Origin of the sequence: Burkholderia gladioli (genome assembly GCF_000959725.1) — a bacterium.
Lineage (GTDB): Bacteria > Pseudomonadota > Gammaproteobacteria > Burkholderiales > Burkholderiaceae > Burkholderia > Burkholderia gladioli.
Genome location: NZ_CP009322.1, coordinates 2244043 through 2355383 on the forward strand (window position 1 = coordinate 2244043; position 111341 = coordinate 2355383).

General features: G+C 69.6%; 105 protein-coding genes, 3 tRNA genes and 1 pseudogene (2 of these 109 only partly in view). 56 read left to right on the forward strand and 53 right to left on the reverse strand.

The genetic code is table 11. From position 1 onward, the window contains the following. The 6 genes from BM43_RS09985 to BM43_RS10010 all read right to left on the reverse strand — a co-directional run. Positions 1-254 carry the 5' portion of an aldehyde dehydrogenase family protein gene (locus BM43_RS09985; protein ID WP_036055689.1) on the reverse strand. The gene continues 1183 nt to the left of window position 1, outside the view, so 254 of the gene's 1437 nt are visible here — the first part of the coding sequence; it begins with the start codon at positions 252-254; the stop codon falls past the left edge of the window. Between the two features lie 74 nt (positions 255-328). Then, positions 329-1969, reverse strand: coding sequence for an acetolactate synthase large subunit (locus tag BM43_RS09990; RefSeq protein ID WP_036055688.1), 1641 nt, complete (start codon positions 1967-1969; stop codon positions 329-331). A gap of 267 nt (positions 1970-2236) precedes the next feature. Continuing rightward, complete coding sequence (locus BM43_RS09995) at positions 2237-2656, reverse strand: hypothetical protein (protein WP_052409284.1); 420 nt, start codon at positions 2654-2656, stop codon at positions 2237-2239. A gap of 106 nt (positions 2657-2762) precedes the next feature. Continuing rightward, positions 2763-4346: a Na+/H+ antiporter gene (locus tag BM43_RS10000; protein WP_036055687.1), complete on the reverse strand. Its 1584-nt coding sequence runs from the start codon at positions 4344-4346 to the stop codon at positions 2763-2765. A 292-nt stretch (positions 4347-4638) separates the two neighbouring features. Beyond that, the gene (locus tag BM43_RS10005; protein WP_036055686.1) at positions 4639-5928 is read right to left on the reverse strand and encodes a DUF445 domain-containing protein; all 1290 of its coding nucleotides are present in this window, start codon (positions 5926-5928) and stop codon (positions 4639-4641) included. Then, the gene (locus BM43_RS10010) at positions 5904-6485 is read right to left on the reverse strand and encodes a GNAT family N-acetyltransferase (RefSeq protein ID WP_063769167.1); all 582 of its coding nucleotides are present in this window, start codon (positions 6483-6485) and stop codon (positions 5904-5906) included. Before BM43_RS10010 ends, BM43_RS10005 begins: the two co-directional genes overlap by 25 nt. Before the next feature lie 237 nt (positions 6486-6722). On the opposite strand from BM43_RS10010, the gene BM43_RS10015 reads away from it, so the two are divergent. Next, positions 6723-8369 carry a phospholipase D family protein gene (locus BM43_RS10015; protein ID WP_042286421.1) on the forward strand — a complete coding sequence of 549 codons (1647 nt, stop codon included), beginning with the start codon at positions 6723-6725 and terminating at the stop codon, positions 8367-8369. 86 nt (positions 8370-8455) lie between these two features. Here the strand turns inward: BM43_RS10015 and BM43_RS10020 are convergent, their stop codons facing one another. The 5 genes from BM43_RS10020 to andAc all read right to left on the reverse strand — a co-directional run bounded on the left by BM43_RS10020 (position 8456) and on the right by andAc (position 12309). After that, the gene (locus tag BM43_RS10020) at positions 8456-8875 is read right to left on the reverse strand and encodes an HIT family protein (protein ID WP_013690989.1); all 420 of its coding nucleotides are present in this window, start codon (positions 8873-8875) and stop codon (positions 8456-8458) included. A gap of 97 nt (positions 8876-8972) precedes the next feature. Beyond that, positions 8973-10202 carry an anthranilate 1,2-dioxygenase system ferredoxin--NAD(+) reductase gene (andAa, locus tag BM43_RS10025; protein ID WP_036055685.1) on the reverse strand — a complete coding sequence of 410 codons (1230 nt, stop codon included), beginning with the start codon at positions 10200-10202 and terminating at the stop codon, positions 8973-8975. Continuing rightward, a complete protein-coding gene (andAb, locus tag BM43_RS10030) occupies positions 10192-10518 on the reverse strand; it encodes an anthranilate 1,2-dioxygenase ferredoxin subunit AndAb (RefSeq protein WP_025100420.1) in 327 nt (108 codons plus the stop codon). The genes andAa and andAb overlap by 11 nt, the downstream gene beginning before the upstream one ends. Before the next feature lie 23 nt (positions 10519-10541). Beyond that, positions 10542-11018 (reverse strand): anthranilate 1,2-dioxygenase small subunit AndAd, encoded by a 477-nt coding sequence (andAd, locus tag BM43_RS10035; protein WP_025100419.1) that lies wholly within the window; start codon positions 11016-11018, stop codon positions 10542-10544. Between the two features lie 19 nt (positions 11019-11037). Then, positions 11038-12309, reverse strand: a complete 1272-nt coding sequence (andAc, locus tag BM43_RS10040; protein WP_013690993.1) for an anthranilate 1,2-dioxygenase large subunit AndAc — start codon at positions 12307-12309, stop codon at positions 11038-11040. 210 nt (positions 12310-12519) lie between these two features. Here andAc and andR point away from each other — a divergent pair, with 210 nt between their 5' ends. Continuing rightward, entirely contained in the window at positions 12520-13551 is a 1032-nt protein-coding gene (andR, locus tag BM43_RS10045; protein ID WP_036055684.1) for an anthranilate 1,2-dioxygenase regulatory protein AndR, read from the forward strand. A gap of 195 nt (positions 13552-13746) precedes the next feature. Here the strand turns inward: andR and BM43_RS10050 are convergent, their stop codons facing one another. Then, entirely contained in the window at positions 13747-14652 is a 906-nt protein-coding gene (locus BM43_RS10050) for a LysR family transcriptional regulator (protein WP_017920582.1), read from the reverse strand. 90 nt (positions 14653-14742) lie between these two features. On the opposite strand from BM43_RS10050, the gene BM43_RS10055 reads away from it, so the two are divergent. The 3 genes from BM43_RS10055 to catC are packed head-to-tail and all read left to right on the forward strand — an operon-like array spanning position 14743 to position 17134. Next, complete coding sequence (locus tag BM43_RS10055) at positions 14743-15870, forward strand: muconate/chloromuconate family cycloisomerase (RefSeq protein ID WP_036055683.1); 1128 nt, start codon at positions 14743-14745, stop codon at positions 15868-15870. A 49-nt stretch (positions 15871-15919) separates the two neighbouring features. Next, positions 15920-16828 (forward strand): catechol 1,2-dioxygenase, encoded by a 909-nt coding sequence (gene catA / locus BM43_RS10060; protein WP_036055682.1) that lies wholly within the window; start codon positions 15920-15922, stop codon positions 16826-16828. Between the two features lie 15 nt (positions 16829-16843). Next, positions 16844-17134, forward strand: a complete 291-nt coding sequence (gene catC / locus BM43_RS10065) for a muconolactone Delta-isomerase (protein WP_036055681.1) — start codon at positions 16844-16846, stop codon at positions 17132-17134. A gap of 89 nt (positions 17135-17223) precedes the next feature. On the opposite strand, the gene BM43_RS10070 is transcribed toward catC, so the two are convergent. The 8 genes from BM43_RS10070 to BM43_RS10105 all read right to left on the reverse strand — a co-directional run bounded on the left by BM43_RS10070 (position 17224) and on the right by BM43_RS10105 (position 27706). Then, positions 17224-18471: an ATP-binding protein gene (locus tag BM43_RS10070; protein ID WP_036055680.1), complete on the reverse strand. Its 1248-nt coding sequence runs from the start codon at positions 18469-18471 to the stop codon at positions 17224-17226. After that, complete coding sequence (locus BM43_RS10075; RefSeq protein WP_013691000.1) at positions 18455-19198, reverse strand: response regulator; 744 nt, start codon at positions 19196-19198, stop codon at positions 18455-18457. The genes BM43_RS10070 and BM43_RS10075 overlap by 17 nt, the downstream gene beginning before the upstream one ends. 295 nt (positions 19199-19493) lie before the next feature. Next, complete coding sequence (gene cyoD, locus BM43_RS10080) at positions 19494-19835, reverse strand: cytochrome o ubiquinol oxidase subunit IV (RefSeq protein WP_013691001.1); 342 nt, start codon at positions 19833-19835, stop codon at positions 19494-19496. Then, entirely contained in the window at positions 19836-20447 is a 612-nt protein-coding gene (cyoC, locus tag BM43_RS10085; RefSeq protein ID WP_013691002.1) for a cytochrome o ubiquinol oxidase subunit III, read from the reverse strand. Further along, positions 20447-22459, reverse strand: coding sequence for a cytochrome o ubiquinol oxidase subunit I (gene cyoB / locus BM43_RS10090; protein WP_036055679.1), 2013 nt, complete (start codon positions 22457-22459; stop codon positions 20447-20449). Before cyoB ends, cyoC begins: the two co-directional genes overlap by 1 nt. 2 nt (positions 22460-22461) lie before the next feature. Continuing rightward, the gene (cyoA, locus tag BM43_RS10095; RefSeq protein ID WP_013691004.1) at positions 22462-23352 is read right to left on the reverse strand and encodes a ubiquinol oxidase subunit II; all 891 of its coding nucleotides are present in this window, start codon (positions 23350-23352) and stop codon (positions 22462-22464) included. A gap of 246 nt (positions 23353-23598) precedes the next feature. Beyond that, on the reverse strand, positions 23599-25152 hold the full coding sequence (locus BM43_RS10100; protein ID WP_036055678.1) for a complex I subunit 4 family protein: 1554 nt from the start codon (positions 25150-25152) through the stop codon (positions 23599-23601). Between the two features lie 520 nt (positions 25153-25672). Then, on the reverse strand, positions 25673-27706 hold the full coding sequence (locus tag BM43_RS10105) for an NADPH-dependent 2,4-dienoyl-CoA reductase (protein WP_036055677.1): 2034 nt from the start codon (positions 27704-27706) through the stop codon (positions 25673-25675). A 105-nt stretch (positions 27707-27811) separates the two neighbouring features. Between BM43_RS10105 and BM43_RS10110 the strand changes: the two genes are divergently transcribed. Continuing rightward, entirely contained in the window at positions 27812-28849 is a 1038-nt protein-coding gene (locus tag BM43_RS10110; RefSeq protein ID WP_036055676.1) for an AraC family transcriptional regulator, read from the forward strand. Positions 28850-29201: 352 nt separating this feature from the next. Next, on the forward strand, positions 29202-29387 hold the full coding sequence (locus tag BM43_RS10115; RefSeq protein ID WP_036055675.1) for a hypothetical protein: 186 nt from the start codon (positions 29202-29204) through the stop codon (positions 29385-29387). Positions 29388-29438: 51 nt separating this feature from the next. Here BM43_RS10115 and BM43_RS10120 read toward each other — a convergent pair whose 3' ends face one another. From BM43_RS10120 to BM43_RS10140, 5 genes are all read right to left on the reverse strand, one after another. After that, the gene (locus tag BM43_RS10120) at positions 29439-30605 is read right to left on the reverse strand and encodes an osmoprotectant ABC transporter ATP-binding protein OsmV (RefSeq protein ID WP_036055674.1); all 1167 of its coding nucleotides are present in this window, start codon (positions 30603-30605) and stop codon (positions 29439-29441) included. Beyond that, complete coding sequence (locus tag BM43_RS10125; RefSeq protein WP_013691010.1) at positions 30602-31255, reverse strand: ABC transporter permease; 654 nt, start codon at positions 31253-31255, stop codon at positions 30602-30604. Before BM43_RS10125 ends, BM43_RS10120 begins: the two co-directional genes overlap by 4 nt. Positions 31256-31268: 13 nt before the next feature. Next, entirely contained in the window at positions 31269-32195 is a 927-nt protein-coding gene (locus BM43_RS10130) for a glycine betaine ABC transporter substrate-binding protein (RefSeq protein ID WP_025101494.1), read from the reverse strand. Further along, a complete protein-coding gene (locus BM43_RS10135; RefSeq protein WP_036055673.1) occupies positions 32192-32908 on the reverse strand; it encodes an ABC transporter permease in 717 nt (238 codons plus the stop codon). Before BM43_RS10135 ends, BM43_RS10130 begins: the two co-directional genes overlap by 4 nt. Before the next feature lie 715 nt (positions 32909-33623). Next, positions 33624-35156, reverse strand: a complete 1533-nt coding sequence (locus tag BM43_RS10140) for an amino acid permease (RefSeq protein WP_036055672.1) — start codon at positions 35154-35156, stop codon at positions 33624-33626. A 269-nt stretch (positions 35157-35425) separates the two neighbouring features. Between BM43_RS10140 and BM43_RS10145 the strand changes: the two genes are divergently transcribed. The 3 genes from BM43_RS10145 (at position 35426) to BM43_RS10155 (ending at position 37434) form a co-directional block, all read left to right on the forward strand. Continuing rightward, a complete protein-coding gene (locus tag BM43_RS10145) occupies positions 35426-36058 on the forward strand; it encodes a helix-turn-helix transcriptional regulator (RefSeq protein ID WP_017919138.1) in 633 nt (210 codons plus the stop codon). 199 nt (positions 36059-36257) lie between these two features. After that, positions 36258-36707 (forward strand): response regulator, encoded by a 450-nt coding sequence (locus BM43_RS10150; protein WP_036036793.1) that lies wholly within the window; start codon positions 36258-36260, stop codon positions 36705-36707. Continuing rightward, a complete protein-coding gene (locus BM43_RS10155; RefSeq protein ID WP_017919139.1) occupies positions 36670-37434 on the forward strand; it encodes a helix-turn-helix domain-containing protein in 765 nt (254 codons plus the stop codon). Before BM43_RS10150 ends, BM43_RS10155 begins: the two co-directional genes overlap by 38 nt. A 129-nt stretch (positions 37435-37563) precedes the next feature. Here BM43_RS10155 and BM43_RS10160 read toward each other — a convergent pair whose 3' ends face one another. Then, positions 37564-38265, reverse strand: a complete 702-nt coding sequence (locus tag BM43_RS10160) for a TetR/AcrR family transcriptional regulator (protein ID WP_025101499.1) — start codon at positions 38263-38265, stop codon at positions 37564-37566. A gap of 87 nt (positions 38266-38352) precedes the next feature. Between BM43_RS10160 and BM43_RS10165 the strand changes: the two genes are divergently transcribed. From BM43_RS10165 to BM43_RS10180, 4 genes are all read left to right on the forward strand, one after another. After that, positions 38353-39261, forward strand: coding sequence for an SDR family NAD(P)-dependent oxidoreductase (locus BM43_RS10165; protein WP_036055671.1), 909 nt, complete (start codon positions 38353-38355; stop codon positions 39259-39261). Beyond that, positions 39258-40868: a flavin-containing monooxygenase gene (locus BM43_RS10170; protein WP_036055670.1), complete on the forward strand. Its 1611-nt coding sequence runs from the start codon at positions 39258-39260 to the stop codon at positions 40866-40868. Before BM43_RS10165 ends, BM43_RS10170 begins: the two co-directional genes overlap by 4 nt. Before the next feature lie 18 nt (positions 40869-40886). Continuing rightward, positions 40887-41861 (forward strand): alpha/beta fold hydrolase, encoded by a 975-nt coding sequence (locus BM43_RS10175; protein WP_013691020.1) that lies wholly within the window; start codon positions 40887-40889, stop codon positions 41859-41861. Positions 41862-42107: 246 nt separating this feature from the next. Further along, on the forward strand, positions 42108-42530 hold the full coding sequence (locus tag BM43_RS10180) for a hypothetical protein (protein WP_036055669.1): 423 nt from the start codon (positions 42108-42110) through the stop codon (positions 42528-42530). 37 nt (positions 42531-42567) lie between these two features. Here BM43_RS10180 and BM43_RS10185 read toward each other — a convergent pair whose 3' ends face one another. Further along, complete coding sequence (locus BM43_RS10185) at positions 42568-43776, reverse strand: aspartate aminotransferase type Ic (RefSeq protein ID WP_036057170.1); 1209 nt, start codon at positions 43774-43776, stop codon at positions 42568-42570. A gap of 179 nt (positions 43777-43955) precedes the next feature. On the opposite strand from BM43_RS10185, the gene BM43_RS10190 reads away from it, so the two are divergent. The 7 genes from BM43_RS10190 to BM43_RS10225 all read left to right on the forward strand — a co-directional run bounded on the left by BM43_RS10190 (position 43956) and on the right by BM43_RS10225 (position 53260). Further along, positions 43956-44807: a LysR substrate-binding domain-containing protein gene (locus tag BM43_RS10190; RefSeq protein WP_036055668.1), complete on the forward strand. Its 852-nt coding sequence runs from the start codon at positions 43956-43958 to the stop codon at positions 44805-44807. 311 nt (positions 44808-45118) lie between these two features. Then, the gene (locus BM43_RS10195) at positions 45119-46648 is read left to right on the forward strand and encodes a sensor domain-containing diguanylate cyclase (protein WP_036055667.1); all 1530 of its coding nucleotides are present in this window, start codon (positions 45119-45121) and stop codon (positions 46646-46648) included. Positions 46649-46751: 103 nt separating this feature from the next. Beyond that, positions 46752-47216: a zinc-finger-containing protein gene (locus BM43_RS10200; protein ID WP_036055666.1), complete on the forward strand. Its 465-nt coding sequence runs from the start codon at positions 46752-46754 to the stop codon at positions 47214-47216. A 239-nt stretch (positions 47217-47455) separates the two neighbouring features. Further along, positions 47456-47833 (forward strand): hypothetical protein, encoded by a 378-nt coding sequence (locus BM43_RS10205; protein ID WP_036055665.1) that lies wholly within the window; start codon positions 47456-47458, stop codon positions 47831-47833. Positions 47834-48142: 309 nt separating this feature from the next. Continuing rightward, positions 48143-49555 (forward strand): alpha,alpha-trehalose-phosphate synthase (UDP-forming), encoded by a 1413-nt coding sequence (otsA, locus tag BM43_RS10210; RefSeq protein WP_013691027.1) that lies wholly within the window; start codon positions 48143-48145, stop codon positions 49553-49555. 258 nt (positions 49556-49813) lie between these two features. Beyond that, complete coding sequence (locus tag BM43_RS38565) at positions 49814-51805, forward strand: collagen-like triple helix repeat-containing protein (RefSeq protein WP_080941767.1); 1992 nt, start codon at positions 49814-49816, stop codon at positions 51803-51805. A 180-nt stretch (positions 51806-51985) separates the two neighbouring features. After that, the gene (locus tag BM43_RS10225) at positions 51986-53260 is read left to right on the forward strand and encodes an isoprenylcysteine carboxylmethyltransferase family protein (protein WP_036055663.1); all 1275 of its coding nucleotides are present in this window, start codon (positions 51986-51988) and stop codon (positions 53258-53260) included. A 51-nt stretch (positions 53261-53311) separates the two neighbouring features. Here the strand turns inward: BM43_RS10225 and BM43_RS10230 are convergent, their stop codons facing one another. Further along, a complete protein-coding gene (locus tag BM43_RS10230) occupies positions 53312-54097 on the reverse strand; it encodes a sulfite exporter TauE/SafE family protein (protein WP_088555594.1) in 786 nt (261 codons plus the stop codon). Between the two features lie 227 nt (positions 54098-54324). Between BM43_RS10230 and BM43_RS10235 the strand changes: the two genes are divergently transcribed. Continuing rightward, entirely contained in the window at positions 54325-55668 is a 1344-nt protein-coding gene (locus tag BM43_RS10235) for an aminotransferase-like domain-containing protein (protein ID WP_036055662.1), read from the forward strand. 62 nt (positions 55669-55730) lie between these two features. After that, positions 55731-56013: pseudogene (locus tag BM43_RS38570) on the forward strand (hypothetical protein); the annotation flags it as partial. Between the two features lie 88 nt (positions 56014-56101). Here the strand turns inward: BM43_RS38570 and BM43_RS10245 are convergent. Both BM43_RS10245 and BM43_RS10250 read right to left on the reverse strand, forming a co-directional pair. Further along, entirely contained in the window at positions 56102-56620 is a 519-nt protein-coding gene (locus BM43_RS10245) for a DoxX family protein (RefSeq protein WP_080742262.1), read from the reverse strand. Between the two features lie 105 nt (positions 56621-56725). After that, positions 56726-57451, reverse strand: a complete 726-nt coding sequence (locus BM43_RS10250; RefSeq protein ID WP_036055660.1) for a pirin family protein — start codon at positions 57449-57451, stop codon at positions 56726-56728. Between the two features lie 149 nt (positions 57452-57600). Here BM43_RS10250 and BM43_RS10255 point away from each other — a divergent pair, with 149 nt between their 5' ends. The 8 genes from BM43_RS10255 (at position 57601) to BM43_RS10290 (ending at position 63406) form a co-directional block, all read left to right on the forward strand. After that, positions 57601-58560 carry a LysR family transcriptional regulator gene (locus BM43_RS10255; protein ID WP_013691038.1) on the forward strand — a complete coding sequence of 320 codons (960 nt, stop codon included), beginning with the start codon at positions 57601-57603 and terminating at the stop codon, positions 58558-58560. A 120-nt stretch (positions 58561-58680) separates the two neighbouring features. After that, positions 58681-58757, forward strand: a tRNA-Val gene (locus BM43_RS10260). Between the two features lie 151 nt (positions 58758-58908). Then, positions 58909-58985, forward strand: a tRNA-Val gene (locus BM43_RS10265). 102 nt (positions 58986-59087) lie between these two features. Further along, a tRNA-Val gene (locus tag BM43_RS10270) sits at positions 59088-59164 on the forward strand. Positions 59165-59365: 201 nt separating this feature from the next. Beyond that, positions 59366-60607 carry an MFS transporter gene (locus BM43_RS10275; RefSeq protein ID WP_036057167.1) on the forward strand — a complete coding sequence of 414 codons (1242 nt, stop codon included), beginning with the start codon at positions 59366-59368 and terminating at the stop codon, positions 60605-60607. Positions 60608-60768: 161 nt separating this feature from the next. Further along, complete coding sequence (locus BM43_RS10280) at positions 60769-61653, forward strand: LysR family transcriptional regulator (RefSeq protein WP_025102002.1); 885 nt, start codon at positions 60769-60771, stop codon at positions 61651-61653. Positions 61654-61790: 137 nt separating this feature from the next. After that, positions 61791-62723, forward strand: coding sequence for an AEC family transporter (locus BM43_RS10285; protein ID WP_042286494.1), 933 nt, complete (start codon positions 61791-61793; stop codon positions 62721-62723). 149 nt (positions 62724-62872) lie between these two features. After that, on the forward strand, positions 62873-63406 hold the full coding sequence (locus BM43_RS10290) for a flavin reductase (RefSeq protein ID WP_025102000.1): 534 nt from the start codon (positions 62873-62875) through the stop codon (positions 63404-63406). Positions 63407-63431: 25 nt separating this feature from the next. On the opposite strand, the gene BM43_RS41865 is transcribed toward BM43_RS10290, so the two are convergent. Continuing rightward, positions 63432-63704, reverse strand: a complete 273-nt coding sequence (locus BM43_RS41865; protein ID WP_174490201.1) for a transcriptional regulator/antitoxin MazE — start codon at positions 63702-63704, stop codon at positions 63432-63434. Between the two features lie 143 nt (positions 63705-63847). After that, complete coding sequence (locus tag BM43_RS10295) at positions 63848-64732, reverse strand: LysR family transcriptional regulator (RefSeq protein WP_036055658.1); 885 nt, start codon at positions 64730-64732, stop codon at positions 63848-63850. A gap of 139 nt (positions 64733-64871) precedes the next feature. On the opposite strand from BM43_RS10295, the gene BM43_RS10300 reads away from it, so the two are divergent. Continuing rightward, complete coding sequence (locus BM43_RS10300) at positions 64872-65630, forward strand: TerC family protein (protein WP_025101998.1); 759 nt, start codon at positions 64872-64874, stop codon at positions 65628-65630. A gap of 147 nt (positions 65631-65777) precedes the next feature. On the opposite strand, the gene BM43_RS41315 is transcribed toward BM43_RS10300, so the two are convergent. Together BM43_RS41315 and BM43_RS40280 are read right to left on the reverse strand one after the other, a co-directional pair. Beyond that, positions 65778-66437 (reverse strand): hypothetical protein, encoded by a 660-nt coding sequence (locus BM43_RS41315; protein WP_036055657.1) that lies wholly within the window; start codon positions 66435-66437, stop codon positions 65778-65780. 81 nt (positions 66438-66518) lie between these two features. Then, on the reverse strand, positions 66519-66788 hold the full coding sequence (locus BM43_RS40280; RefSeq protein ID WP_124083540.1) for a hypothetical protein: 270 nt from the start codon (positions 66786-66788) through the stop codon (positions 66519-66521). 196 nt (positions 66789-66984) lie between these two features. Here BM43_RS40280 and BM43_RS10310 point away from each other — a divergent pair, with 196 nt between their 5' ends. Then, positions 66985-67242 carry a hypothetical protein gene (locus BM43_RS10310; RefSeq protein WP_025101996.1) on the forward strand — a complete coding sequence of 86 codons (258 nt, stop codon included), beginning with the start codon at positions 66985-66987 and terminating at the stop codon, positions 67240-67242. 119 nt (positions 67243-67361) lie between these two features. Then, positions 67362-68513, forward strand: a complete 1152-nt coding sequence (locus BM43_RS10315; protein ID WP_042286498.1) for a L,D-transpeptidase — start codon at positions 67362-67364, stop codon at positions 68511-68513. A gap of 164 nt (positions 68514-68677) precedes the next feature. On the opposite strand, the gene BM43_RS10320 is transcribed toward BM43_RS10315, so the two are convergent. Further along, positions 68678-69343 (reverse strand): pyridoxamine 5'-phosphate oxidase family protein, encoded by a 666-nt coding sequence (locus BM43_RS10320; protein WP_036055655.1) that lies wholly within the window; start codon positions 69341-69343, stop codon positions 68678-68680. Between the two features lie 97 nt (positions 69344-69440). On the opposite strand from BM43_RS10320, the gene pdxR reads away from it, so the two are divergent. Then, a complete protein-coding gene (gene pdxR / locus BM43_RS10325; RefSeq protein ID WP_036055653.1) occupies positions 69441-70928 on the forward strand; it encodes a MocR-like pyridoxine biosynthesis transcription factor PdxR in 1488 nt (495 codons plus the stop codon). Positions 70929-70951: 23 nt separating this feature from the next. Here pdxR and BM43_RS10330 read toward each other — a convergent pair whose 3' ends face one another. Then, the gene (locus BM43_RS10330) at positions 70952-71794 is read right to left on the reverse strand and encodes an SDR family oxidoreductase (RefSeq protein WP_036055652.1); all 843 of its coding nucleotides are present in this window, start codon (positions 71792-71794) and stop codon (positions 70952-70954) included. A 100-nt stretch (positions 71795-71894) separates the two neighbouring features. Between BM43_RS10330 and BM43_RS10335 the strand changes: the two genes are divergently transcribed. Together BM43_RS10335 and BM43_RS10340 are read left to right on the forward strand one after the other, a co-directional pair. Then, a complete protein-coding gene (locus BM43_RS10335) occupies positions 71895-72800 on the forward strand; it encodes a LysR family transcriptional regulator (RefSeq protein WP_036055650.1) in 906 nt (301 codons plus the stop codon). A 264-nt stretch (positions 72801-73064) separates the two neighbouring features. Further along, positions 73065-73928, forward strand: coding sequence for an alpha/beta hydrolase (locus tag BM43_RS10340; RefSeq protein ID WP_080742260.1), 864 nt, complete (start codon positions 73065-73067; stop codon positions 73926-73928). Positions 73929-73980: 52 nt separating this feature from the next. On the opposite strand, the gene BM43_RS10345 is transcribed toward BM43_RS10340, so the two are convergent. Continuing rightward, complete coding sequence (locus BM43_RS10345; protein WP_013691052.1) at positions 73981-74766, reverse strand: alpha/beta hydrolase; 786 nt, start codon at positions 74764-74766, stop codon at positions 73981-73983. Positions 74767-75061: 295 nt separating this feature from the next. On the opposite strand from BM43_RS10345, the gene BM43_RS10350 reads away from it, so the two are divergent. After that, the gene (locus tag BM43_RS10350) at positions 75062-75841 is read left to right on the forward strand and encodes a carbon-nitrogen hydrolase family protein (protein ID WP_036055649.1); all 780 of its coding nucleotides are present in this window, start codon (positions 75062-75064) and stop codon (positions 75839-75841) included. Between the two features lie 159 nt (positions 75842-76000). Further along, a complete protein-coding gene (locus BM43_RS10355; protein WP_036055648.1) occupies positions 76001-76795 on the forward strand; it encodes an SDR family NAD(P)-dependent oxidoreductase in 795 nt (264 codons plus the stop codon). Between the two features lie 99 nt (positions 76796-76894). Here BM43_RS10355 and BM43_RS10360 read toward each other — a convergent pair whose 3' ends face one another. The 3 genes from BM43_RS10360 to BM43_RS38580 all read right to left on the reverse strand — a co-directional run bounded on the left by BM43_RS10360 (position 76895) and on the right by BM43_RS38580 (position 79309). After that, positions 76895-77305 carry an outer membrane protein assembly factor BamE gene (locus BM43_RS10360; protein WP_226284720.1) on the reverse strand — a complete coding sequence of 137 codons (411 nt, stop codon included), beginning with the start codon at positions 77303-77305 and terminating at the stop codon, positions 76895-76897. Positions 77306-77454: 149 nt separating this feature from the next. After that, positions 77455-78525 (reverse strand): AI-2E family transporter, encoded by a 1071-nt coding sequence (locus tag BM43_RS10365; RefSeq protein ID WP_013691056.1) that lies wholly within the window; start codon positions 78523-78525, stop codon positions 77455-77457. A 340-nt stretch (positions 78526-78865) separates the two neighbouring features. After that, positions 78866-79309, reverse strand: coding sequence for a rubredoxin (locus tag BM43_RS38580; RefSeq protein ID WP_080742261.1), 444 nt, complete (start codon positions 79307-79309; stop codon positions 78866-78868). Positions 79310-79395: 86 nt separating this feature from the next. Here BM43_RS38580 and BM43_RS10375 point away from each other — a divergent pair, with 86 nt between their 5' ends. From BM43_RS10375 to BM43_RS10385, 3 genes are all read left to right on the forward strand, one after another. Further along, positions 79396-79974, forward strand: coding sequence for a TetR/AcrR family transcriptional regulator (locus tag BM43_RS10375; protein ID WP_036055647.1), 579 nt, complete (start codon positions 79396-79398; stop codon positions 79972-79974). Between the two features lie 354 nt (positions 79975-80328). Continuing rightward, a complete protein-coding gene (locus BM43_RS10380; protein ID WP_036055646.1) occupies positions 80329-81333 on the forward strand; it encodes a YVTN family beta-propeller repeat protein in 1005 nt (334 codons plus the stop codon). A 12-nt stretch (positions 81334-81345) separates the two neighbouring features. Then, positions 81346-82356: a sterol desaturase family protein gene (locus BM43_RS10385; RefSeq protein ID WP_036055645.1), complete on the forward strand. Its 1011-nt coding sequence runs from the start codon at positions 81346-81348 to the stop codon at positions 82354-82356. Between the two features lie 31 nt (positions 82357-82387). On the opposite strand, the gene BM43_RS10390 is transcribed toward BM43_RS10385, so the two are convergent. The 6 genes from BM43_RS10390 to BM43_RS40285 all read right to left on the reverse strand — a co-directional run bounded on the left by BM43_RS10390 (position 82388) and on the right by BM43_RS40285 (position 88478). Next, positions 82388-83875 (reverse strand): nicotinate phosphoribosyltransferase, encoded by a 1488-nt coding sequence (locus BM43_RS10390; protein WP_036055644.1) that lies wholly within the window; start codon positions 83873-83875, stop codon positions 82388-82390. A 110-nt stretch (positions 83876-83985) separates the two neighbouring features. Next, positions 83986-85026 (reverse strand): bifunctional nicotinamide-nucleotide adenylyltransferase/Nudix hydroxylase, encoded by a 1041-nt coding sequence (locus BM43_RS10395; protein ID WP_036036717.1) that lies wholly within the window; start codon positions 85024-85026, stop codon positions 83986-83988. A 188-nt stretch (positions 85027-85214) separates the two neighbouring features. Continuing rightward, positions 85215-86210, reverse strand: a complete 996-nt coding sequence (gene egtD, locus BM43_RS10400; protein ID WP_036055643.1) for an L-histidine N(alpha)-methyltransferase — start codon at positions 86208-86210, stop codon at positions 85215-85217. Continuing rightward, entirely contained in the window at positions 86194-87465 is a 1272-nt protein-coding gene (gene egtB, locus BM43_RS10405) for an ergothioneine biosynthesis protein EgtB (protein ID WP_036055642.1), read from the reverse strand. Before egtB ends, egtD begins: the two co-directional genes overlap by 17 nt. A 218-nt stretch (positions 87466-87683) precedes the next feature. Further along, on the reverse strand, positions 87684-88070 hold the full coding sequence (locus BM43_RS10410) for a DUF427 domain-containing protein (RefSeq protein WP_013691065.1): 387 nt from the start codon (positions 88068-88070) through the stop codon (positions 87684-87686). A gap of 12 nt (positions 88071-88082) precedes the next feature. Next, complete coding sequence (locus tag BM43_RS40285) at positions 88083-88478, reverse strand: hypothetical protein (RefSeq protein ID WP_124083548.1); 396 nt, start codon at positions 88476-88478, stop codon at positions 88083-88085. A 29-nt stretch (positions 88479-88507) separates the two neighbouring features. Between BM43_RS40285 and alr the strand changes: the two genes are divergently transcribed. After that, a complete protein-coding gene (alr, locus tag BM43_RS10415) occupies positions 88508-89635 on the forward strand; it encodes an alanine racemase (RefSeq protein ID WP_036055641.1) in 1128 nt (375 codons plus the stop codon). A gap of 113 nt (positions 89636-89748) precedes the next feature. Here the strand turns inward: alr and BM43_RS10420 are convergent, their stop codons facing one another. Next, positions 89749-90567: an enoyl-CoA hydratase gene (locus BM43_RS10420; protein ID WP_036055640.1), complete on the reverse strand. Its 819-nt coding sequence runs from the start codon at positions 90565-90567 to the stop codon at positions 89749-89751. A 411-nt stretch (positions 90568-90978) separates the two neighbouring features. On the opposite strand from BM43_RS10420, the gene BM43_RS10425 reads away from it, so the two are divergent. Beyond that, positions 90979-91317 (forward strand): hypothetical protein, encoded by a 339-nt coding sequence (locus BM43_RS10425; protein ID WP_036036705.1) that lies wholly within the window; start codon positions 90979-90981, stop codon positions 91315-91317. A 15-nt stretch (positions 91318-91332) separates the two neighbouring features. Further along, the gene (locus BM43_RS10430; RefSeq protein ID WP_013691068.1) at positions 91333-91551 is read left to right on the forward strand and encodes a hypothetical protein; all 219 of its coding nucleotides are present in this window, start codon (positions 91333-91335) and stop codon (positions 91549-91551) included. A gap of 226 nt (positions 91552-91777) precedes the next feature. Here BM43_RS10430 and BM43_RS10435 read toward each other — a convergent pair whose 3' ends face one another. The 3 genes from BM43_RS10435 to BM43_RS10445 form a co-directional block, all read right to left on the reverse strand. Further along, positions 91778-92974, reverse strand: a complete 1197-nt coding sequence (locus BM43_RS10435) for a porin (RefSeq protein ID WP_013691069.1) — start codon at positions 92972-92974, stop codon at positions 91778-91780. Positions 92975-93510: 536 nt separating this feature from the next. Beyond that, complete coding sequence (locus tag BM43_RS10440) at positions 93511-95169, reverse strand: rhodanese-related sulfurtransferase (RefSeq protein WP_036055639.1); 1659 nt, start codon at positions 95167-95169, stop codon at positions 93511-93513. 54 nt (positions 95170-95223) lie between these two features. Beyond that, complete coding sequence (locus BM43_RS10445) at positions 95224-95838, reverse strand: cysteine dioxygenase family protein (RefSeq protein WP_017922009.1); 615 nt, start codon at positions 95836-95838, stop codon at positions 95224-95226. 62 nt (positions 95839-95900) lie between these two features. Here BM43_RS10445 and BM43_RS10450 point away from each other — a divergent pair, with 62 nt between their 5' ends. Next, the gene (locus tag BM43_RS10450; protein ID WP_036055638.1) at positions 95901-96815 is read left to right on the forward strand and encodes a LysR family transcriptional regulator; all 915 of its coding nucleotides are present in this window, start codon (positions 95901-95903) and stop codon (positions 96813-96815) included. Between the two features lie 125 nt (positions 96816-96940). On the opposite strand, the gene BM43_RS10455 is transcribed toward BM43_RS10450, so the two are convergent. Next, on the reverse strand, positions 96941-98203 hold the full coding sequence (locus BM43_RS10455) for an acyl-CoA dehydrogenase family protein (RefSeq protein WP_036055637.1): 1263 nt from the start codon (positions 98201-98203) through the stop codon (positions 96941-96943). A gap of 260 nt (positions 98204-98463) precedes the next feature. On the opposite strand from BM43_RS10455, the gene BM43_RS10460 reads away from it, so the two are divergent. From BM43_RS10460 to BM43_RS10495, 8 genes are all read left to right on the forward strand, one after another. Continuing rightward, positions 98464-99549: an LLM class flavin-dependent oxidoreductase gene (locus BM43_RS10460; protein ID WP_036036697.1), complete on the forward strand. Its 1086-nt coding sequence runs from the start codon at positions 98464-98466 to the stop codon at positions 99547-99549. A 186-nt stretch (positions 99550-99735) separates the two neighbouring features. Next, a complete protein-coding gene (locus tag BM43_RS10465) occupies positions 99736-100575 on the forward strand; it encodes a class II aldolase/adducin family protein (protein ID WP_036055636.1) in 840 nt (279 codons plus the stop codon). 82 nt (positions 100576-100657) lie between these two features. Further along, entirely contained in the window at positions 100658-101692 is a 1035-nt protein-coding gene (locus BM43_RS10470; RefSeq protein WP_036055635.1) for an ABC transporter substrate-binding protein, read from the forward strand. Positions 101693-101697: 5 nt separating this feature from the next. Next, positions 101698-102822, forward strand: a complete 1125-nt coding sequence (locus tag BM43_RS10475; RefSeq protein ID WP_036055634.1) for an ABC transporter permease — start codon at positions 101698-101700, stop codon at positions 102820-102822. Next, a complete protein-coding gene (locus BM43_RS10480; protein ID WP_036055633.1) occupies positions 102816-103718 on the forward strand; it encodes an ABC transporter ATP-binding protein in 903 nt (300 codons plus the stop codon). Before BM43_RS10475 ends, BM43_RS10480 begins: the two co-directional genes overlap by 7 nt. A gap of 36 nt (positions 103719-103754) precedes the next feature. After that, entirely contained in the window at positions 103755-104945 is a 1191-nt protein-coding gene (locus BM43_RS10485) for a c-type cytochrome (protein ID WP_036055632.1), read from the forward strand. Between the two features lie 83 nt (positions 104946-105028). Beyond that, positions 105029-106009: an ABC transporter substrate-binding protein gene (locus tag BM43_RS10490; RefSeq protein ID WP_036055631.1), complete on the forward strand. Its 981-nt coding sequence runs from the start codon at positions 105029-105031 to the stop codon at positions 106007-106009. 239 nt (positions 106010-106248) lie between these two features. Next, on the forward strand, positions 106249-107130 hold the full coding sequence (locus BM43_RS10495; protein ID WP_036055630.1) for an MOSC domain-containing protein: 882 nt from the start codon (positions 106249-106251) through the stop codon (positions 107128-107130). Between the two features lie 68 nt (positions 107131-107198). Here the strand turns inward: BM43_RS10495 and BM43_RS10500 are convergent, their stop codons facing one another. Next, a complete protein-coding gene (locus BM43_RS10500; protein ID WP_045577448.1) occupies positions 107199-108626 on the reverse strand; it encodes a sensor histidine kinase in 1428 nt (475 codons plus the stop codon). Next, complete coding sequence (locus BM43_RS10505; RefSeq protein ID WP_025097544.1) at positions 108614-109294, reverse strand: response regulator; 681 nt, start codon at positions 109292-109294, stop codon at positions 108614-108616. Before BM43_RS10505 ends, BM43_RS10500 begins: the two co-directional genes overlap by 13 nt. A gap of 136 nt (positions 109295-109430) precedes the next feature. On the opposite strand from BM43_RS10505, the gene BM43_RS10510 reads away from it, so the two are divergent. Next, positions 109431-110531 (forward strand): ABC transporter substrate-binding protein, encoded by a 1101-nt coding sequence (locus BM43_RS10510; RefSeq protein WP_036055628.1) that lies wholly within the window; start codon positions 109431-109433, stop codon positions 110529-110531. Between the two features lie 128 nt (positions 110532-110659). Next, on the forward strand, positions 110660-111341 hold the beginning of the coding sequence (locus BM43_RS10515; RefSeq protein ID WP_036055627.1) for an ABC transporter permease. 1088 nt of this gene lie beyond the right edge of the window; the window shows 682 of its 1770 coding nt (coding positions 1-682); the start codon lies at positions 110660-110662; its stop codon lies off the right edge, out of view.

The window sequence follows — 111341 nt, forward strand, 5'->3', positions numbered from 1 at the left end:
TCGGCCAGCTCGTCGAAGCGCTCGCGAAAGCGCGTCACGCAGTGATCGAGCACGGCCTGGCGGCGGAACGACGGCCAGGCGGCGAACGGCTTCTCGGCCTCGACGGCGGCCGCGATGGCCGCGTCGATCGCCTTCGCGTCGGCCAGCGCGACGCGCGTGGCGACCTTGCCGCTGTACTTGTCGGTGACTTCGAGATCGGTGTTGGCCTGCACGGCCTGGTTGGCGAGGTAGTACGGGTAGCTTTCCTTCAGCATGGCTTGCCTCCGGTCGGGGGATGCGGGAATCGGCGGCGCCGCGCGCGAGGCACGGCGCCGCGAGGGGGAAACACTCAGAGCTGCGCGGACAGGCGCGGGATCTCGCGGTTCAGGATCCGTTCGTTGTCCGAGTAATCGATCGGCACGTCGACCAGGTGCACGCCCGGCGTGGCGAAGCAGTGTTCGAGCAGCGGCCCGAGCGCGTCGGCCGATTCGGCGCGATGGCCCTGCGCGCCATAGCTCTTCGCATAGGCGACGAAGTCGGGGTTGTCGAGCGTCATCGCGTAGTCGGGGAAGTTCATGTTCTCCTGCTTCCAGCGGATCATGCCGAAGGCATCGTCGCGCAGCACCACCACCACCAGGTCGAGCTTCAGGCGCACGGCGGTTTCGAGTTCCTGCGAATTCATCATGAAGCCGCCGTCGCCGCAGATCGCCACCACCTTCTTCTGCGGATGCACGATCTTGGTGGCGATCGCCGAGGGCAGGCCCGCGCCCATCGAGGCCAGCGCGTTGTCGAGCAGCAGCGAGTTCGGCTCGTGGGCGCGCCAGTAGCGCGCGAACCAGATCTTGTACATGCCGTTGTCGAGACAGGCGATGCCGTCCTCCGGCAGCGCGCGCGACAGGTCGTGCACCACGCGCACCGGGTGCAGCGGGAAGCGCGGATCGTCCTCGCCCTTCTTCAGATGCTCGTCGAAGCGCTCCTTGATCAGCATGAAGCGCGAGAAGTCCCAGCTCTGCTTGGGCGCCAGCGCCTCCTTCATCTGCCAGACCGCGTTGGCGATGTCGCCCACCACCTCGATCTGCGGGAAGTAGACCGGATCGACCTGGGCGCCCAGGAAGTTCACGTGGATCACGGTCTTGTCGTTGCTGCGCATGAAGAACGGCGGCTTCTCGATCACGTCGTGGCCGACGTTGATGATGCAGTCGGCATGGTCGATCGCGCGGTGCACGAAGTCGCCGTCCGAGAGCGTGGCGTTGCCGAGCCACAGCGGATGCGTCTCGTCGATCACGCCCTTGCCCATCTGGGTGGTGAAGAACGGGATGCCGGTGGCGTCGACGAACTCGCGCAGCATGCGCGCGCTGGTCTTGCGGTTGCCGCCCGCGCCGATCATCAGCAGCGGATGGCGCGCCTGGTGAATCGCCTCCACCGCGCGCGCCACGGCCTTCTCCTCGGCCACCGGGCGGCGGCTGTAGCTGGCCGGGATCGGCTTGCCGTCGCCCTCCTCGTGCGCGATGTCCTCGGGCAGCTCGAGGTGGGCGGCACCGGGGCGCTCGTCCTCGGCGCGCCGGAACGCCTCGCGCACCGCCGAGGGGATATGCCCGATCGAGACGATCTGGCGCGTCAGCTTGGTGAGCGGCTGCATCATGTCGACCACGTCGACGATCTGGAAGTGGCCCTGCTTGCTGGTCTTGATCGGCTTCTGGCCGGTGATCATCAGCATCGGCATGCCGCCGAGCTGCGCGTAGGCGGCGGCCGTGACGAAGTTGGTGGCGCCGGGGCCGAGCGTGGACAGGCACACGCCCGCCTTGCCGGTCAGCCGCCCGTAGGTGGCGGCCATGAAACCGGCGGCCTGCTCGTGGCGCGTGAGCACCAGCTTGATCCGCGAGTGGCGGATCGATTCGAGCAGGTCTAGGTTTTCCTCGCCGGGGATGCCGAACACGTATTCGACGCCTTCGGCTTCCAGCGCCTTGACGAACAGATCGGATGCTTTCATGGGGACTCTCGGTGGATACCGCCCGACCGGCCTACGGCGCGGGCGGTGTGGCAAACGCCCGGGTCGGCCTACGACCCGGGCGGCTCGTTACCTGCAGATGGACCAGATTGAAAGGCATGCCGCGCGCGGCCGGTGCCGGACTTCGGCGCCAGCGTCCACGGCGGACGACGGGTTTGATTGTAGGAGATCGCGCCGGACGCTGCAGCGACGGCGGGCGCCGTGCAGTGCCAGCGGAAACGAAAGGAATTCGTCAGGAGAAAGCGGGCATCACCACTGGCAGGCGGTGCTGTCCGAGGTGAAGCTCCCGGGATCGTCGACGAAGCCCAAGCTGCGCCGCGGCGAGGGTTTCGTGTAGCTCATCGACTCGACGATCGCGCCCTGGCTGAGCATCCGGTACTCGCCGCCGAGCCGGCCGTCGATCACCTCCACCCAGGTGCGATCGAATTCGTCGGGGCGGCCCGGAGCAAGCTCGGTGCCGTGCTCGGACTTCAGCACGATCGGGATCACCGTCTTCGATCCCTTGTAGCGCACGTAGCCGCCCGACCAATTCGTGTCGCTGTCGTAGAACATGCGGAACTCGAAGCGGATCGGCGCGGCGCCCTCGCTGCTCCGGAAGCAGCGCACGTCCTGCTCGATCCTCGCCTGCGCCGCGCCGGCGGCCAGGCCGAGCAAGAGCACGGCGGGCAACAGGGACCTCGGGCCGAGGCGAGGCCTCGCCATGCTTCGCTTCATGATCGCGCTCCGTATCGATGCGCCGGTGTCGATGGCTTCATGGGCAGGCGTGACAAGCGTCTCATTCCATCGCCAGGCGCGCCGTCACTTCCTGCTGGTCCAGCTCGCGCTCGAGCTGGTGCAGCACCTCGTCGTGGATCTCGCCGGCGCGATGCATGCGCAGCATCTCGGCGCGCCCGGCCGCCACCGCGGCCAGCACCACGTCGTAATGGGCGTGGACGTCCTCGGTCGGGAAGGCCGGCTCGTGCTCGAAGCGCTCGGCGATCGACATCCGGTAGCTGTACTGCTCGAGCAGGCGCGGATGGATCACCTTGCCCTCGGCGTCGCGCACCAGCGGCTGGATCGCGGCCAGCTGGGCGCGGCTCATGCGTGCCCAGGCACGCGGCTCGGTGAGATGCCGCGAGTTCGGCACATGGCCGTCGTGCGGCGACACCAGCCGGATCAGCGGGCCGATGGTGGTGCCCTGCAGCAGCACCGTGACCAGGATCACCGCGAAGGCGGCCACCAGGATCATGTCGCGGCCGGGCATCGCCTCGGGCAGGGACAGCGCGATCGCCAGCGTGACCACGCCGCGCATGCCGGCCCAGCTCATCACGGTGGCGGCGCGCCAGTCCGCATGCAGGCCGGCGCGGCCGAACCAGCGGCGCGGCAGCTTCAGGAACTCGACCGCGAAGATCCACAGGAAACGCGAGCCGATCACGGCCGCCAGCACCGCCAGCAGCATCGGCGTCATGCTCGCGAACACCTCGCCGAAGCCGCCCAGGCGCACCAGCACGCCGCGCAGCGACAACCCGATCAGCACGAACACCAGGGCCTCGAGCAGGAACACCATGATCTTCCAGAAGGCGGTGGAGCGCACCCGCACCATCGCGCTGAAGATCTCGTGCTGGTGCCAGCCCAGCATCATGCCCATGGTCACCGTCGAGATCACGCCCGACACTTCCAGGGTCTCGCCGGCGATATAGCTGACCCAGCCGCCCAGCACCGCCGAGATCGTGATCAGGTAGTCGTCGGTGAGCAGCTTGATGAAGCGGATCAGCGCCCAGCCGACGATGAAGCCGACCGCCACGCCGCCCAGCCCCAGCTCGGCGAAGCGCAGCACCGCGCCCTGGAAGCTGAACACGCCGGTCAGCGCGGCGGCCGCCGCGAAGCGGTACAGCACCAGGCCGGCCGCGTCGTTGAGCAGGCTCTCGCCTTCGAGCAGCACCATCAGCCGGCGCGGCAGCGCGACCCGTTCGAGCACCGCCTTGGCGGCCACCGCGTCGGGCGGCGAGACGATCGCGCCGAGCGTGAAGCAGGCCGCCCAGGGCAGCGAGGGCACCGCCCAGTGCACGGCCAGGCCGACCGCCAGGGTGGTGAACACCACCGCGCCGATCGCCAGCATCATGATGCCGCCGAGGTTGCGCTTGAACTCCTCCCAGACCGAGAAATAGGCGCCGTCCACCAGCAGCGGCGGCAGGAACACGATCAGCACCAGGTCGGGATCGAGGTTGATGGGCGGCAGGCCCGGCACGAAGGCGATGCCGGCGCCGCCGACCAGCAGCGCCGCGGCGGGCGGCAGCCTCAGGCGCTTGGCGAGCAGTTCGAGCACGACGATCGCGGCGATCGACAAGAGGATCAGCTTGAAGGCCGACACGGGAGACATGGAAGCTCCTTCTCCTTGGAGGGGAAACGGGTTGCGGATGGGCTTGCGAAAGGCTTGTGAGGGGCTTGCAAACGGTCGCGCGATTACACCATGAGGGCTCGCGCCGCGTCGAGCGGAGAAATGTCAAACGGGAGTGAACAACGCTGCCCGCGCGACATGGGGCGGCCAAGCCTGGCGGGCGATGCGGGCGCGATACAGGGATGTCATGCGGGCCGGCTGGGGCCGACCCGTGACCCCGGGGAGCTGCTAGGCAGGGCCAAGTACCGGGCGAGCCGGCATGCTCGCCGGCGCTTCAGTGCAACGGCAGCCCGGCGCCGGCCCAGCGCGCCGCATAACTCACCAGGTACAGCACCAGCCCGATCAGGCCGCCCACCACCGTGCCGTTGATGCGGATGCTCTGCAGGTCCTTGCCGATATTGAGCTCGACCTGCCGCGACATCTCCTCGCTGTCCCAGTTGCGCACCGTGTCGCTGATGTGCCGCGTGAGGAAGGCCGCGAACTCGGGCGCCATCTCGGCGGCCGCCTTCTCGACATGCTCGTTCATCGATTCGCGCAGCGCCGGGCTGGCCGCCAGCCGCTCGCCGAGCCAGCCGCCCAGCGCGGCGGCCTGCCGGTGCAGCAGCGAATCCTCGCGCGCCAGATCGGCCCTGAGCCAGTCGCGCAACTGGCTCCAGAGCTCGGCCACGTAGCCGTTGAAGGCCTCGCCGTCGCGCAGGTAGCGCTTGAGCTCCTCGCCCTTCTCGATGAACGCGGGATCGGCCTTGAGCCGCTCGACCAGGCGCGCGGCCGTGGCGTCGAAGCTGCGCCGCAACCGGTGCTCCGGATCCTCGCCGATCTGGATTAGCACGCGCGTCACCGCGTTGGCGATCAGCTCGGCGCCGTGCTCGCCGAGCCAGGCGGTCGGCATCACGCGCTCCATCTTCGGATATTCGCCCTTGAGCCAGTCGACGATGTAGGAGGCGATCGCGCCGCGCTGCTCGGGCTCGCGCAGCAGCGCGACCAACTGGGCGATGCCGTCGTCGAGCAGTTGCTGGTGGCGGCCGTCGCGCGTGAGCGTGTCGAGGATCGCGCCGGCCGAACGCGACAGGTCCACCTTGTCGAAGGCGGCGTGCAGCGCGTCCTTGACGAAGCGCTGGATCCGCGCGTCGTCGGTCATCTCCAGCGCGAAGCCGATCAGCCGCGTCGCGTAGCCGCCGAGCACCCGGGTATTGGCGGGCTCCACCAGCCATTGGGCGAGACGCGCGGCCGGGTCGTGGCGCTGGATCAGCGCGACGATCGAGGCCGGATCGAGGAAGCGCTCGCGCACGAACTGCGCGAGATTGTCGGCGATGCGTTCCTTGTTGCGCGGCACGATCTCGGTATGGCGCGACACGATCGGGATCGGCACGCGCCGGAACAGCGCGGCGACCGCGAACCAGTCGGCCAGCGCGCCCACCATGGCGGCCTCGGCCACCGCCTTCACGCCGTCGATCCACGGCCCGCCGGGCACCGCCAGGGTGAGCGCGAACACCGCCGTGACGGCGAGCAGCAGCGCCAGCGCGCGGCGCTTGCTGGCCTTCAGTTCGGCTGACTTGTCGCGCATCGTCGCGTATCGGTATCGCCGGGAGAATCGGCGGAGGTGAGGAAGCGGACCATTAGCACGGTGTCGACGAAACCGCCCGGCACGCTCAGCGCGCGCGGCTCGACGCCGTAGACCTCGAAGCCCGCGCGGACGTACCAGTCGCGCACGCGCTGGTCGGCGCCGGCAACCGCCAGGGTGAGTTGCGCGAGTTCCTCGGCCGCCTCGGCGAGCACCGCGTCGAGCAGCGCGCGGCCGACGCCGAGGCCGCGCACGCGCGCCTCGACGAACACGCCCCACAGCACGCCCTTGTGGCGCTCGCGCGGGCCGGGCTCGCGCCGCAGGCCGGCCATGCCGACGATCTCGCCGTCGCGATAGGCGCCGAACACGGCGGTGCCCGCCAGGCGCTCCACGAAGTGGTCGAGGCCACGCGCGGCCTCGAGCTCGTAGGTCGAGCCGAACGCGTCGGGATCGGCTTGCAGGGCGGCGAGCCGGATGGTCCGGTAATCCTCCGCCCGCGACGGGCCGAGACGGACGATTTCGAAGGCGGCGGGAAGCTCGGGAGCAGACGGCAAGGACATGCGTCGATCAGGGCGGATGAGGAATCGTCCGATGGTACACCGGCGATTGGCGGGCGGTTCTGGTGGTTTCGGCGGCTCCAGCAAGATCAGCGGCATCGGCAGCATCGGCCGCCGGCGCCGCCTCCCGCGCCGGCCGGTTGCCGCATCGCAAGCGCCCCCGTAGAATCGATCCGCACATTCCAGGCCCGGCGCCCCGCCCGCCGGCGCCCCTCGTCCCGTTTCGAAGGAGTCCGCAGCGTGCCGGCCATTTCCGCTCGACGCGAATCCCGTGCCCGCCATCCGGCGCGCGCGGCTCGACGCCTCGCCGTCGCCGGGCTGGCCGCGCTTGCCCTGGTCCTGAGCGGCTGCGCGACCCACCCGCCCGCCACCTCGCTGCCGCGCCCGGTCACGCACGCGCTGCCGCAGGACACGCCCACCCCGCTGCGCGACGCGCTGGCCGCGCCCGAGCGCGCGCATCCGGGCGAATCGGGCTTCCGCGTGCTGTCGGTCGGCACCGACGCGCTGCAGATGCGCATCGCGCTGGCCCGCGCGGCCACCCGGACGCTGGACATGCAGTACTACATCGCCACCGAGGACACCACCGGCAAGCTGCTGCTGGCCGCCGCGCTCTACGCGGCCGATCGTGGGGTGCGCGTGCGGATGCTGGTGGACGACCTGAACTTCAAGGACATCGGCCAGATCATGGCCTCGCTGAACGCGCACCCGAACATCGAGATCCGCGTGTTCAACCCGTTCGGCGCGACCCAGCGCGGCATGTTCGCGCGCACCGCCGACCTCGTCACCAAGATCGACCGCTTCACGCGGCGCATGCACAACAAGGCGATGATCGCCGACAACCAGCTCGCGATCGTGGGCGGCCGCAATCTCGGCGACGAGTATTTCAGCGCCAGCCCGACCCTGCAGTTCCGCGATCTCGACGTGCTGGCGGCCGGACCGGTGACGGCCGACATCTCGTCGAGCTTCGACGCCTACTGGGCCAGCGCGAGCGCCTATCCGCTGCGCGCGCTCAACCACCAGCGCTTCTCGCCGCAGGACCTGGACCAGGCGCGCGACGCGCTGCGCGAGCACTGGCGCGAGAACGCCACGCCCTACGACGCCAAGCCGCTCAACGCCACCCCGCTGGCCGCGCAGATCGCCGGCGAGCAGCTCGGCCTGGTGTGGGCCCCAGCCGAGTTCAAGGCGGACTCGCCCGAGAAGATCACGATGGCGAGCGGCACCTACCAGAGCCCGCCGATGCAGACGCTCGCCAAGCTCGCCAAGGAGGCGCGCAGCGAGTTCCTGGTGTTCTCGCCGTATTTCGTGCCGCACGATGCCGGCGTGGAGGCGCTTGGCGCGCTGAGCGCGCGCGGCGTGCGCGTCGCGATCCTGACCAATTCGCTGGCGGCCACCGACGCGGTGGCGGTGCAGGCCGGTTATGCGCCCTATCGCGTGCCGCTGCTGCGGCGCGGCGTCGAGCTCTACGAGTTCCGCGCCGAGCAGCCGCCCACCGCCAGCTTGCGGCTGTTCGGCTCGCGCTCGCGCGCGAGCCTGCATGCCAAGGCCTATGTGATCGACCGCTCGACCCTGGTGATCGGCTCGCTCAACCTCGATCCGCGCTCGGCCTACCTCAATACCGAGCTGGCCCTGGTGATCCGCAGCCCGCAACTGGCGGGCGAAGTGGCCGGGCTGTTCGACCATGTCACGCAGCCGACCGAAAGCTATCGCGTGACGCTGGCCGAGCCGGCCTCGTCCGCGGCGGGCGGGCCGGCCGCGCAATCGCCGCTGCTCTGGACCGATGTCGAGCATGGCCAGGTGCGCACCTACAGCGTCGATCCCGGCGCGGGTTTCGTGCGCAATGCGCTGACGGGCCTGTTCCGCATGCTGCCGGTCGACGGCCAGCTCTGAGGCAGATCGTGACGGCGACGTGACAGGCCGGGCACGTGCCCGGCGGACACGCGCTCATCGGCTGCGCTTACCCAAGGGGAACGTGCTTACTTCAGCGCCGCGCGGATCCGCTCGGCCATCGCCTCGAGTTCCTTCGGATCGGCCACGTCGCGCGAGTGCGCGCCGAGCGGCTGGGTGGCCCAGCGCGGAATCAGGTGGAAGTGCACGTGCGGCACGGTCTGGCCGGCCGCCGCGCCGTTGAACTGGCCGATGAACAGGCCGTCCGGGCGCAGCGCCTCGCGGATCGCCAGCGCGATGCGCTTGGTGACGCGGATGCATTCGGCGGCGGCCTCGTCGGACAGCTCGTAGAGCATCTCGGCCGCTTCCTTCGGCACCACCAGGGTGTGGCCCGGCGACTGGGGCATGATGTCCATGAACGCGATGGTGCTGTCGCTCTCGTACACGCGCGTGCAGGGCAGCTCGCCGCGCAGGATTTTCGCGAAGATGTTCTTGTCGTCGTAGGCCATGATCTCGGTCGTCGTCGGGGTTGGGGTGAACGGGAACGACGATTCTCGACGCTCGCGCGCGAACGCGCAAGCGCGGCCCCAACTGTGCTTCGCGCCCTTACAGCAGGCTGCGCAGCGCCACCGCCGGATCGGCCAGCCGCGCCGCGTCGAGCGGCGCGCGCGCAGCCGCCAGCCGGCGGCACACCGCCATCTCGCGCCCCGCGTCGATCACCGCCGCCGCCGCGAGCCGCCCTTCCCCGTCCAGCCCGAACACCGCGAACGGCCCGCGGCCCGGCTCGCCGCGCAGCACGCGCCGCTGCCCCGGCTCAAACCAGCCGAGCGTCTGCAGGTTGCTGTCGTACTGATCCGACCAGAGCCAGGGCAGCTCCGCGTAAGCGTCCTCGCCGCCGAGCAGGTTGGCCGCCGCCACGGCCGGCTGGCGCTCGGCGATCTGCCAGGATTCGGTGCGCACGTGGCGCCCCGCCAGCGGATGGAAATGCGAAGTCACTTCGCCGGCCGCGAAGATCGCCGGATCGAGCGTGCGGCAGCCGGCGTCGACGCGGATCCCGTCCGCCACCTCCAAGCCCGCCGCCTGCGCGAGTTCGACGTTGGGCACCACGCCGATCCCGACCACCACCACGTCGGCCGGCACCTCGCCTTCGCTGGTTTCCACCAGCAGCGCGCCGCCGGAATCGCGGGGATCGCGCCGCACGCGCTCGGGCAGCACGCCGAGCCGCACCTCGACGCCATGCCGCCGATGCAGGGCCAGCGCGTGCTCGCCCACCTCGGGCGGCATCGCGCGGCCGAGCAGGCGCGCGGCCGGGTCGATCACGCTGACCCGGCAGCCGAGCCGCACTGCGCTGGCCGCCACCTCCAGGCCGATGAAGCCGCCGCCGAGCACGGCCACGCGCAGGCCCGGCCGCAAGGCCTCGCGCAGCGCGCGCGTATCGGCCAGCATGCGCACGTAGTGCAGCGGCACGCCGGGCTCCAGCGCGCCGCCGAACGGCCGCACGCGCGAGCCGGTGGCCAGCAGCAGCCGCGCATAGGGCAGGCTGGCGCCGTCGGCCAGGCGCACGCGCTGCGCGGCGCGGTCGATCGCCTCGACGCGCGTGGCGAGCCGCAGCTCGATGCGCTGTTGCGCGTACCAGCCCGGCTCGCGCACGAACAGGCGCGGCTCCTCGGCCTCCGCGAGCAGCGCGTCCTTCGACAGCAGCGGCCGGTCGTAAGGCGCCTCGGGCTCCTCGCCCAGCATCACGATCGGCAGCGCGGCATCACGCTCGCGCAAGGCCTCGGCCGCGCGCCGGGCCGCGTGGCCGGCGCCGACGATCACCACCGGATCAGCCGACATGGACCTGCGCCTGCCCGTCGACCATGCGGATCGGATAGCTGCGCACCGCCTCGGTGATCGGCGCGCAGCGCGGCGCGCCGCTGCGGATGTCGACCAGCCCCTGGTGCAGCGGGCACTCCACGCAGCCGTCCTCGACGAACCCCTCCGACAGCCGCGCGTGGCCATGCGTGCAGAGATCGTGCAGCGCGAACAGCTCGTCGCCGAGCCGAAAGATCGCGATCGGCTTGCCGCCGACCACGCGCGCGGCCGGTTCGTCCTCGCTGAATTCGTCGAGCGCGCCGAGCGCGTGCCAGGTATCGAGCGTGTCCTCGGTCATGATGATGTCCTTCCTCCAGCGGTTCAGATCGGCGTCGCGAGCAGGGTCTGCACGCGCGAGGTGTCGTAGATCACGCGCTTGGCGCGATAGCGCAGCCCCTCGGGCGTGCGCACCACGGTGTCGAAGTAGCGGCCCGCCTGGTAGACATGCGATTCGCCGTCGCTCTTGGTTTGCACCACCACGTAGTTGCTCTCGGTGTCGATCTCCTCGCCGCGCACTTCGAGGATGGTCAGGCCCGAGGTCATGTGGCGATAGGTATGCGCGTCGTAGATGTTGGCGTGGCGCAACGACACCACGCGATCGCGCAGCATGCGCCGGTTGCTGCAGTGGATGATGCCGATCGGCAGGCCGAGATCGGCATTCTCCTTCGGCACGATTTCATACAGGCAGTCCTCGGTGAACATCTCCGGCCAGCTTTCCAGCCGGTTGTTGTCGAGGTGGCCGAGATAGCGGTTCTGCAGCATCGTCAGTTCGAGCCACAGCGAAATGTCGTCGGTCATGGGTGTGCTCCGCGGGTTCTCAATAGCCCATCAGCTTCTGGTAGCCGACCCAGAAACGCCGGATCAGGCTTTCGGTGATCACCGTGTCCTGCTGGTCGGGATTGCTGCGCGACATCTCGATCACCGAGCTCGCGTCGGGATCGCGGAAGGTGCCGCGCTGCACCAGCTCGGTGGCCTCGGTGTCCTCCATCGAGATGTAGCCGGCCGGCCCCACCAGGTTGGCCTGCTTGATGCGCAGCGCGCGCAGCTCGGGCGTGTCGTCGGCATAACCGAAGAAGTGGAACACCAGCTCGAAGTTGCCCGGCCCCTTGGGCAGCAACTGGCGCGCCACCAGCGTGTTGTGGATCTGCTGGATCACCAGTTGCGGGAAGATCGGCTGGATGTGGTTGGTGGTGTCCTCGTCGTATTCGGACACCAGCCCCAGGATCGAATCGTCCTCCAGCGCGAAGCCCTCGTCGAAGGAGCGGATGTTCTGCTGCTTGTAGGCCGCCGAGGTGTCCTCGCCGGTCTTGGTGACGGTGATGATGCTGTGCAGGCCGTGCGTCGCGTCGGGGATCGAGCGCGCCTTCATGCCGACCCGGAAGATATTGAAGGTGGTATGGAACAGGTGCAACATGCTCGCGTGATACGGGTCCTTCACGTTCTCGAAGTAGAGTTTCCAGTTCGACTTCGAGTATTGCCGCGTGCAGCCGAGGTACTCGATCGGCTTGTGGAAGATGCGGTCGATCCAGGGCCGCATTTCCGCGCCCAGGTACTCGGGCAGCGGCGCGACTTCCTCGCTGAAGCTCGCGAACACCAGGCCGCGATAGCTCTCGACGCGCAGCTGGCGCAACCCGTGCTGCTTCGGATCGAAATCGGGCGGCATGCCGGTCATGCCCTTCTGCCCGCGCCGGAACGGCACGCCGAGCAGGTTGCCGGCATTGTCGAAGCTCCATTGGTGGTAGACGCAGGTATGCGAGCTGGCGTTGCCGCGTGCCTGGCGGCACACCTGCGCGCCGCGATGCGCGCAGCGGTTGACCCAGGCCGAGAGCGTGCCGTCCTCGCCGCGCGTGACCACCACCGGCGTGTCGCCGACGAAACTGCTCTTGAAATCGCCCGGCTTGGGCAGCTCGGCCTCGAGCGCCACGAAGTTCCAGGTAGGACCCCGAAAGATCCGCTCCTGCTCGCGCTCGTAGACGGCCTGCGAGCTGAACACCTTGTAGGGTACGCGCGAGCCGTCCTCGCGCGGAAAACGCAGTTCGGCCGTGTCGTGACGGTCGGCGAGCCGCACCGGCGTTTCGGTCAGTTCCATAGTGGTCTCCTGGGGACGAGGGTGGATATCACCCGACAGGACTCGATTCTTGAAACGCTAATATTCGGCGTCTATCCGGAAACGGCGGGCGGCCCCCGCTTGCGGCGCTGCACTATCCAGTTCCGGCGGCTTTCTGCCGATCGCCGATTATTTTTGCGATAGGATCGCGAAAACGACGGCGGCGCCGACGCGCCGTTCACCGACACGATCATGTCCCCGACCCTGTTCAATCCGCTCGCGCTGCGCGCGCACCGGCTATTCGAATCGCGCGATCTCGACGAGACGCGCGAGCGCATCTCGCGCGTGATGCAGCCGCACGCGCTGGTGCCGGGCGGCCGCCGGCACGGCGGCGCGGCCCATATGGATTTCGTGCGGCTCGGGCGGCTCGGGCTGGGGGCGATCGCCTTCGGCGAGGCGATGCAGGTGCGCGTGGATGCCGTCGACGGCTACCACCTGCTGATGTTCTGCGTGGCCGGCCATGCGCGGGTGCGCGCCGGCGGGCGGCTGCTCGCGGTGGACGGGCGCACCGGCGTGATCTGCGCGCCCGGCGAGACCTTCGACGCCGAGTTGTCGGCCGACTGCGAGCAGTTCGTGATGCGCATCGACGCGGCCGCGCTGGCGGCGCTGACGGACGGCGCGCCGGGCCTCGACCCGGTGGTGGGCGTGGGTGGTGCCTCGCTGGCGCCGTGGCTCCAGCAACTGATGCTGGTGGCGCGCTCGCCGGACCTGCTGGAGGCGGCCTGCGCCAACCCGCGCGTGGCCGATCGCATCGAGCAGTTGCTGCTCGACCTGCTGGTGGACGGCCATCCGGCGCGCGCGGCGGGCCGGCTCGGGCTTTCCGCCCGCGTCCATGCCGCGCTTCCCGTTCCGGCCGGCAATCCCGCCGGGCTCGCCATCGCGCCCCGCCGCCACGATCCCGCACCCGCCTTCGTGCGCCGCGCCCAGGAATTCGTCGAGACTGCCTACGCGCAGCCGCTGCAACTGGCCGATATCGTGGCCGCTGCCGGCGTGCCGGAACGCACGCTGCGCGAGGGTTTCCTGCAGTTTCGCGGGCTCAGCCCAACGCAGTTCCTGCGCGCCACGCGGCTCGAGCACGCGCGCGAGATGCTGGGCGCGGCGGCGCCGGGCCGGCGTATCGCCGATATCGCGCTCGATTGCGGGTTCGCGCATCTGGGTCGTTTCGCGATCGCCTATCGCGAGCGCTTCGGCGAATCGCCCTCGGACACGCTGGAGCGGCGCTAGGGAGCGTCTCGGCCGCCCCGCCACCTGAGGCCGTAGCGGCTGCATCAGGCCGCCTCGGCCGCATCCGCCGCCTCGGCCAGCTCCGGCACTTCGATACTTCAGCCGTCTCGGCTAGCCGGCTATCCGGGCCACCTCCGCCACGCAGCCTGCCTTGCCAGGCGCCCGGCCACTTCAGCGCCGCTGCCCCGGCGTAACTCAGGCGCCCGCCGGCCCCTGCGCCAGCGCGAACAGCTCGCGCGCCAGCCGGCAGAACAATGCGGTGGCCGAACCCTCGTCGTGCAGGCGCCGGCTCATGATGATCGGCGAGGTGGCGACCGGCTCGGGCAGCCGCCGGTAGACGATGCCGCGCACGCGCACGCCCTCCACGCCCTCCGGCACCAGCGACACGCCCACCTGGGCCGCCACCAGCCCGAGCGCGGTCTGCAGCTCGCGCACCTCGTGCACGGCGGCCGGCGTGAGACCGCCGTCGCGCAGCGCCGAGAGCTGCTGGTCGGCGAAGCTCGGCCGCGGCGTGCTGGGATAGACGATCAGCGTGTCGGCGGCCAGCTCGGCCAGCGTGATCGGCACCGCGGGGTCGGCGCAGCGATGCCCGGCCGGCAAGGCCGCGATCAGTTTCTCCTCGATCAGGGCCTCGCGCACCAGTTGGTCGTCGTCGAAGCGCAGCCGGCCGAAACCGACGTCGATGCGCCCCCCTTTCAGCGCGCCCAACTGCTCCAGCGTGAACATTTCGATCAGCGACAGCTCGACGTTCGGCGCGCGCTCGCGGAAGGCGCGGATCACGTCGGGCAGCGCGCCGTACATCGACGAGGGCACGAAACCGATCACGATCCGCTCCGACAACTGCGCGAGCCGCCGCGTGAGCGGCGCCAGCTCGTCGGCCTGCTCGACCAGGCGCCGCGCCTGCGCGTAGAACACGCGCCCGGCCTCGGTCAGCCGCAGCGGCCGGGCGCCGCGCTCGAACAGCGGCAGGCCGATTTCCTCCTCGATCATCTGCAACTGGCGCGACAGCGGCGGCTGGGTCATGTGCAGCCGCTCGGCCGCCCGCGTGATGTTCATCTCTTCGGCGACGGCGATGAAGTAGCGGAGCTGCCGCAATTCCATGCATACCTCGAAAGTATGGAAGTAGTCGGAAACGGTGTTGGACGGCCGCCGGGCTTTTGACCGACCATGAGCGCCAACCGGAGGAATCGCATGATAGCAACTGGCGTGAGCATCGAGCGGGTCGAGACCCTGCTGGTCGACGTCCCCACCATTCGCCCGCACCGCCTGTCGGTGGCGACCATGAACTGCCAGACCCTGGTGCTGGTGCGCGTGCGTTGCAGCGACGGGGTCGAGGGGGTGGGCGAAGGCACCACCATCGGCGGCCTGGCCTATGGCGAGGAAAGCCCGGAAAGCATCCGCGCCAATATCGACACCTACTTCGCTCCATTGCTGCAGGGTATGGACGCCACGCGCCCGGCCGCCGCCATGGCGCGCCTGCGCAAGCTGTTCCAGGGCAACCGCTTCGCCAAGTGCGCGGTGGAAACCGCCCTTTACGACGCCCAGGCGCGCCGTCTCGGCGTGCCCTTGTCGGAGCTGTTCGGCGGGCGCACTGCCGATTCGGTCGAGGTGGCCTGGACCCTGGCCAGCGGCGACACCGCGCGCGACATCGCCGAAGCCGAGCAGATGCTGGAGGCGCGCCGCCATCGCGTGTTCAAGCTCAAGATCGGGCTGCGCCCGGTGGAGCAGGATCTCGCCCACGTGGCCGCGATCGCCGCCGCGATCGGCCCGCGCGGCGAGGTGCGCGTCGACGTCAACCAGGCCTGGAGCGAGACCGAGGCCCTGCGCGCCTTGCCGCGCCTGGCCGAGGCCGGCGTCGGCCTGGTCGAGCAGCCGATCTCGGCGGCCAACCGCGCCGGCCTGGCCCGCCTCACGGCGCTGGCCGCCGTGCCGGTGATGGCCGACGAGGCGCTGCACGGCGCCTTCGACGCCTACGAGATCGCGCGCTCGCGCGCCGCCGACGTGTTCGCCATCAAGATCGCCCAGTCGGGCGGCCTGGCCGGCGCGGCGCAAGTGGCCGCGATCGCGAAGGCCGCGCAGCTCGGGCTGTACGGCGGCACCATGCTGGAAGGCGCGATCGGCACCCTCGCCTCGGCGCAGTTGTTCAGCACCTTCGGGCCGCTGGACTGGGGCACCGAGCTGTTCGGCCCGCTGCTGCTGACCGAGGAGATCCTGGTCGAGCCGCTGCGCTATCACGACTTCGCGCTGCACCTGCCCAACGGCCCGGGGCTAGGCATCGAGCCCGACTGGCCACGCATCGAACGGATGCGGCGGACCTGAACCGCCGCGCCACCCACCTCGCCCCCACATTCACATATCGGAGACATACATGGACAAGCCCGCCATCGACGCCCTGCTGAAATCCTTCGACGACACCGCCATCAAGCCCGGCAATCCGCGCGTGCGCGCGCTCGTCAACCGGATCACGCGCGACCTGTTCTACACCATCGAGGAACTCGACGTCAGCCCGAGCGAGTTCTGGACCGCGCTGAACTACCTCGGCGAGGCGGGCAAGAGCGGCGAACTGGGGCTGCTGGCGGCCGGCTTCGGCTTCGAGCACTTCCTCGACGTGCGGCTCGACGAGGCCGAGGCCCGCGCGGGCATCGAGGGCGGCACGCCGCGCACCATCGAGGGCCCGCTCTATGTGGCCGGTGCGCCGGAATCGGCCGGCTTCGCGCGGCTGGACGAGGACGGCGAGCCGGGCGAGACGCTGGTGATGCGCGGCCGGGTGCTCGACGACGCGGGCAAGCCGCTGGCCAATGCGCTGGTCGAGGTCTGGCACGCCAACCATCTCGGGAACTATTCCTACTTCGATCCGTCGCAGCAGCCCTTCAACCTGCGCCGCTCGATCCGCACCGATGCCGAGGGCCGGTATGCCTTCCGCAGCGTGGTGCCGGTCGGCTACAGCGTGCCGCCGGGCGGCAAGACCGAGCAACTGCTCGACCTGGTCGGCCGCCATGGCCATCGCCCCGCCCATATCCACTTCTTCGTGACCGCCGACGGCATGCGCCGCCTGACCACGCAGATCAATATCGACGGCGATCCGTATCTGTGGGACGACTTCGCCTTCGCCACCCGCGACGGCCTGGTGCCGGAGCTGAAGAAGGCCGAGGGCGCCGAGGGCAAACCCTATGGCCTGAGCGGCCAGTTCACGCTGATCGACTTCGACTTCCGCATGACGCGCGAGCGTGCCGCCCTGCCGAGCGCCGAGGTCGATCGCGCGCGCGCCTCGGCCTGAGCCCGGAGGACGACCATGCTGTTCCATGTGGAAATGACCGTGAACCTGCCGGCCGAGATGGACCCGGTCAAGGCGGCGAGCCTCAAGGCCGAGGAAAAAGCGATGTCGCAGAGGCTGCAGCAGGAAGGCATCTGGCGGCATCTGTGGCGCATCGCCGGACGTTACGCGAACATCAGCGTGTTCGACGTGGAGAGCCCGGCGCATCTGCACGACCTGCTGAGCCAGTTGCCGCTGTTCCCGTACATGCAGGTGGAAGTGCGCGCGCTGTGCCGCCATCCCTCGTCGATCCGCGAGGACGACAGCTGATCGACGACGGCATCGGCGCGATGTCGGCAATGTCGGCGATGTCGGAAAGCACGAGGCCCGATCGTTTCGATCGGGCCTCGTCGTTTGGCTCAGGCGAACGGGAAGGTCATGGTCACCACGAAACCGCCGTCGTCGGCATTCGAGGCGACGAAGCTGCCGCGATGCTGGCGCACCAGCCGCTTGACGATCGCCAGGCCCAGCCCGCAATGCGCGTCGCCGCCGCGCGCCGCGTCGAGCCGCACGAAGGGCCGCAGCGCGCGTTCGAGCTCGGCCTCGGGAATCCCCGGCCCGTGGTCGCGCACGATCAGGCGATAACCCTGCGCGGCCGCCTCGGTGGAAATCTCCACCGGCGGCTCGCCGTAGGTCATGGCGTTCTCGATCAGGTTGGTGAGGATCCGGTCGAGATCGACCAGCGGCAGTTGGAAACCCTCGCCGGCGCGCAGGTCGATGCTGACTAGCCCATCGTCGAGTTCGCCGCCGTAATGCTGGCGGCAATGCAGGTCGACGCTCGCGGCCGGTGAAGGCTCGCTGCCCTCGCGCGCGAAATCGAGAAACTGCGTGACGATGCGCGACAGCGCTTCCGAATCGCGCAGGAAACCGGCGCGCGTGGCCGCGTCGGGCAGCAGGTCGGCGCGCACCTGCATGCGCGTGATCGGCGCGCGCAGGTCGTGCGCCAGCCCGGCCAGCATCACGGCACGCTCCTGCTCGCCCTGCGAGAGCTCGCTGACCATCTCGTTGAAATTGGCGATCACCTCCTTGACCTCGCGCGGCCCGCCGATCGGCACGGCCGGCTGGCGGTTGCCGGGCCGGAAGTCACGCGCGGCCTGCGCGAGCCGCCGCAGCGGGCGCTGGATGCGCCAGGCGCCGAAGATCGCCAGCCCGATGCCGATCAGCATGGTCAGCGAGGACGCGCCGATGAAGCGCGTCACCGAGGGCATGGTCGAGGGCAGCGTGATCCAGTATTTCGCGCCGGGGTAGCGCGCCCACAACGTGCGCGTGTGGCCGTCGGCCACCACGTGGGTGCCGGGCGGCATCGCCTCGCGCAGGTGGCGCTCGAAGGGGCCGTAGGTGTCGGTGCAGGGTTTCGGGCAGCCGAAGGCGACCGCGTCGCGCGTGTCGACGAACGAGGTGCCGAGCATCGCGCTCACCGCCAGGCCCAGCGCGCTGCCGCTGGCCTGCGCCTGGGTCGACAAGGCGATCACGCGGCGCGTCTGCTCGACCTCGAGGCGCAGCCGCTCGCGGTCGAGCAGCACCAGGCCGATGGCATGGACCACCAGCACCAATCCGATCGCCATCAGCGCCAGCCGCGCGAACAGGGTGTCAAACGTGCGCTTCATCACCCTCGCCGCCGGGCACGAACATGTAGCCGACGCCGCGCATGGTCTGCACGTAGCGCGGCTGGGCCGGATCGTCCTCGAGCAGGCGGCGCAGGCGCCAGACCGGCACGTCGATGCCGCGCTCGGTCAGGTTCGAATACGGGCCGTGCAGCAGGTCGAGCAGGCGCGTGCGCGACAGGGTTTCCATCGGATGCAGGGCGAACACCTCGAGCAGCGCGTATTCGCCGCCGGTCAGCTTGAGCGCCTCGGTCTCGCGGTACAGCGTGCGGGTGGCGAAGTCGAGCCGGAACGGGCCGAAGCGCAGCGGCTCGCGCCGCTCGGGCGCGGGCCGCGTGCCGAGCGCGCCGGCCGGCGCGTGGCGGCGCAGCACGGCGTGGATCCGCGCCAGCAGTTCCTGCGGCATGAAGGGCTTGCCGAGATAGTCGTCGGCGCCGAGTTCGAGGCCGATCACGCGATCGACGCCGTCGGCGCGCGCGGTCAGCATGATCACCGGGATCGGGTCGCCGCTCGCGCGCAACTGCTTGAGCACGGTCAGGCCGTCGACGCCGGGCAGCATCAGGTCGAGCACGATCACCGAGGGACGCTCGCGTTCGAGCCGACGCTCGAGCGTGGTGGCGTCGTGCAGCACCGAGATCTCGATGCCGCGTTGCTGGAAGAAGGTTCGCAGCAGATCGCGCAGCGCGGCATCGTCGTCGATCAGCAGGACCTGGATAGGCGTGTCGGTCATGGTCGCGAGACTGGACGGTCGAGAAGGAACAAGGAAACCAGGATGCGGCCGGTAAGGATCGGAAACCGGGGGACGGAACGCTCCTCCCCTGCCGGCTTGCAATCCGGTGACTATAAGCGAAGCCGGGCCGGCATGGCTTGCATGATCTTGATTTGCCTTACGGAGTCTTACCGGGCGGCGGCTCGTTCGTCGGCCGCCGGCCAGGCCGCGAATGCCGGGCACTGGAATGGAAAAAGCCGCCTTGCGGCGGCTTTTTTCGAGGCTGCTTGCGGACCCGCCGAAGCGGGCCGGTGCATCAACGCGACATCATGTTCATGCTGACGTTGTGCATGATCCACAGCGAGCCGACGATCACGATACCGACCGTCAGCACGGTGTAGACGAACGCGGTCAGGTTCCAGCGCTGGCCCGACGACGTGTTCATGTGCAGGAAGAAAATCAGGTGGACGACGATCTGCACGGCGGCCAGCACGGCCAGCGCGATGACCATCGTGGTGGTCGACGCGAACCAGCCGCCGAGCACCACGCCGAACGAGGCGGCCGTCAGGATCACCGACAGCACGAAGCCGACCAGGTAGCTGCTTACGGTGCCGTGCGAGGCGTCGTCGTGGCCGTCATGGGCAGGAGAATGAGCCATTTAGATCACACTCACGAGGTAGACAAAGGTAAACACGCAGATCCAGACGATGTCCAAGAAGTGCCAGAACAGCGACAGGCAGGTCAGGCGACGGATGTCCTGCTCCGACAGCTGCGGGTTGCGCGCGATCTGAAACAGCAGCACGACCATCCAGATCATGCCCATCGTCACGTGCAGGCCGTGGGTCGCGACCAGCGTGAAGAACGACGACAGGAACGCGCTGCGGCCCGGGCCGGCGCCCTCTTCGATCAGGTGCGCGAACTCGCGGATTTCCATGAACAGGAACGAGGCGCCCAGGATGAAGGTGACGGCCAGCCAGCCGAACACCGCGCCGCGGTTGTTGCGGTGCGCGCCGATCATCGCGAAGCCGTAGGTGATCGAGCTCAGCAGCAGGGCCGCCGTTTCGAGCGCCACGCCCGGGATGTCGAACAGGTCCTTGGCGGTCGGGCCGCCGGCGAACTGGTGCTGCATCACAGCGAACACCGCGAACAGCGAGCCGAACAGGATACAGTCGGTCATCAGGTACAGCCAGAAGCCGAATACCGAGTGCGACGGCGGGTGGTGATGCTCTGCCGCGTGGTGATGACCGGCAGTCAGGGTGGTTTGTGCCATCAGTTGGCCTCCAGTTCCGCTTCAGCAGGCCGTGCCGCGACACGTGCGCCGCCACGCTGCTCTTCGATCTTCCGAACCGTATCGGCCGGAATGTAGTAGCCCTCGTTCTTCTGCGAGCTGTAGATGATCGCGGTCGCAACGATGCCGACGAAGCCGAGGATCGCCAGCCACCAGATGTGCCAGACACCGGCGAAGCCCAGCACCAGCGCGAACATGCCGATGAAGAAACCCGCGCTCGTGTTCGAGGGCATGTGGATGTCCTCGTACTGCTGGCCCTTCTCCAGACCGAAGCCCAGGCCGCGCTCCTTGCGGTACGCGACTTCGTCGAGCTCGTGGATGGTCGGGATGATGGCGAAGTTGTACGAGGCCGGCGGCGACGAGGTCGCCCACTCCAGCGTGCGGCCGTTCCACGGATCGCCCGACACGTCACGGTTGCCCGGCAGGTCGCGGTCGCGGATCGACACGTACAGTTGCAGCAGCTGGTGGACGATGCCGATCAGCACCAGCACCGCGCCGAACAGCGCGACCAGCATCCAGGGATGCCAGGCCGGGTTGTCGTAGTGGTTCAGACGACGCGTCACGCCCATGAAGCCCAGCACGTACAGCGGCGTGAAGGCGAAGATGAAGCCCATCTGCCAGAACCAGAAGGCGCGCTTGCCGAGCTTCTCGTTGAGCTTGAAGCCGAAGGCCTTCGGGAACCAGTAGTTGAAGCCCGCCAGGTAGCCGAACAGCACGCCGCCGATGATCACGTTGTGGAAGTGAGCGATCAGGAACAGGCTGTTGTGCAGCACGAAGTCGGCGCCCGGGATCGCCATCATCACGCCGGTCATGCCGCCGACCGTGAAGGTGATCATGAAGCCCAGCGTCCAGAGGATCGGCGCGGTGAATTCAAGGCGGCCGCGGTAGATCGTGAACAGCCAGTTGAAGATCTTCACGCCGGTCGGGATCGCGATGATCATCGTGGCGATGCCGAAGAACGCGTTGACGTCGGCGCCCGAACCCATCGTGAAGAAGTGGTGCAGCCACACGAGGAAGGACAGGACCATGATCGCGCAGGTGGCGTAGACCATCGTCTTGTAGCCGAACAGCGGCTTCTTGGCGTAGGTCGACACGACTTCCGAGAACACGCCGAACGCCGGCAGGATCAGGATGTACACCTCGGGGTGACCCCAGGCCCAGATCAGGTTCAGGTACAGCATGGCGTTGCCGCCGCCGTCATTCGTGAAGAAGTGCATCCCGAGGTAACGGTCCAGGCCGAGCAGCGCCAGCGTGACGGTCAGGATCGGGAACGCGGCCATGATCAGCACGTTGGTGCAGAGCGCGGTCCAGGTGAACACCGGCATCTTCATCAGCGTCATGCCGGGCGCGCGCATCTTGATGATGGTCACGAAGAAGTTCACGCCGGTCAGCAGCGTGCCGACCCCGGAGATCTGCAAGGCCCACAAGTAGTAGTCGACCCCCACGCCTGGACTGAACTGCAGCTCCGAGAGCGGCGGATAGGCCAGCCAGCCGGTCTGCGCGAACTCGCCGATGAACAGCGAGATCATCAGCAGCACCGCGCCGACCGCCGTCATCCAGAACGACAGCGAGTTCAGGAACGGGAAGGCCACGTCGCGCGCGCCGATCTGCAGCGGCACCACCAGGTTCATCAGGCCCACCATGAAGGTCATCGCCATGAAGAAGATCATGATGACGCCGTGCGCGGTGAAGATCTGGTCGTAGTGGTGCGGCGGGAGATAACCCGGCGCGTCATACGCGATGGCCAGCTGGGTACGCATCATGATCGCGTCGGCGAAGCCGCGCAGCAGCATGACCAGGGCGACCACGATGTACATCACGCCCAGACGCTTGTGGTCGACGCTCGTCAGCCACTCGGTCCAGAGATATTTCCACTTACCGAAGTAAGTCACGAGGCCCAGCACCAGCGCCCCGACGATGCCGACGCCGAGCGCCGTGATCACGAGGATCGGCTCGTGATACGGAATCGCGTCGAGTGTAAGTTTTCCGAACATGCTTACCCCTTCGTCGTACTGCACGACGCGTCATTGAATTCCATGACGTGACCGTTGTTGTACTTGCCAACGATGTTATTGAACAGGCGCGGATCGATGGTCGAGAAGAAGCGGACCGGATCCTTTTCGCTCGGCTTGGCGACGCTCGCGTACTCCGTCATGTCCAGGCGCTGCGGCGTGGCCTTGACCTTCTGGACCCACGCGTCGAAGTCCGACTGCGAGGTGGCCAGCGTGCGGAACTTCATGTCCGAGAAGCCCTTGCCGCTGTAGTTGGCGGACAGGCCGGCGTAGTCGCCTGCGTGGTCGGCGATCAGGTGCAGACGCGTCTGCATGCCGGCCATCGCGTACACCTGGGTGCCGAGTTGCGGGATGAAGAACGAGTTCATCACCGAATCCGACGTGATGCGGAAGTTGACCGGCGTACCGACGGGAATCGCGAGCTGGTTCACCGAGGCAATACCCAGATCCGGGTAGATGAACAGCCACTTCCAGTCGAGCGCGACGACTTCGACGTTGATCGGCTTCACATTCGACTCGAGCGGCTTGTACGGATCCAGCTCGTGCGTCGAAGTCCAGGTGAGGATGCCAAGATACAGAATGATCAGCGTCGGAACCGTCCAGATAACGACTTCGATCGCGTTCGAATGCGCCCATTTCGGTGCATACGTCGCGCTGCGGTTCGACGCGCGATAGTGCCACGCGAACACCAGCGTGAGCACGATCACCGGAATCACGACGATCAGCATGACCCACGTCGAAGTCCAGATCAGCGACTTCTCTGCGGCCCCGACGCTGCCCTTCGGGTCCAGTACGTCAAAGTTGCAACCGGATAGACAGACAAGCAATCCGGCGCCCAATAAAAGCAATATGCTTCTAAATGCCTTTCTATTCATCACATTTGCCTGATTTTGCGCGTGGTCGATTGGTGCGAACCGGCTATGCCCCGATTCGCGCAAGCGCACGCATCATAAAGCCGTTGGAGTGGGAAAAAGCGGTGAATCTTAGCAAATGATCCTTACCAAAACTCACCGTGCGACACGTTGCCACATCAAGCAACTTTGTCGGCCGTCGCCCGTGGCAGCCCGCGGACGATAGCACACCGCACCCGCCCCCCTGAGAGCCGGGTCCGGCATCGGCGATCAGGTCGGCGTGCGCGGCGTGCGCGACTCCGTCTGAACGCTGATGGTGGAAGCCGCCGGCGTGCCCGAACCGTCCTGGGCCGCATTGGCGCGCTGCTCGAGCTGCGCGACGATGCTGGCGGCGGCCGGGTCGATCACGTCGGTGAACGGCTTCGGATAAATCCCGATCGCGAGCACGATCACGGCCAGCGCCGCGAACACCACCGACTCGCGGCGGCTCAGGTCGATCAGCTTGCCGACGCGCTCGTGCTTGATCGCGCCGAAAATCACCCGCTTGAGCATCCAGAGCGTGTAGGCCGCGCTCAGGATCAGGGTCAGCGCGGCGATCGCGCCGATCCAGAAGTTCACGCGCACCGCGCCCATGATCACCAGGAATTCGCCGACGAAGCCCGAGGTGCCCGGCAGGCCGACGTTGGCCATCGCGAACAGCACGGCGAACAGCGCCAGGCGCGGCATGGTGTTGACCACCCCGCTGTATTCGGCGATCGCGCGGGTCTTGGTGCGATCGTAGAGCGCGCCCACGCAGAGGAACATCGCGCCGGCCACGAAGCCGTAGGAAATCATCTGCACGATCGCGCCGGTGATGCTCATCTGGTCGAACAGGAACACGCCGAGCGTGACCAGGCCCATGTGGGCGACCGCCGAGTAGGCCAGCATCTTGGCCATGTCCTTCTGCGCCAGCGCCAGCAGGCTGGCATAGACCACCGCGATCAGCGACAGGCCGATCATCACGGGCGCCAGGTAGTGGGCGGCATCGGGCGTGATCGGCAGGGCAAAGCGCAGGAAGCCGTAGCCGCCGATCTTGATCATGCCCAGCGACACCGCGGCGCCGGTCGGGCCGTCGGTGTAGACGTCCTGCAGCCAGGTATGCACCGGCCACATCGGCACCTTCACCGCGAAGGCCGCGAAGAAGCCGAGGAACACCAGCAACTGCGGCGTGAAGCCGAGGTGGGTCTTCTGCCAGACCGCCATGTCGAACGTGTGGGTCACGCCGAACAGGTAGAGCATCGCGGCCAGCATCAGCAGCGAGCCGGCGAACGAGATGAAGAAGAACTTGATGGCCGCGTAGGCACGGTTGGCGTGGCCCCAGGTGCCGATCAGCACGAACAGCGGGATCAGCGTGGCCTCGAAGAAGATGAAGAACAGCATGCCGTCGAGCGACGTGAACACGCCGATCATCAGCCCCGACAGGATCAGGAAGGAGCCGTGGTACTGGGCCACGCGGGTGGTGACCGATTCCCAGGAGGCGATCACGATCACCAGGGTGGTGAAGGCCGACAGCACCACCAGCCAGAGCGACAGCCCGTCCACGCCCATCCGCCATGCCGAACCGAACGCCGACAGCCAGGGCTTGTATTCGGTGAACTGAGCCGCGGTGTTGTGCGCGTCGAAACCGGCGACCAGCGGCACGGTCACCAGCAGGCCGACGATCGCGCCCACCAGCGCGAGCCACCGAGCCCGATGCGGATAACGATCCGATCCGATGCGCAGGATGGCCACGCCGAACACGATCGGTGTCCAGATCGCGAGGCTCAGGAATGGTACAGATTGCATGGCGGCAAAACCCTATGAAAACCCGGTCAGAGAGTCGTTCGACTGAGACGAAAGAAACGTAAGATTTGTAATGTTCGCCCGCTCAAAATGGCGAAGCGCCCGCAGTGTAATGCAATCGAAAGTTATGTAACAAGAGCGACCACACCGCGCCGGGTTAACGAGGATAAAGGTAAGTGCGACGTTTTGCATCGCAACATTCTGTTGCATTTTTCTCGACGAATCGAAGCATTGATTTTATTGAGTTTTTTTTCGCTTCAGAAACGGGGCGAGATCATCCAGACGACGCCAAACAGGGGCTTGACAAATCGAAATTTGCTTCAATTTGACGTTTCGAACACGATTCCGGGGTGTTCCGACGTCTCGCCTAAACTTTCTAAAAGCTTTCAATTTTGCTTTCCGAAAGCTTTCCCTCCGATCAAAAGAGGTGTCGAAACCACACTCTTGCGCGAAACGAAAATGAAAGCTTCGATTTCCTAAACCGTCAGCGCGATGCGACAGGATAGCGCCGTTCTGCCCGGTCTCAAAGCCTCGCGGCCAGCCTCGTGCCCTGGTCGATCGCGCGCTTCGCATCGAGTTCGGCCGCCACGTCCGCGCCGCCGATCAGGTGCACCGCCAGGCCCGCCTCCAGCAACGCGGCCTGCAGGTCGCGGCGCGGCTCCTGGCCGGCGCACAGCACGATCGTGTCGGCCTCGATCAGGCTCGGCCGCTCGCGCTTCTCGCCGAAGCTCACGTGCAGCCCGCGCGCGTCGATCCGCTCGTAGTTCACGCCGCCGATCATCTCCACCGCCTTCATCTTCAGCGTGGCGCGGTGGATCCAGCCGGTGGTCTTGCCGAGCCCCTTGCCGAGCGGCGCCGGCTTGCGCTGCAGCAGGGTGACGCGCCGCGCGGGCGGCGCGACCTGGGCCGGCACGATGCCGCCGCGGGCGCGCGCCGGATCGGTCACCCCCCACTCGGCCTGCCAGGCGGCCAGGTCGAGCGAGGGCGAGACGCCCTCCTGCACCAGGAACTCGGCGACGTCGAAGCCGATGCCGCCCGCGCCGACCACCGCCACGCGCTGGCCGACCGGCTTGCCCAGCGCCAGCACGTCGACGTAGCTCAGCACGTTCGAGCCGTCGCCGCCCGGGATGCGCGGATCGCGCGGCGTCACGCCGGTGGCCAGCACCACCTCGTCGTAGCCGCCGGCGATCAGCTCGGCCGCCTCGACGCGCCGCGACAGGTGCAGCGTCACGCCGCCCAGCTCGAGCTGCCGCCCGAAGTAGCGCAGCGTCTCGTGGAACTCCTCCTTGCCCGGGATCCGCTTGGCCAGGTTGAACTGGCCGCCGATCTGCGCGGCCGCGTCGAACAGCTCGACCCGGTGGCCGCGCCGGACCAGCGTGGTGGCGCAGGCGAGCCCGGCCGGGCCCGCGCCCACCACCGCGATGCGCTTGGCCTGCGCGGCGGGACGGATCTCGAGCAGGGTCTCGTGGCAGGCGCGCGGATTGACCAGGCAGGAGGCGATACGGTTCTTGAAGGCGTGATCGAGACAGGCCTGGTTGCAGCCGATGCAGACGTTGATCTCGTCGACACGCCCGCTAGCCGCCTTGGCGACGAATTCCGGATCGGCCAGGAACGGCCGCGCCATCGATACCATGTCGGCGCAACCCTCGGCCAGGATCCGCTCGGCCACTTCGGGCCGGTTGATGCGATTGGTCGTCACCAGCGGGATGCCCACCTCCCCCTTCATCTTCCGCGTGACCCAGGCGAAGGCGCCGCGCGGCACCGAGGTGGCGATGGTCGGCACGCGCGCCTCGTGCCAGCCGATGCCGGTATTGATCAGGGTCGCGCCGGCGCGCTCGACCGCGCGCGCGAGCCGAACCGTCTCGTCCCAGTCGCTGCCATTGGGGATCAGGTCCAGCATCGACAGCCGGTAGATCAGGATGAAGTCGGGGCCGACCGCCTCGCGCGTGCGCTCGACGATCTCGACCGGAAAGCGCATGCGATTCTCGTAGCTGCCGCCCCAGGCGTCGTCGCGATGATTGGTGTGGCGCGAGATGAACTGGTTGATCAGGTAACCCTCGGAGCCCATGATCTCGACGCCGTCGTAGCCGGCCTCGCGCGCCAGCACCGCGCAGCGCACGAAGGCGCGGATCTGCCGCTCGACGCCGGCCGCCGACAGCGCGCGCGGCGCGAACGGCGAAATCGGCGACTTGATGCGCGAGGGCGCGACCGCCAGCGGGTGGTAGCCGTAGCGGCCGGTATGAAGGATCTGCAGCGCGATCCTGCCGCCCTCGGCATGCACCGCCCCGGGAATCAGCCGGTGCCGGCGCGCCGCGCCCGAGCTGGCCAGCGTGCCGCCGAAGGGCTTGGTCCAGCCGGCCAGGTTCGGCGCGAAACCGCCGGTGACGATCAGGCCGACGCCGCCGCGCGCGCGCTCGGCGAAATACTCGGCCAGGCGCGGCAGGGTCTTGCGGCTGTCCTCCAGGCCGGTATGCATCGAGCCCATCAGGACGCGGTTGCGCAAGGTGGTGAAGCCGAGATCGAGCGGTGCGAGCAGGTGCGGGAACGGGGTCGTCATGGCGGGGAGCAGGTTCTGGTATGCCCCCGATGCTAGGCGGCGCCTCGCTTGAGCGTGAGGGGTCAAACAGCCATAATGCTTGTCATTTGTGGCCAAATCGATGCGATGACACGCTCCCCGTCCAAGGACAGCCTGGGCTTGCGGCGCCCGACCATCCCGGTCGCCTACCCGCGCCTGCTCATGCAGTTGTTCGCCGAGCGCGGCCTCGACCAGCGCGCGCTGCGTGCCGGCACGGGGCTGCGCGACGAGGTGCTGGCCCAGCCCGACGCGCGCGTATCGCCCTCGCAATGGGCGCGGCTGGTGCTCAATGCGATCGCGCTGACCGGCGACGAGGGTTTCGGCTTCGAGCTCGGCCTGCGGCTGCGGCCCTCGGTGCACGGCTTCCTCGGTTATGCCGCGATGACCGCGCCGGACCTGCGCACCGCGCTCGAGGTCAATGCGCGCTACTTCCGCACCCGCAACCGGCAGTACACGCTCGCCTATGCCGAGCACGGCGACGGCGCCACGCTGACCCTGGCCGGCGTGCAGTCGAGCCCGGTGCTGCGTCATCACACCTTGTTCGAGTTCGTGCTGGCCGGGCTCGCGCAATCGCTGCCGGCGCTGACCGGCCGCGGCGCGCCGCCGCTCGAGCTGCGTTTCGCCTGGCCCGAGCCGCCCTACTTCGCGCCGTATCGCGAGCGGCTGCCGCCGGTGCGCTTCGATTGCGAGGCGCATGCGCTGTGGATCGCACGCGAGGCGCTGGGCTGGCCGCTGGCGCTGGCCGACGAGGTCGCGCACCGGCAGGCGCTGGCGCAGGTCGAGCGCGAATACGCGGCGGTGCGGCAGGACGAAGGGGATTGGGTGGACCGCGTGCGCGCCGAGCTGGTGGCGGGCGCCGACGGTTATCCGGGCCCGGATGCGCTGGCGCGGCGCCTGCATGTCTCGACGCGCACCTTGCGGCGTCGGCTCGACGAAGCCGGCGCCGGCTATCGCGCGCTGCTCGACGAGGCACGCTATCGCGACGCGCGGCAGTTGTTGCGCGCCTCCGATCTCGACCTGAAGACGATCGCCGAGCAGTTGCGCTTCAGCGACCCGGCGAACTTCACGCGCGCCTTCCGCAAATGGGCCGGCGTGACGCCGAGCGCCTACCGGCGCGACGCTTGAGATGCAGCGGCTCGCGCCGGCAGCCGCGCAAAATCCGCGCAAAAAAAAAGCCGCCCGAAGGCGGCGCCAATAACGATACACGACGGGGGATCGCGCATCGCCAATGCAGAGACACGGAGATGCCGGGCAAGCAGGAATCACCTTGCCCGACAGCGAACAGTCTCGGCGATCGCGCGCCCACGCTCCATCTGAAAAGTCTGATCTTCGGGGCGGCATGGGCGGATTAGGACGAAAATCAGATCATTCCCATAGTCTTTTATCGGCACGCAATCGACACTCCGGATCTCGTGCCGCCGGCAGCCGTATCGCAAGGCCGGCGGCCCACCTCGATGCATTCCGTGAGGCAACGCCGATGTCCATCCAAGATCAGCCATCCCGACAAACCGCCCTGCATATACTCAGGCAGGCACCCGGCTGGGTCGACTGGAATGCGGCACGCAACGCGCCGAACTGGGTCGGCGGCCGCATCACGCTCGACGGCCGCTTCAGCGTCGACGAATTGCTCGCCCTGCTCGCGCTCTCGCGCATTCCACGCTGATTTCCCCGATCCCCTCGAAGCCGCCGGGCCGCGATGGCCCGGCATCCTGCCTCAGGTCCGCGCGGCCAGCGCCTCCGCGATGCGCGGCGGCTGGCCGGTCTGCTGGCGCGAGCGTCCCGAGCTCAGGTAGTCGGCGATCGAGTCCTGCGTGATCTCGCCGACATAGGCGCCATCCGCGTCCAGCACCGGCATCCACGACGAACGGTACTGGTACATTTTCGACAGCACGATGCGCAGGTTGTCCTCGGCGGAAACGGTGGCCGGGAACTCGCTGAGCCGCTCGCCGCAACTGCCGTCCGCGCCGCGCGCGGCACGGCGCGCGACGAAACCCAGCGCGCGCCGCGCCTCGTCGACCACGGTCAGGTAGCGGCTGTCGTTCTCGTCCATCACCGTGAAGGCCTCGGCCAGCGAGGTGCCGGCGCGCGCGGTCGGTGGCTGGGTGGCCGCGTCGCCCGCCTTCACCAGCAACAGGCGCTTGAGCGTGCTGTCCTGGCCGACGAACTGCCCGACGAATTCGTCGCGCGGATGCGCGAGCAGCGTATCGGGATGGTCGTACTGCACCAGCTTGCCGCGCCGGAACACCGCCACGCGATCGCCCAGCTTGATCGCCTCGTCGATGTCGTGGCTGACCATGATCACGGTCTTCTTCAACTGCCGCTGCATCTGGAAGAACTCGTTCTGGATCGACTCGCGATTGATCGGGTCGACCGCGCCGAACGGCTCGTCCATCAGCAGCACCGGCGGATCGGCCGCCAGCGCGCGCACCACGCCGATGCGCTGCTGCTGGCCGCCCGACAGCTCGCGCGGATAGCGCTTCAGGTAGAGCTTCGGGTCCAGCGCGACCATCGACATCAGCTCGGTGGCGCGCTCCTTGCAGCGCTTCTTGTCCCAGCCCAGCAGGCGCGGCACCACCGTGATGTTCTCCTCGATGGTCATGTTCGGGAACAGCCCGATCTGCTGGATCACGTAGCCAATCCGGCGCCGCAGGTCGACCTCGTCGAGCGCGTTGGTGTCCTCACCGTCGATCAGCACGCGGCCCGAGGTGGGCGTGATCAGGCGGTTGATCATCTTCAGCGTGGTGGTCTTGCCGCAGCCCGAGGGGCCGAGAAACACGCAGATTTCGCCTTCCGGCACGCTCAGGCTCACGGAATCGACGGCGCGCACCGGCTGGCCGTCCTTCTGCGAGAAGGTCTTCGTCAGTTGGTCGAGTTCGATCATGTCTTCTGCACTCCCTTCGGTGTCAATGCGCGCTGCAGCCACTGCAGCAGCAGGTCCGCGACGATCGCGAGCACGCTCACCAGCACCGCGCCCACCAGCAGCTTCATCATGCTGCTCTGCCCGATCGCGCGGACGATCAAGGTGCCCAGGCCGCCCGCGCCGATCACGGCGGCGATCGTCATCACGCCGATGTTCATCACCACGGCGGTGCGCACGCCGCCGAGGATCACCGGCACCGCCAGCGGCAGGTCGACCAGCCGCAGCCGCTGCCACGAGGTCATGCCAATGCCGATGCCGGCTTCCTTGATGCCGGCGTCGACGTTCCTCAGCGCCAGATAGGTATTGCGCATGATCGGCAGCAGCGAATAGAGGAACACGGCGGTGATCGCCGGCACCGCGCCGATGCCCTGCCCGAAGCGCGAGAACACCGGGATCATCAGGCCGAACAGCGCGATCGAGGGCAGCGTGAGGATCACGGTGGCCGCGCCCAGCAGCGGCGGCGCGAGCCATTCGTGGCGGCTGATCAGGATGCCCAGCGGCACGCCGGCGAGGATCGCGCAGCCCACCGCGATGCCCACCAGGTAGACGTGCTGCAAGGTGAGCTGCAGGAGCTCGGGCCAGTTCGCGGCCAGGTAGTCATGAACGGTCATGGTCGCCTCCGGGTCACGGCAAGGTATGCGTGCGCAGGAAATCGGCCGCGACCTGCTGCACCGACACGCCGTCGATATCGACGCGCTTGTTCATTTCCAGCATCACATCGTTGTTGAGCGCGGCCGACAGCGCGTTGAGCTGCACCGCGAGCTTGGGATGAGCCTTCAGCACCGGCTCGCGCACCACCGGCGTGGCGTTGTAGGGCGGGAAGAAATGCAGGTCGTCCTCCAGCGGCACGATGCCGAAGCCCTTCACACGGCCGTCGGTGGTATAGACCAGGCCGATGGTCAACTGGTTGTTGCGCAGCGCCGTGTAGACCAGGCCCGAATCCATCTGCTTGGTCTCCGAGCGGCTGAAGTTCAGGTGATAGGCCGCTTCCAGCGGCTTCAGCCCGTCGGGACGATTGGCGAACTCGGCATCCATGCCGAAGGTGTGGCGCGTGCCCTTCGGATCGGCGGCGATCTTCGCGGCCAGTTGCGAGATGGTGCGAATGCCGGTCTTGCGCGCGGTCTCGGCCGGCAGCGCGAGCGCGTAGGTGTTGTTGAGCGGCGAGGCATCGAGCCAGACCAGGCCGCGCCGCGCGTCGATCGCCTTGACGCGGCGGTACATCTCGTCGGGCGGCAGCTTCTCCTTGATCTTGTCGTAGACCAGGGCCGCGGTGCCCGTGTAGTCCCACATCACGTCGATCTGGCCGTTCTCGAGCGCGCTGCGCAGCAGCACGCTGCCCAGCCCGGTGCGGCTCTGGATGGTGTAGCCGCGCGCGCGCAGGTACTGCGAGGTGATCTCGGCGAGCACGTATTGCTCGGTGAAGTTCTTGCCGCCGACCGTGAGCGCCTGCGCCGCGGCGGGGGCCGAGGCCAGCGCGCCGAGCGAGGCCGCCGCCAGCACCACGGCGAGCGCGCGGCGCGCCATGGCGGAAATACGTTCGAAGCCCGTCATGCGGCACCTCCATTGCGCGCCATCACGTGGCGGCTGCCGGCCGCGACGATCGCATCGAGCAGCAGCGCGAGCACGGCCGTCGAGGCGGCGCCGAGCAGCAGCATCTGCTGGTTGTCGAGATAGATGCCGGGGAAGATCAGGGTGCCGAGGCTGTCGGCGCCGATCAGGTAGGCCAGCGGCGCGGTACCGACGTTGATGGCCAGCGCGGTGCGCACGCCGCCGACGATGATCGGCAGCGCATTCGGCAACTCGACGCGCGTGAGCGACTGCCACGGCGTCATGCCGATGCCGCGCGCGGCCTCCCGCAGCGAGGCCGGCACGTTGCGCATGCCCTCGTAGGCATTGCGCGTGATCGGCAGCAGCGAGGCCAGGAACAGCGCGACGATGGCCGGTATGTCGCCGATCCCGAAGATGCCGAGCGCGATCGCCAGCACCGCGAGCGAGGGCACCGTGTTGCCGATGTTGAACACCTGCATGAAGCGCTCGGCCTGGCGCGCGAGGGCGGGCCGGCTGAGCGCGACCCCGGCGGGAATGCCGACCGCGATGGCCAGCACCATCGAACAGCCGACCAGCATCAGGTGTCGTCCCGTGTAGTAGACGAGATCGCCCGAATGCTGCCGCCAGGTATCGGCGCCGATCGCGCTGGCGATCCAGCCGAACAGGATGACGGCCAGTAACAGGCTGCCCGCGAGACGGACAGTGCGTCGAGTCATGAGATACGCCTCCTTTCCGGAGCGGCGCACGCCAATGGCCGCGCGCCGCGAAAACGCCAGACGGCGTCGCGAATGGAAGGTACGGATCCCGGTCGTGCCGGGATCGAACCGACAAAAACGGCATCGCAACCGGCACGAAAAAACCCTGTCCGGTGTCCTGCGTGAGCGCTACCGCGCTCGTTCGATTGTCATGTTCAGCCCACGTAGCGCGCGTGCGCTACTCAGGCCAGGCACCATCTTGCGATGGCAAGGATGCGGCCGCACGAATGTGCCGGCACCGCAGGAGCTGGATGCTCCGATTGACGGGAAGGTTTGCGCGACTTTCGCACTTGCCGCGATCTTGCATGCATCGGCATGCAACTCACTGCGAAAGTCGAGGACATGCGCCGCAGTATAACGGCAATTTCTCGCCAGCGTAAACCCTTGGGGGCAGGATCGCGCAAATTGGATGCCCGCGCCATGCGAGGTGCGAAGCCGCAAAGCGCGATCCGAATTCGCGAGAAGGCGCATCGCGTTGCCACTCGAATTGCTCAGGATCGCGAATGATCGGGAAAGGGATCGGCTTCGCCGCTCATGCCGTGCGCGAAGCATCGATGAGGGAAAGGTGCGGGGCAGGAAAAGCACGGCGCGGCACGCATCGCGCCCGCCGCAAACCAGGACGGGATGCAGCGCGAGCCACGCGCGGCAGCCGCCGCGCGCGGTCGTAAAGCAAGCCTCAGGCCGTCTCGGCCGGGCTGCCCTGCCTGCGCGCCTCGCGCTGCGCGCCGCCCTCGAGCCAGGGCGCGATCTCCATGTCCTCGTAGCGCACGAAGCGGCTCTTTCTCAGCATGCGGTAGCCGAGCCAGACCAGCAGGAACAGCGGGATGCCGACATAGGTGGCCAGCACGCCGACCCAGTCGATCCGGTTCGACAGGAAGGCCTGGTAATCCTGGCCGAAGGCAATCACCAGGCACAGCACGAAGGCGAAGATCGGTCCATAGGGGAACAGCCGCGAGCGATAAGGCAGTTGCGAGAGGGCGAAGCCCTGCTTCTCGAAACCCTTGCGGAAGCGGTAGTGGCTGACCGCGATGCCGAGCCAGGCGATGAAGCCCGTCATCCCCGAGGTGTTGAGCAGCCAGAGATAGACGGTCTTGTCGCCGTACAGCGAGGACAGGAAGCACAGCGCGCCGACCGCGGTGGTGGCGTACAGCGCATTGCGCGGCACCCCGCTGCGGGACAGCTTCGCGAACAGGCGCGGCGCGCGGCCCTCGGTGGCGAGGTTGTAGAGCATGCGCGTCGAGGCGTACATGCCCGAGTTGCCGGCAGACAGCACGGCCGTCAGGATCACCGCGTTCATCACGCCGGCCGCGAAGGCCAGCCCGGCGTGACGGAACACCAGCGTAAACGGGCTCACGCCGATATCGGTCACGTCGCTCTTGAGCAGGCTGGGATCGGTATAGGGCACCAGCATGCCGATCACCAGGATCGCGAACACGTAGAACAGCAGGATGCGCCAGAACACCTGGCGCACCGCGCGCGGGATGGTGGTTCGCGGGTTCTCCGATTCGCCGGCGGCCACGCCGATCAGCTCGGTGCCCTGGAACGAGAAGCCGGCGATCATCGCCACCCCCATCATGGCGGGCAGGCCGCCCGCGAACGGCGCGTCGCCGATCGCGAAGTTGGCCCAGGCCGGCGACGGGCCGCCCTTCAGGATGCCGAAGATCATCAGCAGGCCGGTGGCGATGAAGGCCAGCACGGTGACCACCTTGATCAGCGCGAACCAGTATTCGGCCTCGCCGAAGCCGCGCACCGTCATCACGTTGAGCAGGAACATCACGCCGAGGAACAGCGCGCTCCACCAGACGCCCGGGACATGCGGGAACCAGTAGTTCATCACCAGTTGCGCGGCCACCAGTTCCACCGCGATCGTCACGGCCCAGTTGTACCAGTAGTTCCAGCCGAGCGCGAAGCCGAAGCCCTCGTCGACGTACTTCGCGCCGTAGGTCGCGAAGGAGCCCGACACGGGCATCAACGCTGCCATCTCGCCCAGGCTCATCATCAGGCAATAGACCATCAGCCCGATCAGCAGGTAGGCGAGGATCGCGCCGCCGGGGCCGGCCTGCGAGATCGAGGCGCCCGAGGCGACGAACAGGCCCGTGCCGATCGAGCCGCCGATCGCGATCATCGTCAGGTGACGTGCCTTGAGGCTGCGTTTGAGTTGCGGAGAAGCGGCGGAGGCGGGCTCGGAATGCGTGGATTGTTTTGGCATGGATGACGGACAAGAGGCAGGCGGGCGGCGTCTCGGCACGCGGCCAGGGCCGCCCGGATGGGGCGGCGCGGCCACGCGCGGGCGCCGGCGCGTCTCGCGCGCAGCGCGGATTCTACCCGATTCGAAGTGGCCGGCCGCCGGCTTCGACGGGCCGCGGGCCAGTCCCCGGGCGGGCGACGCGCGGATCGGCCGGCCCGGGTGGATCGCTTTGCGCAATGCCGGGGGGCGCGTGGTTACAATACCGTCGAATCCCGGATAAATCGTCCAATATGACCCGCAAGTCCTCCCCGTCGGAACAGGCATCGCTGATCGAGCAGGTCCGCAACATCGCGCAAGGACTCGGCGAGATGTTCGCGCCCTTCACCGAGGTGGTGGTCCACGACCTGCGCACGCCCGCCAACTCGATCATCGCGATCCACAACAACCTGTCGGGCCGCGCGGTGGGCGACCCGACCACCGAACTCGGGCTCGCGCGCATCGCCGACGACGACTATCCCTCGGTGCTCGCCAACTACGCCAACCGCTTCCCCGACGGGCGCACCGCCAAAAGCACCTCGATCGGCATCAAGGACGCCAACGGCCACTACGTGGCCGCGCTGTGCCTGAACGTCGACGTCACGCTGTTCCGCGGCATCCAGGGGCTCCTGAACCAGTTCTGCCAGATCGGCCCCGACAGCGTCGGCGAGACGCTCGACCCCGCCAATGCCGAGGCGATCCGCGAGCGCATCGACCGCTTCGCGATGACGCTCGCCACCACGCCGCGCTCGCTGAAGACCGAGCAGCGCCGCGCGCTGATGCAGGAACTGAAGGACGACGGCTACCTGGAGGTGCGGCGCGCGATGGAGATCATCGCCCAGCACCTGGGCGTGTCGCGCGCCACCGTCTACAACGACGCGAAGTGAGGCCCCCCGGCGAGGGCCAATCGCGGGACGATCGGCGCGATCGTTGCGGCGGGCCCGGCATTCAAGGGCCGGCGACTTTCCGATCGTTCAGCGATTCGTCATACCTGTAGGAATCGGCCTACAGCTTTCAGCGAATCACCTACCGGCTTTTCATCTGACGCCGATTTCGCGGCGCCGGCCCGGCTGCAATACTTGCCGCATGGACGCCACCCTCCTCCGTGTTTATGTCGTCGAGCCGGCCGCCGCGATACGCCGGCGCGTCGCCGCCTTGCTGGAGCCGCTCGCCGGCGTGGCGGTGGTCGGCGAGTCGGAGGACCACGCCATGGCCTTCGCCGGCATCGTCTCGAGCCACGCCGACGTGGCCGTGATCGAGCTGCGCCTGCCTTCGGGCAGCGGGCTCGAACTGCTCGGCGCGCTGGCCCGCTTCGCGCCGCAGGTGATCACGGTGATCCTGACCAACCTGTCCGCGCCGGCCTTCCGTGCCGCCAGCCACAAGGCCGGCGCGCACTACTTCTTCGACAAGACCATCGAGTTCGAGCTGGCGTGCCACACCATCGACGCGCTGGCCCGAGCCCGTGCACGTCGCCCTCAACCTGTCCAACGAGCCCACTATGCCGACTGCCACGACGCCCGCTACGATCGCCCATGACGTGCCGCCGCCCGCGGCCGTCCCGTTCGACGCGCCGAAACAGCCCGGCGCGCGCTGCTCGAATTGCGCCACGCGCAACGTCTGCATGCCCTCGGCGCTCACCCATGCCGAGTACCGGCGCCTGGACGCGCTGATCTGCACCACGCGCCAGGTCAAGCGCGGCGACGCGCTGTTCCATGCCGAGGATCCCTTCACCAGCCTCTACGCGGTGCGCAGCGGCTCGTTCAAGACCGTGGTGATGCATCGCGACGGCCGCGAGCAGGTCACCGGCTTCCAGATCACCGGCGAGACGCTCGGCCTGGACGGCGTCTGCGAGGGCGTCCACCACTGCGACGCGATCGCGCTAGAGGACAGCACCGTGTGCGTCATCCCGTTCGCCCAGCTCGAGGCGGCCTGCCGCGAGATGCGGCTGCTGCAGCAGCACGTGCACCAGTTGCTGGCGGGCGAGATCGTGCGCGAGTCGCGCGCCATGATGCTGCTCGGCACCATGACGGCCGAGCAGCGCGTGGCCTCGTTCCTGCTGAACCTGTCGGCGCGCTTCAAGGCGCGCGGGTATTCGCCGGCCGAGTTCAACCTGCGCATGACGCGCGAGGAGATCGGCTGCTACCTGGGGATGACGCTGGAGACGGTCAGCCGCATGCTGTCGAAGTTCCAGCGCAACGGGCTGATCGATTCGCGCGGCCGGCAGATCCGCATCAACGACGCGCAGGGGCTGGTGCAGGTCTGACGGCGGGCGCGGTTTGGGGTGTTTGAACCGCCGCTTGGGCCGCTTGAACCGTTTGAGCCTCCATCGTCTTCCGAGCGGGCCGGCGCGCCCGCCGGCCCTTCCTCTCGCCCCGCGCGCGCCTTCCCCGCCTCAGCCCGCCTGGCCGTCGGCCTGCGCGACACCCTCCCGCTGCGCATCGAACCTCGCCAGCGTGCCGAGCAGCACGTGCCGGCAATTGCGCACCATGCGCGCCTCGGGATCGCGATAGCCGGTCAGCAGCCAGGCCGCGCCGACATTGGTCATCGCGCCGACCAGCGCGAGCCCGGTCAGCCGCGCGTCGGCGCGCTGCTCCGGATCCTCGGGATCGGTCACGCGCGCCACCGAGACGATCTGCCGGCCGAATTCGAGCAGGTTGCGCTGGTAGGTCATGTCGGTTTCCGCGCTCACGCCCATCACCTCCAGCAGCAGCACGCGCGCCGCGCAGGTATCGCGCAGGAAGGCGAAGAACGCGCCCAGCCCGGCATCGACTCGCGCCTCCAGCCCCGCCTCGCCGGCCTCCGCCAGCGCCGCGCCGACGGCCGCGCGCAGGCGCTCGGCATGGTGCTGGTAGGTGGCCTGCAGCAGCGCGTCGGTGCCGGCGAAGGCCGCGTAGAAATAACGGTCGTTCAGCTTCGCCTCCTGGCAGAGCGCGCGCACCGTGGTCTTGCGAAAGCCCAGCGTGCCGAACAGGCGCGTTCCGGCCCCGATCAGCGCCTCGCGCCGTTCCGCGGCCCGCGCCTCGGCCGCCACGCCGCCATAAGGGCGCCCCTTCCGGCGAGTTTCGAGTGTTTTCTCCATTCCGCTATTTGACATCGCTCAATGGCATGATTAAATTGGTGACGCTCAACACCACATTTAAGCCTCGATTCGACAGCCCGGCAAGCCCCGTGAGGAGATGCGATGAAGAATTTCACGAACAAAGTGGCCGCGATCACCGGCGCCGGCTCCGGCATGGGACGCAGCCTGGCCGTGGAGCTTGCCCGTCGCGGCTGCGATCTCGCCCTGAGCGACATCAATGAAATCGCGCTCGCGCAAACCGTCTCGCTATGCAACGCGCAGGGCGTGCGCGTCACCGCGCAGCGCCTGGACGTGGCCTCGCGCGAGGCGGTGTTCGCCTGGGCCAGCGCCACCCGCGAGGCGCATGGCCGGATCAACCTGATCTTCAACAATGCCGGCGTGTCGCTGACCGCGCCGGCCGAGTCGGTGAAGATCGAGGATTTCGAGTGGCTGATGGGCATCAACTTCTGGGGCGTGGTGCATGGTACCCAGGCCTTCCTGCCCTACCTGCTCGAATCGGGCGACGGCCACGTGATCAATACCTCCAGCCTGTTCGGGCTGATCGCGATGCCAACCCAGAGCACCTACAACGCCAGCAAGTTCGCGGTGCGCGGCTTCACCGAATCGCTGCGCATGGAGCTGGAGATCGAGGGCGCGCCGGTCAGCGCGACCTGCGTGCATCCGGGCGGGGTGGCCACCAATATCGTCAACGCCTCGCGCATCGACGAGAAGATCCTCGCGCTGACCGGCCAGGACGTGGAAGCGCATCGCCGCTCCGCCAACAAGCTGATCAACGCCACCAGCGCCGACGAGGCCGCGCGCCAGATCCTCGCCGGCGTCGAGCGCAATGCGCGCCGCGTGCTGGTGGGCGCCGACGCGCGCCGCCTGGACCGCCTCGCGCGCCTGTTCGGCTCGGCCTACCAGGTCTTCGTGCTGCGTTTCGTGCGCCAGTCGCGCCAGCGCAACTTCCAGCGCCACGGCTCGGGCCGGGCGAATCCCGCTTCGTCGACCACCACCAGGGACGCCGCATGAACACCACCACCGGCTGGCAGCCGTCCGCGACGGCCAACCCGGGCGCCGCCCGCCCCACCACGAGTTCCACCGCCGCCCGCGCCGCCGGCGAGGGCGAGGCGCAGGCCGGCACCGAGCTCGACGTGCTGATCGTCGGCGCCGGGCTGTCCGGCGTGGGCGCCGCCTGGCACCTGCGCGAACGCTGCCCCTGGGCGAGCTTCGCGATCCTGGAGAGCCGCGCCAGCCTGGGCGGCACCTGGGACCTGTTCCGCTACCCCGGCGTGCGCTCGGATTCCGACATGTTCACGCTCGGCTACAGCTTCCGCCCCTGGCACAGCGACAACGCGATCTCGGAAGGCGCGGCGATCCTCGACTACATCCGCGACACCGCGCGCGAATCCGGTATCGATCGCGAGATCCGCTACCGGCACCGCGTGACCGGCGCGAACTGGGATTCGGCCAGCGCGCGCTGGAGCGTCGATGTGCTGCGCGGCGAGGGCGACGAGCAGCAGGCGCTGCGCTTCACCTGCCGCTTCCTCTACATGTGCAGCGGTTACTACGACTACGAGAACGGCCACGCGCCGAGCTGGCCCGGGATGGACCAGTACCACGGCCGCATCGTCCATCCGCAGCACTGGCCGCAGGATCTCGACTACCGCGGCAAGCGCGTGGTGGTGATCGGCAGCGGCGCGACCGCCGTCACCCTGGTGCCCTCGATGGCACGCGAGGCCGCCCACGTGACCATGCTGCAGCGCTCGCCCACCTACATCGTCTCGCTGCCGGCACGCGACAAGCTGGCGATGCGGCTGCGCCGCTGGCTGCCGGCCGGGCTCGCGCACCGCCTGGTGCGCACCAAGAACGTGCTGCTGACGATGTACCTGTATCGCCTCTCGCGGCGCCGCCCGGAAGCCACCAAGCGCTTCATCCTGAACGCCGCGAGCCGCCAGCTCGGCCCCGACTTCGACATCGCCCGGCACCTGACGCCGCGCTACCAGCCCTGGGACCAGCGCCTCTGCCTGGTGCCGAACGGCGACCTGTTCAAGTCGATCCGGGCCGGCCAGGCCTCGATCGTCACCGACGAGATCGAGCGCTTCACGCCCGGCGGCCTGCAGTTGAAGAGCGGCCAGACGCTGGAGGCCGACGTGGTGGTGACCGCCACCGGGCTCAAGGTGCGCATGCTCGGCGGCGCCGCGGTGAAGGTCGACGGCCGCCCGGTCGAGTTCGGCGAGGCCGTCTCCTACAAGGGCATGATGGCCAGCGGCGTGCCGAACCTGGCCACCTCGTTCGGCTACACCAATGCGTCCTGGACGCTCAAGGCCGAGCTGATCACGCTCTACGTCTGCCGGCTGCTGAACCACATGCGCGCGCACGGCTACGACAGCTGCACGCCGACGCTCGACGATCCGGCCATGTCGCGCATGCCGGCGGTCGACCTGAGCTCGGGGTATATTCAGCGGGCCGCGGCCCTGCTGCCGAAGCAGGGCCTGCGCAATCCCTGGAAGTCGCACCAGAACTACGCGCGCGACCTCGCGCTGCTGCGCTTCGGCTCGCTGACCGACCCGGAAATGCGCTTCGCGCGCCGCCCGGCCGCGCCGGCCGCCGCGCGCGCCACGTCCGAATCCCTCTAACGAGACAAGGGGAATGCCGTGATCGCTCAACTGATCGCCATCGTCGTCGCCATCTACGTCGTGCTGTTCGGCTTCACGCAGTTCACCGCCTACCAGGTGCGGCGCCGCTTCCCGCCCGAGGGCAAGTTCGTCGACATCGACGGCGACCGCCTGCACTACGTCGACTACGGCAGCGGCCCGCCGATCGTGATGGTGCACGGCCTGTGCGGCCAGCTTCGCAACTTCGCCTATCTCGAGCTGCCGCGCCTGGCGCAATCGCACCGCGTGATCGTGGTCGACCGCGCCGGCTCCGGCCGCTCGACGCGCGGCCCGGGCTCGCAGGCCAACGTCTATGCCCAGGCGCGCACCATCGCGCGCTTCATCGCCACGCTCGGGCTCGAGAAGCCGTTGCTGGTGGGGCACTCGCTGGGCGGCGCGATCGCGCTCGCGGTCGGTCTCGACCATCCCGACAGCGTGAGCCGGATCGCGCTGATCGCGCCGCTCACGCATACCGAGACCGAGCCGCCCGCCGCCTTCAAGGGCCTGGCGCTGCGCTGGCCGCTGCTGCGCCGCTTCGCCTCGCTGACGATGGGCATCCCGGTGATGATCCTGCAAAGCCGCAAGGCGATCGACGCGATCTTCGCGCCCGAGCCGGTGCCGCGCGACTTCCCGATCAAGGGCGGTGGGCTGATGGGGCTGCGTCCCGAGGCGTTCTACGCAGCCTCATCGGACCTGGTGGCCGCGCCCGAGGACCTGCCCGAGATGGAACGCCGCTACCCGACGCTGGGCGTGCCGGTCAGCGTGCTGTATGGCCGCCAGGACGCGATCCTCAGCTACCGCAAGCACGGCGAGGCCTTGAAGCAGAAACTGCCGGGTATCGAGCTGACGCTGGTGGAAGGCGGGCACATGCTGCCCGTGACGCAGCCGGTGCAAACCACCGACTGGATTCGCGAGGTGGCGGCGCAGGCGGCCGAGCCGGCGGCGCCCGTGGCACGGGCCGCGGCGGGACGCTGAGCCGCATCGACATGGCAAGGCGGCGAGTTCCGCCGGGGCCGTGCGCGCCACACTGATCCGGTCGAACCTCGCCGCCGACCCGGGCGCTCGCGCACCCGGGCCTGCCACTTCATGGAACACCGCCGGCCGGCGGTTTATTCCATCGCGCGGGCCAATCCCCGCCCGCTTCCCATCCCCGCCTCGCGAACGCCCGGCGCGCGATCCGATTACAATCGCGCACTTCGAACCGTCACCGGGATTCGCACCATGAAGCCTCTGATCGCATCGGCCCTGACAGCGGCCTTCTCCGTGGCCCTGAGCCTGACCGCCACGGCCGCGCTGGCCGATACCCCCGACGGCGGCGGCGCGGCCAGCCAGCCGAGCCAGCCCTGCGCGATCGGCATGGCCAACGGCGTGGCCGGCACCACGGCGAGCCTGCGCGAATACCTGTCGCTGCCGGAGCGGGACCGCTTCCGCTACCTGATGGACAACCAGCTCAGTTGCAAGATCTCCGACGAGGGCCGCGCCTCGGGCTGCGCCGGCCTGACCAACCTGCGGCGCGATCGCGTCAGCGTCTACGACGACAGCGACAGCACGGTGACCACCGTGGTCGCGCGCGTCGATCTCGACCAGGGCACCTTCCCGGTGATGGTCGACCTGCCCAAGGCCAATCTCAAGTGCGAGCGCTGAGCGCGCGCCCGATTGCACGCGACGCCCGCCAGCGGGCTCAATCGATTTCCAGCGCGCGCCGCACCGACACCGCGATCGCATCGGCGGCCAGCCGCACCTCGTCGAGCGAGGGGAAGGACGGCGCGATCCTCAGGTAGCTGTCGTCGGGATCCTCGCGATACGGGAACACCGCGCCGGCCGGCGTCAGCACCAGACCGGCCTCGCCCGCCAGCGCGACCACGCGCTTCGCCTGGCCCGGCGGCAAGGCCAGGCCGATGAAGTAGCCGCCTTCGGGCCGGCTCCAGCTCACCCCCGCCAGGCCGCCGAGCCGTGCGGCCAGCCCTTCCTGCACCGCATCGAACTTCGGCCGCAGGAGCGCGCGATGGCCGTCCATCAGCGACTCCAGGCCCGCGCGATCGCGCAGCGCATGCACGTGCCGCAGTTGGTTGAGCTTGTCCGGGCCGATCGAGCGCGCCCCCGCGTGACGCGCCCACCAGTCGAGATTGCGCGTCGAGGAGGCCAGGAAGGCCACGCCGGCGCCGCCGAAGGTCACCTTCGACAGCGAGGCGAACACGAAGGCGCGATCGGGATGGCCGGCCGCCGCGCAGGCCGCCAGCAGGTTCGGCGTGGCGTGCCGGGTCTCGCCCAGGTGATGGAAGCGGTAGGCGTCGTCCCAGACCAGCCGGAAATCGGGCGCCGCGGCGGGCATCGCCGCCAGCCGGTTCACCGTGCTCGCCGAGTAGATCGCCCCGCTCGGGTTGCTGTAGAGCGGCACGCACCAGATGCCGCGAATCGAGGCGTCGTCGCGCACCAGCGCCTCGACGATATCCATGTCGGGGCCGTCCTCGCGCATCGGTACCGCGATCATGCGGATCCCGAGCGTCTCGCAGATCGTGAAGTGGCGGTCGTAGCCCGGCACCGGGCACAGCATCGCCACCTCCTGGCCGCGCCACGGCGCGCCGCCCGGCAGGCCGTGCAGCGTCGCGAAGGCGAGCACGTCGTGCATCAGTTCCAGGCTCGAATTGCCGGCCGCCACCACCTGCTCCGGCTCGACCTCGAGCAGCGCCGCGCCGAACTCGCGCGCTTCCGGCAGGCCCAGCCCGAAGCCGTAGTTGCGGCAATCGGCGCCGTCGCGCGCGAGATATCCGGGGTCGCCGGCCTCGGCGAACCGGCGCGTGGCCAGGTCGAGCTGGGCCGGCGCGGGCTTGCCTCGCGACATGTCGAGGCGCAGCCCGCGCTGCCGGAATTCGTCGTAGTTCGAGAACATCGCTTGCATCTCCCCGCCGCGTCGCGCGGCATCGCGTGTGATGGAACGGCCGGCTGTCGAATCGCGTTCGATCCTGTCTCGATCGGGTCGCTTCGACGACATGACGCCCAGTATGCGCAGCGGTCAGCCATCAGACAAACGCGTTATATTGAAGCTTTCGTTCAGTTTTTCTGAAGACAATGAAATCCCTCGATCTCGACGTGCTGGCGATGGTGGTGGCGGTGGCCGATGGCGGCAGCTTCGTGCGCGGCGCGGCCCGCGTGCATCGTTCGCAATCGGCGCTGAGCATGCAGATCCGCGCGCTGGAGCAGTCGCTCGGCAAGCTGCTGTTCGTACGCGGCGCGCGCAACGTGGTGCCGACGCCCGACGGCGAGACCCTGGTCGCCTACGCGCGGCGCCTGCTGGCGCTGCGCGACGAGGCCTGGGCCGCGATCGTCCATCCCGAGGTCAAGGGGCGCGTGACGATCGGCGTGCCCGACGACTACGCCTCCTCGCTGCTGCCGCCGGTGCTGCGCAAGTTCTCGGCACGCTACCCGAAGGTCGAGATCCAGGTGGTCGGCCTGCCGAGCCGGGCACTCGCGCCGCTGCTCAAGGACAACCGCATCGACCTGGCCTGCGTGACGCGCATGCGCGGCCTGAACGGCGCCTTCGTGCGCGCCGAGCCGATGGTCTGGGCCGGGCCGCCCGGCGGCGGCCCGGTATGGGACGAGCGCCCGCTGCCGGTGGCGCTGTTCGGCACCGGCAGCGTCGCGCGCGCCAACGCGATCCGCGCGCTGGAGGCGGCCGGCATCGCGTTTCGCACTTCCTACGAAAGCCCGAGCCTGATGGGCCTGTTCAGCATGGTCGAGGCCGGGCTCGCGATCGCGCCGTTGGCGCGCTGCGCGGTGCCGGCGCATTTCTCGCAGCAGGGGCCCGCGCACGGCCTACCGGCGCTGCCCGATCTCGACATCGTGCTGGCGCGCAGCGCGCGCTCGAACCGCCCGCCCTGCGATTTCCTGGCCGACCAGTTGCTGTCCGAGCTCAGTATCTGAGCTGCCGGACAGACGAAAGCCTGCGGCCGAAGCCGCACGCGGAAACGCGAATTCCCGTCGCCGGGCGCGAAGCCCTGTGCCGCGCGCCGGCGCGGGTTTCATTTCGTGCGCATCGATGCTGCATCGCATCAGGCGCACGCCTGTCGCTCTCTCGCCACTTAAATCGCCGATGCCTCGCGCACGCGCCTGATTTGCTCCGATAATCAGGCTGGATGCGCGCCGGGCCGGATGCGCGCTGGCCCGGCGCAGGCCGGCCGCAACCTGCCTCGCGAAGCGCCGTTATCGTTCGTTCCGTCGCACCCGCCCACCTCATGCCCGATCGCCTGTCCGAATCGCCGCGCCGTGCCTGGAAGCTGCCCGCGGCACGCTTGCTGACGCCGCCCGGCGTGCTGGTCGCGGGCGCGCTGCTGCTGGTGTTCTTCTGGGCGCTCAGCGCGCTGGTGCTCTACCAGTCGCGCTCGGACGCCTACCAGCGCGCGGCCGGCAATTCGCGCAACCTGGTGCTGGTGCTGGAGCGCGACATCGCCCGCAGCATCGAGCAGTACGATCTCTCGCTGCAGGCCGTGGTCGACGGCATGCGCCAGCCGGCGGTGATGGCCCTGCCGCCGCACCTGCGCAACCTGGTGCTGTTCGACCGCGCCACCACCGGCCGCTACCTGGGCACCATCTACGTGGTCGACGCCGAGGGCCGGGTGGTGATCGACTCGCGAGCCGATACGCCGCCGCAAGCCAACCTCGCCACCCGCGAGGACATCGCGATCCATCGCAGCCAGCCCCGGCTGGGGCTGTTCATCAGCAGGCCCTACGTCTCGCCGCTGCACGGCGGCCAGCCGATGCTGACGCTGTCGCGCCGCATCGACAATCCCGACGGCTCGTTCGGCGGCGTGGTGGTGGGCGCGCTGAGCGTCGACTACTTCCGTGCGCTGCTCGACGGCCTGCAGGTGGGGCCGCACGGCTCGGCCGCGGTGCTCGGCACCAACGGCGCGCTGATCACGCGGCTGCCCTACGATCCGTCCATGGTGGGCCGAGACGTCAGCCGCTCCACCGTGTTCCTCGACGCGATGCACCATTCCGAGGGCGCCGTGGCCGGCCTCGCCTCGCTCGACGGCACGCGTCGGCTCTACGTCTACAAGCGCCTGCCGACCCTGCCGATCATCGTCGACGTGGCGCCCGCCGAACGCGACATCTACCTGGAATGGCGACATCGCGCGGAACGGCTCGGCGCGATCGTGCTGGTGTTCTCGCTGGTGGTGGCGGCCGGCTCGGTGCTGCTCTCGAACGAGTTGCGGCGGCGCCAGCGCGCCGAGGAACAACTGCGCCGGCTGGTGCGCACCGACGCGCTGACCGGCCTCGGCAACCGGCGCTCGTTCGATACCACGCTGCATGTGGAATGGTTGCGCACGCAACGGACTGGCCGGCCGCTGTCGCTGCTGTTCGTCGATATCGACCAATTCAAGGCCTATAACGACCATTACGGCCACCCGGCCGGCGACGAGGTGCTGCGCGAGGTCGGCCGGGTGCTGACGCGCTGCGCGCAACGCCCCTCGGACGACGTCGCGCGCTACGGCGGCGAGGAATTCGTGGTCACGCTACCCGATACCGATGCGCGGGGCGCCGCCCAGTTCGGCGAGCGCGTGCGCCGCTCGATCTACGATCTCGCGATTCCGCACGCGGCCAGCCATTACGGCCGCGTCACGGTCAGCATCGGCATCGTCACCTCGGGCGAGGCGGCGGCATCCAGCGACGCCGCCTTCGTGAACCTGGCCGACACCGCGCTCTATCACGCGAAAACCGCCGGTCGCAACCGGATCTGCGACCCGCAAGGCGTGGTGCTGGCCTAGCCGGGCCACCGCGCCCGGTTTGGGCATTCGATTGGGACATCCGGCGGGCCGCCGTATACTGTGGCCTGCTCCCACTCCGATCTCGCTCGCCGATCCCCAGCCCATGCGCGTTGGCCGTCCCGTTCCCGCCCTGCCTCAACCCGTCTGCGACTATTGCGGCGAGAAGGCATTGCTCGCGCGCTTCGGCGATGCCGCCTACCCGTATCGCGACGAGCACGGCGAACTGTGGGTCTGCCCGCCCTGCGACGCCTGGATCGGCATCTTCCCGCGCAGCCGCCGCCACGTGCCGCTCGGCCGGCTGGCCAATGCCGAGCTGCGCCAGGCGAAATCGGACCTGCACACGGCGCTCGAGCCGCTGGTGGCCGCCAAGATGCGCCGCGACGGCTGCAATGCCTTCGAGGCGCGCGCCAAGGGGATACGCTGGCTGGCCACGCAGCTCGGCCAGGATCCGGCCACCACCCTCCACGGCTTCGATCTCGAGATCTGCCGCGCCGCGATCGCCCTGGTCAGGGAGTTCCTGGCGAACCGCCAGCGCGGCGAGGCGGCGGATCCGGTCGACGGCGGCTAGCAGGCGCGGGCGTCGAGCGATCGGCGCCGGAAAGTCGACTGGACTGGATACGTTTCAGGCACGCCAATTGCTCCATTGATTGCTGCAGCGAATCAATTTCCCCTTGGCAGGCACCTCGCATCCGGCCGCCAACCGCGATTGCCGCTTCTTTGCTGCGCCCGCCCATATTTTTGCAAGACGTTTACGCGGCGGCGCGTACCTTGAGGCTGTGTTCGTAACCGCGGCTCTCCGCCGACATCATGCCTGCTACCCGCAACGCCACGTCCACCACCGCCCAGACCACCGGCCGACAGGCCCGCCCGATCGTCTCGATCGGCCCGGCACGAGCGCGCCAGACGCGCTCGTCGATCTCGCTGGGCACGCCGCTCGCCCGCGACAGCGCCCCGCGCGTGCTGCTGCCCGTCACGCTCGAGGGCAGCGCCGACTATCTCTGCGCGCAACGCCGCGCGCTGCTGCGCTCGCCGCTCGGCGTCTACGTCTCGCATATCGACGCGCATCGCGCCCGCATGGCGGTCTGGTTCGACCTGGCGCGCGCCGATGTCAGCTTCGCGATCCACACCCTGCTCACCACCGTCCCCGACGCCACGCTCGGCTGCCTGCGCCCGCGCCTGTCCTGAACGCATGTCTTATTGATGGTGTACGCTGGGCCCGTTCCTCTTCCGGCAACGGCCCGGCGTCCCGCGCAAGGCTGCTGCCCGCGTGCCGGGGGCTCGCCCGCCGACGTGCATCGGCGGCCCGCGCCGGAATGCATCGTCGTCTCGTCCCGTCCGATCCGCCTCGCGAGGCCTGTATCGGCCAGTGCCCCCGGCTCGCGCCGGCGCCCTGCCCGATGCCTGCTGCCCGTCCAGCGCGCCGCCCGCCGGCGCGGTGCACGCCGTGGCGGCGGATCGCGTCCTCATCCGCATCGTCATCACCAGGAGGTATCCGTGAGCCGTCTCATCGTCGTATCGAACCGGACAGCAGACCCGGACAACGAAGCCGCCGGCGGCCTGGCCGTCGCGCTCAACGACAGCCTGCAGCAGCGCGGCGGCATCTGGTTCGGCTGGAGCGGCAAGCTCGCCGAGGCCGACAGCGATCCCGGCCACCAGGAGGTGCAGGTTCGCGAATACGGCAACATGGAACTTGCCACCATCGACCTCTCGCAGCGCGACTACGACGCCTACTACCTCGGCTATTCGAACAACGTGCTCTGGCCGGTGTTCCACTACCGGCTCGACCTGGCCAACTTCGACGTGCAGTTCAGCGAGGGCTATCGCCGCGTGAACCGCCTGTTCGCGCGCAAGCTGATGCCCCTGCTCAAGCCCGACGACGTGATCTGGGTGCACGACTACCACCTGATCCCGCTGGCCACCGAGCTGCGCGCCCAGGGCTGCCGCAACCGGATCGGCTTCTTCCTGCACATTCCCGTGCCGCCGCCGCAGATCATGGCCGCGATCCCCGAGCACGAATGGCTGATGCGCTCGCTGTTCGCCTACGACCTGGTGGGCTTCCAGGCGCATACCGACGTCACCCACTTCGTGCGCTACGCGGAAGCCGAGGCCAACGCGCAATTCATCGACGGCGAACGGCTGCGCGCCTTCGACCGCACCATCCGGGTGGGCACCTTCCCGATCGGCATCGACGTGGACGGCTTCGCGCAGATGGCCAGCGACGACGACGGCCTCAACATCTACGAGCAGATGCGCGACGAGTATTCGCGCCGCAAGCTGCTGCTCGGCGTGGACCGTCTCGATTACTCGAAGGGCCTGCCGCAGCGCGTGCAGGCGTTCCGCGAGATGCTCGACCGCTACCCGGAGATGCGCCAGAGCGCGACGCTGATCCAGATCGCCGCGCCGAGCCGCGAGGACGTCGACGCCTACGATCACCTGCGCCAGGAGATGGATACGCTGTGCGGCTCGCTCAACGGCGACTACGGCGAACTCGACTGGATGCCGGTGCGCTACATCCACCGCAGCCTGGACCGCAGCTCGCTGCCGGGGCTGTACCGCGCGAGCCGGGTGGCGCTGGTCACGCCGCTGCGCGACGGCATGAACCTGGTGGCCAAGGAATTCATCGCCGCGCAGGACGGCAAGGACCCCGGCGTGCTGGTGCTGTCGCGCTTCGCCGGTGCAGCCGAGCAGTTGACCGACGCGCTGCTGGTCAATCCCTACGACATCCAGGGCACCGCGCGCGCGATCCAGGCAGCCCTGACCATGCCGCTGGACGAGCGGGTGCGGCGCCACACGGCCCTGCTCGCCGAGATCCGCAAGCACGACGTGCACTGGTGGACCACCGGCTTCCTCGGCGCGCTCGACGACGCGCCGATACCGCCCACGCGCCGGCCGGCCGGGCTGGTCTGAGGATCCGATGAAGCCGGGGCGGCGCCGCGCGTCACGCCCCCGGCTCGTTACGGCAGCTTGCCCGGCGTTACGTAGCACCACGCGGAACATCGGGCTCGCCGCGTTAACAATTGCGGCGCGGTTTCGCGCATTGCGCTCGCTTTCCCTGGATTGTTCGCAGGAAATTTCACGAAGCCAACGCTCCACGCATGATGGATATGCGTGGTCCGGATTTTGCAGCAAGCCCCTCCAGAACAACATTTTTTCTGTGAGGATGCTATGCGCGCGCTATTCAAGAAATCCGCGATCACCGTCGGCGTGTCGTCGCTGCTCGCGTTGCAGGGTTGCGGCGGGACCGACGCACTGACCACGCCGCCGGGCGGCAATCTCGGTATCGCGACCTCGGGTACCTCGGGCGGCTCGTCGGGGACCTCAGGTACGTCGGGTGGATCGTCGGGGACTTCGGGCGGCGGGTCGTCGGGGACTTCGGGTAGCTCGGGCACCTCCGGCACTTCGGGCACCTCCGGTACTTCGGGCACTTCCGGTACCTCGGGCACCTCCGGTACTTCGGGCACCTCCGGCACTTCGGGCACGTCTGGTACCTCGGGCACCTCCGGCACTTCGGGCACTTCGGGCACTTCGGGTACCTCCGGTACCTCAGGCACCTCCGGTACTTCGGGCACGTCTGGTACCTCGGGCACCTCCGGCACTTCGGGCACCTCCGGCACTTCGGGCACCTCCGGCACTTCGGGCACTTCGGGCACTTCGGGCACTTCGGGCACTTCGGGCACTTCGGGCACTTCGGGCACTTCGGGCACTTCGGGTACCTCCGGTACCTCAGGCACCTCCGGTACTTCGGGCACGTCTGGTACCTCGGGTACCTCCGGTACCTCAGGCACCTCCGGTACTTCGGGCACGTCTGGTACCTCGGGCACCTCCGGCACTTCGGGCACCTCCGGTACTTCCGGTACTTCCGGTACTTCCGGTACTTCCGGTACTTCCGGTACCTCGGGCACCTCGGGCACCGGCACCAGCCCGCTCGGCACCATCATCAACCAGCTCGGCAACATCGTCACCGCCACCGGCAAGACCGTCGCCGACGGCGGCACGCAGGTCGCCAGCAGCGGCATCCCGATCGTCAGCACGGGCACCACCACCGGCATCGGCAACGCGGTCAACAGCCTCGGCAACGGCATCGTCTCGCTCGGCAACGGCCTGGGCGCCGGCCTCGGCCAGATCGGCACCTCGTCGAACCCGCTCGGGCCGACGCTGAGCTCGGCGGCCAACCTGGTGTCGAACGTGGCCAACTCGGTGCAGTCGCTCGGCGGCGCCGTGTCGAGCCTCGGCAGCGGCCCGCTCGCGCCGCTCGCCCCGCTCACGCAGACGCTCGGCACCGTGGTGAACTCGCTCGGCGGCGTGGTCGGCAACGTCGGCACGGGCCTCGGCACCGTGCTCGGCAGCGCCCCGGTCCAGCAGATCGAGACGGGCGTCAGCTCGCTGGTCAACCCGATCACCAATGCCGTCACCAACGTCACGCAGACGGTCGGCTCGGCCACCGGCCTGGGCGCGCCTGTCAACAGCCTGCTCGGCACCATCGGCGCGGGCCTGGGCAGCGCCGGCGCGGCGATCTCGAATGCCACCGGCAACCCGGTCGGCAAGGATCTCGGCAACGTGGTCACCCAGCTCGGCAACACCGTCTCGAGCACCGGCGGCCTGCTGACCGGCTCGACCACCAACCCGCTCGCCCCGCTGCTGAACCTGACCGGTTCGCTGGGCCTGAACCTGGGCCTGGGTGCCACCATCGGCGGCGGCTCGAGCAGCGGCAGCAGCACCTCGGGCTCGGCCTCGTCGGGCACCTCGGGCACCAGCACCGCCGGCCTCGGCGCCCTGCTCACCCCGGTCACCAATCTGATCGGCGGCCTGACGGGCAGCGTCGGCGGCGGCGCCAACGGCGGCGCATCGGCCGGCCTGGGCGGCCTGCTCGCGCCGGTCACCAACCTGGTGGGCGGCCTGACCGGCGGTCTGGCAGGTGGCGCGCAAGGATCGATCGGCTCGAACGGCGCGGCCGCCGGCGTGACCGGCACCGTGTCGGGCGCGGTGGGCACGGTCGCCAACGCGACCGGCTCCGTGACCGGCGCCGTGTCGGGCGCGGCCAACGGCGTGACGGGTTCGCTGTCCGGTTCGAGCACCGCCTCCGGCGGCACCTCGGCGGGCCTGCTTTCGCCGGTGACCAACCTGCTGGGCGGCCTGCTCGGCGGCGGCAAGAAGTAAGGCGGCAAACCCGGCGGCGGGAACATCCGCCGCCGGTATCCAGGCCGCGCCGTGGCGGCAGGCGTCGACACACGGCGGCAGACAGCAACACGCAACAAGCAGCAGAAATACGGCGGCCGGGCACCTATACTCCAACAGCCCGGCCGACCGATCACAAGATGTCATCACACGAGGAATGACATGAACTCGACCATCGATAGTCTCTCCGACGTCGGGGCCCGGCCACCCCGTTCCGCCACCCCCTTCACGGTCGGCCTGGCCGGCATCGCCGCGGCGCTGGCCGTGCTGTGGTTCTCGCGCGACGGCAGCCTGCTGAGCGGCGCCGGCCGAGGCTTCGCGGCCTGCTTCGCGATCATCGTGGTGGTGGCCAGCTACGAGCTGTTCGTGGCGCGCGCCTACCTGCGCCCCAGCGCCGGCCTCGCCGCCGAGGCGATACGCCCGATGAGCTTCGCGCGCGTGGCGATGCGGCTGGCAGGGCTCGGCTCGATCTACGCCGGCATCGCCTTCATCTACTGGCTGCTGCCCGAATACCACGGCGACTTCTACAAGCCGTTCTGGAGCCTCTGCGCGATGCTCGCGCCGTACTTCGCGGTCGGCGCGCCGCTCTACTTCGCCTGGATGGACGCGCGCCAGCGCGAGGTCGACGACACCTACCTGTGCTGGGCCCGCTTCGTGTTCCGCGGGCAGAAGCCGGAAAGCTGGTCGAGCGTGCGCGAGATGCTGGCCGGCTGGGGCGTGAAGGCCTTCTTCCTGCCGCTGATGTTCGTCTACGTGTCGAGCAACGCCGACCACCTGACCGCCTCGCTGACGGCCCTGCAGAGCGCGCCCTACTCGCTGGCGACCTTCCGCTTCCTGTACGAGCTGGCCTTCACCATGGACCTGCTGTTCGGCTCGGTCGGTTATCTCTGCACCTTCCGCATCCTCGACAGCCACGTGCGCACCGTCGAGCCCACCGCGCTAGGCTGGCTGGTCGCGCTGGTCTGCTACCAGCCGTTCTGGTCGCTGATCTCGGATCGCTACATCCGCTACGAAGGCACGCTGTTCTGGGACAACTGGCTGGCCGGCGTGCCGCTGATCCAGTGCCTGTGGGGCGCGGTGATCATCGCCCTGGTGCTCTGCTACGCGCTCTCGACGATCTCGTTCGGCCTGCGCTTCTCGAACCTGACCAACCGCGGCATCATCACCTCGGGCCCGTATCGCTTCACCAAGCACCCGGCCTACCTGACCAAGAACCTGTCGTACTGGATGATCTCGGTGCCCTTCGTCGGCGCGCTGGGCTGGCAGGTCGCGCTCGCGCACTGCGCGGCGCTGCTGGCCGTCAACTGCATCTACTTCATGCGGGCCAAAACCGAGGAACGCCACCTGATGCGCGATCCCGAGTATCGCGCCTACGCCGCGTGGATCGCGCAGCACGGCTTGTTCGCGAGAATCCGGCAAGTGTTCGGGCAGGGTTGAACGCCCGGGGCGGGCAATGCGCCTTGTCCGCCCGACGCCGCCGGCTCCCGCTCATGCCAGGTAGCCCGATACGCCATCCCACAGCAGCTTGAGCGCCGTCACCACCAGCAGGCCGTAGCAGGCGCGGTAGATCCTGCCCTGATCGAGCGCGCCGTGCAGCCGCCAGCCCGCCACCACGCCCGCGGGTATCGCGAACAGGCAAATCCCCATCAGCAGCCAGACGCCGGCACCCGGCTTCACCAACCAGAGCCATGGCACGGCCTTGGCCGCGTTGCCGACGGTGAAGAACAGGCTGGTGGTCCCCGCATAGACCTCCTTGCTCAGGCCGAGCGGCAGCAGGTACATCGCCAGCGGCGGTCCGCCCGAGTGAGCCACCATGGTGGTAATCCCCGATGCCAGGCCGGCCGAGACCGCCTTGAGCCGAGACCGCGGCCGCGGCGACGGCCGCGCGCCCGTCATGAACCACAGCCCGACGAAACCCAGCGTGACGACGGCCATCATGATCTCGATCGCGTGATGGTCGAGCAGGCGAAACGACAGGAAGCCACCGGCAATGCCGACCACCAGCCCCGGCAGCAGCAGCGCGAGGTCCGGCTTGGACCAGGTCGAGGGCTTCCAGTAACGCAGCGCGAACAAGTCCATCGCGATGAACAGCGGCGCCAGTAGGCCGCCGGCCGTGACCGGGTCCATGACGAAGGACAACAGAGGAATGCCGACGATCGCGAATCCCCCGCCGAAGGCCCCTTTCATGAACGAAATCAGGAACACGCCGACGAAGGCGATCACGATCGTCGTCAGCGTCAGTTCCAGGCCCGCCGAGGCAGCCGAGGCCATCATGATCGCCTCGCGGAAAAGCAGCCTTCTCGGTCCGCCGCGACGGCACCGGCGATCGGGTCGCGCGAGGGGCGCGATCGAGTCGCGATCGCGAAGACGGCATGAATAGGAATCGGACAAACGTGCAGCATGATGCAGCTCCAGGACGGCTCCCGATACAATCGGGCAATGCGCTCAGAATGACCCGATGCAAAACTCAGCGCAATCAAAACATTGCCCTCGGTGCAATCATGTCGAAATCCGAATACCTGAAGCTGGCTGACGCCATCGCCGCCGAGATCGCCGACGGCACCCTCAAACCCGGTGACCGCCTGCCGCCCCAACGTGACTTTGCCGACCAACGCGGCATCGCGGCCTCCACCGCGAGCCGGGTTTATGCCGAACTCCTGCGCCGCGCGCTGGTGGTCGGCGAGGTCGGACGCGGTACCTTCGTCTCGGGCCAGTCACGGCGTGGCGTCGGCGCGCCGGGCGAGCCACGCGGCGTGCGCATCGACCTCGAGTTCAACTATCCGTTGCTGGCCGAGCAGCCGGCATTGATCGCGCGCAGCCTGAGCGGCCTCGAAACGCCAGCCGAACTCGAGCTCGCCTTGCGCCCGGCAACCAGCATCGGCACCGCGGAAGTTCGCGCCGCGGCTGCCGCCTGCCTGTCGCGCGACGGATGGCGCCCGAACGCCGAGCACTTCGTGTTCACCGGCAACGGTCGGCAGGGCATCGCCGCCGCGGTCACCGCCGTGGTACCGGCGGGTGGGCGCTGCGGCGTGGAAGCGCTGACCTACCCGTTCATCAAGGGCATTGCCGCGCGGCTCGGCATGTCGCTGGTCCCGCTCGCGATGGACCGCGAAGGCGTGTTGCCCGACGCGGTACAGAAGGCGCATCGCGATGGCGGCCTGTCGGCCATCTACATCCAGCCGGCGATCCACAATCCGCTCGGCATGACCATGAGCGCGGCGCGCCGTGCCGACCTGCTGCGCGTGGTCGAGAAGCTCGACATTCCCGTCATCGAGGATCACGTCTATGGTTTCCTCGACGACGCGCCACCGCTGGCCGTGCTTGCGCCGGATCGCTGCATCGTGATCGACAGCCTGTCGAAGAAAATCGCGCCGGGCCTGACGCTCGGTTTCGTGGTGGTGCCGCCGCGGCTGCGCGAAACGGTGATGGCCTCGGTGCGTTCCGGCGGCTGGACCGCGAGCGGCTACGCCTTCGCCGCCGCACGGCGCCTGATGATCGATGGCACCGTCGCGGAACTGGCCCGGCGCAAGCGGGTCGATGCGCAAGTACGTCAGCGGCTGGCCGCCGAGCGGCTGGGCGGCTTCGATATCCAGGCCAACGGCAACAGCTATCACTTGTGGTTGACGCTACCGGCGCAATGGCGCTCGCAGACGCTGATCGCCGCCGCCGCGCGACGTGACATCGGGCTCACGCCCTCGAGCACCTTCGCGGTCGCGCCGGGCCATGCGCCGAACGCCGTCAGGCTCGCGTTGGCGGCACCAGCGCTCGATCAGCTCGAGCTCGGGCTGAGCACGCTGGCCACCCTGCTGCAAGGCGCCGACGACGATTTCGATTCGACCGAGTGAAGGCCGGCTGCCCAGCCGGACCAGCCCGCCTCGTCATCCGGCTCGCGGCGACGGTCCTCTGGCGGGGTCCGCGCGTCTGGCGGTTCGCCAGTCCCCTCGATCATCTTCGACGGCTTCACCGCGCTGTCGCTGTGGATCCCGGCATACCTGACCGGCGAATACGGCATGACCCAGGTGGCCGCCTCGGCCTTCGAAGCCGGCGTCTCACTGTCGGACTCGCTGCCGCGAGCGGTGCGCACCACCTGCTTCATGTTCCTGTACGGCATCGTCTGGGTCTCGCTGATCCTGATCTACCTGTCCGAGGTGCGCAGGGCGCCGACGGTCGACGCAGCGGCGGCCCGCTGAATCGGACCCGGCCACGCCGCACGCAGGCAGAAAAAAACGCCCGCTCGTCCATCGAGCAGGCGTTTTGCCTTGACGAACCCTCAGCGCCTCAGTGGCGGTCGATCGAGAACCGCCCCGGACCCGAGACGGCCAGCACCAGCAGGCCGCCCACGATGCTGATGTTCTTGTAGAAATTGATCAGGTTGACGTACTGTTCGGCGCCCGTCATGGTCCAGTAGTGATGGCCGACGAAGGCGGTGCCGAGCGTGTAGAGCGCCAGCAGCAGCGCCACCGGCCGCGTGTAGAAGCCGACCACGATCAGCAGCCCGGCCACCAGCTCCATCACCACCGCGATCACCGCCGCCAGCATCGGCGCGGGCACGCCGGTCGAGCCCATGTAGGCGACCGTGCCGGAGAAGCCCATCAGCTTCTGCCAGCCGAACATCACGAACAACACCATCATCAGCACGCGTGCCGCCAGCAGCACGCCGTCCCTTTGCTTGTCGAGAGAGAGGTAACGCATGGTCGAGATCCTTGTGAAATATTGAAATCCTGAGATCGACGATGACCGGCGCCGCGCCGGCGGCCAGGACGCGCGAACCGCCGGGCGGCGCGCGCGCTGGTTCATCATCGACTGATAAGTCATGCAAATCAACAACGGGATGATGCGCGATCGGGCGGGTGCCGGCCGCTCGTCTCGCGGGACGCGCGGCCGGCACCGTCGAGGCGTCGCTCAGGCCCAGTCAGCCGTCACCTCGACGGGACGCAGGTCGAACACCAGCACCTCGGCATCCTGGCCATTCGCGAAGCTCAGCGCCTGCTCGGCCCGAATCCGCGCGCCGTCGCCCTCGCCGAGCCGGCGGCCGTTGAGCTCGACGCTGCCGCGGGCGACGTGCACGTAGGCAAAACGATCGGCCGGCAGCGTGATGCTGGCGCTTTCGTCACCGTCGAACAGCCCGGCGTAGATCCGCGTGTCCTGGCGGATCGCCAGCGAGCCCTGCGCGCCGTCGGGCGAGACCACCAGGCGCAGCTTGCCGCGCTTCTCCCCGGCGGGGATGTTGGCCTGCTGGTAGCGCGGCTGCGCGCCCTTCTCCGCCGGGCCGACCCAGATCTGCAGGAAGTGCACCCGCTCGTCCTTCGAGTGGTTGAACTCGCTGTGCGCCACGCCGGTTCCGGCGCTCATCAGCTGCACGTCGCCGGGCACGATCACCGAGCCGGTGCCCATCGAGTCCTTGTGTTCGAGCGCGCCTTCCAGCACGTAGGACATGATCTCCATGTCGCGGTGCGGATGCGTGCCGAAACCACGGCCCGGGGCGACGCGATCGTCGTTGATCACCAACAGGTCCGAGAAGCCGACCTGCTGCGGGTCGTAGTAGTTCGCGAACGAGAAGCTGTGGCGGGAACTGAGCCAGCCATGTTCGGCACGGCCGCGGGCGTCTGCGTTTCTGACTTCGATCATGATGAGTTCTCCGGTGGATCGCGCCGCGCCACTGCGGTGCGGCGTCGATCGATGGGATGAATCTTAGGTCAACCATCCTGATAGATAAATCGCATATGAGATAATCATCGTCCTGTTTTAGTGGACAATCGACCGGGAACCGCCCTGCCATGCAACTCGACGACCTGCGCATCTTCCTCGCCACGGTGGACGCCGGCAGCTTCACCGGCGCCGCCGACAAGCTGCTGCTGTCGAAACAGTTCGTCAGCCGGCGCATGGCCGCGCTCGAGGCCGCGCTGCACGTGCGCCTGCTGAACCGCAACACGCGCAAGCTGGCCGTCACCGAATCGGGGCAGGCCTTCTACCTGCATGCGCAGCGCATCCTGGCCGAGGTCGCGCAGGCCGAGGAGGCGATGTCGGCACGCCGCACCGAGCTGCACGGTTCGCTGAAGATCAGCGCGCCGATGTCCTTCGGCATGAGCCACCTGTCGCCGCTGCTGGCCGAATTCCTGGCCGCGCATCCGGCGGTGCGGCTCGAGGTGGAGTTGAGCGACCGCCGCGTCGACCTGATCGGCGAGGGTTTCGACCTGGCGCTGCGGATCGGGCAACTGGCCGATTCGACGCTGGTGGCGCGCACGCTCGGCACGCTGCGCATGATCGCCTGCTGCAGCCCCGCCTATCGGCGATCGCATGGCGAGCCGACCGCGCCGGCCGAGCTGCATCGCCATGCCTGCCTGCTCTATGGACAGGAGAGCCGCGACGGCTGGGAATTCGAAACGCCGGAAGGGCGGCGCGCCTATGCCGTGCAGGGGCCGCTGATCGCCAACAACGGCGACGTGGTGCGCGATGCGGCGATCGCCGGGCTCGGCGTCGCGCTGCTGCCGCAATTCATCGTCGGCCCGGCGATCGCGAGCGGCGCGCTGGTGACGATCCTCGCCGCGCATGCCACGCCGCCGCTGCGGCTCAGCGCGGTGTATCCGCAGCACCGGCAGGGATCGACGGCAATCCGCACCTTGTTCGCGTTCCTGGAGGAACGGCTGGTGGCCTCGCTCGAGGCCGCGCCCTCGGCGGCGGTACCGGCCAAGGCCAAGGTCACCGCCGGCGCCGCATCGACCCGGCGCAAACGCTGAACATGGTGGCGGTGCAGGACGCGAAAACAGGCGCCGCGCGATGCCCGCACGCGGCTCGCGATAGCGACGCGATCCGGCGCTTGCAACATCGGGCGAGCCTCTCTATAATTCGCGCCTCGCAGGCTCGTAGCTCAGTTGGTTAGAGCACCACCTTGACATGGTGGGGGTCGTTGGTTCGAATCCAATCGAGCCTACCAACGCATCCGACATGGACGGCAAGCGCCGCGCTCCAGGTGAACGCGGAACACGCTAGCCGTCCATTGTCTTTTCGGCGCTCCGCTCGTCACGGATCGCCGCGGCAGCAAGCAGCAACCCAAGCAGTATCGCCGCGCATCACGCGGGGCACATAGGCTCGTAGCTCAGTTGGTTAGAGCACCACCTTGACATGGTGGGGGTCGTTGGTTCGAATCCAATCGAGCCTACCAACGCATCCGGCATGGACGGCAGGCGCCGCGTGTTCAAGCGAACATCCCGCGTTTCCCGGCTGGCCACCCAGGCAGCACCGCCGCGCATCACGCAAGGCACACAGGCTCGTAGCTCAGTTGGTTAGAGCACCACCTTGACATGGTGGGGGTCGTTGGTTCGAATCCAATCGAGCCTACCAACGCATCCGACATGGACGGCAAGCGCCGCGCTTCTCTCGAACGCGGGCCCGCTTGACCGTCCATCGTCATTTCAGCGCCGGCCCCGCACGCGGCCATCGCCGCGCCGATTCCGCGAGCGCGCGCGAACTCATCTACACTTGCCGTTTTTCGACGCGCCGCCGCCGCGGCCGCCCTCGCACCACGCCGATCGCCCATCGCCCATGCCCGCGCCTTCCGATTCGTCCGGCCCTTCTCCCGCCGTCTCCCGCCCTTCCACCTTCCAGCGCTTCTGGAGCGCGCGCGTGCTGTCGTCGATCTCGTTCCAGATGCTATCGGTGGCGATCGGCTGGCACATCTACACGCTGACCCAGAGCGCCTACGCGCTGGGCCTGGTCGGGCTCGCGCAGTTCCTGCCGATGTTCGTGCTGACCCTGGTGGCCGGCCATGTCGCCGACCGCTACGACCGGCGCCGCGTGGTGGCCGTCTGCCAGTCGCTGCTGGCGCTCGCCTCGGCGGTGTTCCTGGCCGGCACGCTCGGCGGCTGGCTCAACGCGCCGGCGATCTACGCGCTGGCGGCCTGCCTGGGCGCCGCGCGCGCCTTCGAGAACCCCACCGTGGCCTCGCTGCTGCCGGCCGTGGTGCCGCGCGCCGAGCTGCCGCGCGCCACCGCGCTGTCGACCTCGGCGACCCAGACCGCGCTGATCATCGGCCCGGCGGCCGGCGGCGTGCTGTACGGGCTGGGGCCGCAGGTGGTCTACCTGCTCGGGATCGCCTGCTTCGGCTGCGCGGCCTGCCTGATGGGCTCGCTCAAGCTGAGCAGCAAACCCGTTGCGCGCGCACCCGTCACGCTCGAATCGGTGTTCTCGGGCATCGCCTTCATCCGTCGCGAACCGGCCATCCTCGGCGCGCTCTCGCTCGACCTGTTCGCGGTGCTGTTCGGCGGCGCGGTCTCGCTGCTGCCGATCTATGCGCGCGACTTCCTGCACACCGGGCCCTGGGGGCTAGGGCTGCTGCGCTCGGCGCCGGCGATCGGCGCGCTGGCCGGCACGCTGTGGTTCGCGCGCTTCCCGATGCGCAAGCGCCCCGGCATGGCGATGTTCCTCGGCGTGATCGTGTTCGGCCTGGCCACCCTGGTGTTCGGCCTGTCGACCTGGCTGCCGCTGTCGCTGCTGGCGCTGGCCACGCTCGGCGCGGCCGACGTGATCAGCGTGGTGGTGCGCTCCTCGCTGGTGCAGCTGCGCACGCCCGACGAGATGCTGGGCCGCGTGAGCGCCGTCAATGCGCTGTTCATCGGCACCTCGAACCAGCTCGGCGAATTCGAATCGGGCATCACCGCGGGCTGGTGGGGCGCGCAGCCGGCGGTGCTGATCGGCGGCGCCTGCACCATCGCGGTGGCCCTGCTGTGGATGCGGCTGTTCCCCTCGCTGCGCACCATGCGCTCGCTCGAGGCCGAGCGCAAGTAGGCGAGCCCGGCAAGCCTTGCCGGCAGCGGTTGCCGGCGGCGCACACCGCAGGCATCATCGCTCGACACGGCCGCCCGCCAGGGCGGCAACCCGCGCCCGCTCGCGCCGCCTCACCATCGCGCCGCGGCTCGCGACGCGCCTCGTCCCGATGATCGCCGCCCATGTCGATACGCGCCTTCCGCACCCTCGTCGCCATCGCCCGCCACGGCACCTTCGCGCGCGCCGGCGACGCGATCGGCCTCACGCAATCGGCCGTGAGCCTGCACGTGAAGGCGCTCGAAACCGAATTCAGCGTGCAGTTGTTCGACCGCTCGCGCCGCCAGCCCACGCTGACCGAGGCGGGCCGCATCGTGCTGGCCCAGGCCGAGCAGATCCTGGCGATGGTGGACGGCATCCCCGATGCGCTCAGCGACGAGAAGCAACTGGTCGGGCGGCTGCGCGTCGGCGCGATCCAGACCGCGCTGTCGGGGCCGATGCCCGATGCGCTGCTGTCGCTGCGGGTCGCGCATCCCTCGCTGCGCGTGCATGTCGCCGCGGGACTGTCGCTGGCGCTGGCGCAGCGCGTCGCCGGCGGCGAGCTCGACGCGGCCGTCACCACCCACCCGGTGCGCCCGCATCCTTCCGGGCTGGTCTGGCAGACGCTCTACGAGCACCGCTACTGGCTGGTCGCGCCGCCGCGCCACGAGGGCTGGAGCGTGCGCGAGCTGCTCGAGGCGCTGCCCTTCATCCGCTTCGACGCGCAGGCCTGGGCCGGCCGCGAGATCGCCGCCGAGCTGCGCCGGATGGGCATCAAAGTGCGCGAGGAGATGGTGCTCGACAGCACCGAGACCATCGTCCACATGGCCTCGCGCGGCCTGGGCGCCGGCGTGGTGGCGCTGCACGACTCGGTGCTGGCGCGGCTGCCGCCGGTGGTGCGCCTGCCCTTCGGGCAGCCGCAGTTGCGCAGCGCAGTGGTCCTGCTCGAACACCGCTCGCGCCCGGCGCAGCGTTTCGCGCAGGCGCTGGCCGCCGAGCTGATCGCCTCATCCATGAGGTTTTCTCATTGATCGCCCGAGAAATCACCATCATTTCTCGTGGTTGCGCGTGCTTAACTTGAGGGCATCCTCACTACCGCGCAAGCTGCCATGTCTTCGATCCTCCCTCGCCATCGCGGGCGTCGCGTCGCCTCGGTCGGGCTTCCGGCATGAGCGGCGCGATCGTGCTCGCGCTGCTGCCGGTGGCGCTGCTGGTGACGCTCGGCCACGCCCTCAAGCGCACCGGCTTCATCGCCGACGCGTTCTGGCCGCCGGCCGAGCGGCTCTGTTACTACGTACTGCTACCGGCCCTGTTCGCGCACGGCCTGGCCACCGCGCAGCTCGGCGCCCTGCCGATCCTGCCGCTGGCCGCCGCGCTGGTCGGCGCCACGCTGGCCGCCGCCGTCGCGCTGCTGCTGATGCGCCGCTGGGTGAGGGTCGACGGCGCGGGCTTCACCTCGGTGTTCCAGGGCGCGGTGCGCTTCAACAACTACGTGGGCACCGCCGTGGCGGCCGGCCTGCTAGGCCGGCAGGGCATCGCGCTATCAGCGGTCTGCGTGGCGGTGATCGTGCCCACCGTCAACCTGTTCTGCGTGCTGGTCTTCGCGCGTTACGGCCAGACGCGGCTCGGGCCGGCCGCGGCGCTGCGCCAGGTGCTGACCAACCCGCTGGTGGTGGGCTGCGCGATCGGCGGCGCGATGCAGGCCGGCGGCATCGCCGTGCCCGCCGCGATCGAGCCGGCGGTGCGCGCGCTCGGCGCCGCCTCGATGCCGCTCGGCCTGCTCTGCGTCGGCGCCGCGCTGCGCTCCGGCGCGACCCGCGCCTGGCTGCAGCCGATGCTGGTCGCCTCGCTCTTCAAGTTCCTCGCCATGCCGCTGCTGACCTTCGCGGCCGGCCGCGCGCTCGGGCTCGGCGAGGCCGTCATGACGGTCGCGCTGCTGTTCCAGGCCCTGCCGACCTCCTCCTCGTCCTACATCATGGCGCGCCAGCTCGGCGGCGACGCGCCGTTGATGGCCGGCATCACGGCCATGCAGACGCTGCTCGCGATGGTCGCGATGCCGGTCATGCTGGTCTCGCTGGCGAGCCTCGCGCATGGTGCCTGAGGCGGCGCGGTCGAAAACCCCGGCAAGCAAGGGGTTACCCTGACTTTTTCCGCCGGACGGGCGACACTGCGGGACTATCGAGCGAATCCGGCCGCCCTGTCCCATGAGCGGCCGCGGCCTTCGCCATGTCGTCCGCTCCAGGAGTGTCCATGACCGACCCAACGCGCGCAGCCGCCGACGAGGACGCGCGCCAGTTGTTCCGCCACGCGATGGCGCATCTCGGCGCCGCCGTCAACCTGATCACGACGGCGGGCCCGCACGGCCGCTGCGGCGTGACGGCGAGCGCGGTCTGCTCGGTCACCGACGCGCCGCCCACCCTGCTGATCTGCCTGAACCGTTCGAGCAGCACCCACGCCACGCTCACCGGCAACCGCTCGCTATGCGTGAACGTGCTGCCCGGCGAGCACGAGCCGCTGGCGCGTCATTTCGCAGGACTGACCAGGATGCCGATGGACGAGCGCTTCGGCCTGGCCGCCTGGGACGAAGGCCAGGACGGCGTGCCGGTGCTGCGCGACGCGCTGGCCAGCGTGCAGGGGACCATCGTGGAGATGAAGGAGGTGGGCTCGCACACGGTGGTGTTCGTCGAGGCCACGGCGATCCGCGTGCGCGGCGATACGGATGGGCTGATCTACTTCGGCCGCGCGTTTCATCGGGTGGGTGGAGCGGTGGAAGTGGAGATCTGAGGCAGCGGGCGAATCACGCCCGGCTTCAATCCTGATTGCCGGGAGCGCCCCATTCGCTGCCGCGAGGCGCCCCGAAATCAGGATCGGGATGCGGCTCCAGCGTTCCCTCGCGAAGCTGCTGCAAATACCGAACACGCGAAAATCGCTTCATGGCGTCGGGCGTATGTCCCGAGCGCTGACTATTTTCAGCGTCACCATCGAGCCTTGGCTTCTCGATGTCTGCTAGTTCCGGCGTGAAATCGGCAGGAAGACAATCCCGCCGGGCAAGGTCGGGACGCTTAGGCCTCTGAATCGTCATGCTCGTACCTCCGTGGATTCGGTAATAACCGGCGAGCTGAAAATTCTGTCGACAGCGATTCCCGGCGGCAAGCTGCCCTATCGACGCAGGGAAAAGTGACATTCCGTCGATACCCACCCGCCACGACCACGCTCCGCCGCGTCTCACTGCCCCTCGAGCGCCGCCATCACCCGCTCCACCAACGGATGATGCTCGCCGCGCCGCGAACGGATCGCATAGATCTCGTCCACCACCCCATCGGCCCGCCCGAGCCGGCGCAGGCCGCGCAGCATGGCCGCGTCGCCGGCCCCCGCCTCGCTCAGCGGAAACACGCCCAGCCCGCGCGCGCCGAACACCGCCAGCAAGGCGCTGTCCTCGAATTCGCCGGCGATGCGCGGCCGGATCCCGCTCGCCTCGAAGCTGCGCTCCAGTTGCGCGCGCAAGGGTGAATGCGCGGTCGGCAGCAGCACCGGCAAGCTGGCGAGGCAGTTGGGAAACCGCTCGCGCGCGACCCGCGTGACGAGGCTGGCCGGCCCGTACCAATCCACCGCCGAAGCCACCAGCCGCTCGCTCGTCAGGCGCAGGGTGGGATGCGGCGGCGCCGGCTGGCTGGCCAGCACCAGGTCGAGCCGGTGCAGCGCCAGTTCGGCCAGCAGGTCGTCGAGCTCGCCCTCGTGGCAGCGCAGCCGCAGCGACGGCGTGTCGAGCGCGGGCTCCAGCACCGCGTGCGCGGCCAGCTTCGACACGCCATCGGTCAGCCCCACCGCGAGCCGCGCCAGCTCGCCGCTGGCCGCCGCGCGCACGTCGTCGGCGATATGCGCGCCGATCCGGAACATCTCGTCGGCGCGCGCGAAAGCCGCCTGGCCGGCCTCGGTCATGGTCACGCCGCGCCCGGCCGCTTTCAGCAGCGGATGGCCGAGCGCGCGCTCGAGCTCGCGCACCTGCGCGCTGATGGTCTGCACCGCCATGTCGAGCCGCTCGGCGGCGCGCGCGAAGCCGCCCTCCTTCACGACCACCCAGTAGTAGTACAAATGTCGAAAATTCAGCATGATGGCTCCAGCAGTCGTGACGAACTTCGGAAAAACCGATGTTGGAATCAGTTTCGAGATGGTTTTCCCGAAGCCTACGATCGCCGATCATAACAAGCCTCGACACCAGCCCACCAATGGATTCCGGAACCCGACCGCCATGGACCACCTGCTGACCCTCGCCGCCGACCCCGCCGTCTGGGCCGCCCTCGTGACGCTCGTCGCGATGGAGATCGTGCTCGGCATCGACAACCTGATCTTCATCTCGATCCTCAGCAACAAGCTGCCCGAGGCGCAGCGCGCACGCACCCAGCGCATCGGCATCGGCCTGGCGCTGTTCCTGCGGCTCGCGCTGCTGGGCACGGTGGCCTGGATCGCGCGGCTCACCCAGCCGGCCTTCACACTGTTCGACCACGCCTTCTCCTGGCGCGACATGATCCTGATCTCGGGCGGCCTGTTCCTGGTCTGGAAGGCGACCAAGGAGATCCACCATCACGTGGCGCCGGGCGAGCAGGCCGGCGCGGCGGGCGGGGTGGCCGCCGCGATGCTGACGCCGGTCGCGGCGATCGGCCAGATCCTGGTGCTCGACATCGTGTTCTCGATCGACAGCATCGTGACCGCGATCGGCATGACCGAGCACGTCGCCATCATGTTCATCGCGGTGATCGCCGCCGTCACGGTGATGCTGGTCGCGGCCGGCCCGCTGTCGCGCTTCATCGACCGCAACCCGACCATCGTGATGCTGGCCCTGAGCTTCCTGGTGGTGATCGGCATGACGCTGATCGCCGAAGGCTTCGGCAGCCACGTGCCCAAGGGCTACATCTACGCGGCGATGGCCTTCTCGGCCTTCGTGGAGGGGATGAACATGCTGTCGCGGCGTGCCAAGGCGAAGCGCGGGCAGGCCGAAGGCGGGCACTGAGGCTCGAGCGGCCAGGGCGGCGCAGCCGGTCGCTGCGCCCACCGCGATCCGCTCGGCTTGACGCGTGCAACGCGCGAGCGGATCGACAGCAGGAAAGGGGAAGAAGATGAAGACGGGCGGCGCGGAAACTCGACGACGCCCCGTGCCTCAGCGCTCGGCGGTCTGCAGGCCGCGCACGCGGCCGCGGCGCCGGGTGGCGAGCCGTTGCGTCTCGCGATGGGCGCCGGCTGCCTGCATCGCGCGCTCGATCGCGAGCGCCGCATGCGAGCCGGTCGGCTCGCCGATCGCCAGCTCGGCGTAGTTGCGCGCATCGGCGGCCCATTGCGAGGCCAGCGTTGCGTAGCGGCGCGCACGCCGGGCGCGGTCCTGCAGGCGCAGCGCCAATGCTTCGGAGCCCGATACGTTCGGGCGCGCGTTGCGCACCGCCTGCGCGGCGCGATGCTCGAGATCGACCGCGTCGGCATCGGCCTCGCGCGCCTCGCGAATCGCGGCCTTGGCGGCGGCCTGCGCGTCGCGGGCCGCCGAGCCCAGCGCGGTCGCGCCATCGGCCGCCTGGCGCCCCTTGGCGGCGGCGTCGGCAACGGGCGGCACGAAACCGGCCACGGCGGAAGAAACCAGGCGAGAAGCGAGATGGGACGCGACCGGATCGGTGCTCGCGCGACGCGCGGCGGGCACGGCCTCGCGCACCAGCGCGTGACGGGCATAGGGATTCCGTCTTGCCTGGCGTCCGGCGAACCAGACGCCGGCGCCGATCGCGATGATCGCGACGCCGATCGACGCGGCAATGAGCAACAGGGTTTCTTGCATCGTCCAGGGTGAAATCACGGATGGCGGCGCAGCCCGCCGGAATTTCGGCCGGCGCTGGGGAGGCGCCGGCGAGCGCGCCTACTATACCGCTATCAGCGCTTTTATGTAGGTATTCACCCTGATGGGCCCGATAATTTTTTCGTCATAGGAATCAAATCCGGCTGGCGAAACAACACGAAATTCGTGATTCGGCAGCCGATCATTTCGCGTCGCAACATCGACTTTCGGATTGCATCGCGCGCCATTGACGGCATCGATGGGGGAGGTTTGCTGCTTTGCAAACCTGCTGTTCCAGAGGCCGTCGAGGGCGGGCGCGAAGCGTGTCCACGATGCGACAGCAATGATGTCCATCGTGCACGTTTTCGTTCGCAATCGAGGCTGCACGTTCCGCTCGTCGGCGCCCCGCAGATCCGGGCGAACCAATCCCGCATGCAATCAACTTGCTTCGGGTAACTGACGACCGCGAGCCTCACCGATGCCCATCGCCCCGCTACAGGCCGTTGCGGCCCACCCCGAGCGCAAGGTCGATTCCGGTTAGACTCTGTGGATGGAAAAATGCCGCTACTGCGAACGAATCCGCGACGAATGGGAATGCCACGGCCCGGCGTGCCGGGGTGCGATCGCCCGCGCGCTGAAACGACAGCGGGCCGGCCTGCCGCTGGTCGCCAAGGTGATCCGCAATGAAATCCCGGCCGGCGCCAGCACCGGCGAGGTGATCTCGGTGCTCTCCCGCCAGCGCCTGCGCGCCCGGCGCGGCAACGAGGAGCGCCGCGAGCGCAAGGAAATCGACGAGGATCTCGGCTGAACCGCTTCGCCGCCTGAGCTCCTGCGCTCCGACCCCGCTTACAAGTCGTCACAACCCCGGCCGAACGAATTCGGGCCAGCCATGCCTCACCGTCATCGTTGTTGACACGAGGCCCCCTGATGCCAGAACAATTCGACGCCCCGTCGTCATGGCACCCCGCTCCTCACCGCGGGCGTGCGATCGCCTGCCTGGCCTGCGCGGCATTCGCCGTGCTCGGCACCCTGCCCGTGCCGGTGCTGGCCGCCGACGCTCCGGCGCAAGCGCCCGCTTCCGCAGCGCAGGCTCCGGCCGGCAAGGCGGCAGAGCCTGCCGCGGCCAAACCGTCGTCACACGCCGACGCGGCTCCGGCTTCCACGGCGTCCGCCGCTTCGGCAACCTCCGGCGCCAGCGCTTCGGCCGCCTCGTCGGCCTCTGCCGCCGAAGCGCCCGAGGTCCCCGCCGAACTCCCCCCGCCCGTGTTCCATCGCGCGCCGAAGAACGCCGACGAAGCCCTGGCGATCACCCGGCGCGCACTGGCGATGCGCGATACCTACGCGCGCGAGGTCACGCGGCGCCTGACGGTGCCGGCCGCGGCCCAGCGCGAATACGCGACGCGGCTGCAGCAGGCGCTGGCCGCCAAGGGCCACGGCGAGCTGGCCGGCGAATACGTGGTGCTGGTCGATCGCGCGCGCAACGTCCAGGCGCTGTTCGTCTACTTCCGAACTACACCCGGCAACGAGTGGCAGTTGATCGGCGCCTCGCCCGTCGGCACCGGGCTGCCGGGCCAGTACGACCACTTCGTCACGCCCACCGGCGTGTTCGAGCACTCGCCCGTCAACATGGATTTCCGCGCCGAGGGAACCGAGAACGAGAACAAGATCCGCGGCTATGGCGCGGCCGGCCGGCGCATCTTCGATTTCGGCTGGGTGGACGGACAGCGCGGCTGGGGCAAGGGCGGCACCTCGCCGATGCGCTTCCAGATGCATTCCACCGATCCCGACAAGCTCGAGCCGCTGCTCGGCATCCGCCACTCGAAGGGCTGCGTGCGGATTCCCGGCTCGCTCAATGCCTTCCTCGACCATCGCGGCATCCTCGATGCCGACTACGAGACGCGAGCGAGCGAGGGCGAGGCGCCGTGGATCCTGCGCGACCAGCCGCGCGAGCCGACACCGGACGCGGGCCGCTACCTGGTGGTGATCGACACGGCGAAGGCGGCACGCCCGGCCTGGTCGCCGCTGCCGGGGCGCGCCGCCTGGTCGAAGCTGCCCAAGGGCGGAGATACGGCCGACTGAAGGTCGACTGAAGGTCGACTGAAGGCAGACCAAAGGCCGACTGAAGGCCGCTTGCCCCCTCTCACGACCGGCTGAAGCGCATTCGCCGACGAGGGCGGGTCCAGCGCTGCCGAGGCTGCTTCGGCAGCCGCCGAAGCGCTGGCAACCCGGCGCCGCGCCCGTGCTCAGGCGAGAACGACGCGCTCCCAGTCGCGCACATAAGCGGGCGTGCCATCGGGCGCCGCCTCGACGATCGGCGCCCCGCGCGCCACGCCCAGCGGCAGCACGCCGGCCCAGACCGGCAAGCCGAGATCGTCCTCGTCGTCCTTCGGGCCGCCCTGGCGAACCTTGGTCGCCACCTCGTCGAAGCCGATCCGCAGCACCGTGGTCGCCGCCAGCTCCTTGGCATTGGCGGGGCGCGCCTCGCGGCTGCGCCCCGGCGCGAGCTGTTCCAGGAATACGTCGAGCACGGCACCCTTGCCCGCTTCGGGCACGACCTCGAAGCAGCCGTAGATCATCGCCGAGCGATAGTTCATCGAATGATTGAAGGCCGAGCGCGCCAGCACCAGGCCGTCGAGATGCGTGATGCTCACGCAGACCTGCGCGCCCGCGGCGGCCAGCTTCAGCATCCGGCTGCCGTTCGAACCATGGATGTAGAGATGATCGCCGTCGCGCCAGCAGGCGGTGGGAATGCAATGCACGCCCTGCTCGTCGGCGAACGCGACATGGCAGACATGGGCCGCGTCGACGATCGCCTCCAGCGTGGCGCGATCGTAATGGGCGCGCTGCGCGACACGGCGCACGCGGGTGCGCTCCGAGCTGGGGAGATCCCTGGCGGGGGCTTCGTTCATGGCCTGGCTCCGGAATGACGGGATGGAAAGCATCGGACGATACGCAAACCATGGCACCATGCCTAGATCCAGCCGATCATCGATTCTTGGAGCCACGATGGATTTCCGCGTCCTGTTCGCCGCCTTCCTCGAGCCCGCCGGCGCCGCCGACGAAGCGCGCCAGCCACGCCAGCATCGCCTCTACGCCTGCCTGCGCGAGGCGATCCTGCAAGGTCGGCTCGATGCCGACACGGCCCTGCCCTCCTCGCGCACGCTGGCCGAGCTGCTCGGCATCGCCCGCAACACCGTGCTGCACGCCTACGAGCGGCTGACGGCCGAAGGTTACGTGATCGCCGACCGGCAAGGCACGCGCGTGGCGCGCACCGGCCTGCCGCCCGCGCGTGCCGAGCGCGTGCCGCCGCTGGCGCCGCCGCCCCTGTCGCGGCGCGCCGCGAGCCTGAGCCGCAACGTCGATCGCCCCGGCGAGCTGGGCGCCTTCGTGCTCGGCGTGCCGGCCCTCGACGCCTTCCCGCTGACGGCCTGGCGGCGCTCGGTGGAACGCGCCTGGCGCCGCATCGGCCCGGCCCAGCTCGACTACCAGCCCGCCGCCGGCAACCTGCGGCTGCGCCAGGCGATCGCCAGCTACCTGCGCGTCTCGCGCGGCGTGGCCTGCGAGGCCGAGCAGGTGCTGATCACCGACGGCACGCAATACGGCCTCGATCTCTGCGCGCGGGCGCTCGCCGATGCCGGCGACATCGCCTGGATCGAGAACCCCGGCTACGGCGGGGCGCGCGTCGCGCTGCAGGCCGCCGGGCTGCGCCTGGTGCCGGTGCCGGTCGACGCGCATGGCCTGGCGCCCACGGCCGAGTTGTGGCGCAACGCGCCGCCGCGGCTGGTCTACATCACGCCCTCGCACCAATACCCGCTCGGCGCGGTGATGTCCCAGGAGCGGCGCGTCGCGCTGGTGCAGGCCGCGCGGGACGCCGGTGCGTGGATCGTCGAGGACGACTACGACAGCGAGTTCCGCCACCACGGCACGCCGCTGGCGGCCCTGCAGAACGTGGTGCGCGACGCGCCGGTGATCTATCTCGGCACCTTCAGCAAGGTGATGTTCCCGGCCTTGCGGGTGGGCTTCGTGGTGGTGCCGGGCGCCATCGCGCCCGAGCTCGAGCAGGTCTCCTCGGCGCTGTCGCCGCGCGGGCGGCTGGCCGACCACCTCGCGCTGGCGGAATTCATCGAGGCGGGTCATTTCAGCCGGCACCTGCGCCGCATGCGCCGCGTCTATGCCGAGCGCCGCGACGTGCTGCACGAGGCGCTGACGCGCCGGCTCGGCGGCCTGCTGACGGTCTCGGCCGGCGACGGCGGCATGCATCTGTCGGCACGGCTCGACGCGCCGGTCGCCGACGTCGAGGTCGAGCGCGCCGCGCGCGCGCACGGCCTGATGCTGCGTGCGCTCTCGCCGTTCTGCCTGCCCGGCTCGGACAGCTCCGCCTACAACGGCCTGGTGCTCGGCTACGGCAATGTGCCGGCCGAGTCCATGGAGGCGGCCGTGACGCGGCTCGAACGCGCGATCGTCGAAGTACGGGGCGAGACTCGCCTCACCTGAATCACGCGCACGGAATGGCCCGCTCAGGCCGGCGCGTCGAAATCGGTCGAATGCGCCAGTTCGCGATCGGCCTCGACGGCGGCGAGCCGCTCGCCCAAGGCATTGCGGATCATCGTGTAGGCATCGCGGCCGAGCGCGATGCGTTTGGGCGCCGGCGTGCGATCCACGCTGTCGATCATGATCGACACCATCTTCGCCGGATCGCCGCTGGCGACGAAACCGGGATCCGACAAGCGTGCGTGCAGGGCCCCCAACGGCGTGTCGCGATAGGCTTCCAGCTCGGCGCCGAAATGCCGGCCCGCCGCGCGGCGGAACGCCGTGCGCGCGCCGCCCGGCTCGACGATCGTCACGCCGATCCCGAACGGCGCCACCTCGGCGGACAGCGCATCGAAGAAACCCTCCATGCCCCACTTGCTGGCGTGATAGAGCGAGGCGCCCGGGTGGGTGGCCTGCCCGCCATAACTGGAGATCGCCAGGATCCGGCCGCCGCCCTGGGCGCGCAGCCCCGGCAAGGCCGCGCGCGTGACCTGGATCGGGGCGATCAGGTTGGTGTCGATCTGATGGCGGATCTGCGCGTCGGACAGGCCCTCGGCCGCGCCGAACAGGCCGTAGCCGGCATTGTTGACGATCACGTCGATCCGGCCGAAGACCTCGAAGGCCTGCGCGACCACGCGCTGGATGCCCGGCAGGTCGGTCATGTCGAGCGTGGCGCTCCAGAGCGCGTCGCCATGGCGCTCGCGCAGGTCCGCGACGGCCTGCGTGTCGCGCACCGTGCCGGCCACGCGATCGCCGCGCGCCAGCAACTGCTGCGTCATCTCGCGGCCGAAGCCGCTGCCGATGCCGGTAATGAACCAGGTTCGGGACATCTCGTTCTCCTTGTGGCGGTGATGGAACGGCACGCAATTTAGCAGCGATAATGCGAGCCGATAACCGCCCTGAACCGGCATACCCTGATGGCGAAAACCCATGAATGAGCGCGTCACGCTAGTCGAGCTGCGAGCGCTGGCCGCGGTGAGCTCGCAGCGCAGTTTCCGCAAGGCGGCCGAGGCGCTGGAGCTGGCGCCCTCGACGCTGAGCCACATGATGCGCGAGCTGGAGGAACGCCTCGGCACGCGCCTGTTGAACCGCACCACGCGCAGCGTCTCGCCGACCCAGGCCGGCGAACGGCTGGTGGCGCAGCTCGCGCCGATCCTGGCCGGCCTCGACGAGGCGCTGGCCGAGCTCAGCGCCTCGCGCGAGGCGCCCGGCGGCCGGCTGCGGCTGACTGCTTCGGAGACCGTATCGATGCTGCTGGTCCGGCACGTGATGCCGGTATTCATCGAGCGCTATCCCGAGGTGGAAGTCGACCTGGTGGCCGAGCCGGCCTTCGTCGACATCGTCGCCGAAGGCTACGACGCCGGCTTCCGGCTCGGCGACGACGTGCCCCGGGACATGGTCGCGATCCGCTTCGGCAGCCCGTCGCGGATGCTGCCGGTCGCCTCGCCCGCCTACCTGAAGGGCCGCCGCGCGCCGCGCACGCCGGACGAACTGCGCGAGCATCGCTGCATTCGCGCGCGCACGCCGGCGGGCCGCCCTTACCGCTGGGAATTCGAGCGCCACGGCGAGGCGATCTCGCTCGACGTGCAGGGCGCGCTGACGCTGAACCGCACCGAGCTGATGATCGAGGCCGCGCTGAAGGGGCTGGGCATCGCGATGGTGCCGGAAAAGCTGGCGCTGCCCCATCTGCGCAACAAGTCGCTGCGCGCGCTGCTGGCCGACTGGTGCCCGGTCTATCCGGGCCTGTTCCTCTACTATCCCGGCCACCGCCAGGTGCCGGCCGCGCTGCGGGCCTTCATCGAGGTGCTGAAGGAGCTCGACGCGACGCGCGCCTGAGCGCCGGGCTGAGCGCATATCGCGCGCCGGCGCCCTGCGATCGGCCGCGCGGCGCCTTTCCGGATGCTTCGTTTTCCTTGCGATTCGATGTCGATCGGGATGCGCGAGCCCGCCGCACGGGCCTGCACCGATGACATACGCCGAACGTATCGCGGCGTCGCCGAAAATGTATTGGTCGCGCCCCCGGCCGCTGGCGTACGCTAGGCGCGCGGCGCAATCGCGCCGCCCCGCTTTCGTCCCAGTTATCTCGGTGGTACTCAGCACATGATTCGTCGGTCCCGCTTGTCCATCCTCGCCGTCGCGCTGCTCGCGCTCGGCTTCTCCCATGGCGCGAGCGCGCGCCGCCCGTCGGCGGACGAAGTGCCGCCCCCGCCGCCCGCCAGCGTCGCCGCCGGCACCGATCTCGCCACGCGAAGCGCCGTGCAGGACCTGCCGCTACCCGGCGGCGAGCACCAGCGCGTGCTGTTCTACGGCCCGGCAGGCCCGATGCGCGGCGTGATCCTGATGTTCCCCGGTGGCGCCGGCGACGTCGACATCGAACGCGACGGCGCGATCCGCCACGACAACAACTTCGTGGTGCGCACGCGCGAACTGTGGGCCCGGCTCGGCTACGGCGTGGTGATCGTCGATGCGATCGGCCACAAGTCGATGCGCGGCGAGCGCAGCACCGAGGCCTATCGGCAGGTGCTGCGCGAGATCCTCGACTACGCGCACACGCTCACCGATCGCCCGCTCTGGGCGATGGGCACCAGCCAGGGCTCGATCGCCGCGATGGCGGTCGGCTCGAGCGCGCGCGACGGCGAACTGGCCGGCATCGTGCTGACTGAATCGGTGTCGGTGGTCGGGCATTCGGGCGAGACGGTGTTCGACGCGCGGCCCGAACGCGTGCGCGCGCCGGCCCTGGTGGTGGCCAACCGCGACGACACCTGCACCGTCGCGCCGCCCTCGCGCGCGCCCGAAATCGCCGCCGCCATGAAAAACAGCGCGGCCACCGTCCTGCATGTCGAGGGCGGCGTCGCGCAGTCATCGAATCCGTGCAGCTCCTTGTCGCCGCACGGCTATTTCGGCATCGAGAAACAGGTGGTCGGCGATATCGCGCGCTGGATGCGCAGCGTCGCGCCGCAATGACGAACGGCGGCAGGCGCGAGCGCCGCTTCGCGCTCGCGCCTGCCGCCCCGCCTTACTTCGCCTCGCCCGTCGCTTCCAGGATCAGGTTCGCCACCGCGGCCGGGTGCGAGATCAGCGACACGTGGCTCGACTGGATCTCGATGGTGTGCGCATGCATGCGCTTGGCCATGAAGCGTTCCAGGTCGGGGTTGATGGTGCGATCCTCGGTCGACACCGCGTACCAGGTCGGCTTGTCGTGCCAGGCGGCCACGGTGGTCTTCGCCATCGTGATCGGCTTGCCCATCGGCTGCTGCACGGCGTAGTAGACGCGCGCTTCCTCGGGCGGCAGGTCGCCGGCGAAGTCGTGCACGAAGGCCTGTTCCGAGAGCTTGCCGAAACCGTCGGCCGACCATTGCAGGCCCGCCGAGGCCGGCGCGGCCGGGAATTTCTTCGTCAAGGCCGGATAGTCCTCGCCGGCATCGGGCGCGCGCGCCGCGATATAGACCAGCCCCGCCACCTTCGGATCGTCGCCGGCCTGGCTGATCACCATGCCGCCGTAGGAATGCGCGACCAGCAGGGTCGGGCCGTCCTGGGCAGCCAGCGCACGCTTGACCGCGTCGACGTCGGCATCGAACGAGGTGGTCGGGTTCTGCACCGCCGTCACGTGCAGGCCCTTGGCCTGCAGCAGCGGAATCACCTTTGCCCAGCTCGAACCGTCGGCATACAGGCCATGCACCAGCACCACGTTCTTGATCGGCGCGGCCGGCGCGGCGGCGGCGTTGTCCTGCGCGAAGGCCGAGCTCACGCCCGAGATGGCGGTACAGGCCAGGGCGGCGGCGACAAGCGATTTCAACTTCATCTGACTTCTCCAGAGGCATTGCATTGACGGGAGTCCCCACTTCGTTCACCTTTCATGCGGTGAGGCGAAGGCCGGACCATACCCAGGCTGTCGTCGACGATTCGCGGCTGAGCGCTTGGGTTACATGAGGGCGAACACAGGGCCCGCGCGTTTATTCCCGGCCGATGCAAAATTTTTTTCGACCGTCGGGAAATCGTGAAGGCGCCTCGCACCGAGCACAGCTACAAAAAGCTTTCAGCCTCGCCGGGCAACCGGACAACCGGCCCCGCCTTCCTTTCCATGCCAGGGAGCAGCGATGCAGACAGGGACAGTCAGGATCCTCTACGTGCAATGGCCCGACGGCCTGCAGCCGAGCGGCGCGGCCTGGGAGGCGATCCGCCGCGCCGTCGATGCCGAACAGGCCGACCTGCTGGTCACCAACGAGATGCCCTTCGGCCCGTGGCTGGCGATCACGCCCGACTACGATGCCGAGGCGGCCGCGCGCAGCGTGGCGCTGCACGAGGAGGCCCTGGCGGCACTGGGCCAACTGCAGGTGGGGGCGGTGCTGTCCTCGCGGCCGGTGGCACAGGCGCGGCGCCTGGCGAACGAGGCCTTCGTGATCGAGGGCGGCGCCTATCGCTACCTGCATCACAAGAAGTTCTTTCCCGAGGAGCCGGGCTGGCACGAGGCGAGCTGGTTCGAGCGCGGCCGCGAGGGCTTCGAATGCGCGACGGTCGGCAAGCTGAAGCTGGGCGTGCTGCTCTGCACCGAGCTGTTCTTCAACGAGCATGCGCGCGCCTACGGGCGCCTGGGCGCCGACCTGATCGTCACGCCGCGCGCCACCGGCCACGCCGTCCAGCACTGGTTCACGGCCGGCGCGATGGCGGCGATCGTGGCCGGCGCGGCCCTGGTCAGCTCGAACCGCCACGGACGCGCCACGCCGACGCTCGAATTCGGCGGCACCGGTTTTGCTATGTCACCGACGGGCGAATCGCTCGGCACCACCTCGCAGGCCGCCCCGTTGCGCGCGATCACGCTCGACCTCGCCGCCACGCGGGCCGCCAAGCTGGCCTATCCGTGCTACGTGAAGGAATGAGGCGAACGCACCGAACCGACCGCGGCCGGCGGATCGTGCAATCCGGCCCGGCCGCCGCCGCGTGCGAGGCGATTCGCCCGAGCTGATACATCCTGTGCCGTGCGCGCGCAGCCAGCGACGCGCGGCACACCGTTTCCACGCCTCCAGGGACTCCGAATCATGCAAATCAACCTGACCGGCAAGACCGCCCTCGTCACCGCCTCCACCAGCGGCATCGGCTATGCCATCGCGGAAGGCCTCGCGCGCGCCGGCGCGACCCTGATCATCAACGGACGCAGCGAGCGGTCGGTGGATGCCTCGCTGGCCACGCTGCGCTCCTCCGTGCCCGGTGTGAACGCCTCGGGCGTGGCCAGCGACCTGTCCGGCGCGGCCGGCGTCAAGGCCCTGATCGAGGCGGTCCCGGCCGTCGACATCCTGGTCAACAATGCCGGCATCTACGGCCCGAAGCCCTTCTTCGAGATCGACGACGGAGAATGGGAGCACTACTTCCAGATGAACGTGATGTCGGGCGTGAGGCTCTCGCGCCACTACCTGCCGGCCATGCTCGAACACGACTGGGGCCGGGTGGTGTTCATCTCGTCGGAATCGGCGCTCAACATCCCGGCCGACATGATCCAGTACGGCTTCACCAAGACCGCGCAGTTGTCGATCGCGCGCGGCCTCGCCAAGCTCGCCGCCGGCAGCGGCGTGACGGTCAACTCGGTGCTGCCGGGCCCGACCATGTCGGACGGCGTGAAGGCGATGCTCAAGGAAACCGCCGACCAGGAAGGCAAGACGGTCGACGAGGTGGCGGTGGAGTTCGTGCGCACCCAGCGCGCCAGCTCGATCCTGCAGCGGCCGGCGACCACCGAGGAAGTCGCGAACATGGTGGTGTACGTGTGCTCGCAGCAGGCGTCGGCCACCACGGGCGCCGCGCTGCGCGTGGATGGCGGCGTGGTGGACACGCTGGCCTGAGCCGGGCCCGCGGCGGCAGGAAATCGACGAGAGCACCCGGTGATGACCGGGCGACGGAGGCGAGCGGGCCGCCGGTGCTGCGGGAAAAGCGGGAAGACCTCAGGAAACCGGCGCCGCGCGCTTGAGCAGGCCTTGCCGGTCCGCCTCCATGCAGGTGGCGAAACCATGATGCGTGACGATGCCGTGACGGTCGAACACCACGTAGTAGGGCCGATGCTCGTTGCCGTGCTGGAGCAGGTAGTTGTAGCAAGTGCCGGTCCCGTTGCGCACCATCCAGACGCTGGCGGGATTGCCGCCCGCGCCCACCACGCGCTGCTGGGTGGCGCCCGGCTGGGAAGCGGCCTTCGGCACCGGCAGCTTCGCGTACGAGAACGAGGGATGATGCAGCCAGCCGAACCAGGAGCAGCCCGACAACAGCAGGCTCGCGGCGAACGGCAGCGCGGCGAGGGAGGAACGCGGGGGCGGGGCTAGCAGGCCGGTCAGAACCCGGCCAACACGATCGGTCGTCATTTCCGCATCCTAATCCACCTCGACGACACGAATGTGGAAAACTTTAAAACCCCGCGTCGAAAATCGGCCGGCCCTCGCGTGCGAACGGGCGCGCCGGCATGTGCCCGGGAAGGTCGATGCGTTGCGCGCGCAACGATCGAGGCGGATCCTCAGTGGATCCATTCGGTCCACAGCACGGTCAGCACCGTCATCAGCGCGGGGCCGATGAACAGGCCCAGCAGGCCGAAGGTCTCGGCGCCGCCGAGGATGCCGAACAGCACCAGCAGGAACGGCAGACGCGCCGAGCCGCCGATCAGCACCGGGCGCACGAAGTGCTCGGCGACGAACACCACCACGAAGCCGAACACGGCCAGGCCGATCGCCCAGCCCGTCGCGCCCTGCACCAGGAACAACCAGATCGCGGCACCACAGAACACGATCGGCGCGCAGAACGGCAGCATGGCGGCCACCGCCGTCACCAGCCCCAGCAGCGCCGCGTGCGGCACGCCCGCGAATGCATAGGCGATGCCGAGCAGCGCGCCCTCGCCGAGGCCCACCACCACCAGCCCCGTCACCGTGCCGTAGATGGCCGAGGCCATGCGCTGGATCAGCGAGGCGCCGTTGGCGCCGAACGCGCGCTGCACGCCGCGCATCAGCGATGCCGAGATGTTCGGGCCGGCCCGGAAGATCACGAACAGCGTCACCAGCATGAAGCCGAACAGCACCGCCGCATGCACCACGCGCGAGCCAAAGGCCTTGCCGTAGCTGACGAAGGCCTCGCTGTTCATCGCCTTCACGCCGGTGGGCGCATGCAGCGGCTGGGCCAGGTTGGCCTGCCACCAGGTGCTGACCTGCTGCGCGCCGAACGGCAGGTGCGAGACCGCGTCGGGCACCGGGATGCCGTTCAGGCGCGCGTCGCGCGCCCAGGCGAACACTTCGTGGACCTGGCCCGCGGCCTGCACCACCGCCACCGCCACCGGCACCACCAGCAGCAGGCCGACCGCCGAGGTCAGCACGATCGAAACCACGGTGTGGCGCCCCGACAGCCAGGGCACCTCGTCGATGCGGCGCAGCGCGGGCCACAGCGCGATGGCGATCACGCCGGCCCAGGCCACGGCCGGCAGGAATTCACGGATTACCCACAGCGCGAGCGCGACGAGTGCTGTGTAGAGCACGCCGAGCGCGATCGCCTGCGCTTTCGGGCGTTCTGAATCCGACGTCGAACGGGAGGAATGGATCATCGGGACACTCTGGGCGCAATGGAATACGCAGATGGTGACGGTGTCGTCATCTTAAAGGACGATCACGGCGGGCTTGCGAAATGCTTGGTGGAATCGAGCCGCGTGGCGGGTGATGCGGATGGGCCGGGGCACAGCGGCCGGCAGCCCTCGAAACGGTTCGATAGCGAACGAAGTCAATCGTGGCCTGCTTGCCGATAATTCGTTCGACATGGCAGGTAATCGAAGAAAACGCGTAGCAGACAGGCGCCGGTCGTGGGTGATCGGCGACGCGTCGGCAAAAAGAAAGAAAGTGGCTTGCGCATCTCGCGAAGCCGGATCGCAAACGAAGCGGATGAACGAATCAGAAAGCCATCAGGGCGAAGTCTTCCTTGCCGACGTCGCAAAGCGGGCAGCGCCAGTCGTCGGGCACCGCCTCCCAGCGCGTGCCCGGCGCGAGGCCATGCTCGGGATCGCCGCTGGCTTCGTCGTAGATCCAGCCGCAGATCAGGCAGACGAACTGGCGGAATTCGACGACGCTCGGCACTGGCTGGTTGGGCTCGGCCTCGGCGGCGGCGGAATCGAGCGCGTGAGCAGGCACCGGCGCATGGACCTCGCCCTCGTCGTCGAGGCTCACCACCAGCGGCTCCGCGCCCTGGGCCGGCGCGGCGGCCAGGTAGGCGTCGAGCGCGCGGTACAGGCGCCCGGCGTCCTCGCCGCTCAGGCCGAGGCTCAGCGGCTGCCCGCGCGCCTCGCCGAGCCGGCGCGGCGAAAACTGCAATTCGAGGGCGGTACCTTTCTTGTACATGGAACAGCTCGGGATAATTCGGATACTCGATGGTATCTGTATACTGCCCGGCATTCAACCGAGATTCCGATTCGACGGAGACAGGCATGGCCAGACTGACGCGCGAGGAAAGCCAGGCGCAAACCCGCCATCGGCTGCTGGAGGTAGCCGCCGCGCTGTTCACGCGCGACGGCTACGCGGCCACCTCGCTCGAGCGCATCGCCGAGGTGGCCGGCTTCAGCAAGGGCGCGGTCTACTCGAACTTCCCGGGCAAGGAAGCGCTGTTCCTGGAAGTGCTGGAAGCGCATGGGCAGCGCAGCCTCGCCGACCTGCACGCGGCGATCGACGGCGCCGCCACACCGGCCGACGCGATCGAGCGGATCGCCGGCTGGGCCGACCGGCATTCGCGCCTGGGCAGCTGGCCGCTGCTGGTGCTCGAATACGCGCGCCACGCCAAGCCCGCCGACAGCTTCCGCGCCTCGCAGGAAGCGGTGCTGCGCTCGCACTGGCGCACGCTCGGCGAGCGTCTGCGCGGGCTCGATCCCGCGCTCTCGGTCGATGCCGAAACGCTCGGCGCACTGATCTTCGAGCTGACCTACGCGCCGGCCATGAGCTTCGTGAGCCGGCCGACCTCGGGCGAGCTGCTGCGCGCCGCGCTCGGCGGCCTGTTCGGCACGCAGCGCTGAGCCGCGCCGGGGCCTGCCCAACTGGTTGCCGACACAACCAGTTCGACAAACGGCTTTCAACCTCCTGCCGCCATCCCCACGATCACCCAGCATCGCGCTTGCGACCGGCTTCGATTCCGATCGCATCGGCTTGCGGCGCGACGATCGATTGATGCGCGCGCCGGGCCGTCATTGCGGCGCGCAAGCGCGATTGTTCCACTCATACGCGGCGCTCATCGTTTCATCCGCACAATGCATTGGACGCTCACCGGGCTGACCGGTAAGTTGCGCGTCAGCCCAGCGCGCGACACGCGAGACCCTCGCCGTCATTGCCGCGCGGCGCCGCTTTCGTCACGCTCGCACCAGGAAGTCCCGATGTTCCGCTCCCCCGCCGCGCGCCTGCGCGTGCTGCTGCTGTCCCTCTTCTGCGCCGCCGGCGCCCCGCTGGCCGCCCATGCCGACAACGTGGTGGTGCTCGATTCGGGCGAAGCCAGGCTGAACCTGATCGACGAGGCCTCGCGCAAGGTGGTGGCCACCCTGCCCGCCGGCAAGGAGCCGCATCACCTGATGATCACGCCCGACGGCAAGACCCTGATCATCGCGAACTCGGTGTCCGACAACCTGATGTTCGTCGACCCGCCCACCGGCCGCGTCGAGGGCACGCTGCAGGATATCGAGGACCCCTATCAACTCGGCTTCTCGCCCGACGGCCACTGGTTCGTCACCAATGCGCTGCGGCTCGATCGCGTCGACATCTATCACTACGAGGCGCCGCTGCACTTCACGCTGGCCAAGCGCCTGCCGCTCGAGAAGATGCCGAGCCACATGACCTTCTCGATGGACAATCGCACCGTCTACGTCTCGCTGCAGGAATCGGGCGAGATCGCCGCGATCGACCTGCCGACCCAAACCGTCGACTGGCGCATGCACGTGGGCCAGGACCCGGCCGGGCTGTGGATGACGCCCGGCAACCGCTACCTGCTGGTGGGCATGACCGGCGAGGACGACGTGGCGGTGGTCGACTGCGTCACGCACCAGGTGGTGAAGAAGATCCATACCGGCCGCGGCGCGCACAACTTCCGCTCGCTCGACGACGGCCGCCACGTGGCCGTCACCAATCGCGTCGACAGCACCATCAGCGTGCTCGACTACACGGCCCTGACCAACACCGGCGACATCACCGGCCTGATGCCCGGCCCCGACGACATGGAACTGTCGGCCGACAAGCGCTTCCTGTGGGTCACCTTCCGTTTCTCGCGCCATGTCGGCGTGATCGACCTGGCCACGCGCAAGCTGGTCAGCAGGATCGCCGTCGGCCGCTCGCCGCACGGCCTGTTCTTCGCCGACCGCGCGCCGGTCCATGCACCCAACCCGGATTGAGGCGGGCCCGCCATGATCGACGCGCTGCTGGCTTCGGCCGACAACCTGATCGGCACCGTGCAGACGGCGCTCTACGTGGACCTGGTGCAGCCGCTGCTGTTCCGCGCCCATCTGATGGACTACGACGAGGACATCTACGACGCGCTGTACTGGGTGATCGTCGCGGTCTGCGAGATCGCGCTGACCTGGGCGCTGCTGCGCCCGCTGGAGGCCTGGCGGCCGATCGAGCGCTGGCCCGAGCGCCGCGCGGTGCGCGCCGACGTCTGGTACACCTGGATCGCCAAGCTCGGCGTGGTCAACGGCCTGTTCTTCGTCTACCTGCAGCCGCTGTTCAACCACGCCGAGACCTGGATGCAGGTGCATCGCATCTGGAACGTCAATCTCGACGCGTTCTGGCCCGGCGTCTCGGACCGGCCGCTGGTCTCGTTCGCGATCTACGGGCTCGCGCTCGACTTCGCGGGCTACTGGTACCACCGCTGGCAGCATCGCTTCGGCGTGTGGTGGGAACTGCATGCCGTGCATCACAGCCAGCGCCGCATGTCGTTCTGGAACGACGACCGCAACCACTTCCTCGACGTGCTGATCCAGGCCGCGTTCTTCGCCCTGCTGGCGCTGCTGATCGGCGTGCAGCCCGGCCAGTACGTGGTGCTGGTGGCCGTCGGCAATACCCTGCAGAGCATCCAGCACGTCAATGCGCGCCTGTCCTACGGCTGGCTGCTGGAGCGGCTGCTGGTGAGCCCGGCCTTTCATCGACGCCATCACGCGGTCGAGTATGGGCATACCGGCGTGGCCTATGGCTGCAACTTCGGCGTGCTGTTCCCGTGGTGGGACATGCTGTTCCGCACCGCCGACTGGACCCGCAGGATCGAGCCGACCGGCATCTCGGACCAGTTGCCGGGCGATGCGGGCCCGGGCCGCGATTACGGCGAAGGCGTCTGGGCGCAGAACTGGCTCGCCTTCATGCGCATCGCCAGCCGCATCCGGCTGGCTTGCGGGCGGGCTTTCGCGGCGCGCTCGGCCTGAACCGGCGCCGGGCGCGCCGCCGCTCGCCGCCTCAGGCGAGCGGGACCGGCACGTCCTCGGCCTCGGGCTGCCGCGCCTCGCTCGCGGCTTCATGCGCGTGCGCACGCGCGCGAACCTCGGCCAGCGTCACCTCCTCCAGCAGGCGCCCCGTATCGAACACGGTGCGCAACGCATCCTCCCATTCGCCCTCGACCGCGTGGTCGTCCCATGCGGCCGGCATCGCCACCGTGCGATAGGCGCCGGTGCCGCGATGGCGCTGCAGCGTCAGCCTGCCCTGCTTGGAGCGCTTGCCGGGATCGGTGACCGGGTCCTTGCCGACCGGGTGCCAGACCTCGCCGCGTCGGATCGCCGAGCACTTCATCGCGAAGCGCTGCGTGTCGCGATCGACCTGCTGCAGCAGCGCGCCGCCCATGCCGAACACCACGTTGCCGGCCGAATAGCCGGCCGCGTCGAGCGACGCCAGGATCGCCTCGATCGAGGCCTCGTTGACGCCGTCGCCCTGGATCACACGCACGTGGTTCAGCACGCGGCGCCCCTTGCGGTTCACGCTCGCGCCAAAGGCGGCGTCGAGCGCGCGCACGGTGGCCAGCACGATGGTTTCCGGGTCGCCCGAATCGGGGCGCACCACCAGGGTGGCGCCCGAATCGATCACCTGCTGCCGCAAGGGGCCGCCCCACAGGTCGAGCGCGGCGAACAGGTCGTAGGAATCGGACACTACCGAGACGATGCCGCCCGGCTTCGCGCAGTGCGCCAGCACATGGCGGTAGGCTTCGAGCTCGCCGTCGCGGCCCCAGGAGGTGATCGTGCTGTGCTCGGCGGCCGGCACCGAATAGGCGGCCATCGGCTCGCGATAGAAGCGGTTGGCGGCCAGCACGCCGAGCACCGTGTCCGAACCCATGAAGCTGACCAGGTGCGCGGCGCCGCCGATCGCGGCCGACTCCGCGCTCGACACGCCGCGCGCGCCGAAATCGTGGAGCTTGAACGGCAGTTGCGAGAGATCCTCGTCGCCGCGTTCGAGCCAGTGCCGAATCGTCTGGCGCAGATGCCAACTGCGAGTGGCGACCGTCACCGGGTACCAGATGCGCAGCAACATGGTCTCGACATGGGACGCCAGCCAGAACAGCTCGGGATCGGTGCATTCGACCGTGATCAGCGCATTGCCGACCGGCACCACCGAGCCTTCCGGCACCGCGCGGATGCGCACCGGCAGGTAGCCGTCGTAGCGCTCCACCACGCGGCGCCAGCCGGCCTCGTTGAAGGGCTCGCCGTGCAGCGCGAAGAAATCGCGGGCCTCGTCCACCATCGCGTGCGTGACGGGCCGGTACAGGTATTCCTTGAGCAGCATCTGCAGGCCGAAGAACAGCGTGCGCTCGTAGCGGCCGCCGCGCGATTCGACGTAGGAGAACATCGCCGTCGCGTCGGGCGGATATTGCAGGTAGTGGGAGGCCTTGTACGAATCCGTGTTGAGGATCGGGTTGGCAAGGATCGCGGCGAGGCCGCCGGCTTCGGTGCTGTGCATGGTCAGAGCTCCTCTGGACCTGGGGGAAGGCCGCCGGGTCTATCCTGGCGGGCCGGTCGCGCCCGGCTTGGCCGGGCGCGTGAACTACGGTGAAGCGTGGGCGATGAGAATCAGAGCTTGCCGAGGAAGTGATAGGCGATGTCGAAGTGATCCTCGAACATGCGCTCGCGCATCGTCTCGAACTCGTTGAGCGGCACCCAGCGCGCCTTGTCGGCATCGTCGCTGCCCTTCACGCGCGGCAGCTCGCCGGTGGGGAAGTGGAACAGCGAGGCATGCGTGATGGTGCGCCCGCGCAGCGAACGCGTCGGGTGGTCGAACACCTGACGGTCCTTGAGCGAGCCGCGCAGCACCGGCTCGGGCAGCTTGAGCCCGGTTTCCTCGCGCAACTCGCGGATACAGGCCGCGTCGATGCGCTCGTCCTGCTCGACGAAACCGCCCGGCAGCGCCCACAGACCCTGCCCCGGCGCGCTGCGGCGGCGGATCAGCAGGATATGGCCGGAGTGCACCACCACCGCGTCGACGGTCACGAAGGTGACCGCGTAGGGCGCGGCGGCCCACTTGCGGTGATAGGCGGCGATGAACTCGGCTTCCGACTTGAGCTGCGCGAACTCGGGCCGCGTCTGGAACTGCTCGAGCCAGGCGAACACCGGCGCGGGCACGGCCCAGGACACGAAGCTGTTCGGGCGCTCGGCGAAATACTGCGCGCGGATCTCGGTGGCGGAGATGTCCTCGTTCGGCTCGACCTCGACGAAGGGCCATTGCGGGAACATGCGCAGGTAATACGAGGAGGCGTCCTTCTCGTGGCCGATCAGGCCCACGCGGCCGGTGGCGGCGGCCTCGCCGAGCGCAGCGGCCACCGCCTGCTGGATCCAGCGGACCCAGTCGGTGTCGTTGTACATGGAGTCCTGCACCGGGACGATCATGACGCGCTCGCGCTCGTCGGCGTCGAGCATCGACTCGAGCATCTGGCGGCGCTCGTCGAACGAGAACGGATCCTTGATGGTGCGGGGGCGATCGGTCGAGCCGACCAGCACGCATACGCGCGGCGCCTGGGCCAGGGCGGCCTTCAGGACATGCAGGTGACCACGGTGGGGCGGCTGGAAACGACCAATGAAGACGAGCGCGTCGAAGCGCCTGGACTGCGTGCTCATGAGGCTCCCTCAAGAGTTGGAACGCTCCGGGTCTATCCCGAAGACTGGTGCCATCCTAAATCGGCACGGGTTCGAGCGTCAATTCGAATTCGCGGGCAGGGCCAGCGCCGCAGCGGGGCTCACCAGGGCGCACGCGCCCGATGAGACGCGGCGCCGGCCGGCCACCGCGTCGGCAGCGCCCCCCGCGTTCAGCGCGCCGGGCTTTCCAGCCAGTGCAGGCTGAACAGTTGCGCCTCGTCGGTCCACACCTTGCGCGGCACGTAGCCGGCACGCTCGGCCATCTCGCGGAAACCGTCGAGCGTGAACTTGCGTGAATTCTCGGTGTGGATCGTCTCGTCCTCGGCGAACTCGAAGGCCTGGCCGCCGACCTTCACGGTCTGCGCGCGCAGGCTGACCAGGTGCATCTCGATGCGCTGCAGCCGGCTGTCGTAGAACGCGCGATGACGCCAGGCGTCGAGATCGAAATCGGCGCCCAGCTCGGCATTGGCACGCGCCAGCAGGTTCAGGTTGAAGGCCGCCGTCACGCCGGCCGCGTCGTTGTAGGCGCGCTCCAGCACCGCCGTGTCCTTCACCAGGTCGACGCCGATCAGCAGACCACCGCCGGCCAGCAGCGCGGCGGTGCGGCCCAGGAAGGTATCGGCCTCGCGGTTCGAGAAATTGCCGATGGTCGAGCCGAAGAAGATGCCGACCCGGCGATCCGGCACGCGCGCGAGCTCGCGCATCGCTTCGGGCTGCAGATAATCGGCCGCCACCGGCTGCACCTCGAGCGCGGGATAGTGGCGACGCAAGGCGGCGGCCGACTCGCGCAGATAGGCCGCCGAGATGTCGACCGGCACGTAGCTGGCGGGCGGCTCGGCGGCCAGGCAGGCGTCGAGCACGAAGCGGATCTTCGACAGCGAGCCCGCGCCGAACTCGATCAGGTTCGCCTCGGCACCGATCGCCTGCGCGATCTCTCCCGCGTGCGCCGCCAGGATCGCGTGCTCGGTGCGCGTCGGGTAGTACTCGGGCAGCTCGCAGATCCGGTCGAACAGCGCCGAGCCGGCCGCGTCGTAGAAATACTTCGGCGAGATGCTGCGCGGCCGGCTGCCCAGCGCGTCGAGCAGGTCGCGCAGGAAGGGGGTCCGGGCAGGCGGGCGACTCGCGCTGTTGGGGTTCGCGCGGAACAGCTCAGAGGTCTCGTACAAGGCGTACTCCTGTGAATTGCCAGCGCGCGGCCGGCGGGAAGAAATTGCGGTAGGTCGGCCGCGCATGGCCCGGCGGCGTGGCAAGGCTGCTGCCGCGCAGCACCTGCTGCCCGACCATGAACTTGCCGTTGTATTCCGAGGCGATGCCCGGCAGCGGCCGGAAGCCCGGATACGGGTCGTAGGACGAGCGCGTCCATTGCCAGACGTGGTCGAGCATCTGCGCGATGCCGGGCAGCGCGCAGGCCGCCTCCCATTCGAACTCGGTCGGCAGCCGCGCGCCGGCCCACTCGGCATAGGCGGCCGCCTCGAAGAAGCTCAGGTGCGCCACCGGCGCGTCGGGATCGAGCGGCCGCAGGCCGTCGAGGCCGAAGCCGAGCCAGCCGGGCAGGCCGGCGCCGGGATCGTGCGCGTCGCTCGCGAGGCCGAGCGCGCCGGCCTCGCGCGGATGCCAGTAGGCCGGCGCGCACCAGCCCTCGCGCTGCACGGCGGCCCAGCCGTCGGACAGCCACAGCGCCGCGGTCGTGTAGCCGCCATCGGCGATGAAGGCCGCGTAGTCGCGGTTGCTCACCAGGCGATCGGCGATCTCGAAGGGCCGCAGCAGCGCCTGGTGGCGCGGGCCCTCGTTGTCGAAGGCGAAGCCGCCGCCGTCATGGCCGATCTCGACGATCCCGCCCGCGTGCGCCAGCCAGCGCGCCTCGCCCGCCGGGCCGGCCGGCATGCGCGGCGCGGCGCCGTCGTCGCGATAGGCGGGCAGCAGCGGATTCACCGAGAAGGCATGCAGGATGTCGGTCAGCAGCAGTTCCTGGTGCTGCTGCTCGTGGTTGAGCCCGAGCGTGATCTCGGGCGCGATCTCCACCAGCAGCGGCAGGTCCGCGCCGCGCACCAGCTCGAGCAGGGCCGTTTCCACATGATGGCGATAGGCCAGCACGTCCTCCAGCGAGGGCCGCGACAGCATCCCGCGCCGCGGGCGCGCATGACGCGGCCCGAGCGCCTCGTAGTAGGAGTTGAAGAGGTAGGCGTAACGCTCGTCGAAGGGCGTGTAGCCCGGCGCGTGACGCGCCAGGATCACGGTCTCGAAGAACCAGGTGGTATGCGCGAGATGCCACTTGGTGGGGCTCGCGTCGGGCATCGACTGCAGGACCTGGTCCTCCGGGCTCAGCGGACTCGCGAGCTCGAGGCTATGGCGCCGCACCGCGGCGATCTCCCGTTCCAGGGTCGACGCGAGCGTGCGCGCCGTCAGTTCGTTCTTGGTCATCGGTCGGGTTCCGGGAGTGGCGGCCGGCCCGCTTCGGCGGACCTGGCCATGGATATCTTCAGCGAGAGTCCGCGAGCCGCGGCCCGTGCCACGGTGGCGGATGGTGCGCAAGGCCGCCCGGGCGCGATACGCGCGGGCGGGCGGATCGGCACGCGAATCATGCGTTCCTCGAGTTCGTGGAAAACGCGGTCGCGGTTACAGTGCCTTGGCGGATTGGATCAGGCGGCGATCTCGATGGCGTCGACGCGCTCGGGATAGAACGCGAAATGGCCGGCGATCGGTGCCACCGCCTCGTGCGGCGATTCGTAGGACCAGATCGCGTTCTCGCCGCGCGGGCCGAGCGCGGGAATCGAGTAGTAGGTGGCCTCGCCCTTGTAGGGGCAGTAGCTGGTGTGGCTGCTGCGCACCACGCGCGTGACGTCGATATCGGCGCGCGGGATGTACTGCACGGGCGGATAGCTGGCCTCGCGCAGCGTCAGCGCGCCGTGCGTGTCGGCCAGCGGCGCGCCGTCGGCCAGCACGCGGACATGGGCGCCGGTGGGCGCGATCGTAATCGGATGATCCGGGCCGGGAACCCGGACGGGGCGATCGGATGACGAGGACATGGGGTCGCTCCTTCAGCGTGCTTCGCGCTTGAATATTTCGGCATCGTACGTCGATTTCGTGACATGCGTACGAGGCCGGCACCAACCCGGGCCGCCGGCCCGCGCACGGCGCGCCATGCAGGGCCGGCAAGCGCTGGCGCGGCCGCTCGCGCGATACGGAAATGCGAGCAGGTTCGGCCAGCCGCAGCCGGGCTTGTCTCCCGCCGCAGGTTCCATGCCCGCAACCGGGGCCGGATGATGCACGCCGGCGGCGGCCCAGGCCGAGCGCCCCGCCCGGCCTAGGGCAATCTTTACCAAAAACGTGACAAAAACATTAAATAAAACTGCCTCGATGCCCATATGATGGCGTCCGTCACCATACCAACCGCGAAACGCGCGATCGATCGCCACTGAGAGGCCGATCGGCAAGGCGCATCGCCATTCCGACCGAGACCGCCATGCCCCGTCCCATCCTTGCCCAGATCCGCCCCGCCGCGGTCCGCCACAATCTCGCGGTGATCCGCCGACGCGCCGCCAGCTCGCGCGTATGGGCCGTGGTCAAGGCGAACGCCTACGGCCATGGCATCGAGCGGATCTATCCGGGGCTGGCCGAGGCCGACGGCATCGCCCTGCTCGACCTCGACGAGGCGGTGCGCGTGCGCGAGCTGGGCTGGACCCGGCCGGTGCTGCTGCTGGAAGGCCTGTTCGAGGCCGCCGATGTCGCGATCGCGGATCGCTACCGGCTCAGCGTCGCGGTGCACACCCCGGAACAGCTCGACATGCTGGCCGCCGCGCGCCCGACGCGCCCGATCGACATCCAGCTCAAGATGAACTCCGGCATGAACCGGCTGGGCTTTCGCCCCGACGTCTATCGCGAGGCCTGGCAGCGCGCCTCGGCCACGCCGGCGGTGGGCCGCATCGCGCTGATGATGCACTTCGCCAATGCCGACGAAGGCCAGGCCGACTGGCAGATGCAGGTGTTCGACGCGGCCACCCAGGGCCTGCCCGGCGAACGCACGCTGTCGAACTCGGCCGGGGTGCTCTGGCATCCGGCCGCGCACCGCGACTGGGTGCGCCCCGGCACCATCCTCTACGGCGCCTCGCCGACCGGCGTGGCGCGCGACATCGCCGACACCGGCCTGCTGCCCTCGATGACGCTGAGCAGCCGGCTGATCGGCATCCAGACCATCGAAGCCAACGAGACGGTCGGCTACGGCCGGCGCTTCGCCGCCTCCAGCGCGATGCGGGTGGGCGTGGTGGCCTGCGGCTATGCCGACGGTTATCCGCGCCACGCGCCCACCGGCACGCCGATCGTGGTCGACGGGGTGCGCACGCGGGTGGTCGGCCGCGTCTCGATGGACATGCTGACGGTCGATCTCACGCCCTGCCCGAACGCGCGTATCGGCTCGCCGGTCGAGCTGTGGGGCAACCAGGTGCATGTCGACGAGGTGGCCGAGGCCGCCAGCACGATCGGCTACGAGCTGATCTGCGCGATCGCGCGGCGCGTGCCGGTGGAGGTCGAGCCGCTGGTCGACACCGAGCCGCTCGAACTGCCGGCGCTGCGCACCGGCAGCTACGGGCGCTGATCCGGCGTCGCTGCATTCCCGGCGGGCACCGGCTCGCGCCCGAGCCATCCCGGCGGGCGCGGGCAACAGGCCAGCCGGCAGCGCCTGCCTCGCGCGCGCCGCCGGCCTCGATCTCAGGCTTCGCCCGATCGGCCCCAGCGTGCCGGCCGCTTCTCCAGGAACGCGTCGATCCCCTCCTCCACGTCGGGCTCCATCATGTTGTCGGCCATCACCGCGGCCGCGTGGCGATAGGCTTCGTCGAGCGGCAGCTCGCGCTGGCGATGGAACATCGCCTTGCCATGACGCACGGCGGCCGGCGACTTCGCCACGATGCTGGCCGCCAGGCGCGCCACCGCCGCATCGAGCGCATCGGCCGGCACCGCCTCGTTGACCAGCCCCCAGTCGCGCGCCGTGCTCGCGTCGATGAAGCGCCCGCTGACCAGCATCTCGAAGGCGCGCTTGGCCGAGACGTTGCGCGACAGCGCCACGGCCGGCGTCGAGCAGAACAGCCCGACCTCGATGCCGGAGACGGCGAAGCGCGCCGTGTCGGCCGCCACCGCCAGGTCGCAAGCCGCCACCAGTTGGCAGCCGGCCGCCGTGGCCACGCCCTGCACGCGCGCGATCACCGGCACCGGCAGGCCGCGGATCGCCTGCATCAAGTCGCTGCAGCGCGTGAACAGTTCGAGGTAGTCGCGGCGGGCCGTGGCCGAGCCGCGGCGCGCGCGCATCTCGCGCAGGTCGTGGCCGCCGCAGAAGGCGCGGCCCTCGGCGGCCAGCACCACGCAGCGCAGCCGCGTATCGCCGGCCAGCGAGTCGAAGGCGCGGCCGAGCTCGGCGAGCATCGCATCCGACAAGGCGTTGGCCTGGGCCGGCCGGTTCAGGCGCAAGGTGGTCACGCCCTGGGCGTCCTCGCGCAATACGTGGGGTTCGTCCTTGCCTGCTGGGGAATGCATGTCGCCCTCCTGGCTGCCTCGATGTTTTCGTATTTTTCAATGGGGCGTCGCGCGCACGCGACGGTCCTGCGCGCCACCTTACACCGCTTCGGAGCGGGCCGAGCCGCCTCGGCGCCTGTCGCCGCATGCCCTGCCGCGGGCGGAACCGCGCCGCGTCTGGCGCCGGCGCCGACGCCTCGTTTCATGCCTCGCGATCGCACCGAAAATACTGTATATTCATACAGCAATCGACTCGCCGGCGGCCGGTAAAAATCGCCTGCCGGGCAGTGTGTCCATGAGACAATCGCTCGTTGGCCGAAGCTCGCCGCGCAGTGCAATCGCGCGGGGCACCGGCCGACACGGAACCTGCCGCCATGGCGGCAGGTTCCGGTGCCACACGGAGAATACATAGTGAAACTGGTTGGATGCGGGTTGCTGTTGCTGGCGGTCACGTCGCCGGCATTCGCGGGCGACCACTACGTCGAAATCTGGAATCCGCCCGAAGCACGCGGCGGTGCCCACCACGACATGGCGCCGGCCGTGCCAAAAGCACCGAAACAACACAAGCGCGTCGCACCGCGCCTGGTCGACGCGGGCGTGCGCCCGCCGGCGGTGGAAGCGGCCAAGCCGCTGGCAAGGCCGCACGCGGCCACGCCCGATACACCGCGCGCCGCCCCGGGCACGCCCGAGATTCCGCGCCTGTTCACGCCGGACGGCAACGTGCTGCGGGTCGGCACGCCGGCCGCCGCGGGCGTCACCATCCTGCGCTGACGGAAGCCCCCGCCGATGGAAGCCGAAACCTACAAGGGCTACCAGATCTGGGGCCATGCGATCCTCCAGCAGGAGGAGATCATGCAGCCCGATCGTTATGCGGCCAGCGGCACCATCACGCGCAACAACCGGCTGGTCGACGCCTCGAGCGTGCTCGGCGTGTTCGATACCGAGGATGCCGCGCGCTTGGCCGGGCTCGAATGGGCGCGTGCCTGGGTCGACAGCCACGGCTGATGCCACGGCTTGCTTGTCTTCCCCGCTGTACCACCACATGCATGGCCTGATCGGGCCAGCCATCCTTTCCAGGCAATTCCCCTCGCTCGACATCTCGCCGCCTGCGCGACCGATCCGCCGGCAGCCTCATCGTCCAGCCATGAAAAAACGGGCAGCCCCGCCGAGGCGGGAGCTGCCCGTTTTGCATTCGCGAGCGCGACGCGATGCGCCGCGCCCGCGCGCTCGATCAGAAGCGGTGGATCAGGCCGACGCCCAGGCCGACCTGGCCGCGCGTGGTGGCCGGCGTGCTGTTGAAGCCGTCGCCGATCGAGGCCGTCGCCGCGATCACCTTGCCGTTCGACAGCGTGTTGCCCGAGGCGTGCTGGTAGGCCTCGACCGCGTACAGGCCGGTGCGCTTGGACAGGCTGTAGTACTGCGAGGCCGTGACCTGGTGGTAGCGGGCCGCGCTGGACACGCCGTTGGACAGCGTCGCCGCCGTGTAGCTGTAGCCGAGCCCGAAGTCCCACACGGCAACCGGCTTGAAGTGCAGCACCGCGCCGGCGGTGTTGAAGGTGGCCGTGTTGCGGAAGGTCGAGTTGGCGCCCGGGATGTACTGCACGTTCGAGTAGGAGACCGTCACGTCGAACTGCGAGGTGAACTGGTAGCCGCCCGTCACCGCCACGCGCTGCTGCGCCTGCGCCGTGATGTAGCCGTTGTTGATCGCCGACACGGCCGTCTGCGCGCCGCCGTTCGAGGTGGTCGAGTTCGGGCTCCAGGCGCCGCCGCCCGAAGCCGCGTTGTTGACGCGCTGGAACGCCGCGGCCACGCCGAGCGGGCCGTTGGTGTACTGCAGGCCCGCGCTCCAGGTCGAACCGGCGTTGACGCTGCCCGGCTGGCCGCCGAACGAGTAGGAGCCGCCGAACGTGAAGCCGTAGTACTTCGGCGACATGTAGACCAGCGAGTTGTTGGCACGGTAGCTGGTGTCGAGCGAGTCGATATCGCCCGGGTGCGCGCCGAAATAGCCAGTCAGCCAGGTGGTCGGGCTCCACGGCGAGAGCAGCGTGTAGTAGGCGGTGTACTGGCGGCCGGCGGTCAGCGTACCGTACTTGGTATCGGACAGGCCGACGAAGGCCTGGCGCGTGAAGATGCCGCCGCTGAACTGCGAGTTGCCGTTGGCGGTGTTGACGCCGGCTTCCAGGGTGAACACGGCCTTGGTGCCGCCGCCGAGGTCTTCCGCGCCCTTCAGGCCGAAGCGGCTGCCCGCCCAGACGCCCGTCGACATCTTCACCGACGAATGGCCGTTGGCCGTCTGGCCCAGCGAGCCGCTGCTGTTCTGGTAGGCCAGGCCATTGTCGACGATCCCGTACAGGGTCACGCTGCTCTGGGCGTGCGCGGCCGTGGCAAGGCCGGCTGCCGTGATGGCAACCGCTACGTGCTTTTTCATTGCTTCTCCATCCTCAGGATTCTTTGGTCTCGTGTGCTACGGGCATGGGCGAGTTTCCATGCCGGCGCCATTCTGACCGAGAAGCTGACAATTCCCTACCTGTCAAAAGTGCATCGTCGGTTCGGCGCAACGCGGGAATTCACTAAACGGTGAGCGTTTGAGCGCGATGCACAAAGCGTTTTTCGTTTGATTGTCGAATCGATGAAACCGGTCCCGGCATAAACCCTGATTTACATTTCAGGCGCCAAACCCAGGTGCGTCAGGCTGGCGCTGGCGTTTGAGTTGATGCGTCGCAGCAAATCAATTGCATGCGATGTATTGCCTTGTCTCGGCCGGAAACGCGAGTAGACAGACTTACAAGTCTGTTTCCGGATCGGGCAATCGAAATGTCATATGTAAGGATCGGCCAGGGAGCGCGACGAGGCAGGGACATCGCACGTCGCGCGTCGATCGAGGCGGGGAGTCGGCCGCGAACGGCGGCCGGGAAGGAAGTGCTGCCGCGCCGGATCGACACCGGCGCGGCAGCGCGGCGACGCTCAGATCACCTTGAAATGATGCGTGCCGTCGCGGCCCAGTTGCTCGACCAGGCCGAACTCCCAGTCAAGATAGGCCTGCATCGCGGCGGCCGCGTTATCGGTGCCCTCGTAGGGACGCCGGTAGCGATCGGTGCGCGGCGTGGCCAGGCGCGTCTCGCCCGCCTCGACGGGCAGGCCCGCGTCGATCCAGGCCAGCGTGCCGCCGTCGAGCACGAACACGCCGACCTCGGCCGGCAGCAGCGCGCGCAGGTCGACGGCCGCGAAGGCGGCCAGTTGCGAGGTATTGCAGGTCAGCACATAGCGCCGCGCGGCCGGAATCGTCGCGAGCGCCGCGCGCAACTGCGCGCGCACCGCGTACCAGGCGCCCGGCACGTGCCGCTTCACGTAGTTGGCGCTGGCCGTCACGTCGATCACGGCCACCGCGGCATCGGCATCCGCCCCGGCTTCGGCGCGCCAGGCGGCCAGCGTGGCCGGCGCGATCCGCTCGATCGGCGCGGCCTCGGGCACCTCGGCGCGCCAGGCGCCCAGCGCCGAGCGCGCCTCGGCCGCCACCGGCTCGACCACCCTCACCTCCCAGCCCATCTGCGCCAGCCACGAGGCGCTCATGTCGGCGCGCACGCCGTCGTCATCGGCCAGCACGATGCGCGCGCCGCGCACCGGCGCGTGATGGTCGGTCTCCTGCACCAACTGGCCGCCCGGCGCGCTGGCGAAACCGGGCAGGTGGCCCGCCGCGTATTCCTCGGGCGTGCGCACGTCGAGCCGGTAGACGGTGCGGCGCCCGCCCTCGGCCAGCGCCTCCACTTCGGCCGCCGCGATGCGCGGCACGCCGGCCTTCGCGGCCACTTCGCGGGCGCTGCGGCGGGCGGCCTCGCGATGCGCGTCCGAGATGGCATCGGGGAAGCGCTTCGCCGCGCCATGGTCGAGCGTCTGCCCGGCCAGCAGCCAGCCGATGGTGCCGTTGCGCAGCGCCGCCACCGGGTTCGGCAGCCCCGCGTTGACCAGCGACTGGGTGCCGATGATGCTGCGCGTGCGCCCCGCGCAATTGACGATCACGCGCGTGGCCGGATCGGGCGCGAGCTCGCGCACGCGCAGCACCAGCTCGGCGCCGGGCACGCTGATCGCGGTCGGGATGCTCATGGTCTGGTATTCGTCGAAGCGGCGCGCGTCGACGATCACCACGTCGGCGCGCGCCTCGATCAGCGCCTGCACCTCGGGCGCCGACAGCGAGGGCGTGTGGCGCTCGGCCTCGACATACTCGCCGAAGGACTTGCTAGGCACGTTGACGTCGATGAACAGCTCGCCGCCGGCCGCGCGCCAGGCGTCCAGGCCGCCGTCGAGCAGATGCACGCGCGTGTAGCCGAGCGCGGCCAGCACGCGCGCGCCGCGCGGCGCGAGATCCTCGCCGAGCGCCTCGCCGTACAGCACGATCGTGGTGTCGCGGCGCGGGATGCGGGTCCAGGCCTCGAGCTCGAGCTTGGACAGCGAGAGATTGGCGGCCCACAGCGGATGGCCATGCGCGTAGGGATCCTCCTCGCGCAGGTCGACCAGGGCGATCTCCTCGCGCGCGAGCAGCGCGGCGCGCACCTCGGCGACGGACAGGCGGGGGAACTCGACGGGAACGGCGGAGGAATCGACGGAAGAAGCGGGCACGGTGTTCATCGACAAGAAGAAAGGGAAAGGAACGATGGAATCGGAATCCGGGTAGCGCCCAGTTCAGTTGCGCACGGCCTGCGCCGGCAGCGTGTAGCCGGAAATGAACAGCTTGCGCGTGCCGTCCTCGCGATAGACCGAGCGCTCGACCGCGCCGATGTCGGCACCATACACGTGGATGCTGATCGAGACGCGGTCCGCGTGCACGTTGCTGACGCGATGGATATCGCCGAGCGCGGGCGAGACCGCCTCGACCTGCCCCGGCGCGAGCCGCACCGGCTCGCCCTCGGGCAGCGGCCGGCCATCGGCGGCCAGCGCGTAGGGCTGCGAATCCTCCGCGCCGCGCAGCATGCCGATCAAGCCCCAGACGGTGTGATCGTGGATCGGCGTGGTCTGCCCCGGGCCCCACACGAAGCTGACCACCGAGAAGCGCGCCTCGGGATCGCGATGCAGCAGGAACTGCTGGTAGCGCTCCGGATCGGGCTGCGCGAAGTTGTCGGGCAGCCAGTCGTCGCGGGCCACCAGGTCGGCCAGCAGCGCGCCGCCGTCGCGGACCACGCGCGCCTCGTCGGGCCGCGTGTCGATCAGCCGCGAGAACGCGGCGACGAACTCGGCCAGCGGGGGCGCGGCACGCTGCGCGTCTTCCGCGAGCGACTGATGCAAGGAAAACGAACTCATCGGGGACCTCTTGGAATATGATTCGGGCTTATAACCCTGATCGGATTGCATGCAAAAGTAACATGAAAATCGGCGATATCGATGCATTCGCGGCCGTGATCCACTGCCAGTCCCTGAGCCAGGCCGCGCACGAGCTCGGCATCACGCAGCCGGCCATCACGCGGCGCGTGCAGAACCTCGAGGAAGCGCTCGGCGTCGAGCTGCTCGACCGCAACACCAAGCCGCCGCGCCCCACCGACCTCGGCCGCCGCGTGCACGACCAATGCCGCGCGGTGCTGCGCGAGGTGGAGGCGCTGCGCGAGATGGTGCGCGCCACCCAGCCGCCGGCCGGCGCGTTCCGGCTCGGCATCACGCACGGCATCGGCGAGCTGATGCTGCCTGAATTGATCGCGATGCTGCGCGAGCGCTGGCCCTCGGTGGCGCCGCGCGTCGAGGCCGGCTGGGCCGGCGCGCTGCTCGACAAGCTCTCGCTGGGCGAGCTCGATGCCGCGCTGGTGTTCGTGGCGCGCGACACCGCCCTGCCGCCGCACGTGACGGGCGAGCGCCTGGCCGCCACGCGCCTGGCCGTGGTGGCCGCGCGCGGCGCCTGCCCGAAGCGCAGCTACCGGCTCGCCGAGCTGCACGCGCGCGGCTGGGTGCTCAATCCCGACGGCTGCGGCTTTCGCGCCAGCCTGAAGCGCGCGCTCGACGCGCAGCGGCTGCCGCTCGCGGTCACGCTCGACGCCTTCGGCCGCGACGTGCAGTTGCAAAGCGTGGCGAACGGCTTCGGGCTCGGCCTGGTGCCCCTGCCGCTGGTCGAGGCGAGCCCGCTGCGCGCGGCGCTCGAGATCGTCAACGTCAGCGATTTCCGGCCGCCAATCGATCTCTGGCTGGCCCAGCGCGACGGCGTGGAGCGGCTCGCGGCGCCGGCGCGCGCGGTGGGCGAGGCGGCGCGCGAGCAGTTCGAGGCGCTCGGCGCGGCCGACCTGGCCGCCTGATCGACAACGGGCGGCGCGACTTCGGGCCGGCCGCCTCGTTGCGTGGCTCGTGCCGCGGCTCACGTCGTTCGTCTTCGCTGCTGCTCCCGCTTCACTGCCGCATCTGACTCCCTCGCCGGCGGCCCTCAAGCCGCGCCACGCGAAGCGATCTCCGCGGCCGCCGCGCGCCCCGCCGCGACCAGGATCGCGTCGTTCTGCGGGGTATGGATCCGGCTGCACAGCACGTCGCGATGATGGCGCTCCAGCGGATGATGGCGGCTCAGCCCGTGATTGCCCGACAACTGCAGCGCCAGCTCGGTGACGCGGATCGCATGGTTCGTCACCGTGTACTTGACCAGGCCGGCGCTCACCACGTCGGGCGGCGCGCCCGCGTCGGCGCGCTCGGTCAGCTCGTCGAGCAGCACGCGATTGGCCAGCAGCAGCGCCTCGATCTCGCCCAGCGTCTCCTGCACGCGCGGCAGCGTCGCCAGCGGCGCGCCCAGGCTGGCCGGCGCGCGCGTGTTGACGAAACCCAGCAGCCAGTCGCGCGCGGCGCGCGCCACCGCATCGTAGAGGCCGCCGAGCAGCGCGATCATCCAGGCCTGCTGGTCGGCCTGCGCGCCGCTATCGGCCTGGGCCGCGCCCGAGGGCAGCCAGTCGGCCGGCGCGCGCAGGTCGGCGGCATGCTCGAAGGGAATCCAGGCCTCGTCGAACACCACCTCGTGGCTGCCCGAGGCGCGCAGCCCCAGGTGGTTCCAGCTCTCGATCACGCGGATCGCCTCGCCACCTTCGCGCCGGCGCGCCTCGCGCGGCACCAGGAACACGCCCACGCGCGGCTCGGCTTCGTCGGTGCGCGCCCACACCGCCAGCCAGCGCAGCGCCGGAACGCCGGTGCTGTAGATCTTGTGCCCCGACAGGCGCCAGCCATCGCCGTCGCGGCGCGCGACGGTGGCCGGCAAGCCGCCGCGCGAGGGCGAGCCCAAGTCGGGTTCGACGCGCAGCGCGTTGATCAGCGCGCCCTGCTCCACCGCGCTGGCATAAACCCGCTGCCGCAGCGCCTCGGGCCAGCGGCTGTCCTCGCGCACCAGCGCGCGGTGCTGCAGATAGGTCATGGTCAGCACCAGGGCGGTGGCCGCGTCGGCGCGCGCGATGCCGGCCACGATGCGGCGCGCGCGGGCCAGCGAGGCACCGCCGCCGCCCGCCGCGCGCGGCACCACCTGGGCGACCAGGCCATGCCGGTGCAACAGCGCGAGGTGCTCGTGCGCGAAGCTGCCGTCCAGGTCGTGACGCGCCGCGCCCTCGGCAAGCGCGGGCGCGAGCGAGGCCAGCAGCGCGTCGAGCGCGGCCTCGTCGGCGGGAGCGGGAAAGCCGGCCGCGGACTCGACCGGGTCGCTCAGCAGGGTAGCCATCGAATTGCCATTCCTCGGGTTCGAAACGCTGGCGGCAGCCCGCCGGCAAAGGGATCGGCCACCAGCCTAAGGGCTCGACGGCGCCCGCCAAACCATGCAAAAACGATATTCTTTGCGCAAATAATTATTTCCATCTTGCATGATCCCGCGGCTAATCTGGCCGGCATGTTCCGGTGCCTGGCCCCCTGGCCGCCGCCGGCCCCGCCCTCTTTCCATTTCCGCCCGGCCCGCGCCGGGCCGCCCGCACCCGGAGCCCCGCGATGAGCGTCGAATTCATCGGCATGATCCAGAGCCAGAAGCAGTCCGAGATCCACCCGCCCGCGGGCCCCGTGGTCGATCGCGACTATGTGCGCGCCTTCGCCCAGGCCCACGAGCAGGCCGGCTTCGACCGGATCCTGGTGCCGCATCACTCGACCGGTCCCTCGGCGACGCTGACCATCTCCTACGCGGCGGCCGTCACCGAGCGCGTGAACTTCATGCTGGCGCACCGGCCCGGCTTCACCGAGCCGACCCTGGCCGCACGCCAGATCGCCACGCTCGACCAGTTCAGCGGCGGGCGGCTCGGCGTGCACTTCATCTCGGGCGGCTCGGACAGCGAGCAGCAGCGCGACGGCGATTTCCTCGATCACGACCAGCGCTACGCGCGCACCGACGAATACCTCGGCATCCTGCGCCGGATCTGGACCGAGGACCGGCCGTTCGACCACGAGGGCACCTATTACCGCTTCCGCCAGGGCTTCTCCGAGGTGAAGCCGGCGCAGCGCCCGCACGTGCCGATCTACTTCGGCGGCGCCTCGGCGGCGGCGCTGGAGGTGGCCGCGAAGCACGCCGACATCTACGCGCTGTGGGGCGAATCGCTCGACCAGGTGCGCGAGCTGACCGGCCGCGTGCGCGCCGCCGCGGCCGCGCAGGGCCGGCAGATCCGCTTCTCGGTATCGTTCCGGCCGATCCTGGCCGCCACCGAGGACGCCGCCTGGGATCGCGCTCGGCGCATCCTGGCCGAAACGCGCCGGCTGCGCGAGGCGGCCGGGCTCGGCGTGGGCAGCCCGCAGCAGAGCGAGGGCGCGCGGCGCCTGCTGGCCGCCGCCGAACGCGGCTCGCGCGTCGACAAGCGGCTGTGGACCGAGATCGCCCAACTGAGCGGCGGCCGCTCGAACTCGACCGCGCTGGTCGGCACGCCCGAGCAGGTAGCCGACGCGCTGGCCGACTACTACGACATCGGCGTCACCACCTTCCTGATCCGCGGCTTCGATCCGCTCGAGGACGCGCTCGACTACGGCCGCGAGCTGATCCCGCGCGTACGCGAGCTGGTGGCGGCGCGCCAGGCAAACCGCGCCGCGGCATGAACGCGTCAGCATCGATTCGATCCGCAGGCGCGACGACAGCGCAAGCAAGCAGGCAGCGCGAACGGCACGGGCAGCCTCGCCGAAACCAGGCCAGGACGCCCCCGCCGCCGCGACTGCCGTGACGGCCCGGGCGCCAGCCGCCGGGCCGCTAGCCGCCCCTCTGCCCCCACAACCGAAGAGCCGATCATGTCCACCGTCCTGCCGCTGCAGTCCCGCACCCCCTCCGGTCTCGCGATCAATCCGCGGCCGCAGCAGAAATTCTGGTTCGATCCGCCGGCGCCGCGCACGAGCATCGCGGCCGAGCGCCGCCATCGCCAGGAGCGCCTGGCCGGCGCGTTCCGCCTGTTCGCGCGGCACGGTTTCGCGCTGGGCCTGGCCGGGCACATCACCGCGCGCGATCCCGAGCTGCCCGACCATTTCTGGGTCAATCCGCTCGGCGTGCATTTCTCGCGCATCAAGGTCTCGGACCTGCTGCTCGTGAACGGCCGCGGCGAAACCGTGATCGGCGAGCGCCCGCTCAACAAGGCCGCCTTCGCGATCCACGCGGCGATCCACGAGGCCCATCCCGAGCTGGTGGCCGCCGCCCACACGCACTCGACCTACGGCAAGGCCTGGTCGACGCTGGGCCGCCCGCTGGCGCCGCTGACCCAGGACGCCTGCGTGTTCTACGAGGACCACGCGCTGTTCGACGACTTCACCGGCATGGTGGTCGACACCAGCGAGGGCGATCGCATCGCGCAGGCGCTGGCCAAGCCCGAGGGCGGCACGCACAAGGGCGTGATCCTGAAGAACCACGGCATCCTGACCGGCGGCCCGACGGTCGAGGCGGCGGCCTGGTGGTACATCGCGCTCGACAACGTCGCGCATACCGCCCTGCTCGCCGAAGCGGCCGGCACCACCCAGCCGATCGACGCGGCCACCGCGCGCCACACGCATGGCCAGATCGGCAAGCCCGACGGCGCGCTGCAGGCCTTCGAAAGCCTCTACGCGGGGCTGGTCGAGCAGGAACCCGAGCTGCTCGACTGACCGCCGTTCCAAGTTCCAGGGGCCGGCCATGCACCGGCCCCGCCACCTTCACGCCACTGCTCGCTACGTTGAGGAATCCGATATGTCTCGTCCGCTCGATACCGCATCGCCCGAGGCCGCGCGCCCGGGCCGCCGGCGCGCGCTGCGCACGGCCGGCGCCGCCGCGCTGGCGGGCGCCGCGCTGGCGCTGGGCCGCAGCGCCTGGTCGGCGCCGCCGCTGCGCAAGCTGAAGTTCGCCTGGAACCAGACCGCCTTCTGCCTCACGCCGATCGTGGTCGCGCAGGAGCGCGGCATCTTCGAGAAGAACGGCCTCGCGGTCGAGCTGGTGAACTACTCGGGCTCGACCGACCAGTTGCTCGAATCGATCGCGACCGGCAAGGCCGACGCGGCGGTGGGCATGATCCACCGCTGGCTCAAGCCGCTCGAGGCCGGCTTCGACGTGAAGATCATCGGCAGCTCGCATGGCGGCTGCGTGCGCCTGCTGGGCGCCAACAAGGCCGGCGTCACCTCGCTGGCCGCGCTCAAGGGCAAGACCATCGGCGTGAGCGACCTGGCCTCGCCCGGCAAGCACTTCTTCGCGATCCTGCTGGCCAAGCATGGCATCGACGCCGAGCGCGACGTCGCCTGGCGCCAGTACCCGGCCGACCTGCTCGGCACGGCCGTCGACAAGGGCGAGATCCACGCGATCGCCGACGGCGACCCGAACCTCTACCTGCTGGAGAAGCGCAGCCCCGGCCAGTACACGCAGCTCGCCAGCAACCTCTCCGACGAGTACCAGCACAAGGTCTGCTGCGTGATCGGCGCGCGCGGCGAGCTGGTGCGCAACGACCGGCCGGCCGCCGCCGCGCTGGCGCGCTCGATCGTCGAGGCCACCGACTACACGCGCGAGAACCCCAACGAATCGGCCCGGCTGTTCGCGAAGTACACGCCCAAGGTCAGCCCCGAGGACCTGCGCAAGCTCTACGCGACGCTGACCTACGAGCACCATCCGACCAATGTCGACCTGCAGCAGGAGATCGCCTTCTATGCCGACGATTTCCGCCGCATCGGCGTGATGCGCAAGTCGACCGATCCGCAGCGCTTCGCGCAGACGGTCTACGCCAACGTACTGGGCTGAGGATCATGTCCACGCTCGATTCCACCCCGCTCGACCGGCACGCCGCGCGGCAGCCGGCTGCCGCGACGCCAGCCGGCCACGCCACGATCGAGGCACCGGCAGACAAGCCGGCCGCGCTCGCCTGCTCTGCCTGCGCCGCCGACGCATCGGCAGCCGCGCGAGAACCGCGCGTCTGGGGCACGGGCCTGATCGCCGCGCTGGCCTGGACGGCCTTCGGCGCCGTCGCCTGTCTCTGGCCGAACCGCGTGGTGGGCTTCGCCGACTGGGCCTATACCGAGGAAATCGGCCTCGCCGGCTGGGCCGTCGCGGCCTTGCTGGCGCTGCTGGCGATCGCGGGCCGCCCGCTCGCGCCGGGCCGCGCGCTGGTGGCGCGCCTGCAGCCGGCCGGCCCCTGGCTGACCGCGATCGCGCTGCTGCTGGCCGCCTGGGAAATCGCCACCGCCAAGACCGGCTGGCTGCCCACGCCCTTCTTCGCGCCGCCGCAGGCGCTGATCGAGGTCTACCTCGACGATGCGCCGCGCCTGGCCGGCAGCGCGCTCAACTCGCTGAAGCTGCTCGGCGTGGGCGTGGCCACGGGCGCCGCGATCGGCTTCCTGGTGGGCGTCTCGGTCGGCTGGTCGCGCGCGATCGGCTATTGGGTGCATCCGGTGCTGCGCGTGCTCGGGCCGCTGCCGGCCACCGCCCTGCTGCCGCTCGCCTTCTACCTGTTCCCCTCGAGCTGGTCGGCCGCGGTGTTCCTGATCGCGCTGGCCACCGGCTTCCCGGTCGCCGTGCTGACCTGGTCGGGCGTGGCCAGCGTCGGCAAGGCCTATTACGACGTGGCCCGCACGCTCGGCGCGAATTCGCGCTTCCTGGTGCTGCGGGTGGCGATTCCCGGCGCCCTGCCGCAGGTCTTCGTCGGCCTGTTCATGGGGCTGGGCGCCTCCTTCACGGTGCTGGTGGTGGCCGAGATGATGGGCGTGAAGTCCGGCCTCGGCTGGTACCTGACCTGGGCCCAGGGCTGGGCCTCCTACACCAACATGTACGCGGCGCTGATCGTCATGGCCCTGCTGTTCTCGGGCCTCATCACCCTGCTGTTCGCGCTGCGCGACCGCGCGCTCGCCTGGCAGAAAGGAACCGTCAAATGGTGAGCCCCGCCACGCTGTCCCCGGCGCCCGCCGCACGCGGCGCCGACGCGCCGATCGAAGCCGCGCGTCACGCGGACCTCACGCGCCGCGCCGATGTCGAGCGCCACGCCGATGCGCCGCGCGGCGACGATGCCTCGATCGTCGCCGGCGCGCGCATCGACATCCGCCATGCCAGCCACTGGTTCGATACCCCGAAGGGGCCGCTGCACGTGCTCGACGACGTGTCGCTGTCGGTCGCGCCGGGCGAGTTCGTCGCCCTGCTCGGGCCCAGCGGCTGCGGCAAGTCCACCCTGCTGCGGCTGGTGGCCGGCCTCGAGCCGGCCACGCGCGGCTCGATCCGGCAGGACGGCAAACCGATCGAGCGGCCCGATCCGTCGCGCATCGTGGTGTTCCAGGACCCGACGCTGTATCCGTGGCGGCGCGTGCGCGCCAACGTGGCGCTCGGGCTCGATGCGCGCGGCCTGGCCCGGCGCGAGCGGCACCGCGTCGACGAGGAACTGGCGCGCGTCGGCCTGAGCGAGTTCGCCGACGCGTTTCCGCACCAGCTCTCGGGCGGCATGGCACAGCGCGTGGCGCTGGCGCGCGCGCTGGTCAACGATCCGCAATTGCTGGTGCTCGACGAGCCGCTCGGCAAGCTCGATTCGCTCACGCGCCTGACCATGCAGAGCGAGCTGGTCGCGCTGTGGCGGCGCGCGCGCTTCTCGGCCCTGCTGGTCACGCACGACGTGGAGGAAGCGCTGTTCCTCGCGCAACGGGTGGTCGTGTTCGGGCCGCGCCCGGCGCGGATCCTCGCCGAGCTCGAGGTCGACCTGCCCTATCCGCGCCATCGCGGCGACCCGCGCCTGGCGGAGCTGCGCCGCACCGCGCTCGCCCATCTCGGCCTCGATGCGAGCTGGTAGCGCACACGGCGAGCGGGTCCGCGAGCTGTCGTTGCGATGAGCCTGGCGGCACCCGAGGCCTGGCTCAATCCGCTGCTCGCCACGCTGCACGAGGCCCAGGTCCTGCTTGGCGCGCTGGCCGACCGGCTCGGGCTGGCCGGCAGCAGCCACGGCCAGCCGGCCTGGCCCTGGGCGCGACGCGTGGCGACCGAGACGCTGGCGATCGACCGCGGCCTGGCGCGCCGGCTCGGCCTGGCCTTGATCGCCAGCAGCGCCGCGCTGATTCTCGCGCTGGCGGCCCTGCTCGCGCGCCGCGCGCGGCTGCCGCTGGCGGCGCTCGCGCTGGCCTGCGCCTGGCTCGCGCCCTGGCCGCCGACGGCGCTGTGGCTGACCGCCGCCACGCCCACCAGCTTCCAGCGCTCGCCGCTGCCGTTCTCGATCGACACGCTCGCGCAGGGCGCTTCGTTGTACGCGCAACATTGCCTGGCCTGCCATGGCGCGAGCGGGCGCGGCGACGGCCCGCGCGCCGATTCGCTGCCGGTCTGGCCGCCCACCCTGGCCGGCCCGCTGCTGGCGCGGCGGCTCGACGGCGAACTGTTCCAGCATGTCGCGAGCGGCATGCGCGATCGCCAGGGCGCCGTGACGATGCCGGCCTTCGGCGCCAGCCTCGACGATCGCGAGATCTGGGCCACCCTGGCCTACCTGCGCGTGCTGTCGGCGGCGGGCGGCGGCGCCAGCGGCGAGGGCTGGCCGGTGCCGCTCGCGCTGCCCGCGCTCGAGGTGCGCTGCGCCGACGGCGCGCCGCTGCCGCTCGCGCAATGGCGCAGCGGCCAGCGCGTGCGCCTGGTCGCGCTCGACGATGCCGCGCCGCCGCCCTTCGAGGACGCGCGCTGGCAGACCCTGCTGCTCACCCGCGACGGCCAGCCGCCCGCGCCGCCGCGCGACGGCGCGCATGGCCCGCGCGCGAGCTGCACGGCCATCGCGCCGGGCGCCTGGCGGATCTTCGCGACGATCGCGAACCGCGCCCCCGATGCCTTCGCCGGCACCGAGCTGATCGCCGATCGCGGCGGCTGGCTGCGCGCGGTGGCCGCGCCCGGCACGCGCTGGTCCGACGCGAACCTGATGTGCGGCGCGACCAGCACGACGGCCGCGCGAGAAAGCCGGACCTCGGCCGGCGGCATCGACACGCTGCTGGCGCGGATCGACGCCGAGCCGGTGGCCGACATCGAGGGCGGTTACACGCACTGAGCGCACTGAGCCTCCGGCGCAGCCCCGAACCCCGTCACGCCGGCACGAATACTCCCCTCCCATCCCCAAGGACCCATCACGCCATGAACCCGCCCCGCTCCACCAGCCGACGACGCTTCCTGCAATCGGGCGCCGCCGGTACCGGCCTCGCCCTGCTGCCCGCGCTCGGCGCGACGGCCTTCGCGCAATCCGGCCCGCGCCCGGTGCTGAAGGCCGGCGACCAGAAAGGCGGCCTGCGCGCGCTGCTGGAGGCCGCCAATGCCCTCGGCGGCCTGCCCTACGATATCCAGTGGACCGAATTTCCGGCCGCGGCGCCGCTGGCCGAGGCACTCAACGCGGCCGCCGTCGATTGCGGCCCGATTGGCGATGCGCCGCTGATCTTCGCGCTGTCCTCGGGCGCGCGCGTCAAGGCGATCGCGGCGAACCGCTCGGACGCCTACGGCACCGCCGTGATGGTGCGGCCCGACGCGGCCATGCGCGGCGCCGCCGACCTGAAGGGCAAGCGCGTGGGCACCACGCGCGGCTCGATCGGCCACTACGTGACGCTCAAGGCGCTCGACGCGGCGGGGCTGCCGCCCAGCGCGGTGGACTTCCGCTTCCTGCCGCCGGCCGACACCATGCTCGCGCTGGCCACCGGCTCGATCGACGCCTGGGCGACCTGGGAGCCCTACACGGCGCTGGCCGAGACCAGCGGGCGCGCGCGCGTGCTGGTCAACGGGCGCGGCCTGTCCTCGGGGCTCAGCTACATCGCCGCCACCGATACGGCGATCGACGGCAAGCGCGCGGTGCTGCAGGACTTCGTGCGGCGCGTGGCAGGCGCGCAGCGCTGGTCCTATCGCCACGCCGACGCGTTCTCGGCCACGCTGGCGCGCATCATCGGCATCCCCGAGGCGGCCGCCAGGCTGCAGTTCGAGCGGCGCGCCACCCAGTGGCTGCCGATCGACGCGCTGCTGGTGGCCGAGCAGCAAGCCACCGCCGACTTCTATCGCAAGGTCGGCATGCTGCGCCAGCCGCTCGACGTCGGCCCGACCTTCGACCGCGGTTTCCCGCTCGGCTCGGCCTGAGCGAGCGTGGCCCGAGCAAGGCATGGTGCTCGGGCGCTCGCCGCCGCGTGCTGGCGGCCACGCGCGGAGCGTCGACGCCGCGTCAGCGTGCTCGGCGCTTCGGCGGGCGGCGGGCGGCGCGCGACGGTTCGGCGAGCGGCTGCCGGCGACGCAAGCGCAACGTCGCCGCGACCGCGCGCCGCCGATCTGGCAAAATCCCGGATTGCCGCCCGCCATCGCGCCCCTGCCGCGCCGCCTCCATGCCGACCCTCAGCGAACTGTTCGTCTATCCCATCAAATCCTGCGCGGGCATCTCGCTCACGCACGCGACCCTGCTCGAAAGCGGCCTCGAATACGACCGCGCCTGGCTGATCGTCGAACCCTCGGGCTCGATGATCACGCAGCGCACGCATCCGCGCCTGGCGCTGGTGAAGATCGCGATCGGCGAAACCGAATTGCTGGTCGAGGCGCCCGGCATGCCGCCGCTGCGCACGCCGCTCGACGCGCGCGCGCTCGGCGACGCGCCGCGCCTGTCGGTGACGGTCTGGAAGGACAGCATGGAGGCGCTGGACACGGGCGAGGCCACCGCGCGCTGGTTCAGCGCCTTCCTCGGCCTGACGGTTCGACTGGTGCGCTTCGCGCCCGAGGTGCGCCGCGAGGTGACCCGCAAGTGGACCGGCGAGCTCAGCACCCACACGCAATTCGCCGACGGCTTCCCGGTGATGGTGATCGGCCAGGCCTCGCTGGACGACCTGAACGCGCGGCTCGGCCAGCGCGGCGTGCCTGCCGTGCCGATGAACCGGTTCCGGCCCAACCTGGTGATCAGCGGGCTCGATGCCTATGAAGAGGATTACGTCGAGCATCTCGACATCGAGGCCGCGAGCGGCCCGATCCGGCTGCGGCTGGTCAAGCTCTGCACGCGCTGCCCGGTGCCCGACGTCGACCAGGCGCTCGGCGGCCCGAACCCGCAGCATCCGCACGAACCGCTCGACACCATGAGCGGCTATCGCGCCAGCGAGCGCTTCGACGGCCAGTTGACCTTCGGCAAGCATGGCGTGCTGGTGGTGGCCGACAGCGGCGCCGGCCCGCGCGTGCTGGAAGTGGGCCAGCCGCTCGAGGCGGAAATCGGCTTCGACGCCTGAGCCCGGCGCGGCGGCGATCGCGGGACGGTTGCGGGACGGTTGCGCCCGCAACCACCTCGCCGATCCGGCTAGGCGGCGCCCGTGCCCGGCTCCGCCCGCTCCGGCAGGGCCGCCGGCGCGAGCGGCAGCCGCACCGTCACCACCAGCCCGCCGCCCGGCGCATCGCCCAGCGCGATCTCGCCCTCGTGCACGCGCACGATCTCCCGCACGATCGACAAGCCCAGCCCCGAACCCTCCACCGATTCCGTCGCCGAGCTGCGATAGAAGCGCTCGAACACGGCCTCGCGCTCCTGGCTGGCGATGCCGGGGCCGTCGTCGATCACGTCGAGCCGAGCCTGCCCGCCCTCCCGGCCGATCCGCACCGTGATCACCGCGCCGTCGCCGGCGTAGCGGATCGCGTTGTCGACCAGGTTGCCGATCAGGTCGGCCAGCAGATCGGCGCGCGCGACCACCTCGACGTCGGCCTCGTGCTCGAAGCCCAGGTCGATGCCGTGGGCGCGCGCCACCGGCGACCAGTCGAGCGTGCTGCTGCGCGCGAGCCGGTGCAGCGCCACGCGGCGGCGCTCCAGCGCGGCGCCGCCGTCCGATTCGAGCCGCGACAGCGACAGCAACTGCTGCACCAGCTTCGCGGCCTGCCGCACCGCCAGCCCGGCGCGCCGCAGATGGCCGCTCGCGCGCGGTGCCTCGGCGGGCCGCTGCGCCAGCTCGACGCCGGCCTGCACGGCGGCCAGCGGCGTCTTCAACTGATGCGCGGCATCGGCGAAGAAGCGCCGCCGCGCCACCTGCATGCGCTGGATGCGCGCGATGTACTGGTTGATCGACTCGACCAGCGGCGCGATCTCCCTGGGCAGGCCGTCGGCCGGCAGCGGCGCGGGATCGTCCTCGGCACGCGCGGCCACCGCGGCCGACAGCCGCGACAGCAGCCGCAGCCCGCGCGACACGCCGAACCAGACGATGCCGAGCGCCAGCACGATCAGCAGCGCCTCCTGCTTGAGCGAGCCTGTCAGGATCTCGCGCGCCAGCGCCTGGCGTGCCTCGATGGTCTCGCCCACCAGCACGCGCACCAGGCGCGTCTGCGCGGTCGGCACGTCGTGCACCGGCAGGCGCAGCGCGGCCATGCGCAACTGCTCGCCGCGATAGGGCGCGTCGTAGAACACCGGCTGGAACGGCTCGGCATTCGCCTCGGGCTGCGGCAGGTCCGGATAGCCGGTCACGTTGCGGCCGCCGTCCTCGCGGATCTGGTAGTAGATCTTGCCGCCGTCGTTGGACTCGAACATCTCCAGCGCCAGGTAGGGCAGGTCGACGATCACCTCGCCCTGGTCCAGGCGCACGCCCTCGCGGATCGACTTCAGCGAGGAGGCCAGGGTCCGATCGAAGGCGTGGTGCGCGGCGCTCATCGCGCGCTGGTAGGTCAGCCAGGAATCGAGCGCGAGCAGGCCGAGCAGCGGCGCGAGCAGCCACAGCGCGACCTGCATGCGCAGGTTCAGGCGACGCATGGGTCCTTCGCTTCCAGCAGGTAGCCGAGCCCGCGCAGCGTGACGATCGCCACGCCGCGGCCTTCCAGCTTGCGGCGCAGCCGGTAGACGTAGATCTCGATCGCATCGGCGTTGACCGATTCGTCGATGCCGAAGATCTTCTCCGAGAGCGCCTCCTTGTTGATCGCGCGGCCGTTGCGCAGGATCAGCACCTCCAGCACGGCGCGCTCGCGCGGCGTCAGCGCCAGCGGCTCGCCGGCCAGGCGAAAGCCGCCGTCGACGCTGTCGAACTCGAGCGGCCCGCAGGCCACGCGGGTCTGCTCGTGGCCGTTGCTGCGGCGGATCAGGGCCCGCGCGCGCGCCTCCAGCTCGGTCAGCTCGAAGGGCTTGGCGAGATAGTCGTCGGCGCCGAGGTCGAGGCCGCGCACGCGATCCTCGACCGAGCCGTGCGCGGTCAGGATCAGCACCGGCACCGCGTTGCGGCGCGCGCGCAGGCGCCGCAGCACCTCCAGCCCGTCGAGCTTGGGCAGGCCCAGGTCGAGGATCACCAGCGCGTAGTCCTGGGTGCGCAGCAGGTGGTCGGCGGCCTCGCCGTCGGCCATGTGATCGACGGCGAAACGCGCGGCCGCCAGCGCGTCGGTGAGCGACTGCGCCAGGGAGGGATTGTCTTCGACCAGCAGCACGCGCATCGCGACCTCGGGAAATCCATGACGAAACGGACGCTATTGTGGCCCGAAACGAAAGCAGACTGAAAGTGCCCGCCGCTTACGATCCGCGTCACACAAACGAACACAATCCCGCCCGGGGTTTCATCTGGAGGAAGACATGCAGCACGCAAAGACAGGCCGCGCGGCCGTTCTGGCCACCGCCGCCCTGCTCGCCGCCGGCGTCGTGGAAGCGCAGGTGCCGGCCGGTTATCCGGGTAACTACCAGGGCGTGATCGACGCCGCGAAGCAGGAAGGCCGGCTGATCGTCTACTCGACCACCGACACCAGCCTGGTGCGCCCGCTGATCAAGGACTTCGAGAGCCTGTACGGCGTCAAGGTCGAGTACAACGACATGAACAGCACCGAGCTGTACAACCGCTACATCAGCGAGAACGCGGCGAAGAGCACCAGCGCCGACGTGCTGTGGAGCTCGGCGATGGACCTGCAGATCAAGCTCGTCAACGACGGCCTGATGGCCAGCTACGATTCGCCCGAGACCAGCCACATCCCCGGCTGGGCGCAGTACCAGAAGCAGGCCTACGGCACCACCTTCGAGCCGCTGGCGATCGTCTACAACAAGCGCCTGATCGCCGACAACGAGGTGCCGAAGACGCGCGCCGAGCTGATCAAGCTGCTGCAGTCGCAGCCCGAGCGCTTCAAGGGCAAGGTCACCACCTACGACATCGAGAAGTCGGGCGTCGGCTTCAACTACCTGACCCAGGACGCGCACGTCAACGAGACCGTCACCTGGGAGCTGGTGCGCGCGATCGGCGCGACCGGGCCGAAGCTGCAGTCGAGCACCGGCGCGATGATGGAGCGGATCTCCTCGGGCGAGAACCTGATCGGCTACAACATCATCGGCTCGTATGCCTATGCCAAGGCGAAGAAGGACAAGTCGATCGGCTACGTGTTCCCGCGCGACTACACCCAGGTGGTGAGCCGCCTGGCCACCATCTCGAAGCAGGCCAAGAACCCCAACGCGGCGAAGCTGTGGGTCGACTACCTGCTCTCGCAGCGCGGCCAGACGCTGATCGCGAACCAGGCCAACCTCTACTCGATCCGCGGCGACGTGCAGGGCGAGACCTCGATGACGGCGCTCACCAAGTCGCTCGGCGATTCGCTCAAGCCGATCCAGATCGGCGCGGGCCTGCTGGTCTATCTCGACCAGTCCAAGCGCCTGGCCTTCCTCAAGCAATGGCAGCAGGCCATCAAGCGCTAGACGGCCGGCGCTGAACGCGGGGCATCGCCCCGCGGCGGCGCCCTCGCCTGCCCGCGCCCCGTGCGGGGGCGCGGGCGCTCCCCACCCACTTCATACGATGCGGCCCGCGCGGCCGCAGGGGCGAACTCATGCTCACCACCAGTCCTCCCGGTGCCGCCGACGCGGCGCCATCCACGCGCGCCGGCGCCGCGATTCCCGTGCCGCGCCGCGGCGGCCTCAGGCCGCTGGCCGGCATGCTGCGCTGGCTCGTGGTCGCGGTGCTGACCGTCGCGGTCGCGCTGCCGCTCGGCTTCATCCTGTTCCAGAGCTTGCTGTCGGCGCCGTTCTTCGACGCCAATCGCAGCTTCGGCCTGGACGGCTTCCGCTTCATCTTCAGCGATCCCGACTTCTGGTCGGCGGTGCGCAATTCCTTCACGATCGCGGGCGGCATGCTGTTCATCTCGATCCCGCTGGGCGGCATCCTGGCCTTCCTGATGGTGCGCACCGACCTGCCGGGGCGCCGCTGGCTCGAACCGCTGCTGCTCACGCCGGTGTTCGTCTCGCCGATGGTGCTGGCCTTCGGCTACGTGGTGGCGGCCGGCCCGGTGGGCTTCTACTCGGTCTGGTTCAAGGAACTGACGGGCCTGCAGACGCTGCCCTGGCAGATCTACTCGATTGCCGCGATCACGCTGATCGTCGGCCTGACCCACGTGCCGCACGTCTACCTGTATGCCTCGGCGGCGCTGCGCAACCTCGGCTCGGACGTCGAGGAAGCCGCGCGCGTGACGGGCGCCCGGCCGTTTCGCGTGGCGCTCGACGTGAGCCTGCCGA

Bases quoted from the DNA above. Each gene is read 5' to 3' on its own strand.
- BM43_RS40280 (WP_124083540.1), bottom strand. From the start codon at position 66,788: ATGGACATCATTGCTGTCGCATCGTGGACACGCTTCGCGCCCGCCCTC.
- BM43_RS10505 (WP_025097544.1), bottom strand. From the start codon at position 109,294: ATGCGCGTGCTGCTGGTCGAAGACAATCCCTCCCTGGCGCAGTCGCTC.
- andAa (WP_036055685.1), bottom strand. From the start codon at position 10,202: ATGTCGGCTGATCCGGTGGTGATCGTCGGCGCCGGCCACGCGGCCCGG.
- BM43_RS10465 (WP_036055636.1), top strand. From the start codon at position 99,736: ATGTCCACCGTCCTGCCGCTGCAGTCCCGCACCCCCTCCGGTCTCGCG.
- BM43_RS10495 (WP_036055630.1), top strand. From the start codon at position 106,249: ATGCCGACCCTCAGCGAACTGTTCGTCTATCCCATCAAATCCTGCGCG.
- BM43_RS10115 (WP_036055675.1), top strand. From the start codon at position 29,202: ATGTCCATCCAAGATCAGCCATCCCGACAAACCGCCCTGCATATACTC.
- BM43_RS10000 (WP_036055687.1), bottom strand. From the start codon at position 4,346: ATGTCTCCCGTGTCGGCCTTCAAGCTGATCCTCTTGTCGATCGCCGCG.
- andAc (WP_013690993.1), bottom strand. From the start codon at position 12,309: ATGGAACTGACCGAAACGCCGGTGCGGCTCGCCGACCGTCACGACACG.
- BM43_RS10275 (WP_036057167.1), top strand. From the start codon at position 59,366: ATGCCCGCGCCTTCCGATTCGTCCGGCCCTTCTCCCGCCGTCTCCCGC.
- catA (WP_036055682.1), top strand. From the start codon at position 15,920: ATGGACAAGCCCGCCATCGACGCCCTGCTGAAATCCTTCGACGACACC.
- BM43_RS10180 (WP_036055669.1), top strand. From the start codon at position 42,108: ATGAAGCCTCTGATCGCATCGGCCCTGACAGCGGCCTTCTCCGTGGCC.
- BM43_RS10430 (WP_013691068.1), top strand. From the start codon at position 91,333: ATGGAAGCCGAAACCTACAAGGGCTACCAGATCTGGGGCCATGCGATC.
- BM43_RS10410 (WP_013691065.1), bottom strand. From the start codon at position 88,070: ATGTCCTCGTCATCCGATCGCCCCGTCCGGGTTCCCGGCCCGGATCAT.
- pdxR (WP_036055653.1), top strand. From the start codon at position 69,441: ATGGATTTCCGCGTCCTGTTCGCCGCCTTCCTCGAGCCCGCCGGCGCC.
- BM43_RS10125 (WP_013691010.1), bottom strand. From the start codon at position 31,255: ATGACCGTTCATGACTACCTGGCCGCGAACTGGCCCGAGCTCCTGCAG.
- BM43_RS10295 (WP_036055658.1), bottom strand. From the start codon at position 64,732: ATGCTGAATTTTCGACATTTGTACTACTACTGGGTGGTCGTGAAGGAG.
- catC (WP_036055681.1), top strand. From the start codon at position 16,844: ATGCTGTTCCATGTGGAAATGACCGTGAACCTGCCGGCCGAGATGGAC.
- BM43_RS09990 (WP_036055688.1), bottom strand. From the start codon at position 1,969: ATGAAAGCATCCGATCTGTTCGTCAAGGCGCTGGAAGCCGAAGGCGTC.
- BM43_RS10200 (WP_036055666.1), top strand. From the start codon at position 46,752: ATGCGCGTTGGCCGTCCCGTTCCCGCCCTGCCTCAACCCGTCTGCGAC.
- BM43_RS10190 (WP_036055668.1), top strand. From the start codon at position 43,956: ATGAAATCCCTCGATCTCGACGTGCTGGCGATGGTGGTGGCGGTGGCC.
- BM43_RS10155 (WP_017919139.1), top strand. From the start codon at position 36,670: ATGCCGACTGCCACGACGCCCGCTACGATCGCCCATGACGTGCCGCCG.
- BM43_RS10195 (WP_036055667.1), top strand. From the start codon at position 45,119: ATGCCCGATCGCCTGTCCGAATCGCCGCGCCGTGCCTGGAAGCTGCCC.
- BM43_RS10490 (WP_036055631.1), top strand. From the start codon at position 105,029: ATGAACCCGCCCCGCTCCACCAGCCGACGACGCTTCCTGCAATCGGGC.
- BM43_RS10445 (WP_017922009.1), bottom strand. From the start codon at position 95,838: ATGAGTTCGTTTTCCTTGCATCAGTCGCTCGCGGAAGACGCGCAGCGT.
- BM43_RS10150 (WP_036036793.1), top strand. From the start codon at position 36,258: ATGGACGCCACCCTCCTCCGTGTTTATGTCGTCGAGCCGGCCGCCGCG.
- BM43_RS10075 (WP_013691000.1), bottom strand. From the start codon at position 19,198: ATGACCGACACGCCTATCCAGGTCCTGCTGATCGACGACGATGCCGCG.
- BM43_RS10470 (WP_036055635.1), top strand. From the start codon at position 100,658: ATGTCTCGTCCGCTCGATACCGCATCGCCCGAGGCCGCGCGCCCGGGC.
- BM43_RS10395 (WP_036036717.1), bottom strand. From the start codon at position 85,026: ATGAGCACGCAGTCCAGGCGCTTCGACGCGCTCGTCTTCATTGGTCGT.
- BM43_RS10160 (WP_025101499.1), bottom strand. From the start codon at position 38,265: ATGTCAAATAGCGGAATGGAGAAAACACTCGAAACTCGCCGGAAGGGG.
- BM43_RS10435 (WP_013691069.1), bottom strand. From the start codon at position 92,974: ATGAAAAAGCACGTAGCGGTTGCCATCACGGCAGCCGGCCTTGCCACG.
- cyoA (WP_013691004.1), bottom strand. From the start codon at position 23,352: ATGAATAGAAAGGCATTTAGAAGCATATTGCTTTTATTGGGCGCCGGA.
- andAd (WP_025100419.1), bottom strand. From the start codon at position 11,018: ATGACCGACGACATTTCGCTGTGGCTCGAACTGACGATGCTGCAGAAC.
- BM43_RS10135 (WP_036055673.1), bottom strand. From the start codon at position 32,908: ATGACTCGACGCACTGTCCGTCTCGCGGGCAGCCTGTTACTGGCCGTC.
- egtB (WP_036055642.1), bottom strand. From the start codon at position 87,465: ATGACCAAGAACGAACTGACGGCGCGCACGCTCGCGTCGACCCTGGAA.
- BM43_RS10380 (WP_036055646.1), top strand. From the start codon at position 80,329: ATGTTCCGCTCCCCCGCCGCGCGCCTGCGCGTGCTGCTGCTGTCCCTC.
- BM43_RS10300 (WP_025101998.1), top strand. From the start codon at position 64,872: ATGGACCACCTGCTGACCCTCGCCGCCGACCCCGCCGTCTGGGCCGCC.
- BM43_RS38565 (WP_080941767.1), top strand. From the start codon at position 49,814: ATGCGCGCGCTATTCAAGAAATCCGCGATCACCGTCGGCGTGTCGTCG.
- BM43_RS10050 (WP_017920582.1), bottom strand. From the start codon at position 14,652: ATGGAATTGCGGCAGCTCCGCTACTTCATCGCCGTCGCCGAAGAGATG.
- BM43_RS38580 (WP_080742261.1), bottom strand. From the start codon at position 79,309: ATGTACAAGAAAGGTACCGCCCTCGAATTGCAGTTTTCGCCGCGCCGG.
- andR (WP_036055684.1), top strand. From the start codon at position 12,520: ATGTCCCCGACCCTGTTCAATCCGCTCGCGCTGCGCGCGCACCGGCTA.
- BM43_RS10185 (WP_036057170.1), bottom strand. From the start codon at position 43,776: ATGTTCTCGAACTACGACGAATTCCGGCAGCGCGGGCTGCGCCTCGAC.
- BM43_RS10170 (WP_036055670.1), top strand. From the start codon at position 39,258: ATGAACACCACCACCGGCTGGCAGCCGTCCGCGACGGCCAACCCGGGC.
- BM43_RS10420 (WP_036055640.1), bottom strand. From the start codon at position 90,567: ATGCATTCCCCAGCAGGCAAGGACGAACCCCACGTATTGCGCGAGGAC.
- BM43_RS10330 (WP_036055652.1), bottom strand. From the start codon at position 71,794: ATGTCCCGAACCTGGTTCATTACCGGCATCGGCAGCGGCTTCGGCCGC.
- BM43_RS10460 (WP_036036697.1), top strand. From the start codon at position 98,464: ATGAGCGTCGAATTCATCGGCATGATCCAGAGCCAGAAGCAGTCCGAG.
- BM43_RS10120 (WP_036055674.1), bottom strand. From the start codon at position 30,605: ATGATCGAACTCGACCAACTGACGAAGACCTTCTCGCAGAAGGACGGC.
- BM43_RS10335 (WP_036055650.1), top strand. From the start codon at position 71,895: ATGAATGAGCGCGTCACGCTAGTCGAGCTGCGAGCGCTGGCCGCGGTG.
- cyoC (WP_013691002.1), bottom strand. From the start codon at position 20,447: ATGGCACAAACCACCCTGACTGCCGGTCATCACCACGCGGCAGAGCAT.
- BM43_RS10315 (WP_042286498.1), top strand. From the start codon at position 67,362: ATGCCAGAACAATTCGACGCCCCGTCGTCATGGCACCCCGCTCCTCAC.
- BM43_RS10440 (WP_036055639.1), bottom strand. From the start codon at position 95,169: ATGAACACCGTGCCCGCTTCTTCCGTCGATTCCTCCGCCGTTCCCGTC.
- andAb (WP_025100420.1), bottom strand. From the start codon at position 10,518: ATGACCGAGGACACGCTCGATACCTGGCACGCGCTCGGCGCGCTCGAC.
- BM43_RS10105 (WP_036055677.1), bottom strand. From the start codon at position 27,706: ATGACGACCCCGTTCCCGCACCTGCTCGCACCGCTCGATCTCGGCTTC.
- BM43_RS10390 (WP_036055644.1), bottom strand. From the start codon at position 83,875: ATGCACAGCACCGAAGCCGGCGGCCTCGCCGCGATCCTTGCCAACCCG.
- BM43_RS10360 (WP_226284720.1), bottom strand. From the start codon at position 77,305: ATGACGACCGATCGTGTTGGCCGGGTTCTGACCGGCCTGCTAGCCCCG.
- BM43_RS10480 (WP_036055633.1), top strand. From the start codon at position 102,816: ATGGTGAGCCCCGCCACGCTGTCCCCGGCGCCCGCCGCACGCGGCGCC.
- BM43_RS10285 (WP_042286494.1), top strand. From the start codon at position 61,791: ATGAGCGGCGCGATCGTGCTCGCGCTGCTGCCGGTGGCGCTGCTGGTG.
- BM43_RS10290 (WP_025102000.1), top strand. From the start codon at position 62,873: ATGACCGACCCAACGCGCGCAGCCGCCGACGAGGACGCGCGCCAGTTG.
- BM43_RS10070 (WP_036055680.1), bottom strand. From the start codon at position 18,471: ATGAAGCGCACGTTTGACACCCTGTTCGCGCGGCTGGCGCTGATGGCG.
- BM43_RS10355 (WP_036055648.1), top strand. From the start codon at position 76,001: ATGCAAATCAACCTGACCGGCAAGACCGCCCTCGTCACCGCCTCCACC.
- BM43_RS10005 (WP_036055686.1), bottom strand. From the start codon at position 5,928: ATGCGCGACAAGTCAGCCGAACTGAAGGCCAGCAAGCGCCGCGCGCTG.
- BM43_RS10130 (WP_025101494.1), bottom strand. From the start codon at position 32,195: ATGACGGGCTTCGAACGTATTTCCGCCATGGCGCGCCGCGCGCTCGCC.
- BM43_RS10500 (WP_045577448.1), bottom strand. From the start codon at position 108,626: ATGCGTCGCCTGAACCTGCGCATGCAGGTCGCGCTGTGGCTGCTCGCG.
- alr (WP_036055641.1), top strand. From the start codon at position 88,508: ATGCCCCGTCCCATCCTTGCCCAGATCCGCCCCGCCGCGGTCCGCCAC.
- BM43_RS10140 (WP_036055672.1), bottom strand. From the start codon at position 35,156: ATGCCAAAACAATCCACGCATTCCGAGCCCGCCTCCGCCGCTTCTCCG.
- BM43_RS10310 (WP_025101996.1), top strand. From the start codon at position 66,985: ATGGAAAAATGCCGCTACTGCGAACGAATCCGCGACGAATGGGAATGC.
- BM43_RS10475 (WP_036055634.1), top strand. From the start codon at position 101,698: ATGTCCACGCTCGATTCCACCCCGCTCGACCGGCACGCCGCGCGGCAG.
- BM43_RS10280 (WP_025102002.1), top strand. From the start codon at position 60,769: ATGTCGATACGCGCCTTCCGCACCCTCGTCGCCATCGCCCGCCACGGC.
- BM43_RS10365 (WP_013691056.1), bottom strand. From the start codon at position 78,525: ATGATCCATTCCTCCCGTTCGACGTCGGATTCAGAACGCCCGAAAGCG.
- BM43_RS10110 (WP_036055676.1), top strand. From the start codon at position 27,812: ATGACACGCTCCCCGTCCAAGGACAGCCTGGGCTTGCGGCGCCCGACC.
- BM43_RS41865 (WP_174490201.1), bottom strand. From the start codon at position 63,704: ATGACGATTCAGAGGCCTAAGCGTCCCGACCTTGCCCGGCGGGATTGT.
- BM43_RS10250 (WP_036055660.1), bottom strand. From the start codon at position 57,451: ATGATCGAAGTCAGAAACGCAGACGCCCGCGGCCGTGCCGAACATGGC.
- BM43_RS10375 (WP_036055647.1), top strand. From the start codon at position 79,396: ATGGCCAGACTGACGCGCGAGGAAAGCCAGGCGCAAACCCGCCATCGG.
- BM43_RS10385 (WP_036055645.1), top strand. From the start codon at position 81,346: ATGATCGACGCGCTGCTGGCTTCGGCCGACAACCTGATCGGCACCGTG.
- BM43_RS10320 (WP_036055655.1), bottom strand. From the start codon at position 69,343: ATGAACGAAGCCCCCGCCAGGGATCTCCCCAGCTCGGAGCGCACCCGC.
- BM43_RS10020 (WP_013690989.1), bottom strand. From the start codon at position 8,875: ATGGCCTACGACGACAAGAACATCTTCGCGAAAATCCTGCGCGGCGAG.
- BM43_RS10350 (WP_036055649.1), top strand. From the start codon at position 75,062: ATGCAGACAGGGACAGTCAGGATCCTCTACGTGCAATGGCCCGACGGC.
- BM43_RS10225 (WP_036055663.1), top strand. From the start codon at position 51,986: ATGAACTCGACCATCGATAGTCTCTCCGACGTCGGGGCCCGGCCACCC.
- BM43_RS10245 (WP_080742262.1), bottom strand. From the start codon at position 56,620: ATGAACCAGCGCGCGCGCCGCCCGGCGGTTCGCGCGTCCTGGCCGCCG.
- BM43_RS10345 (WP_013691052.1), bottom strand. From the start codon at position 74,766: ATGAAGTTGAAATCGCTTGTCGCCGCCGCCCTGGCCTGTACCGCCATC.
- BM43_RS10205 (WP_036055665.1), top strand. From the start codon at position 47,456: ATGCCTGCTACCCGCAACGCCACGTCCACCACCGCCCAGACCACCGGC.
- BM43_RS10450 (WP_036055638.1), top strand. From the start codon at position 95,901: ATGAAAATCGGCGATATCGATGCATTCGCGGCCGTGATCCACTGCCAG.
- BM43_RS10235 (WP_036055662.1), top strand. From the start codon at position 54,325: ATGTCGAAATCCGAATACCTGAAGCTGGCTGACGCCATCGCCGCCGAG.
- BM43_RS41315 (WP_036055657.1), bottom strand. From the start codon at position 66,437: ATGCAAGAAACCCTGTTGCTCATTGCCGCGTCGATCGGCGTCGCGATC.
- BM43_RS10100 (WP_036055678.1), bottom strand. From the start codon at position 25,152: ATGCAATCTGTACCATTCCTGAGCCTCGCGATCTGGACACCGATCGTG.
- BM43_RS10485 (WP_036055632.1), top strand. From the start codon at position 103,755: ATGAGCCTGGCGGCACCCGAGGCCTGGCTCAATCCGCTGCTCGCCACG.
- cyoB (WP_036055679.1), bottom strand. From the start codon at position 22,459: ATGTTCGGAAAACTTACACTCGACGCGATTCCGTATCACGAGCCGATC.
- BM43_RS10510 (WP_036055628.1), top strand. From the start codon at position 109,431: ATGCAGCACGCAAAGACAGGCCGCGCGGCCGTTCTGGCCACCGCCGCC.
- BM43_RS10230 (WP_088555594.1), bottom strand. From the start codon at position 54,097: ATGATGGCCTCGGCTGCCTCGGCGGGCCTGGAACTGACGCTGACGACG.
- BM43_RS10010 (WP_063769167.1), bottom strand. From the start codon at position 6,485: ATGTCCTTGCCGTCTGCTCCCGAGCTTCCCGCCGCCTTCGAAATCGTC.
- BM43_RS10055 (WP_036055683.1), top strand. From the start codon at position 14,743: ATGATAGCAACTGGCGTGAGCATCGAGCGGGTCGAGACCCTGCTGGTC.
- BM43_RS10165 (WP_036055671.1), top strand. From the start codon at position 38,353: ATGAAGAATTTCACGAACAAAGTGGCCGCGATCACCGGCGCCGGCTCC.
- BM43_RS10145 (WP_017919138.1), top strand. From the start codon at position 35,426: ATGACCCGCAAGTCCTCCCCGTCGGAACAGGCATCGCTGATCGAGCAG.
- cyoD (WP_013691001.1), bottom strand. From the start codon at position 19,835: ATGGCTCATTCTCCTGCCCATGACGGCCACGACGACGCCTCGCACGGC.
- BM43_RS10255 (WP_013691038.1), top strand. From the start codon at position 57,601: ATGCAACTCGACGACCTGCGCATCTTCCTCGCCACGGTGGACGCCGGC.
- BM43_RS10455 (WP_036055637.1), bottom strand. From the start codon at position 98,203: ATGGCTACCCTGCTGAGCGACCCGGTCGAGTCCGCGGCCGGCTTTCCC.
- BM43_RS10340 (WP_080742260.1), top strand. From the start codon at position 73,065: ATGATTCGTCGGTCCCGCTTGTCCATCCTCGCCGTCGCGCTGCTCGCG.